The following is a 115,343-nucleotide window of genomic DNA, read 5'->3' as shown; positions in this document are numbered from 1 at the left end:
TTCTAAGGAGCTCGCCATAAAACTTTTTGGAAGCCCTGAAAAGAGTTTGGGTAAAATGGTAGAGTGGGATCTGGATGGTTTCGGTGGGACACACATAGTGTCCGGAGTCTTTGAAAAACCAGACGCAAATGCGTCAGAGGAATTTGATTTTTTGGTGACTTATGAGGCGTTTTTAGAACGGAACCGAATGGATGTCAATTGGGATAGCAACCCCATCATGACTTATCTCACTTTAAGGCCCGGTGTGGATGTCGATGAATTCAGTGTAAAACTTAACGATTTTTATAGTGAAAAGAGGGGCTTGGAAATCGCTGATTTCTCTCATATGTTTCTTCAGAAGTTCTCAGACAGCTATCTGTATGGGCGTTTTGAGAATGGTGTCGTTACAGGAGGTCGAATTGACTATGTGATCTTATTTTCCATCATCGCAGGGATCATCCTGGTAATAGCCTGTATCAATTTCATGAATCTTTCTACCGCAAGAGCTTCAAGGCGCCTGAAGGAGGTGGGCATCAAGAAAGCGTTTGGTGTTTCGAAAAGAGCGATTGCACTTCAGTATCTAAGTGAATCAACATTGCTGGCTATTATTTCCCTGGTCATCGCTTTTGTGCTGGCTTTTTTGTTGGTACCCCAGTTCAATTCCATAACAGGTAAGCATCTTACACTGGCTGAAGATGGATGGGATTTGTTCTTTTTTGGCTTTTCAACAGTATTGATCACTGGCCTTATATCAGGTAGCTATCCTGCATTATACCTGTCAGGGTTGAAGGTGGTAGAAACCCTAAAGGGAAAACTACACACCCGTGGTGGCGAACTTTGGGTTCGTAAAGGATTGGTTGTTTTTCAGTTTGCAATTTCCATTTTGCTAATCACTGGTGTTGCTGTGGTTTATATGCAGTTGAACCTGGTGCAGACGAAAAATCTGGGATTTGAGAAAGATCATGTCCTCACTTTTTCCTGGCCTAGAAAGCAGAATCAAGACATGCAGCTCTTTCTTGAAGAAGTAAAGAATACTCGGGGCGTAGTTAATGCCAGTAGCATATCTGAGCCTATTGTCGAAGTAAGAAGCACCTCTGGTGGGCATGCCTGGCAGGGGCAGGCTCCATCGGAAAATGAAATACAATTTGCCGGATTAAATGTTAACTATGGTGCATTTGAAACGCTTGGAATTGAAGTAGCCAAAGGTCGTGTGTTTTCGAAGGAATTTGGCGACGAAGAAAACTCCATTGTTTTAAATGAAAAAGCGATTGAATCCATGGGATTGGAGGATCCTGTTGGTAAGTGGATGGATCTTTTCGGGAAGAGGCATAAGATCATTGGAGTAGTGAAAGATTTTCATTTTCAATCCATGCATGAGTCGATCAAACCAATGTTTGTCGTCCTTAACCCAAAGTATACTGGCGTTGTCAACATTCGGATCAAAGCAGATTCAGGGAGTGAAACAATTGCTGCCATTCAGGACCGGTATCAGGAGCACAATGCCGGTGTCCCTTTTGAATTTAAGTTTTTGGATGACGCCTATCAAAGTTTGTACGCATCGGAGCAGCGGGTAGCAGACCTGTCTGGGTATTTTGCTTCGATTGCAATAGTCCTGTCATGTTTAGGATTGTTTGGCATGGCAGCCTTCGCTGCGGAGCGCAGACAAAAAGAGATCGGGATCAGGAAGGTACTGGGTGCGGGCGTTTTCAGTATTATAAAGCTTCTTTCAGGCGACTTTGCCAAAGTGGTAATGTTGGCCATTGTCATCTCTTTACCAGTAAGCTACCTGATTGCTAAAGAATGGCTGGACAGCTTTGCCTACAGGATTGCCCTGGAGTGGTGGTTCTTCGCATCGGCTGGGCTTGTCGCCTTGCTCATCGCCAGCGTTTCTGTAGGCAGCCAGACTTTAAAGGCGGCCACTGCCAATCCTGTAAAATCACTTAAGACAGAATGAGCTCGCCTTTTAAAACCCCACACCCACCCCGCCTGCCCGACCGCTTCCTGCAGTGGTTCTGCTCTGAAGAAGTGCTGGAAACGCTTCAGGGGGATTTGTATGAGCTGTATGAGAGGCGGAGGGAGAGAAGGGGAAAGCTGTGGGCCGATATTTACTACGCATTCGACGTGCTAAGTGCACTTCGGCCATTTGCATTTGAAAGGAAAAGGTCAAACTCAAATTATACAACGATGTTTCAACATTACTTAACCATTTCGTGGCGAAACCTTCGGGTCAACCGCCTCTACTCGCTTCTTAATATATCGGGGCTGGCCGTCGGTTTAACCTGCGGCATACTTCTGCTATTGTGGATTTCGCATGAGCTGAGTTATGATACTTTTCATAAAAACCAGCCAAACATCTACCAATTGATGCGTCATGAGGTAATGAGCGGTGAATACTTCACAGGCGATGTTACGCCTGCACCATTAGGGCCGAGCCTCAAGAGTGGCATGCCCGAAGTAGTTTTTGCTACCCGTACGCTTGGGGCTGGCAAACAGCTGGTGAACGCAGGGCACGAAAACACCTATGAAGCGATACTTTATGCGGATCCCGATTTTTTTAACATAATGACCTTCCCGTCTGTTACGGGGAATGCTATAGAAGCTTTAAATTCTCCCGGCAGTGTGGTCATTACCGAGCGAACTGCCAAAAAGCTATTTGAGCATACAGACCCAATAGGAAAGGCGATCACCGTTAATAATACAGACGAATTTTTGGTGGCGGCAGTTGTTCGGGATGTCCCAACCAATAGCTCGATCCGATTTGATATCGTTATTCCTTTCAGTACCTATGAGCAAAACAGAAAGCTTAAATGGGATAATAATTCCTTCCAGACATGGATAATGCTTGCTCCGGCCACGGATTTGCTTGCTTTTAATGAAAAAATAGATGGCGTGGTTGAAGAGCATTTGGACAACGAAGAGGTTCATTTGTTTGCTTTTCCCATCGAACGCCTGCACCTCTATGGCCACTTTAACAATGGAAAGCCCGATGGTGGCAAGATAGTCTTTGTGTACCTTGTAGGAGCCCTGGGAGTGTTTATTTTGTTGCTTGCCTGTGTGAACTTTATGAACCTGGCCACGGCACGTTCTGAACGGAGGGCAAAGGAAGTGGGGATCAGGAAGGTGATAGGGGCGCAACGAAGGATCATTGTTGGCCAGTTTTTAACTGAGGCAATGATGATCACTTTTTTTGGCCTGTTCTTAAGCATTGTAGCGGTCAACCTCCTGTTGCCATCATTTAACGAACTCACAGGTAAGGACCTGTCAATGTCACTTGCCAACTGGCAACTATGGTCGTCTGTGTTGGCTCTCGGCTGGGTTACCGGCATGGTGGCTGGGAGCTATCCGGCATTTTTCCTCAGTGGCTTCAAACCTGTACAGGCCGTAACGGGTCTGGGTAAAGCTGGAAAGGGAGCTTCCATTTTCCGTCGTGCGCTGGTAACGTTTCAATTTTTTGTGTCCATCTTCCTGATTATATCCACCATTGTCATTTATGTCCAACTCGACCACATTCAGGGCCGGCCACTGGGATACGACCAGGAAAACCTGATCGAACTACCGGTGCGTGGAGACATGGCCAAAGCATTTGATCTTTTTAAGAATGACCTGCTACAAGTGCAGGGCGTAACGGCGGTATCTGCCGGAGGAGATAATCTCATCAGGGTAGGCGGAGGCCTCACTGGTTTTCAGTGGCCGGGAAAGGGGCCCGACGAAGATTTCCCCATCAACATTACCTGGGTGCATTACGATTGGGTGGAAGCAAGTGGCTTGACAATGGCAGATGGCAGAGATTTCAGCCCGGCGTTTGGCGCCGACTCCCTGGCTTGTTTAGTCAACGAAACCGCCGCCAGGCGAATGAGGTTGGAACAGCCTGTGGGAACTCACCTGGGCGACAATAATTACATTGTGGGTGTGGTAAAGGATTTTGTATATAATGACCCCACCAGTGATCCCGAGCCCCTTGTAATTTACCTTGGAACTAACCGGATCAGCCATATTTTTGTGCGCTTTCAGAACGACCAGGACTGGCAGAAGAGAATTGGTCAGATTGAGGAAATATTCGGGAGCTACTTTCCGACTTATCCCTTCGAAATGCATTTCACCAAAGATGAGTATCAGAAGCGCTTTGAGGTGATTCGGTCAATGCGTGGTATGGCCATTCTTTTTAGTGGATTAGCCATCTTCATCGCCTGTCTGGGCTTGATAGGTCTTTCAGCTTACGTGGCCGAACGACGAAAAAAGGAAGTGGGTATTCGTAAAGTGCTGGGTGCCACAATTTCGAATATAAGTATCGCTCTTTCTGTGGATTTCCTTAAGCCTGTAATTTTGTCCTTTCTTTTGGCAGCGCCCCTGGCTGGATGGCTGTTTGACACGGGATTGGACGATATTGACTACAGGATAGAGCTCTCCTGGTGGATATTTGCCCTTGCCGGCGGGCTGGCTTTGTCGCTGGCACTCCTCATGGTAAGCTACCATGCTATCAAGGCATCCACTGCCAATCCTGTAGAGTCCCTGAGAACTGAGTAATCTCTAAAAACAATTTAGGCTGGTCGCAGACACTTTTGAGATATGTTATACTTTATATAACATATCTCAACTCTTTCCGTATATTTGTTATACTATATATAACTAATGGCAAATGGAAAAGGAATACATCGGTGAACTGGAAGAGTTGGTGTTGCTCTTGATCGTTATGCTGAAGGATGATGCCTACGGGCTGGCCATCCGCAAAGCATTGAAGGAACAGGCGAGCCGCACGGTAACCATTGGGGCTGTGCATGGGACAGTGAATCGCCTGGAGAGCAAGGGTTTTATTGAATCGAGGCTTGGTGGTGCCACCGAGGAAAGAGGTGGCAGGCACAAAAGGATTTTTAGCCTCACAGCCTCTGGCAGGAAAGTGTTGGAAAGGAGCCGTGATGTGAAGGTGAATTTGTGGAGGCAGATTCCTGAATTGGCCATCAATAAGCTGGGATAATAGTCTATGGCTGCATCCAAAAATCAACGGCCTCCCAAATCGGCAGACAAACTCCTTTCATGGTTCGTCAAAGACGACCTGCTGGATGAAATCCTGGGCGACCTCCAGGAATACTATCTGGAGCTTGCCGACCAGCCAAAATGGAAACAGAGCCTTTTCTACTGGTTTCATGTGCTCCATTTTCTGCGGCCATTTGCACTGAAAAGAATAATAAGCGGTTCGCCGATGCGAACTAACTCAAATTATACGGCGATGTACAGAAGTTACTTCAAAATCGGATACCGCAATCTACTGAGACACAAAGCCTACTCGTTCATCAATATTAGCGGACTTGCTGTTGGGCTTACCGTTACGATGCTTATTGGGCTCTGGATATATGATGAGCTTTCGTACAATACCTATCACGAAAACTACGACAGGATAGCCCAGGTACTTCAGCACCAGACCCGCAATGGAGACACAGAAACACAAAATTCAATTCCTTTTCCCCTCGCCGATGAATTAGAGGCCAAATATGGTGATGACTTCAAATACATAGTGATCAGTGCGTACCTGAGCGACCATATTTTATCCGCTGGAGATCAAACATTGTTTATCAAAGGAAATTACATGGATGTGGATGCCCCGCATTTGCTTTCGCTGCAAATGCTGAAGGGCAACCGGAACGGGCTAAAAGAGCCTGGGTCGGTTTTGCTTTCTGAGTCAGCTTCACAGGCACTTTTTGGCGATGAAGACCCAATTGGTAAACCCCTGAAAATCGATAAAGGCGTGAGTGCAATGGTGACCGGAATCTATAGAGACCTTCCGCTCAACACTGAGTTAACAGACCTGAAGTTCATAGCACCATGGCGTACCTATATATTATCCTATGATTGGGTGAAGAGACAAGTGAACAATCCCCAGTGGGACAACAACTCTTTTCAGCTGTATGTACAGATGGCCGAGCATGCGAGCATGACCAAGGTAAGCGAGAAGATCAAAAAGGTCAAGTACGACCAGCTCGCCGAATCGCAGCGAGGCACCAATCCGGTGGTATTTCTACATCCTATGGCCGATTGGCACCTGCAGTCCAATTGGGAAAACGGCGTGAAAACAGGAGGGTTTATTCAGTATATCTGGCTTTTTGGGGTCATAGGGGCGTTCGTTCTAATACTAGCTTGCATCAATTTTATGAACCTCACGACCGCCAGATCGGAAAATCGCTCAAGAGAAGTGGGTGTCCGAAAGTCAGTAGGCTCTACCCACAGCCAATTGATTGCTCAGTTCTTAAGCGAATCGTTTCTGGTTGTGTTAATGGCATTTACTTTATCCCTGGTACTGGTATTGCTGGCGCTCCCTTCTTTCAATCAGCTTGTAGATAAACAAATTGCTTTTCCAGCCACAAACATCCTCTTTTGGCTGACCAGCCTGGGTTTCGTTTTGGCTACCTGTCTGATGGCCGGGGGCTACCCGGCGTTTTATTTGTCATCAGTTGGCACTGTGAGCGCCTTGAAGGGTACTTTTAAAGCAAGAGCCTCTGCCGGTAAATTGAGAAAAGTTCTTGTTGTGATGCAATTCACCGTTTCACTGACCCTGGTTATTGGCACCATCATGGTGGCCAGACAAATCGATTACTCCAGGAACCGGTCGATCGGTTTTGATAACGAGAGAATCATTATGATGGAAGTATTTACCACTGATTTTGAAGGGAAGTATAACCTGATGAGAAGTGAGCTCAAAAACCTTGGCGCCATTGAAGAAATGGCATTCTCCTCCAGTCCGCTTACCGATGTGTGGAATGGCAACGGTGGATTTCAATGGGAAGGAAAGGATCCAGGCTTCAACGACATCTTTGCAACGTTTTGGGTAAGTCACGATTTCGGTGAAATGGTAGGATGGGAGATGGCCGATGGCAGGGATTTTTCAAGAGACCTGGCCAGCGACTCGTCGGCTTATATTATTAATGAGACAGCCGTTAGGTATATGGGCATTGAAGACCCGGTTGGAAAGACCATTAACAACGGAGCGGCTGACCACAAGATAATAGGCGTGGCAAAAGACATGCTGGTGGAATCTCCCTTCAGGTCGGTGCAGCCTGCCATTTACATCCTCAATTACGACAACATGACGAATTTTATTCTGCTTAAGCTGAGTGGAGAAAAAAGCACCGGTGAGGCACTGGCGTTAGCTGAGGAGCTTTTTAAAGGCCTCGCTCCCAACGTGCCCTTCGACTTCAAATTTGCTGACCAGGAATACGCCCGGAAGTTTGCCGCAGAAGAGCGCATAGGCCAGCTCTCGGGCATCTCTTCTGCCCTGGCTATTCTCATCAGCTGCCTTGGGCTTTACGGCCTGGCCTCTTTTATGGCCAGTCAGCGTACCAAAGAAATCGGCATCCGGAAGGTGTTGGGAGCCTCTGTCGGCAACCTTTGGAAACTGCTTACTACTGAATTCTTTGTGCTGGTGCTTGTCTCGATAGCGGTGGCGATCCCTATTGCTTACTATGGTCTGAATGCCTGGCTGGACAACTATGAATACCGTACGCCCATTTCGTATTGGGTGTTTGTGTGGGCAGGGGTTGGTGCATTCTTTGTCACCTTGCTGACGGTGAGTTACCAGGTGCTCAAAGCAGCCACTGCTAATCCGGTAAAATCTCTTAGAACTGAATAAACGTGCAGGAGAAGAAACCATATCCACCCAAATCGGCAGACAAACTCCTTTCATGGTTTGTTAAAGACGACCTGCTGGATGAAATCCTGGGCGACCTCTCAGAATACTACCTGGAGCTTGCCGACCAGCCAAAATGGAAACAGAGCCTTTTCTACTGGTTTCATGTGCTCCATTTTCTGCGGCCATTTGCATTAAAAAGAATAATAAGGTCAAACTCAAATTATACAACCATGTTTAAGCACTATTTCAAAATCTCCTGGAGGAATCTCCTTCGGAACAAAGGCTACTCTCTCATCAACATTGGTGGATTGGCGGCCGGAATGACCGTGGCTATCCTCATCAGTCTGTGGATCTACGACGAACTCTCTTTTAATAAGTACCACAAAAACTACGACACTATCGCTAAAGTCTACCGTACCAATAAATTTGACAGTTTCGCCAGCACGGTTCATGCGCCGGGGCTTGCCTCTCTACTCAAGACCGACTATGGAGATTTTTTTGAGGAAGTGGCACTTGTGAGAGCCAGACTGGAGGAACGGGTTATTGCTGTTGGAGAAAAGAAGTTTTCACAAAGTGGCTACTTTATGCAGGACGGCGGGCCGCAAATCCTGACGCTTGACATGAAATACGGCAGCCAGACCGGGCTGAAAGAAATGAACTCCATTATGTTGTCGTCCTCACTTGCCGGCAAGCTTTTCGGCGAGGCAGACCCTGTTGGGCAGATGGTGACCATGGATGCCACCACCAGCCTGCAAGTGACTGGTGTGTACGAAGACCTTCCGAAAAACACTGAATTCAGCGAGGCGTCCTACCTGGCACCTGCCGAGCTATATGTAAATGGCTGGACAACACTCAATGTGTGGGATAATTACTTTACCTACATCTATCTCCAAATCAAACCAGAGCATTCGTTTGATGAGATATCAGCTACCATCGCTGAGGCAATGATGCCTCATGTTGACGAAGAAACAGCAGAGTCAGAGCCGAGAATATTTCTTCAGCCAATGAGCCAGTGGCATCTTTATTCGGAATTTGAGAACGGCACACCGGTGACAAGCCAGAGGCTGAAAGCCGTTTGGTACAATGGCATCATTGGCGCATTCGTGTTATTGCTGGCCTGCATCAATTTCATGAACCTCAGCACAGCCAGGTCCGAAAAACGTGCCAAGGAAGTTGGGATACTCAAAGCTCTTGGTTCGCACCGCATTCAGCTGATACAGCAGTTTTTTGGTGAGTCCATGCTGGTCACTTTACTTGCCTTTATAGTCGCCATTTTCTTAGTAGTGCTCACGCTGCCCTGGTTCAATGTGGTGGCAGCGAAGGCCATGGTATTCCCATGGACAAACCCTCTCTTTTGGCTGGCCGTTTTATCGATTGTTCTGGCAACGGGATTGTTGGCTGGTAGCTATCCTGCTCTTTTCCTTTCATCGCTTAATGCTGTAAAGGTACTGAAGGGAACTTTCAAGGCCGGTCGTTTAGCATCGTTGCCCAGGAAGGTGTTGGTGGTCATCCAATTTACCGTGTCGATCAGCCTGATCATTGGCACGCTGGTAGTGTATCAGCAACTGGAATATGCCAAGAACCGGCCTGTTGGCTACTCCCGGGATGGTTTGATCTCGCTGAGGAGTGCTTCGAAGGAGTTCAAAGGAAAGTACCTGGTGCTAAGAAATGAACTGAAGCAAACAGGCATGGTGGAGGAAATTGCCCAGGCCAACTATTCGGTGACTGACACCAGGGGCTGGAATGGTGGATTTGCCTGGCATGGAGAAAAATATGAGCAGACATTCAACACTATTTTTGTGACGTATGAGTACGGCAAAACCGTCGGGTTGCAATTCGTTGATGGCAGAGACTTTTCCAGAGACATAACGAGCGATAAAAGTGGCATCATCATCAACGAGTCAGCCGCTAAGCTATTTGCGCTGGAAAATCCCGTCGGCGAAGAGCTAACATGGCAGGATAGGGGCTCATATACCATTCTCGGCGTAGTAAAAGACATGGTCAAAGGTTCCCCTTACGAGCCCACCGATCCGTCAGTCATGTTCTTGGGAGAGTTCGATATGTCGTGGTTGTACATCCGCCTCAATCCAGCGGTCAGCACGCACCAAGCGCTTCCTAAAATTCAGGAAGTGTTTGCGAGACTCACCCCGTCTACGCCCTTCGACTATACCTTTGCTGATGACGCTTATGCACTGAAATTTGAGGAGGAAGAGCGAATCGGTAAGCTGGGGTTTGTCTTCGCTGGATTGGCCATTCTGATTAGCTGCCTTGGCTTATTGGGGCTGTCGGCTTTTGTGGCCGAGCAACGAATAAGAGAAATTGGCATCCGAAAGGTGCTTGGTGCATCAGTAGCCAACCTTTGGCAAATGCTGTCGAAAGACTTCGTGGTGCTTGTGGTCATTTCCTGCTTGGTTGCCATGCCACTGGCCTGGTATTTTATGGACAGCTGGCTGGACAGCTTTGTGTACCGATCCACCATCAGCTGGTTGGTTTTTGCCGTCACCGGGGCCATTGCGCTGATAGTCACTTTGGCTACAGTGAGTTTTCAGGCTATCAAAGCAGCAACGGCTGATCCGGTGAAGTCGCTTAGAACGGAATAGTTGGCTATTCCTAAAAGCTGAGAATTTCGTATATTTCACTAGTAAAAGTGATTTGCTATGGCTACAGAAGTAATGAAGCGGTTGATTAATGTAGACGAATACTACAAGATGGCTGAGGTGGGTATCCTGAAGCCCGAAGATCGTGTGGAGTTAATTAACGGTGAAATATATGAGATGAGTCCTATTGGAAATAAGCACTATAGCGCAGTTAATAAGGCCAGTAACTTTTTGAAAGAGGTATTGCTCAAAAGCGTGATTGTCAGTGTGCAGAACCCCATCAGAATCAATGAGGGAAATGAACCGGAGCCCGATATTTGTTTGCTAAAGCCCCGAAGTGATTTTTATATCAATCAATTTCCGGGGCCTAATGATGCTTTACTTATTATAGAAGTAGCTGATAGCTCACTTCAGTTTGACAGGGAAGTAAAAAGTGTCACATACGCACTGGCAGGCATACCTGTTTATTGGATTATTAACCTGAAAGAAAACGTTCTGGAGGTTTATAGCGATCCGGGGAAAGGCAGATACCAATCATCTTCGTTCAAAAATATAGACAGTAAGGTATCCCTTCCATTCATTGATTTGGAAATGCTGGTTAGCGAAATAATGATTTGAGATTCATATGGCTACAGAAGTAATGAAGCGGTTGATTAATGTAGACGAATACTACAAGATGGCAGAGGTGGGCATACTGAAGCCGGGTGATCGGGTGGAGTTAATCAACGGAGAAATATATCAAATGAGTCGGGGGGCCGCATCCCCTATAGGAAGCAAGCATGGAAGTGTAGTCAAAAGCCTGGCCAGGATATTAAATGAAATATTCAAGGGTGACGCAGTCATAGGAATTCAGGATCCTGTGAGACTCGATGAAAATAACGAACCTGAACCTGATATTTCTATTTTGAAATACAGAGCTGATGATTATTCCCAGGCTCATCCCGGTTCTCAGGATGTCTTAGCCATCATTGAAGTGGCTGACTCTTCACTTCATCATGACAAACAAGTTAAAATGCCTCTCTATGCTAATTATGGTATTCCAGAGTATTGGATCATTGACATTGCGACGAGGCAGATAACAGTACATCTTGACCCTGTTGGAAACAGCTATTCAAGCCAGCAGGTATATGGGATAGGAGACGAGATTGTACTGCTTGGTAAAACCATTGTAGTAAGCGATTTGCTAAAGTTCTAGCGAATCTCAACCCTTATTTTCGCACTCCTTCCCAGAAGTGATTAATAGCCTCTCTCAGAGGCTATTATTTTTTTGCATCTATTTACTTAACAAAATTGAAACTAATACATTATCTTCACGTTTGTTAAGTAAATAAAATGGCAAATGAAGGAACAATCAATAGGTGAATTTGAAGAGCTGGTGTTGCTCATGGTGGCTGCCCTACACGACGAAGCATACGGCGTAGCCATCCTCGAAAACCTCGAAGAAAAGCAGGGCAAAAGGGTCAACATAAGTGCAATTCACGTCACGCTGAAGCGGCTTGAGGACAAAGGTTTTGTCATCTCCAGATATGGTGGAATTACAGGTGAGCGTGGCGGTCGCAGGAAGAAGTTCTATGTAATTACTGCATTAGGCAAAAAGTTGCTCGATAGCCAGTACGAGCTACGCACCAGCCTTTACCAGCAGATCCCTAAAATATCGTTCGGGTGAATCTCCGTCCCCCCAAATATCCCCTTCGCTTCCTCCGCTGGTTTTGCCGGGAAGACTATCTCGACGAGATAGAAGGGGATCTTATTGAGCTGTTTGAGAAGCGGGCGGAGAGATCACCTGTGAATGCAAAAAGGAGGTTTGTGTGGGATGTGGTGAAGTCGTTTCGGATAAGAAATATAAGATCGTTCAGTATAAGTCAAAACTCAAATATTACTGCCATGTTTCAACACACTTTACTACTAGCATTCAGAAGTTTTCGAAGGTATAAAAGCGCCTTTGCAGTCAACCTGATAGGGCTTTCTACCGGCTTGGCCTGCGCCATGTTTATTTACCTGTGGGTGAACGACGAATTAAATGTAGACGGGTTCCACGCAAAGGATGATCGGCTTTATCAGGTCATGCAGCATCGGGTACAGGACGGTGCGCTTGTTACTTCAACCTGGGTGCCGGGTCTGACTGCCAGCACACTTGAAGAGGAATTCCCTGAAGTAGAGCGTGCTATCCCGACTTTTGGAAAAGGAGAGTATACGCTTTCGGTGGAAGAAAAAGACTTGCAGGCGGAAGGACAATCTGTTGGAAAAGACTTATTCAACATGTTTTCGTTTCCACTGATTGAGGGCGATGCTGATCAAGTGCTTGCTGACAATAGCTCCATTGTTATTTCCGAAACATTGGCCCGTGCGCTCTTTAAATCGGTAGATGCCGCCATTGGCAAAACTATCCAACTGGAACACGATGACCAGTTTGTGGTATCGGGCGTTTTTCAGGATATCCCCTCCAATTCATCTCTGAAATTTGACTTCGTTGTTTCGTTTAATATCTATCTGGATCATGCCGGCTGGGCAAAACGCTGGCAAACTTCCTGGCCGGAAACCTACGTATTGCTGAAACCTGGTGCTGACTTTGACGCATTCAATGAAAAGATTGCCGACCTGATCAAAAGAAAAACCAACGGCGAGATTACTTACCGTACCATGTTTGCAGTTCCCTACTCCACCTCCTATTTGTATGGTAACTATGAAAATGGAGAGCAGGCTGGGGGAAGAATTGAGTATGTAAGGCTCTTTTCAGTTATTGCCATTTTCATTGTCGCCATCGCTTGCGTCAATTTCATGAACTTATCTACCGCCAGGGCTTCCAGAAGACTGAAGGAAGTAGGGATAAAGAAAGCCATAGGGGCCGGACGGTCTGTTTTGGCTTTCCAGTTTTTGGGTGAATCGTTGCTATTGACAATGATGGCGATGATACTGGCGATAGCGTCAGTGGCACTGTTACTGCCCCAATTCAATATGGTCACTGGTAAGCAACTCTCTCTCCAATTAAGCACATCAGTTGCACTTCCATTTTTTGTCATTGCTTTTGTGACAGGACTCATCTCAGGAAGCTATCCTGCCCTTTACCTGTCGTCATTTAAGCCTGCCACGGTCTTAAAAGGTAAGCTAAGCAAATCTACAGGCGAGGCATGGGCTCGCAAAGGGCTGGTCGTGTTACAATTCACTATATCGATTATCATGATGGTATCGGTGGTGGTTGTTTATAAGCAAATTGAGTTTGTCCAGAATAAACACCTGGGATACGACAAAGAAAACATTCTGCTTTTGAACAGGAAAGGGTGGGATACTGGCACCCTGGAAACATTTCTTTCAGAAGCAGGCAAAGTACCCGGAGTTTTACAGGCATCCAGTATTGAGCATACTCTGATAGAGCACGTGGCTTCTACCAATGGAGTAAGCTGGCCAGGGAAAGACCCTGAGAACAAAACGGAGTTTGAGATGATGGCCGTGAACTATGAAATGCTCGAATTGCTAGGGGTTGAGCTTGAAGCCGGACGACTATTTTCCAGAGAATTCGGAGCAGACAGTGCAAAGGTTATTTTCAATGAAGCTGCTATCAGAATGATGGGACTGAATGACCCTGTCGGAAAGCAGATCAACCTGTGGGGCGAAAATCGTCAGATCATTGGCGTGCTGAAAGACTTTCATTTTGAGTCCTTGCACAAGGATGTTGAGCCGGTGGTTTTGTGGCTGGCTCCCCAGCGAACCAGTAGAATTGCCGTAAGGGTGGAGGCAGGCAAAGAGAAGGAAGTTATCGCTCAGCTTGAGCCGCTTTACAACACTTTTTATTCCGGTTTTCCCTTCGACTATCAGTTCCTGGATCAACAGTATCAGCAAGAATACCTGACCGAGCAGAGGGTCTCCACCTTGTCCAGGTATTTTGCCGGGTTGGCTATTCTCATCTCCTGTTTGGGTTTATTCGGGCTGGCTACTTTTACTGCCGAGCGAAGACTGAAGGAAATTGGAATCCGCCGAATACTGGGTTCGAGTATGGCGCAGATTGTGTACTTGCTCTCCGCCAGCTTCAGTAAAATGGTACTGGTGGCGATATTCATAGCACTTCCTGTGAGCTACTTTCTGACGGATTATTGGCTGGATAACTTTGCATACAGAATTGACCTGAAGTGGTGGTATTTTGCCAATGCTGGCTCCCTGGCTTTGGTGATTACCTGGCTCATTGTTGGCTGGCAGAGTCTGAAGGTAGCATCTGTGAGTCCATCGAAATATCTCCGTCAGGAATAACCAATGGATATACGGCCCCCCAAATACCCCCTCCGCTTCCTCCGCTGGTTTTGCCGGGAAGACTATATCGATGAGATAGAAGGAGACCTTATTGAGCTTTTTGAAAAGCGGGCGGAGAGATCACCTGAAAAGGCAAAAAGGAGGTTTGTGTGGGATGTGTTGAAGTCATTCCGGCCAAGGAATATTAAGTCACTACGAATAGGTCAAAACTCAAATTATACTGCCATGTTAAAACACACCATTATTCTGTCTTTCCGCAGCTTCAGGAAGTACAAAACCACGTTTCTTATCAACCTTGCCGGGCTTACCTCGGGTTTGACCTGCGTGCTGCTCATTTATCTTTGGGTGAATCATGAGCTGAGTGTCGATAAGTTTTACAAAGATGCCGATCGCCTTTATCAGGTTTTCGAAAACAGGGAGCAATCGTACGGAATATGGACGGCAGAAACCAACTCGGGGCCCATGGCTGCCGACATGCAGGCAGATTTTCCGGAGGTTGAATACGTAACGGGAGTTGCTTCAAGAGGCAAAGCCACGCTGACGGTAGGGGAGAAAAATATCAAGAGTGATTACATATATGCTGGAAAGGATTTCTTTAAAGTCTTTTCTGTCACGCTGCTGGAAGGTCAGGCTGATCATGTGTTGGCCGATAAAAGCTCCATGGTGATATCGGCCGATATGGCCGAAAGATTGTTCGGCGACGCCAGCAACGTTGCCGGTAAAACTATTCGCTTCGAGCACGAACAGGATTTTGTGGTGTCTGGTGTTTTCCAAACAGCACCGCCCACCTCCTCGTTTCAGCATGATATTATCATTTCTATTGATCTGATAAAAGACCAGTACGAACGTGTCTGGAACTACAACAACACATTTGTGAAGACGTATCTGCTCCTTAAGCCCGGAACTGACGCAGACGAATTCAATAAGAAGCTCGAAGGATATATCGCCGGCAAGGTCAAGGGAGAAACCAATCGAACCGCATTTGTGGCACTGTATCCAGACTATTACCTGCACGGAAAGTATGAGAATGGACAGATGGTGGGAGGGAGAATCACCTATGTAAAGCTGTTTTCCATCATCGCTGGCTTTATTCTACTGATCGCCTGCATCAATTTCACCAATCTAAGCACCGCCAGAGCATCCCGAAGGATGAAAGAGGTGGGCATCAAAAAAGCTATGGGCTCGGGTCGCACGGCACTGATTTATCAGTACCTGGGCGAGTCGATTTTGATCGCCATCATTTCTCTGATGCTTGCGTTGCTGACGGCCTATCTCTTTTTACCTCAGTTCAATGTCGTCACAGGCAAACAACTGGCCATCGACTTTGACTTAAAAATGATCGCCGGGGCATTGCTCATAGCCGTCGTCACAGGCTTTTTGGCTGGCAGCTACCCGGCTTTTTACCTGTCGGGATTCAATCCGTCGGCGGTGCTGAAGGGGCAGCTGCATCGCTCGATTGGTGAACTATGGGCACGGAGGGGTTTGGTCATCTTTCAGTTTGCGATTACCATAGTGCTCATCACCTCTGTGCTGGTGGTGTACAAACAAATGGACATGCTTCAATCAAAAGACCTGGGCTACAACAAAGACCAGGTGCTCATCTTCCCAAGGGAAGGAAAGCTTGAAGGCATTTCGACGACGACTACCTTCCTGGCTGAAGTGAAAAACATACCCGGCGTTGTCAATGGTTCCAGCACGGACCACGACATGACAGGTCATAACAGTGGAACTTCAGGGATTTACTGGGAAGGAAAAGATCCGAACGATAGGTCTGAGTTTGAAAACCTGTCCGTCAATTATGACCTGATGGAAACGCTTGGAATAGAGCTCAGGGAAGGCCGTACCTTCGACAGGACTTTTGGTGCCGACAGCTCCAAAATTATTTTCAATGAAACCGCCATCCGCTACATGGGCCTTGAAAATCCCCTGGGAAAGACCATCAAGCTTTGGGGTGAAGACCGGCAGATAATTGGCGTGGTAAAAGACTTTCATTTCGAATCTCTTCACTCAGAAATAAAGCCCGTTTTCTTTATACTGACAGGCGAGGAAGGTGAAAGCTTTATGGTGAAAATTGCTGCGGGCAGGGAAAAGGAAGTAGTAGGCAAACTCGCCGAGCTTCACACCAGCTTCAACCCCGGTTTCCCATTTGAGCCCCGGTTCCTTGATCAGGACTATCAGGGGCAGTATCAGGCAGAGAAAAGGGTGAGCACTTTGTCCGGGTATTTCGCCAGCCTGGCCATCATCATTTCATGCATGGGCTTGTTTGGGCTTGCAGCGTTTGCGGCCGAGCGAAGACTGAAGGAGATCGGGATCAGGAGAATATTGGGCTCCAGTATCGGACAGATTGTCTACATGCTCTCTGCCAGCTTTAGTAAGATGATTTTAGTGGCGATCGTTATCGCCATTCCTTTCAGCTACTACATAGCCAGCAGCTGGCTGCAGGGTTTCGCTTATCGGATTGACCTGGAGTGGTGGTATTTTGGTGTGTCGGGAATAGTAGCGCTGGCTATTGCCTGGGTCATCGTGGGCTGGCAAACTTTCAAAGTGGCGTCAGTAAACCCAACAAAATGCCTTCGGGATGAATAAGCAACTCAATTATCCGTAAGTTTTTTAAAGCCGTGTCTTCACGGCTTTTTTTGTGGCTTTTCACCAGGCCGCCTGATATATACCATCTTGAATGAACTTGAACAGCCTTTGAACGCTAAAACCTACGATCTTTTTATTAATTGATACCAATAGGTTCAAAACAAAAACTCAATGAAAATGAAAAACCAAAGAAACACAGCCGAAACCAGACGCATGTGCTGGAAAATTGCATTCATGATGGTCATGTCGATCCTTTCGTCCAGTCGCTTAATGAGTCAGTCGGCCAAATACACCATCCTCGTGGATGTGGCTCATGGGCAGAAGTTCTACAACAACCCCAACAAGATGAACTCATCGGCTGGCAGTGATGCTCCAAGGGTGGAGTACCTTGTTGGTGAGCTTGGCAAAAACGCAGGTGCCCTGGGAGCACAGGTTGGATTTCTCAACGAAATGATTACGCCTGCTAAACTTGCCAAATGTGATTTGCTCTTTATCCACATCCCTTCCAGCATGTATAGCGCCGCTGAAGTGAAGACCATCACTGAGTATGTGTCAAAAGGAGGTTCTTTGTTCCTGGTGATGGAGGAAGACTACTGGTCAACACTCAAACAAACCAATACGAATGATCTGCTCCGTCCATTTGGCATCCAGTTTGGCGAAAACAGTTCAGACTCATTGTCAGGCGGATTTACCAAACCAACCCCAGTTATTGGCAAGCCATTGAAGGTCACCTACCACGGCGGTCGTGTGGTGAAGGGAGGCACACCCTTTTGCTTCAACAATCAAACAAAAGAACCCTTCGGAGTATTCAAAGAGCTTAGCAACGGCGGGAAGGTAATTGCCATGGGTGATGGAATGACGCCGCTTTACATGGCTAGCTGGAATGGCGTCACCGATTACCAGTGCAGTGAATTTATGGGTGCAGTGCTGGGGTGGCTGTTGGAGTGACGTCAGTCGTCAACTAAATCCTTTTCAAAGCCGTGGTTTCATGGCTTTTTTTACTTTCTATCGATGGTTCAGGATTTTTTTTTCACCGCCCCTGCAACCTTTCGTTTTTTGTCAGGTACTATAGGCAAAGGTGAAACAAATACAAATATGAAGGGAACATACCTGGGGGAATTCGAAGAGCTTGTATTGCTGACAGTCGGTATTCTGCACGACGATGCCTACGGCCTGGCCATTGTGGATGAGCTGGAAAAGCAAACAGGCCGCAATGTGATGCTCAGCTCGGCGCACAAAGCTTTGGTGAGGCTGGAAGACAAAGGCTATCTCAAATCCAAAATGGGAGGAGCCACCGAAAGCAGGGGAGGCAGAGAAAAAAGGCTCTACGAGCTCACTCATGCGGGTGCTAAAGTGTTGGAGCAGTCCAAAGAGCTCCGCAATGCCATGTGGAATCAGGTGCCCAAGATTGTGTGGGAAGGAAATAGCCTATGAGCCAGTCGACTCCAAAGAATGCAGGGCCGCCCAATTGGGCTATCAGTTTCTTTCGCAGGTTCTGCAACGACCACCTGTGCGATGCAGTGCTGGGAGACATGATGGAGCTGCATGAACGCAGGGTACAGAAGCTTGGTAAAAACAAAGCTGACTGGCTCTTTGTCTGGAATGTCGTTCAGTTTCTCCAGCCATTTGCAATAAAGCGAACAAACGAAAAGTCACAAAACTCAAATAACGCAGCCATGTTTAGAAACTATCTGAAAGTAGCCTGGAGAAGCATGCTCAGGCAAAAAATGTATACATCCATCAAAATTGGAGGGTTCGCACTGGGGATAGCCGCTTGTATCCTTATCACCATTTTCATCCGACAGGAGCTTAGCTACGACAAGTTCTACAAAGATGGTGAGAACATTTACAGGGTATACAACGAATTTAAGGAGGAAGGAGAAACCAATAAATGGACATCCTTTCCCGCACCCACAGCGGGCATCTTCAAGGCTGAATTCCCTGAGGTGGTTAAGTCCGGCCGCCTGATCCCCTATGCCGGCTGGTGGTATGCTGGAAGCAATTTGTTTCGCAGGGCAGATCAGCGCCAAAATACATACGAAGAAGGCTTTGTTTACGCTGACCAGAGCCTGCTTGAGATACTCCAGGTTCCGATGGTGTACGGTCAAACGGAAAATGCGCTGGCCGACCCCTATTCTATCGTCATCTCCCAAACGGTTGCCGACAAATACTTTCCCGGCGAAGACCCGGTAGGCAAGGCGATCATTTTGAATGATGATGAAAAAACGCCCTACAAAGTGGGCGGCGTCATGAGAGACTTTCCCAACAACACACACCTGCAGTTTGATTTTTTAATCACCCTGACCGGGGTGGAGTTTTGGGAAGGGGAGCAAACCAGCTGGTGTTGCTGGAACTACAATATCTATTTCGAGCTGCAGCCCGGCACCGATCCAAAGGAACTGGAGACCAAACTTTTGGCTGTAAGAGATACCCACTATGTGGGGCATCTTGAGAAAACCGGTGATCAATCTGTAGGTGAGGTAAAAAAGAACCACTTCTTCAGGCTTCAGCCTGTGGCTGACGTCTACCTCTATTCCGACGGCATACACGCCATGGTGGAGCAGGGTGATATCAGGTTTGTCTGGCTTTTTGGAGGAGTTGCCTTCTTCGTTCTTCTGCTGGCCTGCATCAACTTTATCAACCTGTCTACTGCAAAATCGGCCAATAGGGCGAAAGAGGTGGGCATGCGAAAGGTCGTAGGCTCATTCAGAATCCATCTGGTCAGGCAGTTCCTTACCGAGTCGGTTCTTTACAGCGGGGTGTCGTTTGTCGCCGGTATTTTGCTCGCATGGGTAGGCATGCCGTTTTTTAATCAGCTGGCCGACAAATCCCTCACCATGCCCTGGGGCGAGTGGTGGTTTATTCCGACGCTCGCAGGAGCCGCCATACTTGTTGGTGTGCTTGCTGGCCTATATCCGGCGTTCTACTTATCCGGCTTTAGGCCAATAGATGTTTTGAAGGGCAGCCTGAGCAGAGGAAGCAGGAGCTCAAAGATGCGGGGCGTAATGGTGATATTCCAGTTCACCACATCCATTGTGTTGATCATTGGCACCTTTATCATCTACCGCCAAATGCAGTATATCCTCAATAAAAAGATAGGCTTCGATAAGGAGCAGGTGGTGTTGATTCAGGGGGCCAATACGCTGGGTGATAAAATCAAAACGCTGAAGACCGAACTGACGAATATTTCTGGTGTTCAAAATGCGGCCATCAGTGGGTATCTGCCTATTTCTGGCACCAAGCGGGATGGCAATCAATTTTGGAAAGAAGGTAAATCCAAAGAAGACAAGGCCGTGGGCGCTCAACGCTGGTATGTCGACAGCGATTATATCGGAACCCTTGGGATGAAGCTGGTAGACGGCCGGAATTTCATGCCGGGAATGGCAGCAGATTCGTCCTCTATCATTGTCAACCAGGCATTTGTAAAAGAGTTTGGGTTTGAGAACCCAGTTGGGGAAAGGATACAAAACTGGCGGCCTTATACCATCATAGGCGTAGTAGAGGACTTCCATTTTGAGTCACTCAAAGGAAAAATTGAACCTTTAACGATGGTGTATGGAGAATGGGGGGATGTCATTTCCGTCAAGGTAGGTTCATCCAACATGAAGGAGGTAATGGTGTCTATCAAAAGCGTTTGGGATGAATTTGCACCCAACCAGCCGATGAGGTATTCGTTTCTCGATGAAAGCTATGCCCGCATGTATGAGGACGTGCAGACTATGGGCAGGGTATTCACCACTTTCGCTGTGCTCGCTATCATTGTTGCCTGTCTGGGGCTCTTTGCCCTGTCGGCCTACATGGTGGAGCAGCGAGGCAAAGAGATCAGCATACGCATTGTGCTGGGAGCCTCCGGCCGGGTCATCTTTAACCTACTCACACTCAATTTCATCAAGCTGGTGTTCATTTCTCTGTTGCTGGCTATTCCGCTGGGCTGGTACCTGATGAAAAACTGGCTGGACGACTACGCCTACCGCACAAGCATCACCTGGGAGGTGTTTGCAATATCGGGCCTTATTGCCCTGGGCATTGCTGTATTAACCATCAGTTTTGAATCGATCAAAGCGTCGAGGATGAACCCTATTAAAAGTTTGAGGTCTGAATAGCATGAATGATAAGCTAATAAATGGGTGGAAAGAGCTCCGGGAATTCCGGGGCTTTTTTTATGCAAAAATATCTCACTTTGATTATCCGGAAGTGATGATATTTTTTGCCCATTGACCAGTTTGTTTTCGAATAGGTGATCATTAACGTACTTTACTTATAAATAAAGTCATTATGGATCGTAGCGAATTTAAAAGGGAACTCGAACGGCACAAAAATCAGATAGATGCCAGCTTCAAGTTTCTTCAACAAGGCTTTGAAGATTTGAGTAAACACAACCATGAGTTTTATGAATTTATTGAGTCTAACTACTACGATTTGGGTGAAAGACTCTCCGCTCTTGAAAGAAAAGTAAAAGAAATTTCCTGACGGGAAATTTTGCGGTTAATAACAGCTTTTGATTGAATACAGGCCTTGAATTTACTCAAGGCTTTTTCTTTGTGAAGGCAAGGGTTTTGCTTGAGCAGCTTTGAACAGCATTGTGACGCTCTTGCAGGAACTTGAACAGCGCTTGAATGGCTAAGGAATCATCGCAACTACTACTTGCATCGCAAAAACACCAAAATCAAAAGCGATGAAAAAATTACTCTTTACCCTCTCTCTTTCTCTACTCTTACGAGCAAGTGCCGCGTTGGCTCAGACATTATATGTTGACCCCGGCACCGGCAGTGATGCAGCCGACGGCTCGGAGTCTGCACCGTATGCGTCTCTGGAAAAAGCGGTGGCCATAGCCAATGAGCTTACTGGTAGTGGCCCGATTACCATCAAACTTTTTCCGGGTTTGTATTCTCTCACCGATAAGGTGGCCATCCATCCTTTGCGGGTGCTTAGCGACACTGGTCGGTTTACGATCGAAGCTGTCACCATGCCTGATGACCCCGACTGGACACCTGCAAAGATGCCAGTGATCCAATCAATATCCTCCAACAATTCCCAGACGCAGTTTCTTCACTCTACCGGTTTTCTCGTGGCAGCTAACCATGTCACTATTCGTGGGCTGAAGATGTTGGGCAGTGCCCACCCTGACGTGGTGTATTACTACCCCATTTCCAAAGAAGACGAGTCATTGGGTGATATGGTCGTGTCGCAATGCTATTTCGTATCGGAGGTGCACAGCTCGCAGATTCAGGGTGCTATTTGGGCCCAGGGACCAAAGACCAGTATCGACCATTGTGTTTTCTACAACTGCCGGAACGCCATTCTGCTTTTCCGCTCGGTTGAAGACTTCTCTGTGACGAATAGCATCATTTACGGAGCCAACGAAAGCGCCGTATGGATGGGCCCGGTGGAGCGGTTTACTTTCAAAAACAATGTGATTGCAGGTGGCAATTATGTGTGGGTTAGGCCTGGCGACTCTAGCCCGGCGTATAAGTTCATCGATTGTGTCATGGTAGATAACGAGCACTATATGGGATACTATGGCAGCAATGGGCTGGTGGAAACGACTAACAATAAAAATTTCGTGGAAACCAGGGTAATCAAAAAAGGGGAAATGGACCTTGTGATCAGGAAGGAGCCGGACTATCCCGTCAACTATCTGCACCTTACTCCAGAATCTGTTGGATATGAACTGAATGCCGGGATTTTCAAATCACCCAAACAACCCACCCCGGTCAAGGAAAAAGGGATGTAATGGTTAGTACTTCAAAATATCGTTGAGGGTTTTAATTGATTCCTGAACGGTGGATTGATCAATCTCTCCGAGTTTTTCAATAAGTCGGTCTTTTGAAATCGATCTGATATGAAAGATCAGCATTTCTGAGATCGACTTTAATCCATTTTTGTCATCGGGTACTAATATTGGGTTTCCTTTGTAGTTTTTGATTTTTGAAGTGAGGGGAATCACAATAGCGATTGGAAGATGAGTATTCAGCAGATTACCGCTTATTATCACCACCGGACGATAGCCTGCCTGTTCACTTCCTTTCACAGGATCCAAACTGGCACTCCAAATCTCTCCTTGTCTCATTTCTCAAGCTCTCTCAAGTAATCGGCCATTCCCTCTTCGGCAATAGAGAGTATCTCGTCGTCTGTTGCTGCCTGTTTGTACGACTTGATGTATTCTGCTTTTTCAAGATGTTCGAGGTACAACCTAAGCGCATTTTCAATGAGTCGGTTCTTCGGCTGAGAAAGTGCTTTGGCCTTTTCCGCTAGTATTTTTAATAGCTCATCTGGAAGTGTGCTGGTGAATGTCGCCATCTTAAACATCTTTTATATTTCTATTATACAAATATAAACCATAAATACAAACAAGGAAACGACTAGCCATTCAATATTTTACATACAAACAATGAATATATTAAAACCATTTTACATACATTTAATGAACAAATGAAATATTGAGAGATGAAGGGTACCAACTTAGGAGAATTTGAAGAACTGGTTTTGCTCACTATAGCCGCTTTGATGGAGGAGGCCTACAGTGTGGCGGTTTGCGACGAACTTACCAAACACACTGGTAGAGAGGTGAAGCTGGGAGTGGTGCACGCTGTCCTCAACAGGTTGGAGGAGAAAGGCTACGTGAAAAGCGGACTGGGTGAAGCAACCAATGTGCGGGGAGGTAGAAGAAAACGCTTCTACACAATTACCAGTGGTGGCAAGGCTACTTTGCTTAAAGCCAAGGAGCAACGTGACCAGCTTTGGAGCATGATTCCGGACATCGTGTTTAAGGAGATTTGATGAAGACAAAGCAATCGATATCCCCACCACAGTGGGCAAGCCGCTTGCTCGAATGGTATTGCATGCCTTCGCTGTACGAAGACCTACAGGGCGACTTGCTGGAATACTTCGAAAGGAATGTGGAGAGAAAAGGAGCGGCCTTTGCAAAGCTTGTCTACATTGTCGATGTGCTTAAGTTCTTCAGGTTCTATACAGTTCAAAAACCTCAAATATTTAAAGGAATGAATCAGTTTATCTTACTATCCAACTACTTCAAGACCTCGGTTCGCAGTATGGCCCGAAACAAACTCTTCAGCACCATCAATGTGGTGGGACTTGCCATCAGTATGTCAGTCGGGCTGCTCATGATTGCCTTCCTCACGGACATTTATTCATTCGATACTTTCCATAAAAAGTATGACCGGATTTATCGGGTTGGGAATACCTATCAACGGTTGCAGGAGGATCAAAGCAAGTTCGCTTCTACCTCTATTCAGGCAGCGAGCCGGATCAAAAGTGATATTCCCGGCATTGAAGAAATGGTACTGATAACCAGAAACTTTCGTGGAGATGCCGCCTACAATAACAAAATAATTGCCATTGAGGGGCTTTATGCGGAGCCATCCTTCTTTTCAGTGTTTTCATTTAAGCTAAAACAAGGTGATGGAGCCACCGTGCTTAAAGAACCCTATTCCGTTGTGCTCGATGAAACAACGGCCAAAAAGCTTTTCGATGACAAAGACCCGGTCGGAGAGCTGATCAAGCTCAACGACAAGGATAGCTACACTGTTACCGGAGTGATGGAGGACATGCCGGGAAATTCTCATTTGCGGGCACCAGTGGTGGCCTCTTACTCCACATACGAAATTAAAGAAAAGGAAAATGAAGAGTCGACCAGGCTGACCCGCTGGAACAACATGTGGTCCAACTACATCTACCTGGTGGTGAGGCCTGATCAAGACATGGAAGCCCTTCAGGCAAGCCTTGACCAAATAAGTGCTGAGGAAAATGAGGTGGATGAGCACACCACGATTAACCTATGGCTACAGCCCATGTCAGCAATCGTGCCTGGCGAAGACCTCAGCAATCAAATAGGGCCGTCTTTTGAATTGAAGATGGTTTGGATCATCACTGTTTTAGCTTTTGTGGTACTCGTTTCGGCTTGCTTTAATTATACCAACTTGTCCATTGCCCGCTCTTTAAGGAGATCCAAGGAGGTGGGCATTCGCAAAGTGATAGGTGCTTCCGGCGGGAACGTCTTTGGACAGTTTATTCTGGAGGCAGTTGTTATTTCCGGGCTGTCGCTGGTCTTTGCCTTTATTCTGTACTACACAGCCATTCGGCCCCGCTTTTTAGGCCTTAGTGAAGAGATAAGTGAAATGATCACACTTATCCCTTCTCCACTGACTTTCTTTTACTTCCTGCTGCTGGCCATTGTGACGGGAGTTGTGGCAGGATTCTTTCCAGCGCTGTTTTTTTCCCGAATCAGCGTGCATAAGGTGCTGAAAAATGTTTCATCTCTGAAGCTGTTTGGCAACGTCACTTTCCGTAAGGTGCTTATCGTTTTTCAGTACACGTTGTCTCTTGCTTTTATCATTGGTGCTACCATGGCCTACAAGCAATACGATTTCGCCGTCAACTTTGACCTTGGGTATAAAACGGATAACATCCTCAATATAGATCTGTTAGGTAATGAAGTCGAAAAAGTGAAAACCGCATTATCTGAAATTCCAGAAATCACAGACATGTCGGCATCAACGCTTGTTACAAGTGTTGGAAGTTATTGGGGAACGACAGCGAAGTACAAAGACCCTCTGGATTCTACCAATATAAACTACAATGGTATTGACGAAAACTACATCCCAATTCATGGTTTGGAGCTTATAGCAGGGCGCAACTTCATCCCGCAGTCTGATAGTTCCGCCGAAGGTCAGATCATCGTGAATGAAAAGCTTCTTAAACGGTTCAATATTGGTGAGCCGCTGGATGCTATTGGGGAGACGTTAAAGGTAGATGACAAGGATGTGAAGATAGTTGGCGTGGTAAAGGACTTTCACTATGGTAAAATAGATTCTCCAATCAAAGAATTTGCCTATCGCTACAAAGCAGATCAATACTATGTGATCAATGCGCTGATTTCATCGTCCGACATTCCCGGCACAATGGAGAAAATAGAAAGTAAATGGGATGAGCTGGACGCCATCCATCCTTTTGAGGCGGAGTTTTACGACGACAGGATTCAGAAATCGTATGAGGAGTACCTTGTAATGGTAAAGATCATTGGCTTTTTGGCTTTTCTTGCTATCTCCATCGCCTCGCTGGGTTTGCTGGGAATGGTGGTGTTCACAACGGAAACAAGGTTGAAAGAGATTAGCATAAGAAAAGTGCTTGGTGCATCTGAACAGGCGCTGGTGTTCCTGCTTGGCAGAGGATTTATCTTCCTTTTGCTTATTTCTGCCGCTATTGCGGTGCCTGCTACCTGGTATTTCTTCAATCAGATAGTATTTAACGACCTTGCCTACAAAGCGACCTTTGGCTTCCTGGAGTTGTTTGGAGGTGTTCTGGTTGTTTTTGGCATTGCTGCGCTGGCCGTGGGCTCTCAAACTGTGAGAGCTGCCCGGACTAACCCGGCGGAGACGTTGAGGAACGAGTAGAGCGGAAAAAAATATGATTGTAAAGAGCCATAGGGAAACCCATGACTCTTTTGTTTTATATATGCAGTCCGTAAATTTCATTATAGTTTACATGATGAAAGCCAGGTTAATTTTTTTCTCCCTTTTCATATTCGCAGGCCCAGCCTGTCAGGACATAAATATTGATCCGAACGCACCGTCAATGGTGGAGCCCAGGCTGCTACTTCCCCGAATTCAGACGGAAACGGCCAGGATACTGTCGGCTGACTTAAATATGGCGCAGCATGGTTTCATGGGCACGATGTCTTTCTACGATGACTTTAACATGCGCAATCAGTCGTGGAATAGCGTATGGGAGCAGTTATACACGGGGCCAATGGCCGACATACAAAAAATGGTCGAGCTAACACAGGACAACAGTCCACATTACAATGCCATTGCTCTGATCTATAAAGCATATCTGAATACCACCTTGGTCGACTTGTGGGGAGATGTGCCTGTCAATACTGCATCTGCGAATAATGGGTCAGATGCCAACCCGAGGTTTTTCTCTTCAGCGGAAATCTACGACGATGCTTTTGCGCAGTTGGATAAAGCTATCACAAAACTGGAGGAGCACTCCCCAGTCATCGTGGAAGGAGATTTTATTTATGGAGGCAACCCTGCCAAATGGAAAAAGCTAGCTAACTCCTTAAAGCTTAAGCTATTGATGAGCACGAGACTAATTAATCCGAATATAGCTAGCGATATTAAAAAATTGCTTCAGCAAGAGCTAATTGAACAACAAGACGAGGATTTTCAGTTTCAGTTCAGTAACATCGATAGTGGAAATGAGGATCATCCATGGTATAGAAAAGTGTACGTTACAGGCAATCAGTTCCCCTACATTAGCTACCAGTTTATGTACGAAATGCTAAGGGATAAAGATCCGAGGCTTCCGTTTTACTTTCGAAGGCAAACAGGCGACTACAAGGCAGTTATATCAAGTTTAAAATCTCCGACCTCCAATGGTGGCTGTAGTTATTTCGGGAGATGTTATAAATACCTGGCAGGTAATCCGGAAATACTGGAAGAGCTTTTCGGTGAGAACCCAACGGAAGCTGAGTTGACTTATTTGGGTGGTTTTTTCGGTCGGGATAGGGCTGACCCTAACGGTATTCCCAACGATTTTCAGTGGCGGCTTATGCCAGGGGTGTACCCGGCTGGGGGATATTACGACACGGACGTAGCCTCCGTCCCGGCGCCAGGGTCAGCTCCCGGTGGTGGGATATTCCCAATGCTCACTTCGGTCAACGTTAAGTTTTATCTGCTGGAAGCTTCAATCCTTGGGTATATTGAGTTGGATGAGCCTGAGTTGCTAGAAGCGGTGATTCGAAACCATATTGGTGAAGTGGTGTCATTTGGAGAAAAAACAGATTTCCACTCTTTGCAGCCCCAGTCACAGAAGGTTGACGATTACGTCGATTTATGGCTTCAAAAATTTGAAGATCAGGTGGATCCCAGGAAAAAGCTGGATGTGATGGCAAAACAGATGTGGTTTTGTAGCTGGGGCAATACTTACCATGCCTACAACTTGTTCAGACGAAGTGGCTTTCCGTCTTCATTGCAACCTCCCTTACAATTACCACGACAATTTGCTCTTCGGTTACCTTATCCTCAAACTGAACTAGACCTGAACACCAATGCGTCAACATACTCAGAAGTAGTATATGATCGAGACCCAATTTTTTGGGATACTTTTCGGTTTCAATTTTAGCGCACTATCGTTTGGCTATCTTTTATTGCAAGGGTGGCCTAAAAATCCCCCTGTTTACGGTAGAGGGTCAGGCAACTCTAAGCTGTTACCAAGCGTAAGTAAGGTCATATTCCAACCGTATTTTATGGCCGTGATCGATTTGCTTGATATAGCTGCTTTCCAGTTAGCCTAATTTTTATTGTATGTGGTCAAACACTATGACAACCATTCCTACCAAGATCTGCATTGTTGAAGATAACTTTGTTATCAAAGAAGGCTACAAGATACTGATCGATAGTATTTCTAAATACCACGTCGTGAACACCTATACTTCTTGCGAAGAGGCCCTGGATAATATCGAAAGCGACGCACCAGATGTAGTATTGATGGATCTGGAACTGCCGGGTATGAGTGGCATTGAGGGGATTGGGCGCATCAAGAAGAAGCTGCCGAAGGCCAATATTATTGTGGTTTCGCTGCATACCGACAAAGAATCAGTTTTTCAATCGTTCAACGCAGGTGCAGCAGGCTTTATGGCCAAGGCTGTTAGCTACAGCGATCTCCTTGACGGTATTGATGAAGTGCTACAGGGAGGCGCCCCTCTTTCCAAAGAAATATCACGCATGGTTATTGAATCTTTCCAACGGAACACAGACTCACCGCTTTCCCGAAGGGAAACTGAGGTGCTGGAAAAACTGGCCGAGGGCAAGAGCTATTCCCAAATTGCCGATGAATTATTCGTTCACAGGGAAACCATCAAGACCCATATTAAGAACATTTACATCAAGCTGGGAGTAAAATCGAAGGCCAACGCCATTGAGATAGGCCGACACAACAAGTACATCTAAGTTTCAACCTGAATATGCAATTAGAAAAAAGCCTCTATAGAGGCTTTTTTCTTTTCCAGCTTGCTCTATTCCCCCTGCAAAGGAATTTTCCTTTGTACACATGCTTTCTCAAGCGGACTTTCATTATAGTATTTTCAATGAAACATGCTTTCTGTTGGAATTATTGAACGCTCCATATTTTAAAATCCCACAAATAGGGGGAATTAATCACGCAACACTTCGCTGACATTTGAACTTGGATACTTCCGCTAAGGTAGCGGACTCTTTCCGGCAGCGAAAACCAAGGACAGCGAGGCGACATGCATAACCTGTATGTATCGAATGGCTTAATAGCCACAATCATTTTTAACTACAATCCAATTATTTTCTTATGAGAAAAATTCTACTGATTACATTTTTGTTTACTGCGACAGCATTAACCCATGTTTGGGCGCAGGACCGAACCGTATCCGGTAAGGTAGTCTCAGCCGAAGACGGCACAGAGCTACCTGGTGTGAACGTGGTGCTGAAAGGCACCGCAACTGGTACCGTCACTGATATTGACGGTAATTATAAAATCACCGTTCCTTCATCGGGAGGGACATTGGTTTTTTCATTTATTGGTCTTTTGTCCCAGGAAACTGAAATCGGCTCCCGTTCCGTCATCGACGCAACCATGGAGTCCGATGTGAAACAACTCTCTGAGGTGGTTGTGACAGCAGTTGGTATTGAGCGGGAGAAGAAAGCACTTGGTTATGCTGTAACAGAGCTCAAGAGCGACCAGATCGCTCAAAAATCTGAGCCCGATGCCTTGAGAGCCTTGCAGGGTAAAATACCCGGTGTCAATATTATTGGCGCAGGTGGTGCGGCAGGCCAGGGTTCAAACATCACCATCCGGGGAGCCTCTTCCCTGTTGGGAAACAACCAGCCACTATGGGTAGTGGATGGTGTTCCTTTTGACAACACCACCTATGCCACTGGCTCATTTACCAGCCAAACCACTACGTCCAACCGTTCCTTTGATCTTGACCCCAACACCATCGAGTCGATGACCGTGTTGAAGGGTGCTGCAGCTGCGGCTCTCTATGGCTCAAGGGCTGCGAATGGTGTGATTGTGGTAACAACTAAAGCTGGTAAGAAAGGAACCCGTAAGGGGATGGAAATCAGTGTAAACACTTCTTATTCCACTGAGAAAGTTTCCAATTTGCCTGATTATCAAACCCAGTATACGCAGGGAAATAACTTCCTTTACGTTGATGGCAACTTTGGCACGTGGGGCGCTCCTTTCGATTTGAATTCGCCTGCGTGGCAGGTAAAGGAGAACGCCGACCTGATCAAAAGTATAGATCCAGCCACAGGGCGTCCCTGGGTAGCTCACCCATATGACCGGTATAACAACCCTAACAATACGCCTTACTTTCCTGAGTTTGGCAGCGATTCAGTGCTTCTTGGCGCTTACAATACCCCTAAGGATTTTTTCCAGACCGGCGGGGTGCTTGAAACAGCCGTGAATATCTCAGGAGGCAATGACAAGGCCAATTTCGTAGCCGGCCTTTCCAGAATGAACAATCAGGGAATTGTCATCAACAACGAAGTGACCAGAACCAGCATGAACTTTGGTGGCAACACCACACTGGACAATGGCATTTTTATTGGCGGCAGCATGACGTACGTAAATACTGATCTTACCTCGCCTCCGTCAACAGGTTTGTTCTCGGGCGGGCCCTCTGTAACACAGCGTCTGCTTTTCACGCCACCAAACGTAAATGTAAAAGGGCTGCCTTATCAGGATGCCAATGGCAATCAGGCTTTCTATCGTCCTGACAACGACAATCCTTATTTCTTGGCCTATCACGCTCCGCATACCAGCGATGTTGACAGGTACTTCGGAAATTTCAACATCGGCTATGACGTTTTCGAATGGTTAAACGTGACTTACAAAGTTGGATTCAACGGCTTTACCGACCGCAAACTCGAGGTGCTTCCAAGAACCAATACAGCGTTCCCTACAGGTAGAATCATTAAAGACGACCTGAGAAGGATGGAGCTGGATGGTAACTTACTTATCACCGTTTCAAGAGACTTGTCTGAGAATATTGGGTTGAAGGCCATCGTTGGTCACAACGCTAACCTTAGAACGGTGGATCGTCAGGCATTTCAGGGAGTCGGCATCATCGTTGATGGTATCAACGATCTTGACAACACCCAAAGTGTAACGCCTTTTGGAGGAAATAAATCTGAAAGAGCCTACCAGGCTTTCCTTGCTGACCTTTCCTTCTCATACAAGGACTACCTTTTCCTTAACCTAACAGGTCGGAATGATTTGACCTCGGCACTGCCTAAAGACAAGAGAAGCTATTTCTACGGAGGTGCAAGCTCATCCTTCATTTTCACTGATGCCTTGAATATTTCTAACGATATCCTGAATAGCGGAAAAATAAGGGTAGGCGTTGCCAAAGTGGGTAGTGACCCATCGCCATACCTCACGCAGTCAGTGTTGTTCAATACCAACCCATCCGGGCCAGGTTTTGGTAACAATATTGCCTTCGTTGATTTTCCTTTTATTGGAACCAACGGACAAACTGTTTCGGGTGGTTTGGGCAATGGACTGTTGACGCCTGAGTTTACTACTGAATATGAAATCGGTACCGATCTAAGGTTGTTCAAGAATAAGGTAGGAATAGACTTTACTTATTATAACCGAAACACTACTGACCAGATTGTGGCTATTACTGTGCCGTCGACTTCTGGCTTTAACAGTGCCGTGTCCAATATCGGTAAAGTGAGCAACAAGGGAATCGAAGTTGGCCTGGATCTCACGCCAGTATCGCTGGCCAACGGCTTCAACTGGAATATTTTTGCTTCGTTTACCCGCAACCGTAACGTCGTTGAAGAGCTGACAGAAGGCCTGGATGAAGTGTTTATCAATGGCTTCGGTAATAGCGTAAGGGTTGTTCATGCTGTAGGTTTGCCATATGGTCAGATCAAAGGCTCTGTAGCTGCCAGATCTGAAGACGGTCAATTGTTAGTTGACCCTGCCACAGGAAAGCTCATTCAATCATCTGAGGAGCAAATCATCGGAGACCCTAACCCTAATTATATTTTGGGTGTTACTAACAGCTTCAGTTTTAAAGGAATAACACTGAACGTACTCTTCGATTATCGTGATGGTGGCGACATGTGGTCGGGAACCTACAATCAGGTATACGGCCGAGGCCTAACAACTGGTACGGTGCCAGAAGGCCCAAGAGGCCGTGAGGTAACGGTTGTAATTCCCGGCGTGGTTGGCAATCCAAGCACGCAAAGTGCAAGGCTGGATGACAACGGAAACACCATTCCTAACACGACCTCACTTACTGTCAACGACTGGTACTTTATCAACACATTCGGGAGCTCAGGGCCAGAAGAGTTCTCTGTGTTTGACGCAAGCACTATACGCTTAAGGGAAATTTCTCTTGGCTATTCTTTGCCAAAGACTCTCCTGAACAAGACACCTTTTGGTTCTGCTAACATCTCGTTGTCAGGTAGAAATCTATGGTTCAAAGCCCTCAATTTCCCAGATGACCTCAATTTTGATCCAGAAACAAACTCCCTGGGAACGGGTAATGTGGAGGGATTGAGTGCATTTCAGAGCGGTAACGCCCAGGGCATCGACCTGGGAATTATCCCAACGACAAGGAGATATGGTGTTAACCTAAGATTCACTTTTTAATTGAAGAGAATATGAAGATTTTAAGAAATAGACTTTCAAAGGCAGGGATAGTGATGCTGACGATATTTAGTATGTCGTGTGGATCAGATTTCCTGGATATAAACACTGACCCGAACAACCCGTCAGAAGCGTCATTGAACCTGCTATTGCCAGCAGCACAGTTGTCGGCTGGTTTTTGGACGACCAGGAACGTGCAGGAAAATGCATCTGCATTTATTCAGCACTACACAAGGTTGAACCAGAGCACCTACAATATCACCGGTGCTAACTTCTCCAACGACTTTAATTCGATGTTTGATCAGGCGCTTAAAGACTTGCAGACAATTGTCAAGCAGGGAGAAGAAGCAGGATTCAAAGGTTACTCTGGTATTGCCAAAGTACTGAAGGCCTACCTGTATATGGTGCTGGTGGACACCTGGGGCGACGTGCCTTATACAGAAGCACTGCAGGGTGAGGACGTATTGTTTCCGCATTACGAAGACGACGCTGCTGTTTACGACCATATCATTGATTTGGTAGATGTTGCAAAGGCTGACCTAAAGGAAGCCATTGAGAACAGCGAGTCACCAGTTTCAAGCGATTTGATTTACGGTGGAAACTACAGCAAGTGGGTGAAGGCAGCGAATACGCTTAAACTCCGTTTACTGCTTAACATCCGTCTAGTCGATGCCGCTAGATCGAAAGCAGGTATTGAAACGCTGATAACGGAGAACAATTTTATATCGAGCAATGCTGACGATTTTCAGTTTACGTTTGGGTCTTCTGTGTCTCCAATGAACCAGCACCCCATTTATCAGCAGGAGTACATCCCCGGCAGCAAAACGCAGTACATGAACAACTACTTCATGTACAATTTGATTGCCAAGAATGATCCCCGTTTGCCATTCTACATTTTCAGACAGGGAGAAGATGATGACCTGGACTTCCAGACGCAGCCTTGTTCTCAAAGAAGCGATTGTGTGTATGGATGGCTTGGGGGGCAAGAGCCTTCAAATGGCCTGCCTGCATTGGGCGCTGCGGCCGACGGTTATATTGGCAGAGATCATGGCGATCCGTCAGGCATCCCTGGTGACAATACTATCAGGGCAACTTTTGGTGTGTATCCGATAGGCGGCTCCTATGATGTAGGCCCGGGTGGCGGAGAGCGTAGGTTTGACAGAGGTCACGGCACAGGTGCTGGTATTATGCCCTGGCTGACCAATTTCCATGTGTCATTTATGCTGGCAGAAGCAGCCATCACACTTGGGACACCTGGCGATCCTCTGGCACTTACGCTAAAGGGCATCGAGGACTCTTTCAGCAAAGTGGAGGCTTTTGGCCTGGCGATTGATCCTAACAATGCGATAGCAATGGATCAGGCGGATGTCGATGACTATCTTGATGATATTTCGGACCGCTACACAGCGGCAGGTAACAACACCCAAAGACTGAACATTGTAATGACTGAAAAATTCTATGCCAGCTATGGCAATGGATTTGAATCTTACACTGACTACCGTCGCACAGGAATGCCAAACGATCAGCCGTCGGCGCTTGCTCCAAGCGGCCCATTCCCTTTGAGGCTTCCCTATCCTCCGGGAGAGCTTTCTTCTAATCCAAATGCCCCCAATCCGGTGCCTTTGGTGAGTGAGCCAATTTTCTGGGATGCTAACTAACTTTAAAAGCAAACGAACATGAAGAAAATAAGCATATTAACTGTAGTATTTTCCTGGCTCATTCTACTGAACGGTTGTCAGGACGAGGACTGGAATCCAGCACCGGACATCAATGATAATATTGGGGCGGTGACAAAGATTTCGGTGAACCCCAATAAAAACTTCTTCAATGCCCTGAACCCTTTGGCTTCTGAGGAAGTGGAGTTTACCATTGATGTGGATGGGTTCGACGTGACAGAGGTGTCGAGTGTTGATATCATACTAACATTTACTGAGAAAGATGGTACCTACAATGAGCTGGAGGATGTGTACGTTGATAAAGTGTACGATGCAGTGAAGGTTGGCGAGGTTACTACCTTTCCATCTACCTTTGCCCTTACAGCAGCCTCTGCGGCGGAGTCGCTTGGTGTGGATTTGAGCTTCTTTAAAGTTGGCGATGGCTTCAATCTTACTTTCCCAATCCACTCTGCTGATGGAAGAACTTTCACAGTGGCTCTGAATAGCGATTTGTGTCAACAGCCTGCTCAGCCATCCTTCGGGGGTTGTAACGTGCGCTGGTCGATTGCCTGCGCTTCCGATCTTGGCGGAACGTTTGACTTTTCTACAACTGTGATCGCAGCTGGTCCTGGCGGGGCGGCTGGCAACTGTAGCAATCCCGTTACAGGCACTGGCACACTCACGGCCCTTGGTGGCGGCAGGTACGCCGTATCTGATGCTACGTTTGGTCAGTATGACTGCGCCTGGGACGATACGCCTGCAGTAGGAGTGAGGTTGGTGGATGTGTGTAACAAGATTAGCCTTACTGGCTCCGATCAATACGGTCTTATTTACACTTTCGTTATTAAAAACAACGACGGCACAAGCCTGACGATTGACTGGTCTAACGATTATGGAGACGCCGGTACCACTGTCCTGACACGAACAGACAGCAAAACCTGGCCATCGGAACTTTCCAATTGATGGTGTTATTGATGGAGAATAAAAAAGGGGCGGAGGCCCCTTTTTTTATTCTCTCTTTACAAATTCAAAGTCCACAGCTTGCCCATCCCCGGATATCTGAACCTCCAGCCTGTCTCCCTCTAGCTTGTAGGCGATCTTCTTTGGAAAATCGTGGGTTGGATTCTCACAAACAAAGCCCTGATCGCTAAGTTGGGTGAACTGAAACAGCACAGGTGCCTTATTCTCTGGCACGTCGGCTATGTAGTAAATACCCCCATTTTCGACTACGATGCTCAACTTTTCCAAAAAAGTGGTGTCCTCCCCCTGCAAAGAAACCCCGAATCCCAGCCACTTTGTTTTGCTGTCCTTTTCCCACCTTTCGTGAGCACTTTTTCCTTGTTTGACATTTGTGCGCTCCCAGGTGCCCTCCAGCCACGAGAGCTTTTTAAAATTTTTAGCTGAAACAGCGCTTGCTGACTGTGCATTTAACAATGACGCTGTCAACAGGATGAGAGTGATAGATAGGATTGACTTCATAGTTTTTTTATTCAATCATAGCTAAGGAACAGCATTTTGTATTGTAAAAAGCCGACATCTATTTGTGAAGGAAGAAATTGGCCATGTTTTCTTCGTTGAAAAGGTAGCTTGTCGGCTCTTCCCCGGTAAATGCTTTGAAGTTCTTAATAAAATGAGACTGGTCGAAATGGCCGGAATCTAGTGCCATTTGTACCCATGCCGGATCTTGGTTTTGCATCAAGTCAAATATTTTGTTGAACCTGATAATTCGGGAGTAGTATTTGGGTGATATCCCTACATGCTGATGGAAAAGTCTTTCTAACTGCCTTTCGCTAATGCCAACTCCGACAGCCAGCTCGCCGACCTGCCTGGTTCCCCCGCTTTGGAAGATAACTTGTAATGCCCGATCGACTCTGGAAGTATTGTTTTGACATTCCGTGCTCAATGGACTGAACCAACTGTCTATTCTTTCGAAAACCTGTGAGCTTTCAGGACTCTGAGAAACGATTGACTCAAGCTCCAAAAATTTGCCATTCGCCACTTCGTGGAAATTCACCACTTTGTCTGTAAGAGCATGCATTGAAAGGCCAAACAATTTGGCCAGAGCGGTGGGCATCAATTTGATCCCAATCATGCCATAAGCACCGGTGTTTCTAAGAAAGAAGTGTTTTTTTATTTGTCCGGCGAGAAGGTGCAATGCCTGGGGTTGCCATGCTTTGTAGAGGCAGATTTCGAAGTGCGAGCCATAGTGTAAGATAATCTCCGGGTAACCATCGGGGATGATTTTTTGGGTAGTAATGGTTTTGTCGCCTTCGCTGTCTACCCGCCAATAGCTCTTCACTACTTGCCGCAAATGTGGTGCCGGATCTTGCTTCTTGTATATCATGAATAAATAAAGCTGCCTGGTTTTAAATATAACGGAGGGGAAGCTTTATTAGACCATCATTGTTGATTTATGATTGTCACAGGCAGTTAGAAATCAACGACTGCAAATTCTTCAATTTTCTTCCTTTTTCTCGGAGCCAGTTCTCTCTGTTGCAGGGCTTCGGGCAGGGTCTCATGGCTATCCCGATAGCCAATAGCAATGAGTACTACTGGCTGAAGGTTTTCACGGAGGTCGAATGATTCTCGGGCCATGGCCCTGTCAAATCCACCCATTTGATGAAGCGAAAGCCCGAGGTTGGTGGCTTCAACACTTAAATTACCAACTGCCAAACCCAGGTCATACAATGCGGAATGGTTTGAAGTACCGTTGCTGAAAGTAGTTCGTGCCATCATCAGCAGCAGCAACGGCGCATCTGGCGCCCAGGGCTGGTTGCCTGGGGCAAGTGTCTTCGCCAGGGTATCGTGACTTTCCGTGCCTTTTTGAGCCACCAGTACTTCCCAGGGTTGTTCGTTCATGGCAGAGGGAGCCCAGCGCATGGCTTCAAGAAGTTGGTTGACAGCGGCACGGCTCACCTTTTTTGATGAGAAGGATCTTGGGCTCCACCTATCTTTAATGAGCGGATGGATATCGAAGTCGGTGGGGGTTTCCTTTTGTATTAATGTGGATGTCATGGAGGTATCAATATTTAATGTATATACATATAAATACGATAGTCTCCATGAAAGTTCCACAATGCTCAAAAATAGCCGGTAGGGTGAGAATTCTCTGCAATCGCAACCTTCAAAGAGATTGCTATTACACTTACAGTCACCTGGTTTACGGCAAGTCTTCAGTTTCCATAAGCTTTTTTAGCTTGTAGACAGTCAATGGCTTAGATATAAAGTCAGTTACAAATGACAGTTCTTTAATTTTCTCAATTTCATCTCTCAGAATCGTAGAGCTAACAACATATAAGCAGGTATGATGAGTTTGATGGAGGTTTAGTCGTTGATAGTCAGAAAGGAATTGCCAGCCGTTATACTGTGGCATATTCAAATCCAGCATAATGTGAGTTGGATAGCTTTGTGCTTGCTGATCCAAAGAAGACAGATAGGCTAAACCTTCAACAGCACTTTCAAAACTTCTGATTTTGAAATCGCCAGAAATCTCCTCAATCATTTTTTTACAAATGAAATTATTGATCGGGTCATCATCAATAACTATTAGCTCCTTCATATCCGTAAACTCCATTATCATAGAAGTAATGCTGTTTTACTTTCAGTAAATATAAAAAAAATAACATTAAGTAAAACATTATCTGAATTCATATCACAGCTTCATTGGTATCTTAAGGAAAAGTTGACTCGCAAAAGCAAGTTTAAAGCCGCTAAATAACTTAAAAAAATAACATATGATAAAAATTCACCAGAGAGCCACCTTTATTTGTACTTTAAAATCATTTTTTAAAGAGCCATTTATCTCTTGCAAACCGGATCCGGTACTTTTGGTATTCATATATGAAAACTTTGCCCAGCGGCCCCATATGGTAACCTTATCGGCAATTTTGTATTGAGCAAGCAGGTAAGTTCTGATGCCTTTGCCCGTGTATGCAGGAATAGAAAAGGCATAAAGCACGTCTTTTTCATACACATATTGCCGATTGCTATAGTCGTCGGTGTCGAACAAGGCAATGCGTGAGCTGAACCTCCATTTTGGTAGCGTAAGGTTCAAATCCTGAATGATGGCAAATCCTGTGCTCACCACTTCTTCCTTTTCGTACCTGCTTAGCTGTAGCCGGGATTTGAAACTTAACAGGTGGCCTGTGTCATGATCAAGATTGAGAATTATGTTTCCTTTTTTGGTTTCAACCGGCACCTGTAAATTATTCGCAAGTACCTCTCCATTTTCGGCTTTGGTCTGTTGCCTTAGTTGTACATAAAATTTCGTCAACTTACTGAAACTGTAAGTGGCCATGGCAAGGTATTCATTCCCATCCGAAGGAGCGTCGGTATTGTAGCGCAGCCATGGAAAGCTAAACTTATCATAGTAGGCGGTGATCAGCAGCTTTGATGCGACTCGCCATTTGATGCCCCAATAGATGCCTTTCTCATTCACATTTCTCGAGGCCTCTCCAAAGGATCTTGCGTAAAAGCTATGAAAATCTCGCTGGTAGTTTCTCGTCACCATGCTGGCACCAAGACTATTGGTAATGCTCACCATAAGGCCGCCAATGGCACCCCATCCTCCGGAGCCAGACCTGGCTGCTTCGCCGAAAAATTGGGTGTTTTGCCAGAGCTTGGAGAAATATAAACTGCTGGTATGGTTAGCTCGGCCGGAAAACTCAAACTGGTTGTACAGTGCCGACGTTTTTTGAATAGGTGTACTGAATTGGGTGTACAAAGTGTTGAGACCAAATTGAAAAGTGCCGCTTTTGTATTGCAGGTTGCCTCCCACATCATGCTCCACCACCTGACCTTTGCCATTTATTTCCGATTCGGTTCGGTGGAAGCCTGTGTTGAGAATGGAAGAGATGTAGGCTTCAGGGCCGTCGGTGATGGTGTCTGTTCGCACGGTGCCGTCTTGCCGGAGTCGGGAGGCAATGGCAGTGAGCTCCCATTTGCCCAACGAATAGGTAGCGGCAGCCCCTCTGAAAAAGCCTGTTTCCAGCACGGAGGTGTAAGGGAGCAGACCAGTAGAGTTTCTTTTGACTGTCAGAAGGGTTTCACCGCCTTTACCGGCGGCAAATCCTGCTCCAAACACCAGTCCCTGTCCCATTTGAAGTTGGTAGTCACCAATATTGATGGCCTTGAAATTGCCCTGGTTTTTCAATTGTCCATGAAAAGAATAGAAATCGGCACCGTAGGCATGTCTCGATCGATCCCAGGCCAACTCCTCGCCTGCATCTTTCTCCACTGTGAAACCAAAACTAAAGTCGTTGGGATGGGTTACCCGAAAGCGAGCGTAATGCTTGTAGGGGCTTCCGGCATACCTGCTACTCAGATCACCATTGGTGGCGGTATCCGCCTGGGTGTAGCCCCTGGCTGTTTCAAGAGTCCGCTCCGTTCGCAGCAGCAGGTAGTTGTTCTTTTCATTTACCACACGTTGAAAAAGTGACTTCCCTTGTTTGCTGCCTGCTCCTGAAACGGTAACGAAGGGCCTGATATTTCTGATGGTAGCCAATTCAAAATTGGGTACGGCTTGTAGCTCATAAAGGGAAAGAAGAGGCCCGTTAAGCTTCCGGTAGTTGAGCAGGCTTTCAATTTGAATCGGACTTAAAATATAAAAAGACGACAAATCTTCGAAAGTGGCAAGATTGATGTCTATCGGGCTGGTGTAGAGTTGGAACAAAGACTCGTACAAGTCATCGTAGTTGACGTCTTCGTCCTGTATAGCAAAGAGCTCTTGCACAAAAGCATATAGATCGATGTCCTCGGCCGGTGGTTCAGGTGGCTGCTGCTGTGCATGTAGCTGTAAGCAGCATAAGAGACAAAGGGCTATGCCAGCGAGGCTATTTTTTATCGGCGAAAGCATAAATCACTGACATTTGGTGCAGTTCTCCCAGTCTTGCATCATTCCTGAAGGCATAGTCTATTTGAAATTTGCCCGGCTTAAACCCAAGGCCGAAGCAGGAAATAAAGGGGCCGGTGCTGAAGCCGGTTCTCAGCGCAAGCTGGGGAATGATGAAATACTCCATTCCTGCTCTTACTATCGCCTTGTAGTTAATGTCTTTGGATACTTCCATATTGACCATGAACGCCGTAATGGGTCGGTACGAAACTCCAAGCTTCATCACAGTCGGCACCCTTTCACCAGTGCCGGGCACCAGCTTTGATTGGGTGAGGTTGTAAATATGTGCGCCCAGGTGCCAGTGCTTGTTGATTGCCGCTATGCCACCCAGGTCAACTACCAATACGCCCCTGGTGCCAATGGTTGGGATGTTGTATTGTACATAGCTAAGACCTCCACCAAGGCTCACAAACCCAATTTTATTGGCCACTTTTAAACTTGCCAACTGCTCTGTGTAGAGTTTGCCACCGAACCGATAAAAGCCTACACCGGTGGTGAACTTTCCAAAAGGAACGGAAGCACCTGCGCCCATCACTTGAAAGTCTTCTACTCGATAACGATTTTCATAACTTGCAAAAACGCCTGGCGAGTTTGCCTGAGCCAGCCCGGCTGGGTTGTTGAAAAGACTGAACTGATCGGTGAGCGTGGAAGAGGTGGTTCCCAGGGCGGCGCTTCTGGCACCCAGGGAGTAATCGCCGGCCTGACCAGCTGCCCTAAGTGCGAGAAAAACAATACATACAGAGAGTAAAAGCTTTTGAACCATCGTATTAATCTAGCTAAAGCTCTCTCTTTTGCAAAATTATGTGGAGTTAAAACAAGATTGGCGTGCCTAAATCATTGAAGTTAAATGTTCTAATAGGGCTCATTACTTTTAATTTATCGCTTTTTGCGCAGCCTGTAGTAGAGAAATACCCTACTGGGAGTATTAAAAGTGAGGGGATATTAGACAAGCATCGTAAGCAAGGAGAGTGGGTGTTTTACTACCCGTCGGGAACGAAGAGCGCCACTATCAATTACAGCCTTGGCCAGCTCGATGGCCTGGCGATGTACTATTATCCCGATGAAACTATCATGGCTAAAGAGGCTTGGGAAGATGGACTGCTCACTGATTCAGCCTTCTATTATCATGAAAACGGGCAGCTTGAGAAGAAGGGAGTCTATGAAAAGGGTTTGTACAAGGGGCAATGGGTTTTTATGAACGACCAGGGTGTTCTGATTCGCAAAGGCACTTATGAAAATGGGCTGCCGAACAGGAGTTGGACGTCTTATTATGATGATGGTACTATTTGGCAGGAAGGAGCTTATACCGAGGGCTTGGAAAGCGGTTTATGGAGATTTTATAGAAAAGATGGCTCTTTAGAGTATGAGGGTCATTACGAAAATGGCGTACGTGTTGGGGAGTGGTTTTTGGTCAATAAAAGAGGGAAGAGAAAGCTTGTGGTTTTTGAAGAAACTGAGAAGAGTAATTGAAGGTTTGGCTATGAAAGCTTATTACAGTTCTGCCTTGAAGTTGAGGAAGAAATGAAAGTCTCCCTGGCTGTTATAGGAGTATTCCGTTCGTACAACAAAGTCGTAGAAAGAAACGAGGTCAAGTCCAGTGCCGACGCCATAAAGCAGCTTGTTGCTCAAGCGGGTGTTGAGTTCATAGTTCGGGTAATTTTGCACATAGCCCAGGTCAAAAAACACCTTTGCGTATAGAGCAAGCGGTAGTTTCTGAAACTGAGGGATCAGCATGATTTTGCTAATGTCTTTCGTAGTCTTGAAAATCTCCTTTTTGAAAGTGTTTTTACTCAGTACATACCTTGGCCCTTCTACCACGTTGAGCTCAAAGCCTCGCACATAGTTTCTGCCGAATCCCAGACTTTGGTTCAATGAGTAGGGCTGGCTTGAGGGGCCTGAGACTAGGCCGGTAAGGCCTGTGGCAAAGTAGAACCCTTTACCCATATCCCAGAATTTAGCATAGAGCAATTTTCCGCTCCAAAGGTTAACATCTGACTTATTGCTGAGACCGTCCTTTTCACCTATGAAGGATACATAGTAGCCCTTTAAAGGATAATTTCGGAAATCTCTCCTGTCTCTTAAAAATTGATATTTGAGATGAACGAACTGTTGTTGCCCCTTATTGATGCCAAAGTAATTTGGGTTTAGTTGCCGTATTGTGTCGGCTGCTTCCAATTTTTGATATCCAACAGTGAAGTAGTGAAAGTTGTAGAAGGCATTTCTGTAACTATACTGGAGGTAGGTATTGAATCGGTTCTGTATCAAGTCTTCCGACCGGATAAAGGTGGGTATGTGGTTATCTGTTTGGTAGGCCACATTCTTCGACTCGTTGTAGGAGGCGCCGGTTGTAAAACCATGACGCTGCCGTTTGTCGAAATAGGGAATGCTGTAAGTGATATCAAATTGTCTTGTAAAACCGAACTGGGCTATTAGCCGCAATCGGTCATTCATGCCCCGCAGGTTGTACTGGTCAACCCTTACACCATAGTTGACTCTACTAAAATCCCGCCCCCGGTTTGTCCACCAGTCGTTAAAATTACGGTCGGCTAGCTGAAAGATAGGGGCAGGGAAGAAGTACCAGCGCTCTTCCACTTTCACCAGCACACTCCCTATGCCGGGGGCGGTTTCAAGCAAGGTCACATCCACAGTATTAAACAGGCGGGTGTTAAAAATCTTTTGTTTGTCCAGCTCCAGGGTAGTAGCCAAAGTAGTTGAATCGTAGATGCCATTCTCTTCGATGCTCAGCTCCCGGGTAATGATCGACTTGCGGGTTCTTTTATGGCCGATAATGTAGATTTTCTCGACCTTGATAAAACGCTGCGGAATGGTGTCCGCAGCAACCGTCTTATTTTTTTTGCCGGAATCCTGAGCAGCCGAAGGCAGGCAGCTGAAAAATGTCAGCGCAAAAAAGCAGGCAATCGCAAATGCATTGATTTTCAGCTGCATTACCGGTTCATCCTTTCCTATATTCCTTTTCTGTGGCAGCTTCATTTCACGGACAGACCCAAATTTCCCTTTATTTGTTGTAGTTCAGATTCTATAATGGAGAAAATTAAATAAAGAAACCTCAAACTTAGTTACTCTGCCAAACAAGTCCTCATTAATGCCGATATTTAAGGTGAAAAGGAAGTGTTTCAGGCTGGGGGATATTTTGGCCGGACTGATTGTTGTATAGGAAATCTAAGACATGGGAGGCAGGACATCTTTTCGAAAGCTGGGTATTTGGTTGGCTGTTTTGCCTATCAAGCTTTATCAGTATAGTATTTCGCCACTGTTTCCATCGGCCTGCCGCTACGCACCCACCTGTAGTGAGTATGCCAAAGAGGCCATTACCAAACATGGTCCTTTCAAAGGTGGTTGGCTGGCCGCAAAGCGGATTGGCAAGTGTCACCCCTGGGGAGGAAGCGGGTACGACCCGGTGCCCTAGGACGCTGCGTTGCTATTGAGTAGTGAGAACCAAACTAGCCCTGGCACCTAGTGTTAGCACGCCGCCCAACACCTGCACTTTGCCCTGGACGAACGTTTCCTTATATCCCTCTGGTATTCCTATCGATATTTTTTTCGCAGACAAGTTGTGATAAACCAAAGCATGCATTTCTCCCAGTTTTCGCCTAAACGCCAGGATATTGCCCTCTTCCAGTGGCAGGCTCTCAGTGGCTCCCAATGAAAATAGGTCTGTCTCCTTCAACGCAATAAGTTGCTTGTAAAGATTGTAAATGGAGGTTTTATCAGTCATCTGCTGCATCGCCGGAACAACTGTTTCGGCAGTTGAGAATCGGGGCGTTATCCAGCGGGTTCGGTAGGTGTCTCTTTCGGTTTCGTCCCACAACATTGGCTCCCTGATGTGTTCGTCCGGCTTCATGCCCAGCATGCCCAGCTCTTCACCATAGTATATGAAGGGAATGCCGGGAAGTGTGAACAGGATGCAAGCAGCCAGCTTTATCTTGTCCATCGTGCCGCCCAGAACGGACGCTGTCCTGTTCTGGTCGTGATTGCTAAGGAAGCTTGCTTTCAGAAAATGTTCGTTATGCGCTTTAAACCATGGCAACGATTCGTTTATTATGTCCACCAGTCGCTGACCTTCACTTATTTTGTAGGAGTTGCCCACCACCGCTGCCGCTCTCTGCTGCCTGTTCTTCACAGATTCAAGAATGCTTTGAGCCCGATCAAAATTGAATAGTGAAGAAAACCCTGCTGCATAAGGGGAGGCGCTTTTGGCATCGGACCATACTTCGCCAATGAGATAGACATCGGGCTTCACCGACTGCATTTGTGCCCTGAATGCTTTCCAAAACGCATGAGTGTCGGCTGCTCTATCGTCTGGGAAAATGTGCTTAGCTGCGTCCATCCTGAAGCCATCAACGCCCACTTCCGACAGCCAGAATTTGCCGATGGCGTACACCTCGTTCCTCACCGCCGGGTTGTCATGATTCAGGTCTGGCATGTCACTATTGAAAAACCCATAGTAGTATTGCGCTGTTGAGTCTTTTGTGCTGATTGGGTGCCATTGCCGGATATTGTCCGAATCTGCTGAGGTTTCCTTCTTCTCTATTTGCTCCACGACATTCTCTTTGTCTGACCAGATGTAATAGTCACGGTACTTTGCGTGGATGCCCGTGCGGGCATTCAAGAACCATGGGTGCTGAGAGGAGGTATGGTTGATGACAAAATCGATGATTACGTTGATGCCACGACGATGGGCTTCGTAAACGAAGTTTTTGAAGTGGTCCACTGTGCCGTAGTCGGGGTGGATGGAATAGTAGTCGGTCACATCATACTTGTGGTAGCTGGGCGAAGGGCAAATGGGCATGAGCCAGACAGCAGTGATACCAAGCTCTTGCAAGTAGTCCAGTTTGGCAGTCATTCCGTTGATGTCACCAATGCCGTCGCCATTTGAGTCAGCAAAGGACTGCACAAAAATCTCGTAGAAGACGGCGTGGGTGTAGGACAATTCAGTCTGTTTAATGCTCTACGGTAAAGTTAGCTCAAAGCCTCCAGCTCCTCCTCAAACCCTCCGGACAAAATCGGAAACCGGCACCACGTCCGTGGGTCCACGTTGAAATCGTCGAGGTGGAAGGCGGGGGCGATGCGCTCTCTTTTCCATTGGTTACGGCTCCACAGGCGGAAGAAGCGCTTGATGTGTTGCTTCAATAACGCATCGGGCTCTAGCTTCAGCATTTTCACTATTTCGAAAACTTCCAGAGGCGACTTCCGGTTGCGGATGCCTTCCCGTTCTATGGCTACCAACACGTGGTAAGGCATCAGGTCAGTTTCATCGCTCTGGTGCTGCTCTTTAGGCCGCAGTTCGGCTGTTGGTGTAAGGCTGTTCACTCTTCTCAAGCCTTCGTAGCCAAGCTCCCTTTGCGCCCACTTGAGCCATTGTTTTACAAACTCCTTGTCAACAGCGGCAATGGGCGCCAGGCTGCCACTAGTGTCGCCGTCCATGGTGGCATAACCCACGTCGCCTTCACTGCGGTTGCTGGTGGTGAGTAGTAGCGCATTGGCAATGTTCGCCAGCATCCAGATAATCGGTGATCGGGCCCGGGCTTGTATGTTCTGCAAAGCAATGTCGTCCTTTTCCCAGGTAAGCTGCCGACCCAGTGCCTTTTCCACCTTTTCTCTGTAGCCCCTTACTTCGTCGTCGATCTGCCATTGGAAGAAAGTGGCTCCGATGCTTTCTGCCAGCTCTTTGGCGGAATCGAAAGTATCGTCGGAGCTATTCACCGTGCCCTGGTAGGCCGTTTGCAAAATGCTATGGACAATTGCCTTTCTGTCGTTTGGCAAAGAGGACGGCAACCCCAGCTTTGTTTTGAAGGCATCGAACCCCAGTTCTTCAGTGCCTCTTCTGACCATTTCGGCCACCAGCACAGCGCAGGTAGATGAATCGGCGCCACCGGAAAGTGATAGCACAAAACCCTTGCTGCGGCTCTTTCTCATGTAGTCAAACAAAGCCAACGAAGCTGCCTTTGGAAACTCTTCATTTTGATCCGCTATTGGCTTGATCGCCTGACGTTCCGACCGCTCAGGGTTGCTGAAGTTGACCTCACAGGTTTGTAGCTTCCAGCTGGCAAACGACAGCCGCTGTCCATAAGAAAGTAGCTCTCCATGCTGCGCTAGTATCACATCACCATCGTACACCATGCGCCCCGCCTCATTGCCCAATAGGTTGCAGTAGAGGTAGGCCACATTGAATTTCTTCGAACTCTCAACGACCAGGTTTTGCCTGAAGCTGGCTTTACCAAAGGCAAAATGACTGGCGCTTGGGTTGAGAATAAGCGCTACGCCTTTTTCCATATGATGGCAGGCAGGCCGCACGTCATGCCAGGCGTCTTCACAAATTTCAAAACCCAAGTGTATGTCTTTCAGGTGAAAGGTGAGCTCGCCTATAGGATAAGCCTTGCCATCAACTTCAATGGTATCACTGCTAGAAGGGGGCCACGGGGTAAACCAACGGGGCTCATAGTGAACACCTTCGTTGGCCAGAGTTTGTTTGGCGTAGAAGCCCAGGATTTGACCATCGACTATATAGCAGGTGCAGTTGTATACTTTGTTCTGATGACGCACAGGCAAGCCAAGCGCTACGGCTAGTCCGTCACACTTCGGGGCTATTTCGAGCAAGATTTCCATGGCCCTGGTTGGCAGCCATTCGCTCAGAAAGAGGTCTTCGCAGCCATAGCCTGTAATGCACAGCTCGGGCAGGCAAAGCAACTCTACGCCTTCCTTTTTCGCTTGTGCGATGCAGGCCAGCATATTGGCTTTGTTGTTTTTCCAGTCTAAGGGGATTTGGTTGACAGTAGCGCCACCGAGCTTGAGTGTTTTCATTCGTTCATTCAGTACCAGATAAGGTGTGTTTGGTAGGGGAGGATTATCAATTGAAAACGAGTGTCAGTCTGAGCCTGTCGAAGACCGATTCAAACACCAATTCTATGTTTCGACAAGCTCAACATGACATTCCTGTGAAGCTCGCTGCCCTCATCCATCAAACACTTCCTTAAAACAAGCCGAAGTTATGGCAGGTTTAGCATTTCGCAAGTTTTTTGAGCGGCATCTTGCTCGGCTTTTTTCTTGCTCAGCCCAAATCCTTTGCCGAAGGGTTCTTCATCAACCATCACAAGTGCTTCAAACTTGCGTGGAAAGCTGTCCTGATTGAGCTCGGTAATTTCGAACCGAATGTCCCTGTTTTCCTTTTGGGCCCATTCTATGACTTTGCTTTTGTAGTTAGGGTTGTTTCGAACAATATGATGTATGTCGAAGTGGTTTTTCATCAGCTTGTTCATGACAAACTTTCGGCAGAACCGGTAGCCTCTGTCCAGATACACAGCGCCAATGAGTGCCTCCAGCGTGTCGCCGTATATCGACTTATGACCTACACCGTTACGGCCTCCCCCTTCGTATTCTATGATCTCCCCAATGCCCAGCTTTCTCGCAAGGTCATTGAGGCTCTCCCGGTTCACAATGCGTGACCTGATCTCTGTGAGGAAGCCCTCGTCTTTGAAAGGGTATTTATTAAAGAGATACTCTGCCACAATCATGCCCAGCACTGCGTCCCCAAGGTACTCCAGCCTTTCGTTTGATTCCTTGAAACCGTTATTATTTTCTTTGGCAGCAGAACTATGGATCACCGACAGCCTGTATAACTGGATATTGATCGGAGAATAGCCGACAATGGTTTTAACAGCTCTGCTTAGGGAGCGTTCCTTTTCTGTGTAAATGGTGAAGAATGACTTGAGACGCCTGACCAGATTCAGCACTATCCCTCGTATTTACGGAAGATGATGGAGGTGTTGTGGCCGCCAAAACCAAAAGTGTTGCTTAGTGCGATGTCGATTTTGCGTGCCTGTGCCTTGTTGAATGTGAAATTCAGCTTGCTGTCCAGCTCTTCGTCGTCAGTGAAATGATTGATGGTGGGAGGAACGAGCTGATGTTGAATGGCCATGATCGAAGCCACTGCTTCAATAGCTCCAGCAGCTCCAAGTAAGTGCCCTGTCATGGATTTGGTTGAGCTGATGTTGACATTGTAGGCATGGGATCCAAACACTTCTCTTATCGCCAGCGTTTCGCCTTTGTCGCCAAGTGGTGTAGAGGTACCATGAACGTTGATATAATCTACGTCTGTAGTTTTGATGCCGGCATCTCTTAAAGCGTTGATCATCACATTCTTCGCTCCCAAGCCTTCAGGGTGCGGAGCAGTAATGTGGTAAGCATCGGACGACATGCCGCCGCCAATAAATTCAGCATAGATTTTTGCACCACGGGCTTTGGCATGCTCCAGTTCTTCAAGAATGATGCATGCCCCTCCCTCGCCTAATACAAACCCGTCCCTATCTTTGTCGAACGGACGGGATGCCGTGGCAGGGTCATCGTTGCGCTCAGAAAGAGCCTTAAGTGCGTTAAATCCGCCCACACCCGCTTCACACACTGTGGCTTCAGAACCGCCGGAAACAATCACGTCGGCATGGCCTAGTTTAATATAATTGAGCGAGTCGATGAGGGCGTTGGTAGCAGAGGCACAAGCGGAAACTGTAACGAAATTAGGGCCCCTGAAACCGTAAGTGATGGAAATGTAGCCGGCAGCGATGTCGGCGATCATTTTTGGAATAAAGAAGGGATTGAATCTGGGAGTGCCGTCGCCCCTGGCGAAGTCGGTAACTTCATCCTGAAAGGTTTTGAGGCCTCCTATGCCAGCGCCCCAAATCACCCCAACCCTATCTTTGTCTACTTTTTCCAGGTCAAGGCCTGAATGTTTGATGGCCTCTTCACTCACTATAAGTGCATACTGAGTGAAGGGGTCCATCTTTCTTGCATCCTTTCTATCAAAATGATTGAGAGGATCATAGTTTTTTACCTCGCAGGCGAACTTTGTTCTGAATTTTTCGGCATCGAACCGGGTAATAGGGGCCGCACCACTCACTCCATTGGAAAGCCCTTTCCAATACTCTTCGAGGTTATTTCCGATCGGTGTAAGCGCTCCAAGACCTGTAACTACTACTCTTCTGCCATTCATAAAAGGGTGTCCGCCGGGTTGAGATTTATTTTGCGTTTTCTTCGAGATATGTTATTGCTTGCCCTACAGTGGTGATATTTTCGGCTTGATCATCAGGAATAGAAATATTGAACTCCTTTTCGAACTCCATGATAAGTTCTACTGTGTCAAGAGAATCAGCACCCAAGTCGTTGGTGAAGCTTGCCTCAGGAGTAACTTCAGACTCTTCTACCCCAAGCTTATCCACGATGATAGCCTTAACTTTTTGTGCAATTTCAGACATTTTTTTAATGTTTAGTTAGTAAAAAACACTGCAAAGAAATAGATATTCCCCAATAATGTCAAACAAATTCGTTCAATCTTAATTTTAGCTAAAGATAGCAAAAAACGGTTCGGGAAGGGCTTTTTGGGACTGATAATGAATGGGTTACATGAGCTGAAAAATGAATGTATCAGTCTATATGAAACGTTGCTTTAATAGCCTGAAGGTGGCTTAAAGCAACACTTTACCGGAGGAGGGAATTATTGAAGGTTGCGGGTTACAGTCACTTGTTACTTCCTTTACCCCGCATGCTTACCATCAGTTTCAAGCTGGTCAGTGTGCCATTGATTACCCTCAGGGAATAAAAAAGATTTGACAACCGGTGTTTTTTCGATATTGAATTTGCCCTTATTGCCTTTACAGCTACCACAATAACGCTAACTTTGTGTTGGTACACGCCCCGCCGCCTGTCACATAATAGTGAAATGTGCGCTATACTCACAGGCTGGGCCGAAGAGGTGATGCCGAATAGAAATGACCAAAATTCCGGAAGCCACAGGTGAAGAGCAAAAAGTTACATATTGAGTACAATTATGACTTCACGCTGCTTGGCCTGGCCACTTCCGCCAGGGAGTATAAGCTAGCGTGGCATATTAACAGCGCACTGGGAGTAAGGTTGATAAAACAGGAGGAACTGAGCGTGGAATTTCTCAATGATCGTGAAATCACCATTTCCCACTTTTTATTTAAAACGGAATACAGTACTTTTCGGCTCCTTAAGAATAAGAGCCTGGCAGGCGCCGGAAAATCCGGCTTTTTACTGGCCGAGCTGGCTCACTTCGATTATCTCATAATGATTAATGACGACGGCGGATTTTTTGATCCTGATGGTACTCTTACGGCTCTAAAAAAAATACCCGTGGTAGAGTATCTGGCCTCAATTAATATCGACAAACTAAAAGAAAAGGAAAATCTCATATTTGAATAACACTCATGGAAAGCTCACCAATATTTAATAAGACGAAGATTATAGCCACAGTAGGGCCCGCCTCCAACAGTAAGGAAATGCTGAAAAGCCTTATCCAGACGGGGGTAGATGTTTTCCGTCTTAATTTCTCTCATGGATCGCACGAAGACCACCTTAAGGTCATTAAACTCGTAAGAGAGCTCAACGAGGAAATGGGTACGCATGTGGCTTTGCTACAGGATCTTCAGGGACCGAAGATTCGTACCCGTGATATGGAGAATGGGGGCGTAGAAATTGTGCCGGGTCAGGAAATCATTATCACCACAAGAAAGCTGGTAGGCAACGCTCAGATTATTAGTACTACCTATACGGGTATTTGTAACGATGTGAGCATTGGCGACTCTATCCTTATCGACGACGGCAACCTGGAGCTGAAAGTGTTGGCTACTTCCAGCGACGAAGTGAAGTGTCAGGTAGTATACGGTGGCATTTTGAAGTCAAAAAAAGGCATCAACTTGCCTAATACGCCAGTGTCCGCCCCGTCGCTGACTGAAAAGGATGAGGAGGATTTGTATTTTGGTTTGGAGCATGAGGTCGACTGGATAGCACTTTCATTTGTTCGGAAAGCGGAGGATGTACTTGACCTTAAAGAAAAGATAAGGAGGAAGGGCGGCACTTCTCGGATCATCGCCAAGATTGAAAAGCCGGAAGCTCTCAAAAATATAGACGCTATTATAGAAGCGGCCGATGGCCTGATGGTGGCACGTGGCGACCTGGGTGTGGAGATTCCTATGGAAGACGTACCGTTAGCTCAGAAGATGATGGTAAGCAAGTGCAACAAGGCGGCAAAGCCTGTGATTATTGCCACCCAAATGATGGAGAGCATGATCGAAAACCCAAGACCTACCAGGGCTGAGGCGAACGACGTGGCCAACGCCGTGATGGATGGCGCTGACACGGTGATGCTAAGTGCAGAGTCAGCTTCAGGCAAGTTTCCGGTGCAGTCGGTAAAAAGCATGGTGAAGATCATCACCTCCATTGAGCAGGGCACCGACGTAATGTTTAATAAGTTCTCTGAAAGTAACGACGACTCCGCCACACTTGTGAACGACAAGCTGGTAAGAGCAGCTGCCCGACTGAGCGCCAACATCGATGCCAAAGCTATTTTGGGAATGACAAAATCGGGATACACGGGTTTCAGACTATCGTCGCACAGGCCAAAGGCGAATATCTTTATATTCACTGATGACCGAAAGATCTTGAATACCATGAATCTTGTTTGGGGTATCCGTGGGTTTTATTACAACCAAAGGGTTGGCGCTGAAGAAACATTGAAGCACCTGGAAGACATCCTCATAGATAAAGGCTTCCTGCACAAAGGTGACACCGTGGTGTACACAGGCTCGCAGCCGCACCACTGGGAGAACCGCACCAACATGATGAAGGTGGATGTAATCGAGTAATATTGATTGTTAATAGATGATGTGAGAGCCACCGGAGAGATTCGGTGGCTTTTTTGTGGCCCTTTGTCTGGAACAATGAAAGGAATGATTGAATGAGGGCTGTGACTGGCTACAGCTCTGTGAAAAGCCCAACTCCGCTTCCATCGCACTACCTCCCGCAGGGGCGTCATGCCTGTGAAAACAGGCATCTCTCCAGTGAGCTGTCAATGCAATCGAGAGGCTCAGGTACATTGAAAGGAGATACCTGCTTTTCCTTCCAGACCGACCGGCCAGGAAGTATAGGTATGACGGCGTATCTTGCTGCAGTACCATCATGAACATTGCACCCCACGGTGAGAAAACCGAGAAATAGTAAATAGAATAACTCAAATCACTATTTTAGTTCATTCAAAAAACTCAAAGTCATGCTAAAAAGCCTACTCTTCTGCACGCTCGTTGTTGCGTCGCAGGCACTCAGCGCCCAAACCTCCAACCTCCCATACTATCAAATACCAGACTACCCGGCTTCCTATGGCCCTGGCACAGTAGCAGCTCGTATGGTAGACGGCCTTGGTTTTCGCTACTACTGGGCTACCGAAGGGCTGCGTGCTGAGGACCTGGCCTGGAGCCCCGGCGAAGAGGCTCGCAGCAGTATGGCTACTGTAAAGCACATTCACGGCCTCAGTCAGGTGATTGTGAATGCCACCCGCAAGCAACCCAACGTTGGCGGAGAGCCTGCGCCCGAAACTTTCGAGGCGTTGCGCAAGGCTACGTTGCTTAATATTCAGGAGGCCAGCCAAAAACTGCTTACTGCCAGTGCGGCAGATCTGGAAAGCTACCAGATGGTGTTTGGCAGTGGAGACAAAGCGCAGGTATATCCTTTTTGGAATGTGATCAACGGCCCTATTGCCGATGCCTTGTGGCACGTAGGTCAAGTGGTTACCTTCCGTCGTTCGTCGGGCAACCCGCTGCCCAAGGGAGTAGGGGTGCTCGAAGGGAAGAAGTTTGAGTAACTAAAGAGGTTACTCTCTACATCCCTGCAGATGTAACCTCTTTAGTTTTTGACGTATCGTCTTCGAAGATTAAAGAGGTTACTACTTTCTTGGGGGCAGGATAACCTCTTTAATTTGCCGCAGAGTAACCTCTTTATTCCGATACCCCCAGCCCTAGCTGCACAATTGGTTTAGCCGCCTTATGGTGCTCTTCGTCGAGCTCGTCTACTATTTCTATGTCGGCAATTCGGTGGATTTTGGTTTCTTCGCCCAGCAGGCACGTGACAAGGTGGTTCACAGCCGCAAGCAGGGTGTTGTCGTCGAGGTGCGGGCAGTTGCCCGCCTCTATGAGCAGGGTGTGTTGTCTTCCGCTCGCAGGTATCAGCACATAGTGCCAGGGATTGGCATCTACCGGCTGTTGGTTCATTTCTTCGTCATACACCGTGAAGTTAAAGTCTTGTTTCTTTGGCTGATGTGCTGGGTAAAACTCCCAGTCAGCCAGGTCGGGTGCCTGCTCCACAATGGCTTTGGTTTGCTCCAGCAGCTCGGGGTCGCCATTGGGGGAGATGGTCAGGCTCCAGGGACGGTGCATGCCTTTCTCGATGTCCCATGTGAAGGTGCCAATCGCCAGGATGTGTTGGTCAAGGGAGCTAACTACGTATTCACGATCAGGGTGGGAGGGGTTAAGCAGCACGGTGCGGATGCGGCCGAGGTTGTCTTCAAACCAGGACCAGAAGGCGAAGATGTTGTTGTTGGAGGACATGGGCGAGAGGTTGAAAATCTGAGTATTTAACGATGCGAAAGTAGGGATTTAGGGATTACCAATTGAAGGTATTTGAAATTTCTAATTTGAGGTTTGAGCAGCCTTGCTTTCTATGATTGTATTTTTGTTTACGGGAGTCTGACGGCCCCGCCGCAATAGGCCAGAGCTATCGCACCGACGCCTGCATCGGTCTCTGGTCTTCCGACTCTTGTCTCTACGCTTTTACCCCGACCACAAACGTCCCTTTGAATCCTTCTCCTTCTTTTTCCAATGAAAGCGTTAGCTTTTCAAGGTCGGAAGAGCGGAGTACACCGTCGTTGGTATAGGTAGTGGGGCTTTGTCCCCGGGAGGCGTAGAGAGGTGAGTCGTAGACTTCCTTAGCAATATCCCATGGTGGATACATTTGTGAGGTGACGAAACTATTGCCTGCCATGTATACTTTGAAGTGAATATGAGGAGCCCGGCCCGGGTACCAGCCCGGAAACATTGTGACGAAGGAAGCCTCTCCTTCGGCGTTGGTTGTCTGGTGGCCACGGCAGAAGGTTTCGCCTGTCGTGTCAATTCGCTTTTCGCCCTGGCGTGGGTAACCCGAATACAAGCCATCTTTATCAGAATGCCAGATGTCGACTACGGCATTGGCAATAGGAGTGCAGTCCTTCACGTTCACTACCCGCACTTTGAAAGCAAGAGGGAGCCCTGGTCGGTTTTCAGTGATATTGCTCCGTTTTAGTTTTGTGTCGAAATAGAAAGGACCCGAAGTTTGTTGCGGTGTAAGTATGCAATTGTAATCAGCCTCAGCATTTTCAGCTTTGGTTTCACAACTGAGCATAGGAAGGATGGCCGGGATGGTTACTAACCCGGCGGCTGTTTTTTTGAGAAAATGACGGCGGAGTACCATAAGCGTATTGGATAGGATTACCTTGTTACTCTTGTAATTTACGAAAAATGAGCGAAAGGATGAGGGGGTTGGAGTGCGGATGTCTGCTGCGGTCTCCTGTCTTTCTTTTAAGATGGGGCTTCACCGCCATCCTCCTCGAATTGCGTCCTTTCAGGGCTCGCAGCTACCCAACCCCTGAAATGGCGCAATACCTGTGCATTGGGTAAAGCCCTATGCATCAAGCCAACACTATCGCACGTAGCTTGTCCGATAGATATAAGTTAGTCAAATTGGTCAACCATATTTAGGGATGGTCAGCTCCGGTCTCCCGTCTTCCATCTCCCGCCTTCTTAGCCTCTGGCGTAAGAGGGCTACTGCTGCTGCTGTATCTGTTGGTAGCGCTGGAAAGAATTGACGTCGGGTGTAGCGGTGGCTTTAGCGATTTCTTCAAGGGCCAGGTCTTCGTTGACTTTTGGGCCTCCTTCATATTCTACTGATACTGCTACTTCCAGTGTGTGGTCTGCCGCTCCTTTGTAGGTACCCTTCACTGGTGAGCAGTCCACAAAGCTGCGGCCGATAGCCAGGCGCACGTGCAGATCGTTCACAAGGCAGTTATTGGTCGGGTCTATGCCTACCCAGCCGTGGTCCGGTATGTAGGCTTCCACCCAGGCGTGGGTAGCACCTTCTCCACGCATGCCGTTTTTATTGGGGCAAACATAGCCACTCACGTAGCGGGCCGGAATAAAGAGCTGACGAAGCATCACAAGCAACATGTGGGCAAAATCCTGACAAACGCCAGACTTCAGTTTCCAGATTTCATCGAGGGTGGTTTCTACAGTGGTGACTCCTTTGATATAGGCGAAGTGGTTAAACACATACTCGCTAAGGTTCAGTGCGGCCTGGAGTGGCGTGGCATTTTGTTTCTTGATAGATTCAATCAGTGTCATCACTTCAGGAATCGCCTGAAAGTTTTCCTGCCTGAGAAAATCAATGTAAGGCACATGGTTCGATATGTTGTAAAGGTGCTTCCACTGCTCATCGGCTGGGCTTTCATCAACAACTTCCGGTGCTTTTTTTGTTTCAACCTCCAGAATAGAGTCGATCAGAAGCTGAAGGTGAGGGTCGGCAAATGCAAAAGAGCCCACGTTGTTGCCGTAATAGTCTTTGTGCACATACACTTCCGGGTTGCCGGTAATGATCACTTGATGCTGGAGAACCTCCTGATGATCGTCCTGAATAGGATAGAGCATGATTTCGTTGGCACTGTTCGTCGCCGAGGTGGTGTAGGTGTATTTGGTCAGGTGGCGGATGTTGAACTTGGGCATAAAGGAATTGCTAATTTGAAATTCAGGGTTTGACAATTTCGGATTGGAAGTTACAAATTTGATGTTAAAGAATAGGAAGTTGCTGATTTGAGATTTCTGATTTAGCCACTTTTATGTCTCCGACTTTCGCCTGTCTTCCGCCTCCTACCTTCCAACTTCCTCTAGCTATACGCAAAGCAATACTGGTTCAGCTTGCTGCTAATGTCCGACAAGTCCTTTTTAATATCTGCCAGATAGGTATGTAGTCCCATGGCCTCAATATCGTTGAGCGTAGAGTAGCGTACCTTACTGCGCAGCTTGCCTATTTCGAAATTGAGTTCATCAAAGCTTGCTTTGTCAAGGTAGGCACTGAGCTGCTCGAAGTTGCGGTGGAGGTGATCCAACGAGTAGATGACAGACCTTGGAAAATGCGTATTCAACACAATTTGATGAACCACATTGCGGGCCTCAAACCCTGATTGGTAGTTTTTTAGGTAAAGCTTATACCCCGACACCGACATCAGCAGGTACTTCCAGTAGAGCGTGTCGTAAGCTTGTGTGTCTTCTGCCGACATACTGCCAAGTTTTACATCAAGGATATCGATAGACTGCAGTGCTCTTTCCAAAAACTTACCGAGCGACATGAAACAATAGCCACTGCCTCTCGACATGGTAATGTCTACGGTGCCATAATAAACCAGGCACTGCTTTACCATCAGGTCAATGACCGAGATAGCGTCGCCTTGCGCCAGGCTGTTGATGTGGCGTTCGTCCCTGATAAGGTGATAGAAGTCGTTGAGGCATTGCCAGACCTCTATAGTGACATTGTCCTGCACAGAGCGGGCATTCTCCCGGGCGTGGATCACTATGTTTTGTACTGAGTTATCATTTTCCTTGTCAAGAATCATGTAACGAAGTACCTCGCTGCTTTCATTGTCTAGTTCAATTATGGCAGGGCCATCCAGATAAGTAAATACCTTCAGCACCGGCTGCCAGCTAAAGTCGCTCAGGTTGTCCTGCGACGAATTGTAATTCACCTTGAGCATGCGAAGGATGCCGTCGGAGCGCTCCATGTAACGAGCCATCCAAAAAAGTGAGTCTGCTACTCTGCTAAGCATATATTTGTTCTCTAAAGTGTTTTACCAATTTGATAATTAAGCCAATACCCAGGTGTCCTTGCTGCCACCGCCCTGTGAGGAGTTCACCACCATGGAGCCTTCTTTTAAAGCAACTCTGGTGAGTCCACCGGGCACTATTTCGATGCCTTCAGGGCCAAACAGTGCAAACGGGCGCAAGTCGACACGCCGTGGTGTTAGCTTGCCATTAATATAGCAGGGGGTGGTGGAAAGACTGATAATTGGTTGTGCAATGAACTGCCTTGGCTCTTTGATCACCGCTTTCTTATAGTCCTCAATTTCCTTTTCTGTGGCGGAATTACCCATCAACATATCGTAGCCACCCGAGCCATTGGTTTTTTTGATTACCATAGAGGTGATGTTGTTGAAAACATGCTCCAGCTGTTCAGGATCTGCGCAGTGATAGGTTGGCACGTTGCTGAGAATGGGTTCCTCGTTAAGGTAGTACTTGATCATGTCAGGCACAAAGGTGTAAATGGCTTTGTCGTCGGCTACGCCGTTGCCTACTGCGTTTACAATGGCCACATTGCCTTTTCTGTAGGCCGACATAATGCCCGCCACACCCAGCACACTTTCCTTGTTGAAAACAAGTGGGTCAAGAAAATCATCATCCACCCTGCGGTAAATAACGTCTACTTGCTGCAGGCCATAGGTTGTTTTCATGAACACCTTATGGTTTTCCACCACAAGGTCACGCCCTTCCACCAGCTCTATGCCCATGAGACGGGCCAGAGTCGTATGCTCAAAGTAGGCAGAGTTGAACATGCCGGGTGTGAGCAGTACTACTGTGGGGTTAGCCACCTGCCGGGGTGAGAGTGACTTGAGGTTTTTGTGTAGCAAGGTGGGATACTGCGTTACTGACCTCACAGAGTTGCGGCGCAGCACATCCGGGAAGATCCGCTTGGTAATCTCTCTGTTTTCTATCATGTACGACACGCCAGAAGGTGTGCGAAGGTTGTCCTCCAATACATAGAAAGTGCCATCGCCACCCCGGATAATATCAATGCCTGATATATGCACATAGATGTCGTGCGGTACTTTCAGCCCGTGCATTTCACGAATAAAATGAGGGCAGGAATAGATAATGTCGGTTGGCACGATACCGTCCTTCAGAATGAACTGATGGGAATAAATGTCTTTCAGGAACAGGTTGAGCGCCTTGAGCCTCTGTCTGATGCCTCTCTCTACAAAATCCCACTCGTCGGCCGTGATGATTCTTGGGATGATGTCGAAAGGAAATATTTTTTCTATGCCCTCGCCGCTGGAGTACACCGTGAAAGTGATTCCCTGGCTCATGAAGAGGCGCTTGGAGAGCTCTTCCTTCATGGTGAGGTCTTCAGGACTGTTACTCTTAAGAAAATTAAAAATTCCCTGATAGGCAGTTCTTACGTCCTTGCCCTGGTACATTTCATCAAAAGTACCCTCGCCGATGTGGTAAGACTCGAAAATGTTGGTGTGTTGCATGAAGCCTTTGCTTAATTTTAGTCGATACCTTTTTTTAACATTTGTGAAGCGGCCATTGTTCGGGTCAATCATTTCCATTGACTTTGCAATGAATCACCACGCAGTTTCCCCCTCAGCCCTAGGACATGAAGCAAAGCCTGCCTGGCGTCCGCAGATCAATCCGATTGGGTTGCTCGCAAATGGACTCTATATAATCAATCAGGGTGTGTGTTAAATATCTCGCAATAAATTATGACTTCATTTGAAATAAGTCTAATGAATATCAAAATTTATTAGAAAAGAGTCCAAATTATGTTTGCCTTTCTAATACAAGGAGGCCGTTGAGAGCGATTTGATATGCCAGCAACGGCAATCTCCTTTAATATAGTCAATAGTTAAGATTAATAAAAAAGAATAAATGTAGGATTAGAACGCAGGACTACTACTCTTTAAGGCTGGTGAAACTGATGAGGATTTACTCCGTCTGTGCTTTTCTGCTTTTACCTTAGGTAATTTAGACCGGTTCAAAACTCGGGATATTGTTTCGTGCTTTCTTGTTCTATTTACAGTGGAATGGCTATATTGAAAGCTTTTCCTGAAAAGGAAATACTGTTACTTAAACTACATTGATACCATGCAGGATCAGAATAGCACCCATCAATACGATGCCATTGTTGTGGGGTCGGGCATAAGCGGAGGCTGGGCCGCCAAAGAGCTTTGTGAAAAAGGATTGAAAACGCTGGTGCTCGAAAGGGGGCGGTCGGTGAAGCATGGTGAATACCCAACGGCTCACCTTGATCCGTGGGATATGCCCAATAATGGCGCACTCACCTATGAAGAGCAGCAGGAGCGGCCCGTACAAAGCCGCACCGGATGGATAGGCCAAGATACCAAGCACTTTTTTGTCAACGATAAGGAGAACCCTTATGATGAGGTGAAGCGCTTTGACTGGATCCGAAGCTACCAGACAGGCGGCCGCTCACTTACCTGGGGCAGGCAAACTTACCGGTTAAGCGACCTCGATTTTGAGGCCAATGCCAAAGAGGGTATCGGAGTGGATTGGCCCATTCGATACAAAGATCTCTCTCCCTGGTATGACTATGTAGAAAGGTATGTGGGCATCAGCGGAGAAGCCATGGGCTTGCCACACTTACCCGACGGGCAGTTCTTGCCAGGGATGGAGCTCAACTGCGTGGAGCAACACACAAAAGAGCAAATAGAAAAGAACTTTAAGCATCGCTACCTGACCATTGGGAGGGTTACTAATCTGACACAGCAACACAATGGCCGGGGGCCATGCCAGTACCGAAACAGGTGCTCTCGTGGCTGCCCATTTGCAGGCTACTTTAGTAGCGTGTCGTCTACCCTGCCAGACGCTGAAAAAACTGGCAACCTTACCATGGTGTCCAATGCAATTGTTCATTCAATTATTTACGACGATAAAACCGGCAGAGCCAGTGGCGTGCAGGTGATTGATGCCGAAACTAAGGCAACAACAGAATACTTCGCAAAGATCGTTTTCCTGAACGCTTCGGCGATGGGGTCGACTTTTATCCTCATGAATTCGATCAGTGAGCGATTCCCGACAGGCCTGGGCAACGACTCTGATCAGCTGGGCCGTAACTTGATGGATCACCACTATCGGGTAGGCGCTATTGGAGACTTTGAAGGGTTTGCCGATAAGTACTACGAAGGCCGCAGACCCAACGGTATTTACATTCCTCGCTTCAGGAATATCAATGAAGAAACCAAAAGGACAGACTATGTGAGAGGCTTTGGCTACCAGGGGGGTGCCGAAAGGGCGGGAGCAGGCCGGGGAGGTAGTGTGCCTGGTTTTGGAGCTGATTTCAAGGACGGACTGATGGAGCCAGGGCCATGGCAAATGGCGTTGGTGGGCTTCGGTGAATGCCTGCCTCATCAGGACAACCGCATGTGGCTCAATTTTGATAAAAAGGATCCGTACGGTTTGCCGACCCTCACAGTCGACGCTGAGTTCAGGGAAAATGAAATGGCCATGAGGAAGGACATGGCTGATGCCGCTGCCGAGATGCTTGAAGCCAGCGGTTATAAGAAGGTAGAAACTTATGACTCTCCTGCAGCTATAGGGCTCGGTATACACGAGATGGGAACCGCTAGAATGGGTAGCGATCCAAAAACGTCTGTTCTGAACAAATGGAATCAGGTGCATGGTGCTCCTAATGTATTTGTGACAGATGGTGCAGCAATGACCTCGTCGGCATGTCAGAATCCCTCACTCACTTATATGGCTCTCACAGCCAGGGCTGCCAACTATGCTGCCGAACAACTAAAGAAGAAAAACCTCTAAGCCATGGATAGAAGAGAAGTAATAAAAAGAATGGCCCTTAGCATGGGGTATACCCTTTCAGCGCCAGCCATTGTGTCAATTCTCAACAGTTGCGAAAGTGCTCCCGAGCTCGGGTGGCAGCCTTTGGTATTCACTCCCTCGCAGGCGGTTGCGCTGGAGGAGCTGACCGAGGCTATTCTTCCTAAAACTACTACGCCTGGTGCTAAAGATATGAAGGTGGCGCAGACGATGGATGCCTTTATTTCCGTAGTGTTTTCTCCGGCAGACGCAGAGCAGTTCAAAACCGACCTCGACACCTTCATGAAAGAATGTGAAAGTACCCAGGGCAAGGCGTTTGAAAAATGCAGTGCTGAAGAAAAGGCGGCTTTTCTCAGTAAGTATGACACTCCTGAGTCCTACGGAATATCTGTGTGGGGCACCGACATGGCCAAAAAGCCGGTTAACTCTATTTTCAAGAAAGTGAAGGCAATGACGGTTTCCAGCTATTTCAACACCGAGGAGCTGGGAGAGCGCATATTGCGGTACGAATCGATTCCCGGGAGGTACAATAGCTGCGTGCCCTACGAGAAGGGCACTAAGGTTTGGTCGTTGTAATGGGGCAGCAGCATACTTGGGAGTCGGTTACTTTTGGTGTGTGAGTAATAATCATTAAAGGTTCTGGCAGAAGCTCAAGAGCCTGACCAGACCCTCTTCACTTTTTAAATCGATTGATTCGTTTTTTATGAAGTCACGAATTTCATTTTTATAGCGTGGCAATATCCGGTAGATGTTCTTGCCACTGGCCGGGAACACTCTTTGGTTTCGGTCAACAAGAAAGAATGCCACCTTCTTTTCAACGATGATGTTGCTACGGGCAAACTGGTCTTCCAACACTCTGTCGGTGTCGTTTCCCACTCTCCTTAGTACGATGTTGGTGGTGGAGGGATCGACAAAATTGGAGTATCCATCAAAGGTGCCCTCATCGACCGGAATTAAATGAACGAAGTCTTTTTTGGCAAGCTTCGGGAACAATGAGTCGTTCTGCACTTCTACAAGGCCATATTTATAGTCGTTAAGAATGACCGTGCCTCCAAAGTCATATTTTTGAACCAGATAGTCGTTTTTCAAAAATGTGGTATCTTTCTTTACGCTGATCAACACCATTTTTTGATATAGCAGGCTATAGTTGGCCATGGCCAGCGAGGTGTTACCATCCACATAGAAAATGGCGCATTTACGGAAATCCGGAAACAGATACAGCTCATCGAATGGTACTATGCTTTCCACTCTGACACCTGCGGGGACACGGTAAGGCCAATTCGACTGGCCCACCATCTCTCCCTGAAAAAGAAAAAATAGCAATGTAACTATCAAAGCCCTCATATCAGGTGGTTTTTGCAAGTACCCGTGAAACCCAAGCGTTTAACAACTCAACCGCTGTTTGGTTTGGTGGAAGCAGCTTTTATCAAGGTATGAATTTAGGCAGAGTAGTTCAAGATAGTCGGCCTGTATTAATGCACGCTGCCTGCCAGCAGCTAATTGGCGGTCAATATTGCAGGCCTGACGGGCGCATTCGGTAGGAGCAAAGCAATCCTTTGGAATAAAGCTATAAGGAGGTTTTGGATGCGAACTCAGCGCACAATTCAGTTTTTGGAGTCACTTAATGTTACTGCGGAGAGTCCTCATCCTCGAATAGGTTTCCGGTTTTGTTAACGATTTCATGAATAATAACATCAAGCTGCTCGATGGTTTGCTGCATATTCGTAAAAATCTGCCGGTTATCTTCTAGCGAATTTTGATCCAAATCAATCAGCATCATCAGTCCTTTGATGGACGCAACCGGCCCACGAACCTTATGCGATTGTATCCAGGCTATTTCTTTCAGTGCTTCATTTTGCCGCCTTAGTCGCTCCTCAGTTTCTTTAAATGCAGTGACATCTTTGGCAGTCACCAAAATGCTGGTGTCAAGGTCGTTGCCACCAGAGAGTAATGAAAATGAGACAGCATGTGCAACAGGCACGTTGTCCGAGGTAAGGAAGTTCAATTCCATGTTAACTGAGACATTATTTTCCTTCAGGTCTCTTTCAATCCTGTTCAGGTCGTCCTGATAATCGGGGCCTAGCAGTTTGCTGAAATGTTGATTGATAAGTTGATCTTTCGTGTAACCTAGAGAGCTCAGCACCTGATGGTTGGCGATCTCAATGGTGAAGTCCTTCTTCAGAATAATCAACAAGTCGATCACTCCCTTATATATGTTTTGCAGGTAGTTCCTGGAAACGGTGGATGCTTTGATCTCCTCTCCGAGCATATTGATGCCGCCAATCAGGCCATCGAGTTCATTATTCTCATCTGAGCGCTGAAGTCGGAAGTTGTAATTGCCGTTGGCAATTTCGAATATCATGGATTGGATTTCTTCAATCCGATTGTAGATATCTGCTGGTAGGGTGGATTTAAGTGACATGCTCTAAGGTAAAATATGTCCAATAAATTGGACATAAACAGGTTAGGTTAATAGTGGTTCTACTTATAAGGTTATTGAATGCTAACGTATATTATGCAATTTCTTTTCATATTTCAACTTTTTAGGTCAAATTGTAGAAGTGATGCAATTAAATAAGAGAATTGACTCAGTTATTTTAATTGTATTTTTCTAATAATTAGTTGTTTGATTCTTTGCTGGGCCTGGTGTGTAATTTGAACATGAAATGCTTGATAAAAGCTACCGAAAGAGCATATCTATCGGATGACTTATTACCATATTTACTTTTTTCTTGAAACATTCGTCGGGTGAATTGATAAAGTTTAAATTTTAGAAAATGAAAAGATTAGGCATTCTATCGCTCTTTTTGGTGCTTCTCTGGTCGTGTGGAACACAGAAAACAGCTAAGCTTGAAAAGCAATGGTACAAAGGAAATTTGCATACCCACAGCTACTGGAGCGATGGAGACGAGTTTCCGGAAATGATTATGGGCTGGTACAAAGACCATGATTATGACTTTGTAGGTCTTTCTGACCACAACACGTTGGCGGCTGGAGAGAAATGGAAGCTGGTGCCAAGAGGAGGAGTGTACAAAGACGCTTTTTACACTTACCTTGAAAAATATGGGGAAGACTGGGTGGAATATAAAGAAGATACTGGTAGGGTAAGCGTAAAGCTGAAAACCTTTGCGGAGTATGTGCCACTCTTTGCCGAAAAGGACAAGTTCCTCATCATTCAATCAGAGGAGATCACCAACAGCTTTGAAGGGAAGCCACTGCATCTCAATGTTACAAATGTGAAGGAGCTGATAGGGGCTCAGGAAGGGAGCAGTGTGTCGGATGTACTGCAAAAGAGCATTGATGCCTTAGCGGCGCAACGGCAAGCCACCGGTCAGCCAATGATCATTCATATCAATCATCCCAATTTCTATTTTGCCATCACTTTGGACGACATGATATCGCTTAACGGTGAGCGGTTCTTCGAGGTGTTCAACGGGCACCCGATGGTCAACAACTATGGTGACTCCACCCACATTGGTATGGAGGAGATGTGGGACCGCATCAATATTGCCTACCTGGCCGCCGGAAAGCCCCTCATGTATGGTGTGGCAACGGACGATAGCCATAATTACCATATGTTTGGCGATGCCTACAGCAATAGTGGCCGGGGCTGGGTGATGGTGCTGGCCGACTCCCTGCGACCTGCCTCTTTGATTGAAGCCATGGAAGCAGGGGACTTTTACGGTTCTACCGGAGTGACTTTGAGTGGAATTAGCCATGAGGGGAACAAGGTCAGAGTAGAGGTGGGGGCGGAAGAGGGCGTTGCTTATACAATACAATTCATTGGGGTGAAGAAAGGGGAAGAGATGTCTTCGGTGTTGCTGGAGAAAAAAGGAATAGCTGCTGAATTTGATCTAACAGAAGACATCGTGTTTGTCAGAGCCAAAGTAGTGTCGGACAAGTATAAAGAAAACCCGTTCCAAGAGGGTGATTTTGAGACCGCCTGGACGCAGCCAGTGGTTTATCAGTAAGACTGGCCGTTTTGAACTTCATGCCCTTTTGATCTATCTTTCAAAGGATTAAAATCATTAGCATCGGATGTCTTTTCGGTTTACACTTTTTCTGCTGGCATGCATTAGCATTGCTGGTCAGCTATTGGCGCAAGAATCATGGACAAAACGTCTTCCCGGAATCGGGACTTTTTCATCGCCCAGAGTAGCTGACCTCAACGGAGATGGCATCAAAGATATTATTCTCGGGGCGGGCAGGGAGGAATTCAAAGCCTGCGACTCGGCAGTGTTTGCACTGGACGGAAGAACCGGCGACATGCTTTGGAATGTGTCGGCTATTGATCAGGTGTTTGGTTCGGCCAGTTTGAAAGACATCACTGGTGACGGTGTGATGGATGTGTTCATCAATGGGAGGTCGGCGGAATTGCAGGCTGTGAATGGCAAGACCGGGGAAGTGATCTGGCATTTCAATGACCCCGACCTGGCCAAAGAACGGAAGCAAAAGCAGTGGTTCAACTTCTACAATCCACAGTTTGTACCAGACCAAAACGGAGATGGTGTGGAGGATATATTGATTTCCAATGGCGGCGATGTAATGGCAGAGCCTTACGACCCAAACCGACCGGCTGGTCACCTGGTAGTGCTCAACACCCTCACTGGCGAAGTGCTGGGCAAAGCCAAAATGCCTGATGGCAAGGAAATTTATATGTCGGTGACTGCTTTGGCGGTAGCTGGAGGCACAGACATGGAGATCGTATTTGGAACCGGCGGAGAAACCATTGGGGGCAACCTGTGGCTGGGTACACTCTCTCAGGTGATGAAGGGCGATTTAACCCCCGCTATCAAGCTCGACAGCAGTGCCAACAAGGGCTTTATAGCTCCAGCTGCCTGGGTAGATGTGAATGACGACGGCAGGCCCGACATCATTGCCAATGCAGTGGATGGGAGATTTCTGGCGTTCGATGGGAAAACGCACCAAAAAATCTGGCAAGTGAAAATAGACAACGCCGAAGCTTACAGTTCGATCTCAGTGGGGAATTTTAACGCCGACAAGATACCCGACTTTTTCCTGTCTTTTGCGCAAGGATCCTGGCCCAACCTCGACTGGACCAAGCAATTTATGGTGAGTGGTGCCAATGGAGCCGTTGAGTTTCTGGACTCGCTTGGGCTTTATCAAACCACCACGCCTGTGATTGCCGACTTTACCCTTGATGGTGTTGATGATGCATTGGTGATTGTGAACTACCAGGCAGAAAGCCTGGAAAATGGATTAATGAAGAAGTACTTCTACAACATGCTGGCGGTGATCGATTTCACGACAGGTGAAGTCATTGATCTCGATGTTCATACGGATGGACATAATCTTTCGTCAACACCTTGGGTCGGTGATTTGGATGGCGACGGCAATATTGATATCGTTTACTGCCACGCCACTAACACTGAGCATACCTATACCTTTGACGGCATGGAAGTGATAAGATTGACGACCACTTTGCCTATCGGAAATGAGATCAAATGGGGTGCCTACATGGGTAGTTGGTATGACGGCGTGTTCAAAAAATAAGGCAGTATCACCTTAAAGAATCCCACCACCGCTCCATAGGGAACGTTGGTTCACCTACTAACAGCCTTTCACCGATCTTTGGGGTGGTGATTGCCATGCCTAACTCGCCAGCCTTTTTGGTTACCCTGTCAACAGGATCTTTCCACGCATGAAGCGCTAACACGAACGCTCCCCAATGAATAGGCATCATGAGCTTCGCATTTAGATCAACGGCCCCCTGAGCCGTTTCTTCCGGCAACATATGAATATTGTGCCAGCGCAGGTCATACTGCCCGCACTCCATGAGTGCCACATCAAACGGGCCGTACCGTTGACCGATTTCTTTGAAATGTGGGCCATAGCCACTGTCGCCACTGAAATAAATGTTGGCGTGGGTTCCTTTGATCACCCACGAACCCCACAGTGTTGAAAAACGGTTGGTGATGCCCCTGCCAGAGAAGTGCCTTGCTGGTGTGCAGACAATTTGAAGATTCTCATGCGTGGTTTCCTCCCACCAGTTCATTTCATGTATTTTTTCTCCGGCTACCCCCCATGCAACCAGGTGAGCGCCAACACCCAATGGTACATAAAAGTCTTTCACTTTGTCTTTCAGCCCGGTCACAGAGCCGTAGTCGAGGTGGTCGTAATGATCATGCGAAAAGAAGACTGCGTCTATTACAGGCAGCTGAGCGATTTCTATCGGCAGACCCTCAGTAAACCTGTGAGACCCGATAAACGAGACCGGCGAAGGCGAGTCGCCAAACATTGGATCGAGTAAAATGTTCTTTCCTTCCATTTCCAGGAGAAAGGCCGAGTGCCCAAACCAGGTAAGCCGGGTCAGGGTGTCCGGTCGATTGACGATGCTCATGGAATCAATCTTCAAAACAGGAAGTGGTTTTTCGGGAGCCAGGTTGGGCACGCCCACAACGTAATCTCTTAGCAGGGTTTTTACTGTAGCCCAGTCCATTTCCATGGATGTGGGCTGTTGGTTGACAAAAAGACCCTCCTCGAAATGGCCGGACTTTTCGTAGGAAGCGATTTGGGCGTCAGTTGGGGTGCCGCCAAACTGTGGGCTCAGGCCGGTGAAAAGCCATCCCGCAACGACCACCAGGGTAGTAATCCCGGCAAGGGAGATGCCGATAAACTTGAAAACAACTAAAATCAATCTCATAAGTGTATGGAGAGCACAAAAGCATCAATGCCAGCCTCAAAAATACGCTTACGATCAATCAATACACAAAGGTTGCATTCTTATTCGTATTTCAGCGCTTTGACCGGGTTGGCCCTGGCTGTTTTGATCACATGAACTCCAATGGTAAACAAAGCGATGAGCAGCGCCGCTGCCCCTGCCCCAGCAAATATGTACCAGCTGATGTCGATGCGGAAAGCGAAATTTTCAAGCCATCGCTGCAGCAGTAAGTAAGAAACGGGCCATGCAATCAGGTTGGCCAGGAGAACCCACGTGGTGAACTCCCTGGAGAGGATCACGATGATTTGAGGCACGCCGGCACCCAGCACTTTTCGAATGCCAATTTCTTTGGTGCGTCGTTCGGTGACAAAGGCTGCCAGTCCAAAAAGGCCCAGACAGGCGATAAAAATGGCAATGCTGGCAAAAATGGTAACAATAGTACCGGCCTTTTGTTCGCTTTGATAAAGCCTGGCCAATGTTTCATCTACAAAACTATAGTGGATAGCCTCACCTTCAGGTGCAAACTTTGACCACTCATCTTCAATGAAGGCCATGGTCGACATCATGTCGTCGGACGACACCCGGAGCGTCAGCATTCCCGATGATTCTCTTGGTGGTCGCAGGTTGAGTACCAGGGGCCGGATCTGCCGGTGGAGCGATTCGTAGTTAAAGTCCCTGACCACGCCAATGATTTTGTAGGTCGTCCCTCTTTCCGTGATATCAATGGACGTTATTTCACTGCCGACCGGGTCTGCTGCGTTAAAGGCCCTGGCGGCCGATTCATTAATGATCACGGCCTGAGAATCGTTGGGGAAGTCCTTCGAGAAAAACCTTCCTGCTACAAGTTCTATTTGAAAAGTTTCCAAAAAGGCATCATCCACGTTGATAAACTGAGCAAGCACAATGTCGGATCCGGTCTTTTTATTGTACAAATAACCGCTTCCGGGAATGCCACTATTGAACAGTCTAGAACTGTTGGTAATCGCCTGTATGTTCGAGTTTTGACGTAAGGTTTCGCTAAATACATCTGTCTTTTCTCTAAGTAGCGCTGCATTCCTGATTGAAACAAGGTGCTCTCTGCTGAATCCCAGGTTTTTATTTTGGATATAATGCAGCTGGTCTTTGATGACGATAGTGCCGATGAGCAAAGAGATAGAAATGGCAAATTGGGTAATGACCAGGCTACTTCTCAGCTTGCTGCTTTTAGCTCCTTTAACTTTGTTGTGTTTCAAAACGCTGATGGGCCGGGCCTGCGATAGATACAGAGCCGGGTAGCTGCCTGCCAGCACACCCACTACCAGGGCAAACAGCAGAAGACCGGGCAGTGTGTATACATTGCTGAAAAGGTTGAAAGTAAGGGGCCTTCCTGTCAGGTTGTTGAATCCGGGCAATGCCAGGCGGATAAATACTACCGACAATGCTACAGCCAGCAGGCTCATCAATACTGCTTCGGAAATAAATTGTGTGATGAGCTGATAGCGGGTAGAACCAAAGGTTTTTCTAACCCCCACCTCTTTTGCCCGCTTTTCCGACTTGGCTGTGGACAGGTTCATGAAGTTGATTACCGCAATGAATAGAATGAACACTGCGACCACAGAAAATATGTAAATGTAAGCGATGTCTCCCGACCTGACCGTACCCCATTCCGTATTGAGATCGATACCGTAGTCTCGTTGTGATCTCAGGTAAATTGACTGAAAGGGCTGTAAGCCAAAGGCATAGTCGCTGCCTTGCTTAAGCAGCTCGTCGAAGGAAACGCCAAGCACTTGTTGGACCTGAGGCGCTACATAGTTGGTTACAACAGACTGCATTTTCTTCTCGAAGGCGACCGGATCGGTTCCCTTTTTTAAAGCGATGTAAGTGGTATACCAAAGCTCTATCCAACCGTCATTTGGCTCGTAGGTAGAGAGGGATTCAAGGTAATCGCAGCTAAAGTGAGAATTTTTTGGAAAGTCCTCTATCAGAGCCGTCACCATGTAGCTCCGGCCTCCCTCGGTCTCCAGTGTAGCACCAACCGGGTTTTCGTTACCAAAGATTTTCTTTGCCGCCGACTCCGTGATTACGAGCGAGTTAGGGCTTGTGAGGGCGGAGCCTGGCTCTCCCTCGATAAATTTGACAGGAAAAATATCAAAGAAAGTGCTGTCAACGGCATGAACCGTATTGCTCCTGTAAACCCGGTTATTGTGCCGAAACGCTCTGGGCCCCTGATAGCCTATACGGGTATAGGTGAGAACTTCCGGGAAATTCTCTTTGAGAGTGGCACCCATTCTTCCCGACGTTTTTGAGTTAACATTGCTTTCGCCGTTGATGTGGGAGCGAACATAAACCCGATAAAGTTGCTCGTTTTTGGCAACGGATGAATCCGCTTTGTCGAAGCTTAGTTCGAAGCGAACGAATAGAAACAAGGTTAGGAAGCACGTAACGCCTACTGCCAGCCCAAGGATATTGATGGCAGCAAATGCCCTGTCTTTGCTGATATTGCGAAGGGCAATTTTTAAGTAGTAACTGATCATGACCAGGCTGTTGAGTTGAGTTTTTTGTGGCTTCTTTTGCTTGCGAAGCCCGGCATTTCTTATGGATAGCAGGCAATCTTTCAGATAGTGCAGAGATGCATACCTTTCGCCATGCTGCACCCGGCGATCTTCATACAGTTCGGTTAAATCGCCCTGTACTTCGTCCAACAGCTCCCGGCTCAGAACACGCCTGAGCAGCCAGGAGCCAAAGTGAGGTGGCAAGCCATCCGTTTCATTCGAGGTTTTCATTTGCGCCTTGTGTTAGGGCATGTTTCTTATTCGTACCGCAAGGCTTTTACCGGATCCGACTTGGCGGTTGACATGGTTTTGTAGCCAACGGTAAGTAAAGCTATCACCAAAACAAGCAATCCGGCAATGACGAAAATCATCGGTGAAATAGAAATTCTGTAGGCGAAATTGTCGAGCCAGTTGTTCATGATGAACCAGGTGGCGGGCCAGGCAATGAGGTTGGCGAACAGCACCAGGTAGACAAACTCTTTTGACAGCAGCATGACAATGTGGCCTACGTCGGCGCCAATCGCTTTTCTTATACCAATTTCCTTGGTCTTTTGTAGTGCATTGAACGACGACAAGCCGAACAACCCAAGGCAGGCAATCACAATAGCAAAGCCTGCAAACAGGGTGAAGACCCTGCTGAATTTCTTTTCGGGGTTGTACTGCCGATTGAAGAAATCGTCGAGAAAGAAGTAGTCGAACGGGTTGCCCGGGAAGTAGGCCGTGTAGGTGCGCTCTACTTTGTCGAACAACTGGCTAAGGTCGGAAACGCCATTTTTATCGAGCTTAATCGTGAAAAAGCTGCTTCGGCCTGTCACCAGCGGAAACAACAAGGGAGTAGGTTTGGTTTTGGCCGACATTTGGTTGTAGTCTTCCACTATGCCCACAATGGTTTTGTTGCCCCGTCCCCAGCTTAGCTTTTGGTTAATGGCTTCTTCAGCCGAGGCGAAACCGAGGAATTTCGCACCCGCTTCGTTGAGGATAAGCGAGCCTGTGTCGGTACCGAATGTTCGGTCGTAGTTGCGGCCGGCAACAAACCTGATGTCGTAGGCAGGGAAGTAGTCATAGTCTACTCCGGCTATATAGATTGTTTTGCGTGCTTCGTTGGGCTCTTCGGCTCTTTTGATACCGTTTGCCCAAAAAATCTCATCTCCCGGAACGTTGGTGCCCGAAGCCAGGGCTGTAATTTCCGGCATTTGAAGCAGCTCATTCCTGAAGGTCTGCATGGTTGAGCCATAAAGGGAGTCAGCTGCAAATACACCGGGCCCTTTTACCACAAGGGTCTCTGTCATATCGAAGCCCAGGTCCAGGTTGCGGACAAAGCTGAGCTGCTGATACACAATGAGGGTGCCGGCAATCAGACAAACCGAGGAAGCAAACTGGAATATGACAAGGGTTTTTCTGAGAAGGATGCCGCCCTTTTTGCCAGTCATTTTGCCCTTTAGCACGGTAGATGGCTGGTATGACGATAAAACAAATGCGGGGTACAGGCCGGAGAGAAAAGAGCCGATAAAAACGACCAGCATTGTGACGCCCCAAAAACTTGCACTCAACAAGAATGAAAGGTCCAGGCTTGCATCAGTAAGCGCATTGAACTGATTGATGCCAAGTGTTACTATGGCGAGTCCCAACACGAAGGAGAGCAAGTTCATGACAAGCGATTCGGTAATAAACTGCCCGATTAGCTGCGCCTTGAATGCGCCCATTACTTTTCTTACGCCAACTTCCTTGGCACGTTCTACCGACCTGGCTGTGCTCAGGTTGATGTAGTTGATCCAGGCAATCACCAGGATAAACGCAGCAATGATGGTAAGGAAAAAGACAGCTTCCCCATCGCCGGCTTCGTCCGGCTCCGATTCCTGAAGTAGATTAGAGCTCAGGTGGATATCGGTAATTGGCTGTAAGAGGAACTCTTGTCTGATATTGTATTTTTCTTCCTCCTCATGTCTTTCTTCATACAGCACGTCAGCAAATTTCTTATTGAAGGCCACAGGGTCAGTTCCATCCCGCAAAAGAACGTAGCTATTGAAATCGTACCACCCCCAGGCTGTTTCTGACTGGTTATCAGTTTGATTGTTGAGTGTTTGATAGGAGATAAGGAAGTCAAATTTGATATGCGAATTGTTGGGCACGTCTTTGGCTACGGCAGTCACGGCCATGCTGTATTGCCCGTCAGCCCGGATCATTTTGCCGATGGGATCTTCGTCTCCGAAGTATTTTTTGGCGGCTGTTTCGGAAATTACCACAGTATTCGGCTCAGTCAGGCAGGTTTCCACATCTCCCTTGATGAGTGGGAAGGTAAAGATCTTCAGGAAAGCAGGATCGGCAATGTGAATTCTGTCTTCCCGAAAGTTGATATTGTTATAAGAAACTACCATCGAAAGGGGATAGGCTCTGGCGAAGTCTACCACCTCGGGCATTTTCTCTTTCATGAAAGGCCCTACCCTTGGCACGGCCGCAGCACATTCAAACTGAAGCTCTCCTTCGCGGTAAAAGTTGTACTGTATGCGATACAGATTTTTGAAATTGACGTTGAACTTGTCGTAGCTCCGCTCGTAGGCCACGTATTGCATAATAAAAATGCAGGCAGCCATGCCAAGTGCCAGCCCCATGATGTTGAGGGCAGTGTAGACCTTGTTTTTGGAGATGGTCCGCAGTGTGATTTTAAGGTAATTTCTGATCATAGCGCCTGAGTTATTTTGAGTAGTATAATGTCTTTTTCTTCTGAGGTCGTAATTGCGGGCAGAAAGTACGGCGTCTTTCAGGTAGTGAAGCGAGGCGATCCACTTCCCTTTTGTTTCAAGTCTTTCTTCGTACAGTTCAAGCAAGTCACCATGTATCTCTTCGAACAGTTCAGCACTGTAAATCTTCCTGAGGAGGAAGGTCCCCAGCGCTGGTGGCCGATTCACATGGTTTTGTCCTGCGGGTATCAAAGAGGTGCCGGTTTTCAGCTATTGACAAACGACAACTGAGGGATGTTGGACCACAGTTGCTCTTTCATTTCTTTGGATTCCTTCAGCGTGGCAAAGCCGGCTGAGGTTACTTTGAACAGGCGCTTCTTCTTGCCGCCTCTTTTTGAAGTGGCGCCGCCAAATTCGGACGACAGAAAGCCCTTGTCCTCAAGCCTGTAGAGTGAGGAGTGGACTGCGCTGATATTTACTACTCTGCTGGCTGTTTTTTCCAGTTCTTCCCTCACCGCTACTGCATATGCTTCGTCGCCGAGTGAAGCCACCATCAGAAGGACCAGCTCTTCGAGTTCTCCAAGGTTATTGCCTTTCATTCCTTTTAAGTTTGCGATTGATTATCCTCACAAACGTAAATAAAATAAATTTGTTTTCCTCAGTTTTGTAAATTATATCATTTAAAGGCCTTCATGAGGCTTTAGGTAGTTGCATTCCCCGGGCGGGTAAATGGCAGGTGGTCACCTGCCAAAAGGTCGGACAACCCTTTGTTGCCTCCCTTACAGCATTTAACTTTCAAAAGCCCTGTGCTAATACTTGCGGGGAGCGATGGCGTGAGATTAGTTGAGGGGAGGGGACTGGCAGTTACCCCAGTATTTTTGCCAGGTCAGCTTCTTTTACGGGTTTCACAATGAAATCGCTAACCTCCTGGTATGTCTTCGCTTTTTCGATGTCAGCCTGGTCTATGGAAGAACTTACCATGTAAATGGTGATCTTCTTCTTTATCATCGGTTTGATTTTTACAAACTCGTCAAGAAACTGCCATCCATCCATAACGGGCATGTTTATGTCCAGTAAGATGACGTCAGGCAATTCTTCACTTGTGCTGATCAAAGGTTTCATGTACTTAATTGCCTCGGCACCATTTTTAAATACCAACAGGTTTTTACTGTACTTATGAAAATCAATCAGCTTCCTGAGGCCGAATACATAAATCTGATCATCATCGATGATGCAAGCTAAATCTACCATGCTTATTAAAAGTATATCTTAAACGTTGTTCCTACCCCCACTTCACTTTCTACTTCGATTCTACCCCCCATGCTCTCCACCTGATTTTTGGTAATGAAAAGGCCGATCCCTTTGGCGTCGGCATTGCCGTGAAATGTCTTGTACATGCCAAACAATTTGGCTTTGTGGAGTTTGAGATCGATACCCCTACCGTTATCTGCAATTTGCAAAACTTTTGAATTTTTAGATTCAACAAAGTCAATATTAACCACGGGATTTCTCTCCGGGTGCCTGTACTTAATGGCATTGCTCAGGAAATTGAGCAAGATGCTTTCAAGGTAAGCCTTGTTATAGGTAATGGTGGTGGTGTCACCAATATGTAAATTTATTTTGGCTTTTTTCTCCTTAATGTCCCCTGAGAGTATTTGCATTGTTTTAATGAAGTATTCCTTCAGGTTAAGATCTTCTGTTTGGGTATTGATGTCTACCTGAATTTTCACCACCTCATTCAAATTGGTAATAGTTTCGCTCAACGACACTGATATTTCGGCCAGGTGTTCAATGAGCTCATCTTTTTCTTCGGCTGTGGAGGACATGTTGATCAAATTGATCATCATTTCCAGATTGCCCGAATGGGAGCGGAGGTTGTGTGACACTATGTGAGCAAAGTTGAGCAGCCGCTTGTTCTGTTCGCTGATAATATCGAACGAGTGCCTGACCTGCGCTTCATTCTCTTTTCGTTGCGTAATGTCGGAATGTGTACCGATGACACGGGATGGCAGGCCCTTTTCGTTAAATTCTGTGACCTTGCCACGATCAAGTACCCATACATAGTGCCCACCTTTGTGTTGCACACGATGTTCATTAATATAAATCTCGGTTTCACCCCTCAGGTGCTTCTGCATTTCGTTGAAATAAGCCTCTTTGTCATTGGGGTGTACCCGATTACCCCAGGCCCCTGATTTGTTTGGTGCGTCTTTGGTGCTTAGCCCCAGCATGTCGAGTGATCTTTTGGAATAGAATACTTCTTCGGTTGCCAGGTTCCAATCCCACACGCCATCGTTGGCTCCTTCGAGCGCAAATTGCCAGCGTTGTTCACTTTCCTGTAGTGCCCGTTCAGTAAGTTTTCTCGCAGTGATGTTGTAGCTGATGCCTATCAGGCCCACAATTTCCCCAGTATCATTTCGCAAAGGGATTTTTGATGAAAGAAACCAATTGGTGCTTCCGTCATGCCTGGTGTTGATCGTCTCTTTATTTAAGATCGCTTTCCCAGTGCTGAACACCTCTAGGTCTTCTTGCCGTGATACATTTGCAGATTCCGCCGGGTAGAGGTCGAAGTCGGTTTTGCCCAGTACCTCTGATTCTTTTTTGAAGCCCGAATATTCCATTTCCAGCCTATTGACAAGTGTTTTCCTCGACTCCAGGTCTTTGACGTAGATATTGACCGGAATGTTATCGATTAGGGACTTTAGCAGTTTTCTTTCCTCCTTCAGGGCTATCTCCGTCGCCTTTCGATCGGAGATATCTTTAATTTGAGAGATAAAGTGACTGGGGTTTCGGTCAATGTCTTTGATAAGAGACACATTTAGAAGAACCCAAATGATTTGCCCATGTTTATGAAAATACCTTTTCTCCATTTGGTAGGAGGGTATTTCTCCCGAAATGACTTGTGCCACCAGTTGTAAATCGCTGTCAAGATCGTCGGGGTGAGTTAGTTCTTGAAAAGTAATTTTGGTTAATTCCTCATCTGAGTAGCCCAATATTTTGGACAAGCTACTATTTACTTTCAGCCATTTTCCGTCGAGCGATACCAGCGCCATTCCGATAGCTGAATATTGAAAGGCACCCCTGAACTGCTCTTCGCTCACCTTTAAGTCGAGTTCAGCATTTTTGATTTGATTGATGTCCTGAAAAACACCAAAAAGCCTGGTGCAAGCGCCGTTGATAAAGTCTGCCTGGCCCACTGCCCTGATCCATTTAGTGGAGCCGTCGGTTGTTATAAGCTCAACTTCCAAATCATAGGGAGTGCCATTTAATATAGCGTTCTGAACGGCATCCTTTATACTCGCTCTGCTTTCGCCTTCTTTGAAAAATTGGATCGCTCCGTCGAGATTAGGTTTATAGTTCTGACTTACTCCATGCATTTCCATGGTTATTTTGTCCCAATAAACCGTATCGTTAACCAAATCCACCTCCCAGGCACCGATATTGGCCGTTTCGCTGGCTTGTTTTAGAATGGACTCCAGGTGTTTTTTTTCCTCTTCCCTATGCTTTAGTGAGGTAATATCAGCAGTGTACATAATAAGTCCCCCCACAACGCCCTCACTTTTATACCATGGTCGCACCTCCCACGTCAGCCATTGTAGAGAGCCGTCCGCTCTTAGAAAGGATGCTTCGTCTACTTTATCAATAGCTCCATTGAGGCATTTTACATGAATTTCTTTCCATTCTTCTCCTATCTCAGGGAAAATGTCATAGTGTGAGACGCCCAGGATTTGCTTGTCTTTGATCCCATAGTCCTCCTTCCACTTTTCAGAAGCAGCCAGGTACCTCATTTCGGTGTCGAACATGGCAATGGCTGAGGGGGCTTGTTCAATAAATACCCTATTGCGTTTTTCACTTTCCTCAAGACTTATTTCAAAAAGCTTTTGTTCGGTAATGTCCCAATGAGTGCCCGCAATTCGGAAAGGATTGCCCAGTTCGTCATAGTGGACTACGCCATTAACCTTGATGTATTTGATAGATTTGTTGGGTAATATAATCCGGTGCTCAAGACCGATGGACAGCTCATTTTTTACGGCCAGATCAAACATCTTGTCAGTTCGAGCCAGGTCTTCGGGATGAGTTCTTTTGCTTAGTGAATCCAGAGAGATTGGCTCGTAGGGGTCAAAACCCCAGATTTTTCGCAGCTCATTGTTTACGTCAAGGAAGTTGTCTTTGATGTCGATGGTCCACAAACCCACGTTTCCACTACTGGTAGCTAGTTGTAGCCTCTCATTAAGCAAATTTAGTTCTTCCGTTCGCTCCGCTATTTTTTCTTCGAGCGACTGGTTGAGGTCCGAAAGTTGATTTTCTGCTTCTTGTCTTTCGGCATCCACTCTATTGAGTATGAAAGCCACCCGCAGTATTAGCACGAGGCAAATTGCCAGAAAGGAGATTGTTTGCAGTGAAATGCCGAATTCCACGGATACTACGCCGAACCTTTTGGAAAGAATCATTAAAAAGCCTAAGGCTATCACAAGAACGCCAATTTGCGGCAAGAGCCGCTTCGCCAGCCAGGTGCCCAGATTTCGCCTCTTAAAAAAACCAACCAAACCGAGGTGAGGCCGACTGAGACTGGCCGCCAATGAAATCAATAAAAAAGTGATGGACGTGTGAATGGCCATTGTGCTGAAAAAAGGCAGTTTGGCACTTGAGGGAACCTGATAGAAAAAGCCCATTAAAGAAATAAATGAAATCAGGCTCACCAGGTGCAGAATATACTGTGCCAGGGCAAAAAGCCGAACCCTGGAAGATGAAAAAAAAAGCAGAGAGGTTCCCAGTAGTAGAAAACAGGTGGCAGTAGCGGCCGACATACGACCCGGGTAAGGCAAATTTGCCGCTCTCGAAATATTGTCGACAAAGAAAAACTCGTCAACCCCAAACGAGTAGCCAAGCGTATATTGTGAAAGCGTAAGGAGGCCGATCAGCATGGTTGAAATAGAAAATAGCTGAACGGGCAGATTGAACCCCTTCCTGAAAGCGTCAAGGAAAGTCAAAGCCAAACCGGCGAACAAAAAGCCCAGAGCAGTATTGAACTTCATCGTCGGCAGGCCAGGAACTATCGCCAGCAGGACGTCGAATCCAATAATCCATCCAGTAATTACGAGAATGGCAATGAAGTTGACGGCCAGACTTGTGTAAGTAATAAATGAACTGTCCTTGCTTGTTCTCATTTCATCTTTTGCTGGTTAGCCTATTAACAGGCGTCAAGAAGTACTTTCGCTAAAATAGACCCTCTGAATGTATAAGACTTTACTTTAATTAGGAAAATAACAAGTAAAAATATGACGGAAGGAGGGATTTCGACCTGTTTCCGGATCGGTCAGATATTGTCAATATGAAATTCTATGTCGTAATCCGAACGCTATATAGTTGGTGGTCAGTGGAGAACGGAATTTGGTAACTATCGGCCAATGATTGCCGGAGCCAATTTTCCGTCAAATATATATTGTACTATTCTTAAACAATTTGAAGATTTTTCTTCAAAGCAGCACAAAACGACAGGCTTAGGTTCTCCGGTCTGTCGGCACCTTTAATTTTTAATGATTGCCACACTCAATCGATTTACAATACAACAGCTTGATGATTCCGCTCCTCCAAACCCTTTTCTAACCGCTGACCATTTTTTACTATCGTCGTGTAATTGAAGCTATGTATTTTACAACTTATTTAACAATCGGCTCCTTTTGTTTGAAGGGATGCAAGAAAAATTTCTTATTACTACAAAAGCGATAATACTTTGAGACGCAGAGACTTTGTACAGATAGCAGGTTTAGGAATGGCAGGGGCTGCTTTGTCGATTCCAATGATAGGGAATGCGGTGCCGGTACAGCGCTTTTTGGAGTCGCCACTGGATGTGGCCCAGAAGAAACAGCTGGCGGACGTGGCGTTGAATGCTGCAAAAGCGAACGGTGCCACCTACGCCGATGTGAGGATAGGCAGGTACCTCAACCAATATGTGTTTACCAGAGAAACGAGGGTGCAAAATATAGTCAACACCGAGTCCTTCGGCGTAGGCATCAGGGTAATTGCCAATGGCACCTGGGGTTTTGCGTCTACTAATGAGGTGAATCCGGCCGGTATTCAAAAAGCTACTATGCAGGCTGTGTCTATAGCTAAAGCCAATTCAAAATTTCAGACTGACCCTGTCAAGCTAGCCCCTGTGCAGTCGCATGGCGAAGTAAGCTGGAAGAGTCCTATTGAAAAGAGCGCTTTCGAAGTGCCCGTGTCTGAAAAGGTGGACTTACTTCTTGCGGCCAATGCAGCGGCCATGGACGCTGGTGCCAGCTTTGTGAACTCTAACCTGTTCATGGTGAATGAGCAAAAGTACTTCGCTTCTACGGAAGGGTCGTACATCGATCAGGACGTGCACAGGATATGGCCTACGTTCAATGTGAATGCCGTGAACCGTGCCGAAGGAAAATTCAAATCCCGCTCTGCCATGAGTGCCCCCATGGGAATGGGATGGGAGTACATGCTTCCTAAAGAATCGGACAAGCTGGAAGGCCCTGGTGGCATGAAATTGTATAAGAACAGCTACGATATAGTAGAGGATGCCAAAACTGCGGCGCTTCAGGCGAAGGAAATGCTTGACGCCAAGTCGGTAGATCCGGGTAAATACACGATGGTGCTGGAGCCAAACCACCTTGGTCTCACCATTCACGAATCTGTTGGGCATCCGCTAGAGTTGGATAGGGTGCTCGGCTATGAGGCCAATTATGCCGGAACAAGCTTCGCCACATTGGACAAATGGAAATCAGGTGACTTCAACTACGGTAGCAAGGAGGTGAATATTTTTGCTGACAAGCTACAGCCCGGCTCGCTGGGTGCGGTTGGTTACGACGATGAAGGAGTAAAAACCAAGCGTTGGGACCTGATCAAAGACGGTATTTTGGTGAACTATGAAGCCATTCGTGACCAGGTGCATATTCTCGGTCAGAATGAGTCGCATGGCTGCTGCTATGCCCAGACCTGGCAGGATGTGCAGTTCCAGCGCATGCCTAACGTTTCACTGGCGCCGGGCAAGGAGAAGTACTCCTCGGCCGATATGATCAAAGACGTAGAAAAAGGCATTTACATTGCTGGACGAGGCTCGTATTCTATCGATCAGCAGCGCTACAACTTCCAGTTTGGCGGCACTGTCTTTTATGAAATCAAGAACGGCGAGATTGTCGGCATGCTCAACGATGTGGCCTACCAAAGCAATACCCAGGAATTCTGGAATAGCTGCGTGAAAATATGTGATGAAAATGATTATAGGATGTTCGGCTCGTTCTTCGATGGCAAAGGTCAGCCCTCGCAGGTAAGTGCCGTGTCGCACGGAAGCTCCACCACCAGGTTTGATGGAGTGAATGTGATTAATACAGGAAGGACTATTTAATAGCCCATTGAAGAAAGAACTCAAACTAAAATAAAACAAGGACTAACTTAATTAACCCATGAGGAGAAGAGATTTTGTTCAACTGGCGGGTTTGGGAGCTGGAGCAATGATGCTGCCCGTTTCCGCTTTCGCCAAATCGGTGGATCCCAGCCGACTGCTGGAGCCTGCCCTGGATGTAATCCAGAAGAAAAGACTGGCTGATGTGGCACTCAATGCGTCCCGTTCTGCGGGTGCGAGTTATACCGATGTTCGTATTGGTCGTTACCTTAATCAGTTTGTGATCACCCGTGAAGACAAAGTGCAGAACATGGTGAACACTGAGTCGTTTGGTACTGGTATTCGTGTGATCGCCAACGGTACCTGGGGGTTTGCATCGACCAACGATGTGACCGAGGAGGGAATTGCGAAAGCCGCAAGACAGGCCGTGGCTATTGCCAAAGCGAACTCCAAATTCCAGACGTCGCCGGTAGAATTGGTGCCGGTGAAAGGATACGGAGAGGTGAGTTATAAAACTCCGATCAAGAAGAACGGATTTGAAGTAACCATAAAAGACAAGGCCGACCTCCTGCTGAATGCCAACGCAAGAGCAATGGAGAACGGAGCAAGCTATATTAATAACATTCTGTTCCTCGTGAATGAGCAAAAGTACTTTGCTTCTTCTGAAGGATCATACATCGATCAGGATGTGCACAGAACCTGGCCTTTCTTTACAGTGACTGCTATCGATAAAGATTCAGGGCAATTTAAACAGCGTGGTTCGTTTAGTGCCCCGGTCGGCATGGGTTACGAATACCTCGACGGCCGTGCTGAAGACAAAATCGTTGGCCCGGCTGGCGTAACGCTTTATGATAAGTCGTACGACATGGTGGAAGATGCTACCATGGCAGCACAACAAGTAAAGGAAATCCTTTCTGCCAAATCGGTGGAGCCAGGTAAATATGATTTGGCACTGGAGCCTTCTCATTTGTGGCTGACTATACATGAGTCGGTAGGCCACCCGCTGGAGCTGGACAGAGTGCTGGGCTACGAAGCCAACTACGCAGGCACCAGCTTTGCTACTTTGGATAAATGGGAAACCAAGAAATTTAACTATGGCAGCAAGGAGGTCAACTTTGTGGCAGATAAAACGCAAGTAGGTTCGCTTGGTGCTGTGGGTTGGGACGATGAAGGAGTGAAGACAAAAGAGTGGGATTTGGTCAAGGACGGAACGCTGGTGAATTATCAGGCCATCAGAGACCAGGCCAAAATCATTGGAGAAACTGAGTCGCATGGCTGCTGTTATGCTGATAGCTGGAGCAGCGTTCAGTTTCAGCGCATGGCTAATGTGTCGTTGAAGGCTGGCAAAGAGCAGCTTACACCCGAACAGCTTATTGGAGGCATTGACAAAGGCGTTTACATTGTAAAGGACGGCTCATTCTCTATTGACCAGCAGCGCTACAACTTCCAGTTCGGAGGGCAGCTATTCTTCGAAATTAAGAACGGAAAGATAGCCGGTATGCTGAAAGATGTGGCTTACCAGTCGAACACCCAGGAGTTCTGGAATTCCTGTGTGCAGGTTTGCGACAGCAGAGATTACCGGTTGAACGGCTCTTTCTTTGATGGAAAAGGCCAGCCGGGACAGTCAAGCGCAGTGTCGCACGGAAGTGCAACGACAAGGTTCAACGGTATCAACGTGATCAATACTGCGAGAAGCATTTAACCTATTAACTAACTCGAAATCAGAATTCAAAATGGCAATATTTTCAAAAGACGAAGCAAGGGCGATCCTGGAGAAGGTAATGAAATTCTCGAAGGCCGATGCTTGCGAGGCTAACCTCAACGGCTCCAATGGGGGCAATATCCGATATGCAAGGAACACTGTTTCTACCGCAGGGGAAAACAGCGACGTAACGCTGGTGGTGCAATCGAACTTCGGCAAGAAATCAGGCACAGCTACAGTGAATGAGTTCGACGAAGCTTCACTTGAAAAGGTGGTAAGAAGGTCGGAAGAGCTGGCACAGCTCGCACCGGAGAACCCTGAGTTCATGGGCCCCCTTGAGCAACAGACCTACGGAGAATCAAAAACGTATGCCGAAGCAACAGCTAAAATCACCCCAGAGTACCGGGCACAGGCAGCGGCCAATAGTATCAATCCGGCGGCCGCTAAGGATGTGACCGCTGCTGGATTCATGGAAGATAGCTACGGTTTTGCATCCATGATGAACACAAAAGGCCTTTTTGCCTACAACAGGTCTACCAACGTCAACTTTACAGTGACAATGCGGACCAACGACGGGCTTGGCTCAGGCTGGGCAACAAGAGACTACAACGATGTAAGCAAGCTTGATACGGCTGAGGCATCTAAAATTGCCATTGAAAAAGCTGTCAAATCAAGCACGGCCAAAGCCATTGAGCCTGGAAAATATACAGTGATTCTTGAGCCCGCTGCGGCTTCTGATCTTTTGCAGAATATGCTTTTCAGCATGGGCGCACGCCAGGCAGACGAAGGAAGAAGCTTTCTTGCTAAAAAAGGCGGAGGAACTAAGCTTGGAGAAAAGATAGTTGACGAAAGAGTGAACATCTATACCGACCCGTTCAATACGGAGGTGCCTGCTTCTCCCTGGACACAGGATGGCCAGGCCAGAAAGAAAATGGACATTCTTAAGAATGGTGTGGTAAGCAACATGTTCTACGACAGGTACTGGGCCGAGAAACAAGGCGTGGCGCCAGTACCGTTCCCAGGCAATGCGATCATGGAAGGTGGCACGGCCAGTTTGGAAGACATGATCAAGGATACAAAAAAAGGTATTTTGGTGACCCGTTTCTGGTATATCAGAACCGTTGATCCTCAAACGCTGCTTTATACAGGCCTTACCCGTGACGGTACCTTTTACATCGAGAATGGCAAAATTGCCTATCCGGTAAAGAACTTCCGTTTCAATGAGAGTCCGGTGATTATGCTTAATAATCTGGAAACACTCGGTAAGCAGGTACGGACAGATGGCAACCTGATACCGTACATGAAGATCAGAGACTTTACCTTCTCTAGTTTATCTGACGCTGTTTAAAAATTTGTATGAAGAACCTTCCGAAAGCTTCAAGCCTTCGGAAGGATTTTCAGTTGTTGACTGGTATGAGCAGAAAGCGCTTTGAGGAGTTTTTCTTTACACGGCTTCAGTATGAATCAGGCGATTGGGATGTAGATCAGCGCATGCCATCCAATTTGCTCAATTCTCTGGTGGAGTATACCACTCTGCCGGTGAATACCAGAGAGAATATTGTTTCTCTGAGCTCTGACGAAATTTTCAACAGCCCTTTTTGTTACCTGAGCGGACACAAACTGGTTGAGTTTACAACTACCGAACGGGAGAACTTCAAAAAGTATGTTGACAACGGAGGCTTCGTTTTTGTTGACGACTGCAACCATGATATCGATGGTCTGTTTGCCAAGTCGTTTGAAACGCAGATGGAAAAGCTATTCGGGCCAGGTAAGCTGAAGAAAATACCCAACAACCACCCTATTTATTCTTCTTTTTTCGAATTCGATGGCCCGCCTACCACCTCGCAGGAGCTGAACGGTTGGGGCGACGATATTGTACATGATTATTTGAAGGCCATAGAAATAGATGGAAGGATAGGAGTGCTTTACAGCAACAAAGATTACGGTTGTGAGTGGGATTATGATTTCCGCAACAAACGGTTTTATAAGATCGACAACACCAGGTTTAGTATTAATATAGTGATGTACGCCATGATGGCCTGACCATTTAGCTGGCCGGGTTTGAGACATTGATAGCATGAATGCAGAATTAAAAGAGATAGAGAAAACGGCTGAAAAGCTGGTAACCAGCCTGGGTGAGCTGAAGAAGGAGATTGGGAAGGTGATTGTGGGGCAGGGCGAAACAATTGACCAATTGCTGATCACCTTTCTGGCAGGTGGTCATGGGTTGCTTGAGGGCGTGCCTGGCTTAGCGAAGACGTTGATGATCCGAACGCTTTCAGAAGCGATTGACCTCAAGTTCAAGCGGATTCAATTCACTCCGGATCTGATGCCTACCGATATCATTGGTACGGAAATACTGGAAGAAGACCACACCACAGGCAAAAGAATATTCAAGTTCAACAAAGGGCCCATTTTTGCCAATATTATTCTGGCAGACGAAATCAACCGAACGTCGCCCAAAACGCAGTCGGCATTGCTTGAAGCCATGCAGGAATTTGAGGTGACCTATGCCGGAACAACTTATCCACTGGAGCGGCCCTTCTTTATTTTGGCGACCCAAAACCCGATTGAACAGGCGGGTACTTTCCCGCTTCCCGAAGCGCAGCTAGATCGGTTTCTTTTGTACATCAGGATAGGCTACCCAACAGCGGAGGAGGAGCTTAATATCCTGGAGAGCACAACCGGCAAGAAGAAAGAAGCGGTGAAAAGTGTCATCAAAGGCGAGGAGATTCTGGAAGCACAGAAGCTGGTTAGAGAGGTGCATATCAGCAGAGACCTTATTGGCTTTGTGAGCAGGGTGGTGCGAGCTACCAGGGCGGGCGAAAGCGAGGTGAGTTTTGTGAACGAATGGGTGCGCTGGGGTGCAGGCCCAAGAGCAGGTCAGGCAATGATCTTAACTGCTAAAGCAAGGGCACTCCTCAAAGGCCGTTTTGCCGTGACCATGGAGGACATCAAAAGTGTAGCATTTCCTGTCCTTCGCCATCGAATCCTTATGAACTTCAAAGCAGAGGCCGACGGTGTTACTTCGGACAGGGTAACCGCCGAGCTTTTGGATAAGATTAAACTTCCATCTGGAGTTTAGGCAACTACCAGGGAATCTTCAGTCCTTCTAAGGCAAACTAAAAAGGCTTCAATTGTGAACCCCCAAATCCGCCAGTTACTTACACCAGAGATCCTCTCCACCGTTAACGGACTGGAGCTGGTAGCCCGTGTGATAGTGGAAGGCTACATGAGTGGAGGCAATCCAAGTCAATCTGTAGGAGCCGGTCAGGAGTTTAGCCAGTACAGAAGCTACGAGCCCGGCGACGATCTCCGGCAGCTCGACTGGAAGATGTTTGCCAGGTCGGAGCGCTACTACATCAAGCAGTCGGAAATCGAAACCAACATTACCGTCAAGTTTATGCTGGACGCCAGCCGGTCGATGGAGCATGCGGAGGGCGGCGTCAGTAAAATGCAGATGGCCAAAGTGTTGATTGCAGCGTTGGCTTTTCTGGCGAGAAAGCAGAGTGATACATTCGGCCTGTTCTCGGTAAACGACCTGCACATTACAGCAGTACAGCCACGCTTTGACCAGCAGCAGTACATCAGGTTCTTGAATGAACTGATCAAAATAAAGGCTGAAAGCACCTGGAAGAAAGGAAATGGGTTGGAGCATATCTACAGCCACCAGGGCAAGGAGATGATCCTGTTTTTCACCGACATGTATGACAACGAAGGAGACCTGCAGGATTTTATTCGAAAGCTAAAAACTCCTCGCAATGAAGTTATTGTCTTCCATTTGATGGGAAGAGAAGAATTGGAATTGAACTATAGTACCCAGCTTACCTTCGAAGACCTGGAGACCGGCGACCGGCTAAAAGTAGATGCTGCTGCACAGCAAAATACTTATCGAAAGAAGATGGGCGAGTGGGTAGATGGCACCAGAGACTGGATGTTGCAAAAGCAGGTAATATACCAACCGACATATCTTGATGATCCGGCGCCTGAGGTGCTTCGGACTTTTTTGAAGGCCCGTAAATCGATGGTGAGATGATGCAGTTGACAAATCCGTTATGGCTTTGGGGACTGCTGGGGCTTGCTGTGCCTCTCGCTATTCATTTGCTGAGCAGAAAGGAGGGCAAAGTCATCAAAGTGGGCAGTCTTCGGCACCTGACTGATTCCACCACCCGCCAGTTTAAAAGTGTGAAGCTCAATGAGCTTTTGCTGCTGGCATTGAGAAGTCTGCTTCTAATCACAGTAGTGGCTTTGCTTGCGGGATTGCTCCTGCCGTCTTCGGCGAGCCTTCCAAAGTGGGTTGTGGTGGATAGAGGAGCAGAGCAACACAAAGAAATCAGCCGAATAATAGACAGCTTGACGAGCAACGATTATGAGCTAAGGTACCTGGAACAAGGATTTCCTCTCCCAAAAGACACGATATCAGAAGAACAAACGCTGGGCCGTTGGTTTTTGGCAGAGCAGCTGGGAGAAGCAAAGATTAGCGAAGCCGTTGTTTTCACAAAAGCATACATGTCCGGCTTTAAAGGTAAAAGGCCTCCAAAACCTGAGCATATTGCCTGGTTTGATATAACAGGGGGTCCTGAAAAGCTACCTGCGATCTTCATTATTGAAGGCGATAGCGTTTGGGAGGTTTCGGGGCAAACGGATGATGAGTTCACGGAAATTACCACGGAGAAGGCAGACGTAAAAGGTTCAACTGCCGTGGAGGTGCCTATAAAAAAGGTAGTTGTCGTATCAGATGAAGAGTACACCTATGACGCAAAAATACTGAAGACGGCGTTGCTGGTTTTGAATGACCTGCCTGGTTTCAGGATTGATATTCAATCGGCAAGCGCTACCTCTTTTAGAGCCGACGAAGAAGCCGTAGTTTTTTGGCTGGCGTCAATACCTGTGCCCAACCTGGACAACGAGCTTATTTTTCTTGAGGAAACGACTTCCGACGATCTTTTGGTGCAACTATCGCAAAAGCAATGGCAAATTACCCGTCGGCTCAATAAAAATGTAGTGCTGGAAAACCAATTAATCATTGAACTGTCGAAGTTTTTCGACGCAGACCTGCCAGCGATGGCTGAGAGCGACCACCGAACAATGCCGGAGGATTGGCGTTGGAGCAAGGTAGTGCCAGAGGAGGTTGACGTCGATAGCAACACTGCTAACTATGCCTACATTAATCAGTGGTTGGTGGCATTATTGGTTTTGACGCTTGTCATTGAACGCCTCGTGGCATGGAGGAGAGGCCAATGAAGCAGCTGCAAAACCATCGACTCATAGCGTTACAGCGGAGATACCTGATGCTTCGGATGCTAGAGGTACTGTGCCTCGCTGTTGGCGTTGGACTGATTTTGATAGTGGTAGGTGAGATTGCTGGTCTTGACCAAATTGATGCGCTGGTACTTGCCGGAACCGTTGGCTTGGTTGTGCTACTTCAGCGAATCTATAAACTAGGTTTGCATCAGCTGACCCCTGCAAGATTGGCGTCTTTTATTAATCGCCAATACCCCGACCTCGACTGGAGCGCCGACCTTTTGCCGACTGATCAACCTTTGTCTGGCCTACAGCAACTACAGCGAGAGAGGGCTTTGGTGAAAATTATGGAGCTGAGCAAGCTGCGCTTCCCTCACCAATTATTGACAGCAAACCTGATTTTGCTGGTTGGGATCTTGCTGGTAGCTTTTTTCCCCGGCGTAACTGTCAGTGTGGATGCTAACAAAAGTGCCGTGGAGGATTTCCAACCCGCAGAATCAGCAGAAGCCTCTTTTCGGCCAATTGTGCTCGAAGGCATTGAAGGCACAATAAACGCCCCGGCTTATACAGGTCTAAGCACCGTTTCATTTGCCGATCCCAACATTAAAGCCGTCGAAGGCAGTGTTGTCAGTTGGGAATTGGGCTTTTCATCGACACCACAGAAGGCACTGATCATCTTCTCTGGCTCCGACACTTTAGTGTTAAAACAAGAACAGCCGAGGCTTACTGGTTCGGCCCAAGTTTTCAACACGGGATTTTATCAGGTTGCCTGGCAGCAAGATGGTGAATGGAAGGCCTCTGATTTTTACAAACTTGAGGTGGTGACAGACTTGCCCCCACAGCTTGCTGTAAGAGACTTGCCTCAGTTTCAGGAATTCGAGTGGAGCGATGTTCTAAAGATAAGTGTAAAGGCAGATTTATCAGATGATTATGGATTGAAGGACGCCTACCTGATAGCCACAGTCGCCAAGGGAAGCGGAGAGTCGGTCAAGTTCAGAGAGGAGAAGTTGCTGTTCGACAAGCCGCAGACAATCTCAGGCAGAAAATTGTTAGCAGAAAGAGTGATCGACCTGAAGAAAATGGGACTGGAACCTGGCGACGAGCTCTATTTTTATGTGGAGGCCTGGGACAACAAATTGCCAAAACAGCAGGCCGAGAGAACTGAAACCTACTTTCTACAGCTAAAGGACACTGCCTCCTATATCGTCTCCAACGACGGCGGCCTGGGAGTTGATCTGATGCCCGAGTACTTCCGCAGCCAGCGCCAAATCATCATCGACTCTGAAAAGCTTGTAGCGGAACGGGGCAAGATAAAGAAAGAGCTTTTTGACGACACCAGCAATGGGTTGGGACACGATCAAAAGGTGCTGAGACTCAGGTATGGGCAGTTTCTTGGTGAAGAGTTTGAATCAGGCATAACCGAAACCGAAGCGCATGAACCGGAAGAAGCGGCTGCGCCGACCAATACCGACGAAGCAATGAAGCAGTTCGGGCATGCGCATGACACCGAAAATGAGCACAATCTAGTGCCGCAAGAGGATCATGAACATTCGGGGGAAGAAGAGGAAAACCCGCTGGAGGCGTTTGCTCATATGCATGACAGCGAGGAGGAAGCCACCTTCTATATTCAATCGGTCAAAGCGAAGCTGAGAGCTGCTTTGTCGATGATGTGGGATGCTGAGTTGCATCTGCGGATGAACAGTCCGGAGCAATCTCTTCCTTATCAGTACAAGATTCTAAAGTTGTTGAAAGAAATAAGTAACGATTCCCGCATCTATGTACACCGCACAGGGTTCGATCCACCGCCAATCAAAGAAGAAAAACGGCTGACAGGCGATCTGGATGAAATCAATCCTGCCAGGAGAAGATATGCGTTAGAGATCAATAAGCCGTTTCCTAATTCCAGAAAAGCTTTGGTTCTGCTGGAAAAGTATATGCTACAACCTGCCTCTGCGTTAACTGCCGAAGAAAAGGAAGTCCTACAATTGGCTGGCAATGAAATGGCGCAGCAGGCGATAGAGTTCCCCGGGCGATACCTCGAAAGCATGAGTTTGCTAAAAGCTTTGATTGATGGTGAAGTTGTACAAAATCCAATAGCGCTGTTGAAAATTAGGAAGTCGTTTTGGGAAATAGTACCTGAACAGCCTGCCTCACCTGCGTTACACCCAACTGCTGCCAGCGCCATTGATCAGCAGTTCTTAAAAAGAATGGAGGCCAATGAATAGCTGGATGATATCATTTGAGCCTTTGCTAAATATACATTTGACCTTGTGGGGCTTGATTTTGCTCTTTACCATTATTGCTGTGGCAGAGTGGCGGAGAAAAATGGGCCGGAAGCTGCTCAGACTCTTTGCACTGTTGGTGGCTTTTGTTGGTCTGGTCGGCGTGTTACTAAGACCTCATTATCAAACCGAAAGTATTCTGTCAGATATCATGCTGCTTACCAAAGGATACAATGGAGAAAAGGCGGATAGCCTGCTTCAAACGAACCCTAGGCTGAGCGCTTACAAGGCACTGGACGCAGCCGACTTTAAAGCAGCCACTGACCTCAAATCATTTAGTCAGCTAACGGGAATCAAAGAAAGAATTCGCTATGTGCTGGGGAACGGACTGCCTGACTATGTCTTTGAAGAAGCAGCTCCCTTTCGATTTGCCTATTTTCCGTCATCGTCTCCCGAGGGCATTCAGGCAATCAATGTGCCCGAGAAGGTGAGTGCAAACAGGAGAAGTGTCGTAGACGGAAATGTGAACCACGTAGCATCAGGAGGCATGATTAGTTGGAGTGGCCCTGAGGGGAAGATAGATTCGCTGGGCCTTTCTGAAGATACAAAGGAATTTTCCTTTGGCTTCATACCTAAACTAGGTGGTAAGTTTATCTACGAACTGGAGTTGCTGGATAGTGCAGGCTCCTCAACAGCCACTTACAAAGTTCCGGTGCAGGTGGCCGAGGAAAGAAAGCTGAAAATGGTTTTCGTTAGCCAATTCCCAACTTTTGAGTCGAGGTATTTAAAAAATCTGCTGGCAGAGCAAGGCCATTCCCTGGTGCTGAGGTATCAACTATCGAAGGACAAGTTTCGCTACGAGTTTGCCAATCAAGCCGAGGTGCCGTTCAGGAGATTGACAACAACTCTTTTAGATGATGCCAATTTGCTATGGATTGACGAAGCGTCGTTGGATGCATTGGGTAGAGAAGAGGCAAATGCCCTGAACGCTGCCATTGATAATGGTTTGGGTGTTTTAGTCACAGTCAATCAGCAGTCTGCCAGCCGGAAGACCAGGCGTTTGATGCCCTTTCAGTTGACACGGTATGATGCGGATACTTTGTCGGTTGCTGTTGACTTAGGCAGGCAAGTTAGTTTGAGTGGTGTAGGACTTGCGATTGACAGGTCGCCGGAAGTGATCCCGGTTTGGGAGGATGGAAGTGGTAGCGTGCTCGCCGCTTATGCTTATCAGGGTTTGGGGAAAATTGGAACTGCCTTGTGGCAAGACACTTACAGGCTGGTTTTGAAAGGGCAGGAGCTCACTTATGCGGCTCTGTGGATGAAAGTGATTGAGTCGCTGGCCAGGAAGGCATCTGTGTGCTGCGATATCCAGCTAGAAACTAAAGCACCATATTTTATCGATGACCCTATTCACTTCACTGTGATTAGCTCTTTGGAAGAACCGCCGCTGTTGAGGTACAGGGAGGAAACGGTACCATTGATAGAAAATTGGCAACTGGACAATGTTTGGAGCGGCACCATTTGGCCAGACGCCGCTGAGTGGGATTCGCTTTTTGTGGAAGCGGCCGGGCAATCAAAGCATTTTTTCGTGCATGAACAGTCAGACTGGCAATCGGTAGCCGTTTCCAAGCAAATAGCCAATACAGCATTACACGCCAGCATGGATTCAGGAATTGCTACACTCCAACTACAGTCAATTAAAAAGCCGATCTCTGCAGTTATTTTCTACCTGCTATTGCTGGCCGGGTTTGGAGGACTGTGGTTGGCACCGAAGGTTTGATCTTATTCAATAATTATCCTCCTCGAAATCATTTCATGACCAGGAAGCTCCACATAAAAAACAAATGTGCCATAGCCGAGATGCTGCAAATCGATCACTGATTCGAACGAACGTGCGTTCTTCCTGGTTTTTCTCTCCAAAACCACGTTACCCGTTAGGTCTACCACACGTATGCTGAAATCGCCAACAAAGCTGTTGTCCATCTTTAGTGTCAACTCACTTTCTATTGGAATTGGGAAAACCGTCACCGAGCGGGCGAGGCTTGAGATGCCGGTTACCTCATTGACCGTGATAGTTAAAATGTTGGGAGCGCTAGCGGCTGTACCGTCACTTACCAACACAGGAACAGATAGCTCGCCAGTAAAGTCAGTTGTTGGCGTTATGCTGCTTCCATTCACTGAATAGTTGTCACCTTCAGAGACGAGAACCGAATGTTCCTCTGGAAAAGTATTGTCTGGATCAGTGACCAGAAAGCTGTTGATGTTAAACTCCAGTGAAGTGTTCTCATCCATCTCCAGTTCGCCGGAATAAGCTTCTATAACCGGGACATCATTAACAGGAGTTACTTCGATCGTCAGGTTAAAGTGTTCACTGTTATTGTCAATCGTGCTAACCCTCACAGGGACGGTCATCGTTCCGTTGAAATCATTGATCGGAGTAATTTGAGCCCCTGAAATTGTATACGTAGTGCTCTCAAAAATCTCAAGCGTAAAGTCAGCCGGGAATGAGTTGTCGGGGTCGGTCACGGAGAGGCTTGCCAGGTCAATCGTTAAGCCTGTTTCTTCAAGCGTAGTTGTAGCGCCTGAATATCCTGTAATTATTGGATTATCATTCACTGGATTGATAGTGACAGCAATAACATAGGGAGCACTACTGGTAGCTCCATCGCTTACGGTTGCCGACACGGAAAGGCTGCCAAAGTAATTGGCAGCAGGGAGAATAGAGGCCCCATCAACAGTGTAGTTATCCCCTGCTTCAAGCGTGAAGCTGAAATCTGTTGGGAAGGTGTTGTCTGGATCAGTGACAGTGAAACCATCGAGAATGAATGCCAATGGAGCATCCTCACCACCGGTTAAAATACCTACATAAGACAATATCACAGGAGCATCATTTACCGGTGTGACTTCCACAAATAGCTCAAGAGTCGGGCTGTCTGCCTCGCCGTCGTTCACTTTTACGGGTACGGTGAGAGTGCCATTGAAGTCTGTGGCTGGTGTAATGGTAGAGCCAGCAACAGAATAATTGTCTCCGCTTTCGATGATAAGGGTGAAATCATCCGGGAAGGTGTTGTCAGGATCTGTTACTGAAAAATCTGACAAGTCAATGGTCAATGCCGTCTCTTCAGACGTTGAAAGTGTGCCGCCAAAGCCGTTAATGGCAGGCGCTTCGTTAGTGGACACTACCGTTACTTCTGCCTCAAAAACGTCGCTACTCAACTCGCCATCGTTTACCCTGGCTTTAACAATAAGCTTACCGTTGAAACCAGCATTTGGAATCACCGTTAACCCATCCAACGTATAGTCAGTCCCTGCTTCAAGTATTAAAGTAAAGTCATCTGGGAAAGTATTGTCCGGGTCGGTGACCGTGAAATTATCTATTGAAAGATTAAAGGTTTCGCCTTCAGTAACCCCAGGGATATTGACAAAACCTGAAATGATCGGTTTGTCATTTACTGGTGTGACTTCGATGCTGATTTCGTAGGGCTCGCTTTCGCTGATTCCATCACTGATTGCCACCGGAACTACAAGAGTACCATTGAAATTCTGATTGGGAGATATTGTATTTTCGTCGCTAGAATAATTGTCGCCTGGCTTAATAATGATACCGAAACCTTCACTATATGTGTCATCTTCATCGGAAACGTCGAAGTCGTCGAGGGTTAGTTCGACTGAGCCGTCTTCTTCAATACTCAATATTCGTGCAAATGAGTTTATCTTCGGGATATCATTTAAGAATTTGAGCCTGGCAATGCCCGAGAAGGGGATTCCGTTTATCTCCGTGAAGGATCCTAAAATCAGCAATGTCTCATCGTCTTCCTGAACGAAATTTCCAACCGTTCCCAATGAGCCGGCGGAGCTTCTTACCTCAAAATTAAAACGGCTATCAATCTGTCCAGAGATATCCACTTTGACGACTCCGGAACGATTGGTTTCATTGATGCTTTCAAATCGACCTCCGATAATCACCTTGTTGTTTTCAGCTGGAAACACATTGTTAAAAACGCTTGCCAAAGCATTTTTCGCTTTGATTGCGGATTCATCAAAGTTTGTTAGATCACTATTGGATTGAAATAAAAAATTATCATCTGTGCTAAATCCACTACTGCGAGACCCTCCGAAAATTAGCTTATCTCCCCAAACTTTGATGAAATTAACATAATTGTTATCGAGGAAGCTTGTAGGGATAGATGAAATTAAGTTACCCTCTTCATCTACCTTGTAGACGAGACCATCGAAGTTAGATAATGTTCCGCCCAGAATTATGCTTCCGGATTCAAGGAAGAGTATCTCGTTGATAGTTGAATTTTTTGGGATGGAATTACTGGGATTAAAAGAGTTGATTAGCTCCCCATCCTTAGTGAGTTTTGCTAAACTATTAATAGCAACTCCGTTGATAGTAGTGAAGCTGCCTCCAATATATATGTCATCGCCAGCTCTGATATTTATGGTGTTGATGGTAAACTCAGTGTCTACTTTGCTAAAGGATTCATCTAGCGACCCATCTTCTTCGAAACGAAGTAACTCATAGAAAACGTTCGATTCATCCAAATTGAAGTAGCCTCCAATGAGGATTTTACCATTACTTTGAATTTCAACATCTCGTATCCCGCCCCTCCTCGGAGCGGACAAGTCTACCCCAATGTCAAATCCATTGTCGACGGAGCCATCGGGATTTAGTCGGCAAATTCCATAGTTCCTCACGTTATTAACTTCGTAAAAGCTACCGTAAATGATTACCTTGCCATTTTGCTGAACTACAGCACCAACTGATGGCACACCGCCAAGATTGCTATTGAAATCTAAAACCTCGCCATTGCTGTCAAATGCTATAAGTCCTGGTCGAATTTGTCCATCGCTGCTATTTACGTCCCCAGCGGCATATATTGTACCATCAGAGGTGGTTTTTACAAATAATCTACCTGATGAGATCCTATCAACCCTTGTTACCGGAAATTCGTTATCTAAACTGCCGTCGGTTTTGAGTCGGATGATCTTATTAAAATTTTTGAAGTTTTCATCTCTTGTTAGGCCACCTACAATTAATTTATTGTCCTCTACTATTTCTACACTTGTTGGGTAGTACAAAAACTCTTCTCCGACGCTACTAAGCCCAAACGAATCATCTAAGCTACCGTCTGCATTTAATCGAATAAGACCACCTTGTGTGTTGGTAGAATTAAATTGCTTAAATCGTCCGACGACAAGGATTTTTCTGTCAGTTTGGACTTCTATATCTTCCACTAGTCCATTAAGAGTGTTGTCATTTTCAAAAGAGTCATCAAGTGTGCCATCATCATTTAGCTGGATAATAGTTCCTGACGGCTGGCCATTAAAAGAGGTAACCCCGGCAAGTAATGTTTTGCCATTATTTAGAACTTTGATCTTGGGGAAACTTAAAATTTCAAGAGAATTAGTTGATAAATCTACGTCAATTGTGCCGTTTCTATTTAAGTACAGGAGCTTATATGAGGAAGTATTGGAATTGACTTGGTAGGCTATAACAATATATTTATCATCCTTAATTGCTGCAGCTTGTACATTATAAAACGAAAAAGACGGGTTAAAAAAAGATTCTTTTATGCCATTCTTCTTTGATACATAGAGTCTGGAATCGTTTATATAAAGAATGATACTATCTGAAGAGATTATTATGTCATTGAACTGGTAGCCAAGGTCAGTATCAAGTTTAAAGGATTCATCCACTGCTCCAGATGAGTTTAGTTTTGCAATATTATTTACCCCAAGGTTGCCAATTGTTGCTATTCGGCCAGCCACAAATAGGTTGCCGCTTTCGTCGATTTCGAAGCTATTCACGAATGGGTACCCCTTAATCACGGGCTTAAAATCATCCATCAGTCTCTGCGCTTGCGCTAAACCAAAGCTCGCAACGAAGACCAAAACAAGTACTGATGCTTTGAGATAAAGTAGATTATTGAGAAAGGTGCCGTTTTTGATACTCATTCGCTGGTATAAATTTCTGTTTGAATATACCAGCAATATATTTATGATTAAGCTAAATACATTACAAAGAGGGTATTTTTCCTAATTGAAAAAGTTGCCATTTGAACAAGGGCTCACACAACCACCCTCGGAATATCCTTATCCAGTCTCGTCAGCAATTCGTAGTTCAGTTGGTCGCTTAAATTTCCAAAATGGGATACGGAAATCGACAGGTCGCCGTCGTTGCCTATCAGGGTCACTGTGTCCCCAATTTTCACCTCAGCATGAGTGATTTCTACCAGAAACATATTCATGTTGACCACACCCACAACACTCAGCCGGTGACCGTTGATCAGCACCCGGCCCTGATTACTCAGCCCACGGTTGAAACCGTAACTATAACCTACTGGAATGCTCGCAACTTTCATATCGTATTCAGCAAGAAAGGAGGTGCCATAGCCAACAAACTCACCCATTTTTACATGTTTTATGTCCATTACATGGCTTCTCCAGGATACCACTCGTCTAAGTGGATCTTCTGTTAGCTTGTTTTCCCGCATATAACTCACCTGGGTTTCCAGGCTTGGCCAAAGGCCATACTGCAAAATTCCCACCCTAACCATGCCCAGGTTATTCTCAGGGTACATGATCACTCCGGCGCTACATGAAGTGTGGAGCACACTTGGGTGGATGCCCTTGCTTCTGAAAAATTTCACCCCCTCATGAAATAGGTTTTTTTGATTGAGAATTCGCTTGTAGTTGGATACACTTTCTGCTCCGGCAAAATGGGTACACATGCCGACCACTTCGATGCAATCCTGATAGTCGTTGAGCAATGCTGCCATTTCTTCCCACTCATCTGAATTGACACCTGTCCGGTTCATGCCAGTTTCGAGCTCCAAATGAATTCTGGCTTTTTTCTTTATTGAACGGGCTTGCTGGCAGAGTGCTTTTAGCCTGATGGTGTTGAAGACAAAACACTCAATATCATTTTCAATTATCCACGGTAGATGATCGTCAAGAATATCACCCATGATCAAAATCGTCGATGACTCGGTACTGAAACTCGCCACGTCCAGTGCTTCGAACGAACCAAACACAGAAAAATGGCGAATACCCAACCTTTCAAGCTCAGGCACCATGTGTTTGATGCCATGTCCATAGGCATTGCCTTTTAGCACCGAAGAAATTGTCACATCAGGGCCCACTAATTTTCTAAGAAAATCAAGGTTGTTTTCTAGCGCCGACCGGCTAAGCTCAATGGAAGAGCTGGAATTTGGGAACATGTCTCTTTTGATTTGGCTAGCTAAAAAAAATAGCCAGCCTTTGGATAAATGAATAATGTCTGCAATATGCCGCCTGACAATGCGTAAGGCAAGTAAAAACCGGACTAATGGGGTTTTATATTCAAAGTAGATTCCTGCCATGTCAAATGCAGCATATGTTTATCTTTGCCGCATGACCCGTCAAGAACTATTTGCCAACATTAAGAAGAAACGTTCTTTTTTATGTGTTGGCCTCGATACAGACATCACTAAGATCCCCCCACATCTTCACAAAGAAAGGGATCCAATCTTTGAATTCAACAAGCAAATTATTGATGCCACGGCCGATGTGACCGTTGCTTACAAGCCCAATATTGCCTTTTACGAAGCCATGGGGCCAAAGGGGTGGGAGTCGCTGCAAAAAACATTGGACTATATCCCCAACGATATTTTCACGATAGCCGATGCCAAACGGGGTGATATCGGCAACACGTCTACTTTGTATGCAAAGGCGTTTTTTGAGGCGATGAATTTTGATAGTATTACTGTGGCACCTTACATGGGAAGAGACTCGGTAAAGCCCTTTCTGCAGTTCGATGGCAAATGGGTGATTCTGCTGGGGCTCACCAGCAACGAAGGCTTTGCCGACTTCCAGAATGAGCCAATGGCAGATGGCAAGAAGCTTTTTGAAAAGGTGATTGCCACCAGCCAGCAGTGGGGGAGTGCCGACAACATGATGTATGTGGTAGGCGCTACCAGGGGCGAAATGTTCAAAGAAGTGAGAGCCCTTGCTCCGGAGCATTTTCTGCTGGTGCCGGGCATTGGTGCGCAGGGAGGCGATCTGGAAGCCCCTTGCAAATATGGCATGAACAGCCAATGCGGACTGCTGGTGAATTCGGCAAGGGGCATTATCTATGCAGGTAACGGCGTCGATTTCGCCGAAAAAGCCAAGTTGGCTGCCACTGATCTTCAGCAGCAAATGGATGAAATGTTGGAGAAGTATTTATAAATTGGAAGACTGTGATGCTTTAGACAGTCCAATCTATTTACTTTTTCAACGACGAAATGTTTCCTGAAGAGTTTCTCCATTTTATCTGGCAATTTCAATACTTCGATAGCGCTGAGCTGCGGACTACCGACGGACAGGCCATCCTGATTAGTAAGCAGGGTTTTCTCAACTCCGATGCCGGACCAGACTTCAGGGAGGCTCGCCTGCGAATTGGGGAAATGGAGTGGAATGGGCAGGTGGAGATACATCTCAAGAGCAGCGACTGGCACAACCACAAACACCAGTTTGATAAAGCGTATGACAGTGTCGTTCTCCATGTGGTTTGGGAGGCTGATCGTGAGATACTGAGAACCGATGGTACGTACGTGCCGCAGCTGGAACTAAAGGATAGGGTGTCGCTGCAACTACTCTCGAAGTATCAGGGCCTGATTCAGCAGCGAGTGGATGTGCCCTGCCAAACACAAATCAAAAACATTGACGCTTTAAAAAGGCAGTCGATGATTGACCGGGTGCTCGTGGAGCGCCTACAGAGAAAGACAAAGGATGTTGAGATACTCCTGAAAAAGTACGGTGGCGATTGGGATGCCACAGCGGTTCATTTCCTCATCCGGTATTTTGGCTTCAAGAAGAACGAAGAAGGTTTTCAGCAGCTAAGCAAGCGGGTTTCGTACAAGGTGATGAAGAAGCTGGCTTTCGATAAGAAAGACCTGGAGGCCTACCTGCTGGGCCTTGCCGGGCTGCTTGATGACGACTCAAGTGACTTTTACTCGAAGGCCCTCAAAGAACGATTCGATTACATCAACCACAAATTTCAGCTCATAGCCACCACGCTGCCTCCTATACCCTGGAAGTTTATGCGCATGCGGCCAGCCAACTTCCCTACGATCAGGATGGCCCAGCTGGCAGCCATCATTCATCAGTCGCCCCGGCTTTTTGCAGTGTTTGTTGAGTCAGACCTTGCCGGACTCAGAGGCGTTTTTAAATCAAAGGTGTCTGATTATTGGTTGACACATTTTCAGTTTGCAAAGGACAAACCTGGGACGGAAAAAGCGAAATCAAGTGGACAAAGCGCTTTTGTGGGAAGCAAAAGCATCGACATTTTGCTTATTAACTGTGTTGTGCCTTTGTTGTTTGCCTATGGGAAGGAGCAGGGAAGCGCTGAGCTTGAGGAAAAGGCATTGCTGCTGCTGAATCAGCTTCAATTCGAGGAAAACACGATTACCAGAAAGCTCTCTTTCATGCCTGTCGAAAAACCCACGGCCTACGAGTCTCAAGCCTTTATCGAACTTTACCAGCACTACTGCCAGCCCAGAAGATGCCTTTCCTGCCAAATAGGTACTCACCTAATCAGGCAAAGCCACTAGCATGCTCGTTGGCGTTTTCATCCTTCTGATATTTGGCTGGGCTTGCTGGCAATTTTCGATGCCAGTTTTCGGAACCAGGGCCACACTTGTGCTTATGTCAATGAAAGTGGCGGCGGGCATGATAGCTATGGTCTACTACATGGAGGTTCGACATGAAGGTGACCTTTTCTACTACAACGAGAAGGCAACCGAATACCTGGAGGATATTCGGTCGGGCTATGCGGTTTGGGATTTCCTTGCGCAGGAAGCTGATCCGGCAGCCAGGGCAACTCCCCAAAACAGAACCTTTTTCTTTGTGAAGGTCATCACAGTATTATACTTGATGCTGGGAAGCAGTATTTGGTTCATCGGCATACTTTTTAGCTTCTTCAGCTTCTTGTCGGTCATTTACCTGATCAAAAGAATGCAGTCAATCGGTATCGATATTCGGTGGTCAGCCATTCTTGTCTTCTTCCTTTGGCCAAGTATAGCCATTTGGGGGAGCGGGCTTTCAAAGGAAACGTTGATGTTGGCTGGAGTCAGTGTATTTTTAGGTGCTGCCATTCCCATTGCTAGCGGAAGCCGTTCCAATTGGTTTTTACACGTAGCGTTACTTATTCTCGCTTCTTTGGTGTTGACAAAGCTGCGTATTTTCGTTTTGCTGAGCCTGCTTCCATTCTTGTTTGGTGCTGTGCTTTTTAAGGTTCTTCAAAAGTACATGCAAAGACTCGCATGGCGTTGGGCACTGGGTATTGCAGGCATTATCTTAATTGTGTCGTTTGTTGTTGCTTTTAGCTACTCCGACACAAGTTTCAATCCTGGGTATGTCGTAAAGGCATTCGCCGACAACCATGCGGCGATTGTGGCTCAGTCGATGCCGGAGCACGTTGTGTCAGGTCTTGAAACGCTATGGGAGTGGCCTCAAATTGTGTTGCAGGCTATGCTGGCAGCTATGGCAGGGATGCTTGGCCCATTTCCCTGGGAGGTCAATTCCACTTCGGAAATCCTTATTCTGCTTGAGCCGATGTTACTACTGACGCTCTTTTTTACCAATACGCCGACAAAGGCGAGATTTCCGATGCTCGTTTGGTTGCCACTACTCGGTTACGTTGTGTTCACTGCCGCTATGATCACCCTCTCAACGCCTAACTATGGCTCTTTGTCAAGGTATCGATTGGCCTTTTACCCCATGCTTGCCTTTCTTGTTTCCTTCAAACATCCCTGGCTGTCAAAAATCAGTAAATTGAAAATCTTCAGGAGCGATATAGGTGTTTGATGATAAGGCCAATAGCCCTACCTTTGCACTCTCAAAACTCATAGCAACTAATAGACAAGAATGATCAACCCGGTTATCATATTCGGAACTGGCCCTATGGGGCACCATGCCATGGAAATTTTCGAAAGCAATGGAGTGACGATATATGGGTTTTTGGAGGAGGATGCTTCCAGGCATGGCACAGAGCTCAATAGTATCTCTATTCTGGGCAGGCCTGATGATGATGGTTTTCTAAAGTTGATTGGAAAGAAATGTGACGCCTTTGTTGCCAGTGATGACAACGCTTACAGGAAGTCGATGGTGAAAATGCTCAACGAAAGGAGGCAAGTGCAGCCAGTGAATGCCGTGCACAAAAGAGCCGTGCTGGGCGTGTCGGTATCCCTTGGGCATGGCAATATGATCAACTCAGGCGCTATTGTGGAAGGCGGAGCAACCATTGGGCAGCATTGTGTGATTCACTCAAATGCTGTGGTTGGGTCCATGTCCAAACTGGGCGACTATGTGCAGATAGGCATTGGTAGCATTATCAATTCCAATGTTGAGATAGCAGATGAAGCATTTATCGGAAGCGGAGTAACAATTGTGGCAGGCGTGAAAATCGGTAAAAAAGCCAGGATTGGGGCAGGTTCAGTTGTTATTGCCAGCGTGAAAGACGGAGAAACAGTATTTGGAAACCCGGCACAAGCCGTTAAGTAAGTTAAAACTAATAGCTAAAGGTCAACAACCGATAGCAAAAACAAATAACACCTTGTTGAAGCAAGGCAGAGTTATAAAAATGAAAAATTACAGCATACTTCTTTATTACTGCTATGCCAGGATCGAGGATCCGGAGGCGTTCAGAGAGCAGCATCACCTTTACTGTATCGAAAACAACCTGAAGGGAAGAATCATCATCGCCCACGAAGGCATCAACGGAACCATAAGTGGAGGCAGAGAAGATTGCCAGCGCTATATGGACGATCTGAAGGCCGACCCCAGGTTCGCCCATACCGACTTCAAGGTGGATCACAACGATGCCAATGCGTTTGCAAAGCTGCATGTGCGTGTTAAGCCTGAGATTGTTCATTCCAGCCTGAGTCATATCGATCCCAATCAGCGCACAGGCACTTATGTGGAGCCCGCCGAGTTCAGGGAAATTCTCAAGAACAAGACAGATGATGTGGTTATTTTAGATGTCAGGTCTAACTATGAGCACTCTTTAGGCAAGTTCAAAAACGCTGTTACGCTCGATATCGAAAACTTTCGTGACTTCCCTGAAAAGGTGGAGGAGCTGAAGGCTTTAAAAGATAAAAAGATAGTGACCTATTGTACTGGTGGTATTAAGTGTGAAAAGGCCAGCGCCTTTTTGTTGGAGCAGGGCTTTGAAAACGTCTACCAGCTTCATGGGGGCATTATCAAATACGGCATGGAAGAGGCTACGCAGGGTGAGGACTTCGAAGGCAAGTGCTATGTGTTTGACAACCGGGTGGCGGTAGAGGTGAATAAGGTTAATCCGAAGGTAGTATCTACCTGCTATGTTTGTGGTACACACAGCGACCGCATGGTGAACTGTGCCAATGCTGAATGCAATCGCCATGTCCCAATCTGTGAGAAGTGTGGATGGGAAATGGAAGGCGCTTGTTCCGAAGAATGCAAATCTCATTCCGATAAAAGACCGTATGATGGCACCGGCTACTACCAGAAGGAGATGAATGGTTATAATCCTTACAGAGGACTGTACAGGAAGAAAGAAGAACCGCAAGGTGCAACCGACGAGCGCTGATGGCAAAAATTCCTGAGTCAGAGCTTATCCTCAATTCCGATGGTAGTGTTTACCATCTCAGCCTCAGGCCTGAGCACATTGCTGATACCATCATAGCAGTAGGAGACCCGGGCCGGGTGCATCAGGTAAGTCAATATTTCGACTCAATAGAGTTTGAGATGAACAAGCGGGAGTTCATTACTCACACTGGCTATCTCAACAAAAAGAGAGTGACAGTTATCAGCTCTGGCATTGGCACCGACAACGTTGAGATACTATTGACCGAACTCGATGCGCTGGTCAATATTGACCTGGCCAAACGGGAGCCAAAGAAGAAACTCAAGAGTCTTAATATTATTCGTATAGGCACTTCTGGCGCCATGCAGGAGGATATCAAATTGGGAAGTTATGTTGTCTCAGAGAACGCCATCGGCTTTGATACGCTAGGCTTTTTTTATCCTTACCATCAGTCGGCCAGGGAAACAAAGATAGCGGCCAAGCTGAAAGAGGCCATCTCTTTGGAGTTCATGCCGTATATCATCAGCGGATCCGAAAAATTGATCGAAAAATACGCCTTTGACATGGTCAAGGGAAATACGGTTACCGCACCCGGGTTTTATGCGCCGCAAGGGAGAGCACTTCGCCTGCCCATCAAGCATCCTAATTTGGTGGATCAGCTGATGTACTTTCACGAGGGCGATTTTTGGATCACCAATTTTGAAATGGAAACCGCAGGCTACTATGGATTGTCTCGTATGATGGGACATAACATGATCAGCCTTAATGCGATTGTTGTGAACAGAGCAAAAGGTACCTTTTCAAAGAACCCCCTGAAGGTTGTTGACGGTCTGATTAAAAAAGTGCTTTCCAGAATCTAGCCCCAGACCAGCCAAAGCTCACATTTAAAAATAAATTTAATGCTAATGAAACATTTAGACATTTATTTATGTATATACATGTATGTACATACATTTGCATTATTAAACATCTAAAAACTTATGTTAAGCGCAATTTTCACATCATTAGTACTTCTTGTCGGCAGTCCTTCGGCTGATGACACAAAAGCTGTTTACAAAGTCAACACAGTAGAAAGCAAGGTAATTTGGACTGGCGAGAAACTAGCCGGAAGTCACACAGGCACAATTAATTTGATTCAGGGTGACCTTCAGTTCGACGGCGATAAATTAGCAGGCGGTTCGTTCACTATCGACATGAACTCAATTGTAGACACAGATCTCGAAGGTGAATACAAAGGCAAATTGGAAGGGCACCTTAAGTCTGACGACTTTTTTGGAGTAGCCACTTACCCCACCGCATCTTTCAAAATTACCAGCGTGAAATCGACAGGTAACAACAAATACGATGTGACCGGCGACATTACTATCAAAGGAACAACTGAGAAAATCACTTTTCCTGCAGAGTTAGCTGTCAATGGAAGCAAAGTAACTGCCACCTCTAAGATTACTGTGGACAGGTCTAAATTTAATGTAAAGTATGGCTCCAAAAGCTTTTTTGCAGAGATAGGAGACAAAGTGATTTACGACGAATTTGTACTTGACGTAACCCTTGTAGCGGCCAAGTAATTTAACCCAGTATTAAAGTGGAAGAGCCGGATCGGGAAACTGACCCGGCTTTTTTGTTTTGGCACGCACTTTGTATTCGGTAGATTACTTTTTAGAAAACGGATTATTTAATTAACAAATAGAATGACCATGAAGAATTTTTTAGTCTCGGCCCTTCTCCTGGTGTCAGGAGCGGCCAATGCGCAGCAAATTGTTACGGATTTCGAATCGCAGAAAAAGAGTATCATCAAAATGGAGTTTTTCTCTCCATTGACAGGCAACACCACCTTTGGATATGAAAGATATATCAAAGACTGGGTGTCATGGGAAGCCAAAGTAGGGATTATCGGCCTAGGCCTGGATCCAAACGAAATTGACCCAAGTGGCGTGCTTTTCAGAGTGGGGCCTAAGTTTAAACTAAACCCAGATTTTGTAGCTGACGGCATGAAAGGATCGCACTTGCTAAGTGGAAAATACATCAGGCCTGAGGTGGCTATGAGCTTTTTTACACAGGACAATATTGTGTACGACGAATTTACTGGTAATGAGTCGAGGAACAGGGAAGATTATTCTGCTGTGGCTATTCTGCTGAACTACGGCCGTCAATACGTGCTGGCAGACATTATGAGCCTCGACTACCATGTCGGCCTGGGCTATGGGTTCAACAGCGGAGGCGAGGGAAGATACAGCTACAGTCACGCTGCCGGTGGAAGAGACTTTCCAATTGCGGTGTCAGCAGGATTTACCATTGGACTCCTTTTGAAGTAAGAAACAGGGCCTGGGAATATTGTAGCCGTCTGGTGGGGTCAAACTTACCGGGCGGCTATTTCTTTTTTCTGCCGAGGTTCCAGATGGTCTCTGCTTTTTTCCCAAGCAGCCAGAAAGCCACAGCAAGAATCATGAAAAAAACGGCTTTGTGCAGCGTGTCCCAGCCGTATTCCACGTAGCGGGAAAGCAGGTTGACAAGAAAAAAAACGATGCCAAAGTCGCGGCTAAGAAAATCATCATTCTTGAGTCCATAAATGATGGCTCCGACACTAACGGCGGCCATAAGCACAGCCCAACCCCACAATTCTACCTGGCTGACCTGGCTCCAGATGTTGAAATCAGTGTGGTTGCCAAAAATGGATAGAAACCACAGCGAGGTAAATAGCTGAAACAAGCCAAAACCATAGGTGAGAGGCTGAAAAAAGGAGATTTTTGTTCGGCCAATCAAAAATGAACCACCGACTATGAGAAAGCTAAACACCGTATATCGTAGCGGGTAATTCATCCCCCAAAACAAACCTTCCCAATTGGTGACATAGCCCGTTTCTGTTCCAAACCACGCACCAAAGGCCACAAGAAAGAAAAGCCAGATGACTTGCGAACGCAAACTGTAAGCCACCAAAGCGTAGATGGCTGTGAGCAAAAGTATGAGTAGGGAAAAATGGCCGGAGCCTGTATCGAACTGCAAGCCGAGGAAGGTAGCGGAGACAGCGGTGCTGATCACGCCGAGAATGAAAAGCGCCTCGTTGCTGTAAATCTGATCTGGTTTCTTCGCTTTGCGTCTGTAACCAAATGCGTACAAACCAAAAGCCACTGCAGCAAACAGCAGGCTTTTGACCCAGTGAGGTGCATCAATTAGATCCTCTATGAATTTAAGAATCCATTCGTCGGCGAGCAAAAGAAAAACACTGACAATGATGGAGCCAATAGCAAACAGGAAGGCGTAGAAGGCCAGCTTTTGCCAGTCGAAGCCAACAGGCTGCACATCGTTCCTGAGCCTTTCTGACGTTTTTTCATCGATAAGCCCGGAGTCTTCCCAATGAGCAATTGCCTTGTTGATTATTTCGGCCTCTTTCTTGCCTGTTTGCAGCATGCCTTATGCGTTTAACTCGGAGAGCTCAAGCCACCGGAGCTCCTTTTCTTCGAGTAAGGTATCAATTTCTTCTATTTTTAACGCCCATTCGGTAAGTTCTTCGTGTGACCCATTTCCGGCGTTTAGCTTTAGAATGAACCCCTTCTTCTTCTCTTCCAGTTGTTTCAACTCCGCTTCAATACCTTCCAGCTCTCTTTTTTCTTTATAGGAGAGCGCTTTTTTTTCGGTTGGCTTTGCTACTTCTTTCGGTTTTTCTTTTGGAGCAGGCTTCTCAAGTTTCGAAGCTTTTTCCGCCTGCTGCTCACGGAAGTCGGTATAGTTACCTGGGAAGTCGTGGATGACTCCACCACCTTCGAACACAAATAAGTGGTCGGTAGTGCGATCGAGGAAATAACGGTCGTGGGACACCACCATGAGGCAGCCGGGGAAGCCTTCAAGGAAGTCTTCTAACACATTCAGCGTGGTAATGTCCAGATCGTTGGTAGGCTCATCGAGGATCAGAAAATTCGGGTTTTTAGCGAGGATTAAAAGCAGTTGTAGCCTTCTTTTTTCACCGCCGCTCAGCTTTCCTATGATTTGATATTGCTTTTCAGGAGGAAAAAGAAACCTTGTAAGCAATTGCGAGGCAGTAATAATTGTGCCGTCAGGCCCCGGGTGCACCTCTGCTACTTCTTTTACCGCTTCAATTACTTTCTGGCTATCGTCGAAAGTAAAATCTTCCTGGGTGTAGTATCCAAACATGGTATTGACACCCTTGTCGGTAGTGCCTGCATTTGGCTGCTGCTTGCCGGTGAGGATGTTGAGAAAAGTTGTTTTGCCGGCACCGTTTTTGCCTACAATCCCAATCCTGTCGTTCTTCTTGAAGGTGTAATTGAACTTATTGAGGATCGTGACATCGTCATAGGCGTGGGATACGTCCTTTAGCTCCATGATTTTGCCACCAAGCCGGCGGCCTTCTGCGTGGAGCTCCACCTTGTCCTGTCCAAGTTTTTTGGAGGCTGTTTCTTTGATGCCTTCAAAGGCTTCCACTCTGTACTTGGCTTTTGTGCCTCTGGCTCGGGGTTGCTTTCTGATCCAGTCAAGCTCCTTTTTCATCAGGTTGCGGGCTTTGTCCACCACGGTCGATTCCAGGGCCTGTCTTTCGGCCTTTTTCTCAAGGAAGTAAGCATAGTTGCCCTGGTAGCGATTCATCTGTCCCTCGTCCAATTCGAAGATGAGGTTACATACATTATCCAGAAAGTACCTGTCGTGGGTAATGAGCAGGAGAGTGGTGTTTTGTGTGGCAAGGTGCTTTTCCAGCCACTCCACCGTTGCCAGGTCGAGGTGGTTGGTAGGCTCGTCGAGTAGCAGCACATCGGGCTGCTCAATCAGGATTTTGGCAAGGGCCACTCTTTTTTTCTGACCGCCCGATAGCGTGCCCATTAGCAGGTCTACATCCAGCAATCCCATTTGTCCGATTACCTGTCGAACAAATGCCTCAAAATCCCAGGCTTGCAACTCATCCATTTTCTCAAGCACACCCTCAGGAAAATCTTTGCCATGGTGCTCCGCCTGGTACATGGCCTCTTCGTAATCACGAATGGCCCGAATCATGGGCGAGTTGGCTTCGAAGAGGGTGTCTAAAATGGAGGTTTGTGGATCAAACTCCGGCTGCTGTGGCAGGTAGGAAACCTTAAAGTCTTTGCGGGTGGAGACTTTGCCTCCGTCCGGCGCTTCCCAGCCGGCAATGGTCTTAAGAAGCGTAGACTTACCGCAGCCATTTACTCCAATGATAGCAGCTTTTTCTCCCTGGCTAAGACCAAAGGTGAGATTAGTAAATAATGGCTTGTCGGTGAATGACTTAGCTAAATTTTCAACGGAGATAATATTCATTGACCCTGCAGCAGTTAATTGAAATTTGATTCAGGGTGCAAAAGTACCAGTTGCAAACCACGATTAACTAATAACAGTCAACAAATAACTTTCGTGCTAGCTCTTCATTTTCTTAAAAGCCGCTTCCGCAGCAGCCCGAAGTTCGCCAATGGCATTCTCAAGATGCTCCCTTACTTCCACCCACTTCGGTTCATTCTTTACTTTAAATGACTCAAACTCTTCTTCCAGTTTTTCTTTCTGACCTTTGAGCTCAGCTATTTTCTCTTCTATCTCGTCAGTCAAACCATCCTTTTTCTTTTTGCCTTCTACAATAAGTTGGTCAATTTTCTTACCGAGTTCGGAAAGCAGCGACTCCACTTTGCCTTGTTCTTCTTGCGACATATCGAAAGGATTTAGATTTATGATGGAAGGTAGAAGGATCGGATGATTTATGCAATGACTTTCACCCCTTTGCGCACGACTTTAAGTTTAATCTTGTTCACTTTGGCTCTTGCTTCACCATCGATGTGGAGGTAGATGCCTTTTTTCGACTCAATGGTAGCTTTTTTTACGGCGTATTCTTTTTGGAGCCTCGATTGATGGATAGACTTGCTGAAAAGCTGCCATACAAGAAAAGGCACGTCCAGCCATTGAAATTTCTTAAGCACCACTATGTTCACCTTGCCATCGTCGAGTTCGGCTTTGGGGGCAATAAAGGCATTGTTGCCAAACTGTGTGCTGTTCGCAAAGCTGACCATCATCGCCTTTTCTTTGAAAGTTTTGCCTTTGAAGGAGATCTTGATCAGGCGATCTTTTGACTTGCCGAACTCTTGCAGCGTGACTTTTGCGTATGATTTTAGCCCCCTGACCTTCAAATTTTTGAATTTGTGGGCCACTTTGGCATCAAAGCCAATGCCTGCCACATTGACGAAGCTGTCGTCGTTGATTTTCACGTAATCGATGGCTCTCACCTTTCCTTTGTTAAGGCTTTGGAAAGCACCCTCGATGTTCATCGGAATATTGAGAGTTCTTGCCAGCCCATTGCCGGAACCTGATGGGATAACTCCAAACCATTTCTTGCTATCGAGCACGCCTTTGAAAACCTCGTTCACGGTGCCGTCGCCGCCTACAGCAATGAAGCCATCAAATTCATCCAGCCGCTTCTGAATTGTTTCGGTGCCGTCGCTGGCATGTCTTGTCAAATGCATTTCGTAACTGAAGCGTTCGTGGTCGAGCCATTTCTGAATCAGCGCTTCTTCAAACTTGTGGGTGCGGGTACCAGCGGTGGGATTGACGATGAAGAGGATTTTCTTTCTCTCGGGCATTTTTACTCTTTGAAAAGTGGCACAAAGGTAAACCTTTCGCCATCAAAAAGTCCCTGGTCACTTAACTTTAACATAGGGATAACAAGCAGTGCCATAAAGGACAGGGTCATAAATGGTGCTGAAAGTTTTGATCCCAGCTCTTTGGCCATCAGGTCAATTTCCTGGTACTTTTTACCCACAGTATAGCCGTCTTCCACAGCCATCAATCCGGCAACCGGTAATGGTAACACCTTTTGCTTTCCCTTTCCAATAGCAGCTACTCCGCCTTTGTTTTCAACCAATAGGTTGACTGCTTCGCAAATGGCTTCGTTGGATACGCCGATGGCCAGGATGTTGTGCGAGTCGTGCCCGACGGTGGAGGCAACGGCGCCTTGCTTCAATCCAAAGTTACGGATGTAGGCGATGGCTGGTGGCTGATCGCTGTAACGGTTGATGACGGCAAATTTCAAGACATCATGTTCGACAGAAGTTTGTGAGTCTGAATCCAGCAGGCTTGAATCAAACCAGCTTTCTTTTGTGATTAACTGGCCGTCGAGGGCATCGATGACTCTTACCTGCGAACCACCTACTTTGAGGTGGAAGTCAGTTGGTTTCTTTGGCTGACAATTGAACTGATTGATGGGCGTGCAAGGTTTGGTGCCGAAAAGAGCCTTTCCATGTTCGGCTACTTTTTGCCCGTCGATCCAGGTTTCCAGAACGCCAAAGTTTTCGATGCTGCCTACCACAATAAAATCCGCAGGGTCGCCTTCTTCCAGCAAACCTACATTTAGCCCGTAGTGTTTAACAGGGTTGATGCATGCTGCTGCCAGCACATCGAAAAGGTCATGCCCTTTTTTCAGGGCTCGCACGACGAGTTGATTGATATGCCCTTCGATGAGGTTGTCAGGGTGCTTATCGTCGGAGCAGAACATCAGCTGGCTGGCGTGATCCTTCATTAGCGGGATTAACGCCTCAAAGTTTTTGGCTGCACTACCTTCCCGGATAAGGATTTTCATGCCGTGTTTCAGTTTGTCGAGAGCTTCCTCCATAGTGAAGCACTCATGGTCGGTGCTGATACCGGCAGCGATGTAGTTGGCGGCTTGCTCTCCTTTGAGTCCTGGAGCATGGCCGTCTACAGGTTTGCCATGCTTCTGCGCTACTTTGACTTTGCCCATCACCAGTGCATCCCGATGCAGCACCCCCGGCCAGTTCATCATTTCAGCAAGGTATTTGATCTCAGGCTTAGAAAGGAGGTATTCAATATCCTCAGCTGTGATAATGGCTCCTGCTGTTTCAAATGGAGTAGCAGGCACGCAGGAGGGGGCTCCGAAGTTGAACTTCAGGGGAACGGTTTTAGCATTTTCAATCATGAACTCAACGCCTTCCACGCCCAGCACATTCCCAATTTCGTGAGGATCAGATACCGTTGCCACAGTGCCATGCGTAACGGCCAGCCTGGCAAATTCGGAAGGAACCAGCATTGAGCTTTCAATGTGCACATGAGCATCTACAAAGCCGGGAAGAATGTAGCGGTGTGGGGCATCGACAGTTTCTTCAATATTTTTAATGACGCCAGCTTCTATGGTGAGTCTGCCGGGGTAGATTCTTTTGCTCTCAATGTCGATTATTTGCCCTTCCATTTTGTCTCTACTTGGATTTATAGGATTGAAAGATGATAAGATTAGTATTTTAGTTACCTGAAATTATTTTGAATCCAAACTTTATCAGAAGCCATGATTTACGAAGAACTCACACATCGGATAATTGGGTGCGCAATGAAGGTGCATACCTTTCTAGGAAACGGTTTTCAAGAGGTAATATACCAAAGAGCCCTTGCAATCGAAATGGAAAAGCAAGGTCTTGGTTATGCAAGAGAGATGGAAATGACTATCTATTATGAAGGAATTGATATTGGGACTCGCAGAGTGGACTTTTTCGTTGAAGATAAGATCATGGTTGAGTTGAAAGCAGTGATCGAATTGAACGATAATCATCTTAACCAATGCAGAAACTACCTGGAAGCTTACAATTTACCTGTTGGTCTCTTAATCAATTTTGGTAGCCGCAGTCTCCAATATAAAAGAGTCTATAACACCAAACACCCAGAAGTTAAGGCCAAGCACTAACTGCCAATATATTTCCTGGCCCTACTCGGAAATCCTAAAATCCTTTCATCCAAGGAACCCTAGTAAAGACAGGGAATGATTGATAAAACAACACACATACAAACTGTGTGACAAATCGTTATTTCAGTCCTCAATACTTCAACACCACCGAAGGGTCAACAGGCCACCTCCCAAAGGACTTACCATAAACGGCCACACCGTTTTCACCCTCAGTTCTTATTTCAATAATCAGCTTGCCTGTGGAGGCTGCATCTTTTAGCATTCTTTTCGAAACTGGCACCTTAGTCAGGTACCCATAAGAGCCTGCTTCTCTGAGCTTTTTGTCCTGCAACTGATGGTGCCAGCTCAAGATGCCTCTGTGATCCGCAGGATCGTCGGTGAGAGTGGTAGTTTGCACCTTCGTGCCGTTCACCCAAATGGAGACGGTAGACGGAAACATTGTCTCATCAGTCATCGGATAGGAGTTAGGGTTACTGCTGGGCTCGGCTCTGGCACCAAGCATGTAGTCTTTGCCTGCCTCGAATTCTTCTTTGTCTTTGGCGAAAAGCTCCTTGGCGGAAATTTCTACCAAAAAGTAGGCTTCTTTGGCTTTCGCAGTTTCAGCGCCGCTTAGGTCAAAAGTGTATTCAAAGTTGCCCTTTCCGGCACCATTTACCTTTAACCCATCCAGTACAGTCCACTGCTTTTCGCTCCACTCCGCTTTGGTGAAAGAAGCCGGGGCGACGCTGATCACCTCTGTTTTGGCCACCTTGTCGTTTCCAGTTACTTCGAAGGCAGTAAAGTTGCGGTGCACCACCTTGCCACTTATGTCTTCCAGCCTTAGTTTGAGAATAGACAAGCCTGACGTTGCTGGCATTGTCACCTCAATGGGCGCCGGTGTTGACTGTATATAGGGTTTATAGTCCACTAACTGACTGCCTTGTTTGATAGTTGACGTTTCACCAAGGTAGTTGGTGTGGGCCAGTTCGTACACCACCTTTAGCTGGCTGCCCATTTCCGCACTGCTCATTGAAGAAAGGTAGAGAGGCACACTTACTTTCTCTCCGCCCTTTACCGTTTTGCTGATTTCATTGCCGGTAGAAAGGTAAACCAGCGAATGAAAGTCGTTGGTAGTCATTCCTGCAACTATATCGCTCAGTCCGGTTTTCTTTTCCGTCCTGTCGAAACGCCAGTAGCCGTTCCACTCATTAATCACATCATGGTGCTCGGTATACAGCCAGCCTGACATAAATGGGTACTTGCGAAAAGTGTTCATCATGCGGTGGTAGTCCCACGTCCAGTCCACGTCGCCGGTGCTGCCATCGTAGCCCCACACGTTGCCACATTCTGAGTTGATATTGGGTTGATTGCCCTGAGTGAAGCCGTCTTCAAAATCGTAAGTGCTGCCCGGATAGGTGTTTTTCTCCAGGTTGGCCATAAAAGCCTCCCATTCCCAGCCTGGCAGGTAGCTGTGCCAGGAGTTGATGTCTGTTTCTGTGTGACCAGCGCCACAGCATATGGAGTTGTCTTCTACCAATCGACTTCCATCCAGCGACTTAGTGAGGTAGTACATGGAGGCTACCCAATTTTGCGTTCTTGGCAGGTACTTGTTCTCCTTTTTTCCATCGACCTCTACAGCGGTTCTCAAGCCCCATGTTTCATTGAAAACAATCCATGAAAAGATCGCTGGATGGTTGTAGTCTCTTTTGATCATTTCCCGAAGGGTGAACTCCGCTTCGGCTTGCATTTTCTCTTCAGGCTCACCCCAGCTATTAGGAAGATCGGCCATAACCAGCAAACCCAGCTTGTCGGCCCAATACAGTTTTCGGGGCACTTCTGCCTTGATGTGTACCCGAATGCCATTCAGTCCGATAGATTTACTTCTCTCGATTTCTTCCCGCATAAATTGGTCAGATGGGAAGGTGTAGAAACCATCAGGATGATAGGATTGATCTAATGTGAGTTGAACGTAGATGGGATTGTTGTTCAGGGCGATGTAGGGATAGTCTGTTCCCGGCAGGTTTACGACGGAGATCTTGCGCATGCCGAAATAGGTGCTCACTTTGTCGTTTCCAAGAGTTGCTTCAGCCGTGTAGAGAAAGGGGTCTTCCAGACTCCAAAGGTGAGCGTTCGGTATGTTAATGCTGAACCGTACTTTATTCTTTCCTTTTGTGATAGTCGCTTCCTGTGATATCGGCGTTGGCGTACCTTTAATTGTGACCGTTACTTTGAGATCCTCCGCTGCTTCCTCTGGCAAATAGGCTGTTACGTCCACTTTGTTGTTGTCGATGTCGGGGGTGAAATGAACGGCTTCCAGGTAGTTGTTCCCTCTGGCCTCCAGGTAAACGGTTTGCCATAGACCTCTGGCATTTCCGTAGCCTTGCTTGCCGTACAAAGTAAAGTCTCGGCGGATATCATCTACTCTGATGACGAGCTTTTGAGTTTCCCCATACTTGACATAAGGTGTTAGGTCAAACGAAAATGGAGTATAGCCTCCCTGATGACTGCCAAGCTTTTGCCCATCAAGCCAAACGGTGGTTTCCCAGTCGGAGGCGCCAATGGTTACGAAGGTCTTTTTGCCGTTCCATGCCGGATCAACGGTGATCTCCCGTTGGTACCAGGCAATATCAGCCTCATCTTTTACTCCTGAAAGATTTGAGCCCCACGGAAAGGGAACCAAAATCGTTTTATCAAAGGAGGTATTTCCTGCGCTCCAGTTACTCGTCAAGCCTTCATTGGAAGCATCAAATTTGAATTCCCAAATGCCGTTCAGGTTTTTCCAATCGCTCCTTTCAAAGTCGGGCCGGGGGTGCTCCGGCAATGGAATCATCTGCGAAAAAGATGAGAATGAAAGGAGGGTGCCGAGGCAGGTAAGAAATAGCGATTTCATAAACGAGTAAGTAAAGTGTTGAATGTTAAAACTATGTTTTAAGGAGCCCTTTTACAAGTGAAAATTGTAGAGCAGTAGGGAGAACTTGCCGGGCCTGTCATAATTTGAGGCAAAATGAAATTAATGTTTGGAGGCCGCAGAGGATAGATGGTTTGAATATAATTAGGTATTTATGATAAAAAACTTTATTATAACTGTTAAAAAATTTACTTTTATTTATTTTATATGGTTGTAATTAACTTTGTGACGAACTACGGCAATGGACAATACTGATTTAAGGATACTGGATGAGCTGGCGGCCAATTCACGGATAACCGGGGCGGAAATAGCCAGAAAGATACATTTGTCGCTACCGGCGGTAACGGAACGGATGCGCAAGCTCGATAAGTCGGGCATGATCGAACAGTATACTGTCAGGTTCAGCAGGGGCATGCTTGGATTGAAGTTGCTGGCTTTTGTACAGGTGTGGCTTGACCATGCCGGAGCCGGGGAGGCCAGGGAGTACCTGACGAGCTTGCCTGAAGTGCTCGAATGCCACCATATTGCCGGCGATTATGACCTGCTTTTAAAGGTGTTGGTGAAAGACACGAGTGAGCTGGAGGAACTGCTTTCCAATAGGATCAAAGGAAGCCCGGCTGTGACCAGAACCAGCACAACCATTGTAATGAGTACATGTAAGGAGGATATCAATATCAGATCGAAATAGGAGATGACTTACAAGGAGGCACAGCAACTGGTAAAAGGGTTTGAAGCATGCACGTGGCCAGCTTCAGAATGGACCCATTTCGCTCATTTTGTAATGGCCGCATGGTATATCTATCACCATCCGTTGGTGGAGGCAAGAAAGCTCATCAAGAATGGAATAAAGAAATATAATATCTGCAATGGCGGCAAGAACACAGCAGAAGAGGGGTATCACGAAACAACTACCGAGTTTTACATTCAGGCCATCATACAATATCAACTCGAATTTGTGGAGGATATTGGTTTTGAAAATTTCCTTCGTGAATTAGCTTCCACTACAATTATCCATAAAGATTTTCTGCTAGGGTTCTATACAAGAGAATTACTAATGAGTAAAGAAGCAAGGGTGAGTTGGGAGATTCCTGATCTGAAACCGATGTCACGGATTCGCCAGGCTATTCTTCCAATATGAGTAAGGTGCATTGGCAAAATTTGTAAGGTGCCCTAAATGAAAAATCCCCTGTCGAACCATATTTCGACAGGGGATTTCTGTTTTAAGTGAAACTTAAAATTATCTATTTCAAATTCGCCAAAAACTCCACCACATCCCTGATCTCTCTCTTAGTCATAATGCCTCCCATGGGTGGCATGCTGCTTGGTGAGTTTTTGCGTTCGCTTATTCTCGCTGTGGGAATATGAAGTGGCTCGGCTTCTGAGGTTTTTAGCACCAACTCTTTGTCCGTTTCTTCCATCAAAATGCCAGACACTTTTTGTCCGTCTTTCAACGTCAGAGAAACAGAACCAAACCCAGGTGCCAGTCTTGCGCCTGGCTCAATCAATGCTTGAAGGATTTGCTCCCTTGTCAGCATACTGCCTATTCCGCCAAGCTGTGGGCCGACTGTAGTGCCTTCGCCTCTGATCACGTGACAACGGGTACATTGTGCAGCTGGGTGGGTGTAGAATGTTCTTCCACCCAAACGAGCATCACCGCCATAAAGCGTTTCCTGAAAGGCGGCAACAGTGTTGGTATCGTCAGACTTCAGTGGGACAAGCTTGGCGGCGAGTGCCGCTGAACCATTTGCCTCGGATGCCTCTATGAGATCAAGCGTCAGGCTCTTGTCCAGTTTCTTGTTGGTGAGCTGATCTATAAGCCCTGACAAGATTGCTTCGCTCTTTTCAGCGGACATTTTACCCAGCACTGTCAACATTTCCTGTTGTTCTTTCAAAGAACCTTTAGCAAAAATAGGAGTGACGATGCCGGGTAGATTTTCTGTAGAAATTTCCATTCCACTCAATAGGCCAAGGGCGGTTGTTCTCACTTCGCCCTCTTTGTCATTCATG

General features: G+C 46.8%; 87 protein-coding genes (2 of these 87 cut by a window edge). 51 read left to right on the top strand and 36 right to left on the bottom strand.

From position 1 onward, the window contains the following. The 15 genes from RIG68_RS16600 to RIG68_RS16530 form a co-directional block, all read left to right on the top strand. A protein-coding gene (locus RIG68_RS16600) for an ABC transporter permease (RefSeq protein WP_350124604.1) crosses the window boundary here: on the top strand, positions 1 to 1,933 show its 3' portion. The gene continues 671 nt to the left of window position 1, outside the view; 1,933 of the gene's 2,604 nt are visible here — the last part of the coding sequence; the start codon falls outside the window, past its left edge; its stop codon occupies positions 1,931 to 1,933. After that, positions 1,930 to 4,503 (top strand): ABC transporter permease, encoded by a 2,574-nt coding sequence (locus RIG68_RS16595; RefSeq protein WP_350124601.1) that lies wholly within the window; start codon positions 1,930 to 1,932, stop codon positions 4,501 to 4,503. Before RIG68_RS16600 ends, RIG68_RS16595 begins: the two co-directional genes overlap by 4 nt. A gap of 112 nt (positions 4,504 to 4,615) precedes the next feature. Then, the gene (locus RIG68_RS16590) at positions 4,616 to 4,951 is read left to right on the top strand and encodes a PadR family transcriptional regulator (protein ID WP_350072186.1); all 336 of its coding nucleotides are present in this window, start codon (positions 4,616 to 4,618) and stop codon (positions 4,949 to 4,951) included. A gap of 6 nt (positions 4,952 to 4,957) precedes the next feature. Further along, on the top strand, positions 4,958 to 7,597 hold the full coding sequence (locus RIG68_RS16585; RefSeq protein WP_350124598.1) for an ABC transporter permease: 2,640 nt from the start codon (positions 4,958 to 4,960) through the stop codon (positions 7,595 to 7,597). 2 nt (positions 7,598 to 7,599) lie between these two features. Then, positions 7,600 to 10,197, top strand: a complete 2,598-nt coding sequence (locus tag RIG68_RS16580) for an ABC transporter permease (RefSeq protein ID WP_350124595.1) — start codon at positions 7,600 to 7,602, stop codon at positions 10,195 to 10,197. Positions 10,198 to 10,254: 57 nt separating this feature from the next. After that, complete coding sequence (locus RIG68_RS16575) at positions 10,255 to 10,812, top strand: Uma2 family endonuclease (protein WP_350124593.1); 558 nt, start codon at positions 10,255 to 10,257, stop codon at positions 10,810 to 10,812. A 7-nt stretch (positions 10,813 to 10,819) separates the two neighbouring features. Further along, positions 10,820 to 11,389 (top strand): Uma2 family endonuclease, encoded by a 570-nt coding sequence (locus RIG68_RS16570; protein WP_350124590.1) that lies wholly within the window; start codon positions 10,820 to 10,822, stop codon positions 11,387 to 11,389. A gap of 144 nt (positions 11,390 to 11,533) precedes the next feature. Next, the gene (locus RIG68_RS16565) at positions 11,534 to 11,860 is read left to right on the top strand and encodes a PadR family transcriptional regulator (RefSeq protein ID WP_350124588.1); all 327 of its coding nucleotides are present in this window, start codon (positions 11,534 to 11,536) and stop codon (positions 11,858 to 11,860) included. Next, positions 11,857 to 14,436 (top strand): ABC transporter permease, encoded by a 2,580-nt coding sequence (locus tag RIG68_RS16560; RefSeq protein WP_350124585.1) that lies wholly within the window; start codon positions 11,857 to 11,859, stop codon positions 14,434 to 14,436. Before RIG68_RS16565 ends, RIG68_RS16560 begins: the two co-directional genes overlap by 4 nt. Before the next feature lie 3 nt (positions 14,437 to 14,439). Beyond that, positions 14,440 to 17,022: an ABC transporter permease gene (locus tag RIG68_RS16555; protein ID WP_350124582.1), complete on the top strand. Its 2,583-nt coding sequence runs from the start codon at positions 14,440 to 14,442 to the stop codon at positions 17,020 to 17,022. 177 nt (positions 17,023 to 17,199) lie between these two features. Next, positions 17,200 to 17,970, top strand: a complete 771-nt coding sequence (locus RIG68_RS16550) for a motility-associated ABC transporter substrate-binding family protein (protein ID WP_350124579.1) — start codon at positions 17,200 to 17,202, stop codon at positions 17,968 to 17,970. Positions 17,971 to 18,117: 147 nt separating this feature from the next. Beyond that, positions 18,118 to 18,456 (top strand): PadR family transcriptional regulator, encoded by a 339-nt coding sequence (locus RIG68_RS16545; RefSeq protein WP_350124576.1) that lies wholly within the window; start codon positions 18,118 to 18,120, stop codon positions 18,454 to 18,456. Then, positions 18,453 to 21,125, top strand: a complete 2,673-nt coding sequence (locus RIG68_RS16540) for an ABC transporter permease (RefSeq protein ID WP_350124573.1) — start codon at positions 18,453 to 18,455, stop codon at positions 21,123 to 21,125. The genes RIG68_RS16545 and RIG68_RS16540 overlap by 4 nt, the downstream gene beginning before the upstream one ends. A 172-nt stretch (positions 21,126 to 21,297) precedes the next feature. Next, complete coding sequence (locus RIG68_RS16535; RefSeq protein ID WP_350124570.1) at positions 21,298 to 21,492, top strand: hypothetical protein; 195 nt, start codon at positions 21,298 to 21,300, stop codon at positions 21,490 to 21,492. A 205-nt stretch (positions 21,493 to 21,697) separates the two neighbouring features. Then, positions 21,698 to 22,756 (top strand): right-handed parallel beta-helix repeat-containing protein, encoded by a 1,059-nt coding sequence (locus RIG68_RS16530; protein ID WP_350124567.1) that lies wholly within the window; start codon positions 21,698 to 21,700, stop codon positions 22,754 to 22,756. Positions 22,757 to 22,759: 3 nt separating this feature from the next. Here the strand turns inward: RIG68_RS16530 and RIG68_RS16525 are convergent, their stop codons facing one another. Further along, positions 22,760 to 23,092, bottom strand: coding sequence for a type II toxin-antitoxin system PemK/MazF family toxin (locus RIG68_RS16525; protein ID WP_350124564.1), 333 nt, complete (start codon positions 23,090 to 23,092; stop codon positions 22,760 to 22,762). Then, complete coding sequence (locus RIG68_RS16520; RefSeq protein ID WP_317490230.1) at positions 23,089 to 23,322, bottom strand: ribbon-helix-helix protein, CopG family; 234 nt, start codon at positions 23,320 to 23,322, stop codon at positions 23,089 to 23,091. The genes RIG68_RS16525 and RIG68_RS16520 overlap by 4 nt, the downstream gene beginning before the upstream one ends. A gap of 147 nt (positions 23,323 to 23,469) precedes the next feature. Between RIG68_RS16520 and RIG68_RS16515 the strand changes: the two genes are divergently transcribed. The 7 genes from RIG68_RS16515 (at position 23,470) to RIG68_RS16485 (ending at position 35,303) form a co-directional block, all read left to right on the top strand. Beyond that, the gene (locus RIG68_RS16515) at positions 23,470 to 23,802 is read left to right on the top strand and encodes a PadR family transcriptional regulator (RefSeq protein ID WP_350124560.1); all 333 of its coding nucleotides are present in this window, start codon (positions 23,470 to 23,472) and stop codon (positions 23,800 to 23,802) included. Beyond that, positions 23,802 to 26,435, top strand: coding sequence for an ABC transporter permease (locus RIG68_RS16510; protein WP_350124557.1), 2,634 nt, complete (start codon positions 23,802 to 23,804; stop codon positions 26,433 to 26,435). Before RIG68_RS16515 ends, RIG68_RS16510 begins: the two co-directional genes overlap by 1 nt. Positions 26,436 to 26,526: 91 nt before the next feature. Further along, positions 26,527 to 28,170 carry a SusD/RagB family nutrient-binding outer membrane lipoprotein gene (locus tag RIG68_RS16505; protein WP_350124554.1) on the top strand — a complete coding sequence of 548 codons (1,644 nt, stop codon included), beginning with the start codon at positions 26,527 to 26,529 and terminating at the stop codon, positions 28,168 to 28,170. Between the two features lie 197 nt (positions 28,171 to 28,367). After that, a complete protein-coding gene (locus RIG68_RS16500; protein ID WP_151998858.1) occupies positions 28,368 to 28,997 on the top strand; it encodes a response regulator transcription factor in 630 nt (209 codons plus the stop codon). A gap of 370 nt (positions 28,998 to 29,367) precedes the next feature. Beyond that, positions 29,368 to 32,688, top strand: coding sequence for a SusC/RagA family TonB-linked outer membrane protein (locus tag RIG68_RS16495; protein ID WP_350124551.1), 3,321 nt, complete (start codon positions 29,368 to 29,370; stop codon positions 32,686 to 32,688). Positions 32,689 to 32,699: 11 nt separating this feature from the next. Beyond that, a complete protein-coding gene (locus RIG68_RS16490) occupies positions 32,700 to 34,343 on the top strand; it encodes a SusD/RagB family nutrient-binding outer membrane lipoprotein (RefSeq protein WP_350124548.1) in 1,644 nt (547 codons plus the stop codon). Between the two features lie 18 nt (positions 34,344 to 34,361). Then, positions 34,362 to 35,303 (top strand): hypothetical protein, encoded by a 942-nt coding sequence (locus RIG68_RS16485; RefSeq protein WP_350124545.1) that lies wholly within the window; start codon positions 34,362 to 34,364, stop codon positions 35,301 to 35,303. A 45-nt stretch (positions 35,304 to 35,348) separates the two neighbouring features. Here RIG68_RS16485 and RIG68_RS16480 read toward each other — a convergent pair whose 3' ends face one another. The 6 genes from RIG68_RS16480 to RIG68_RS16455 form a co-directional block, all read right to left on the bottom strand. Beyond that, positions 35,349 to 35,819: a DUF6265 family protein gene (locus RIG68_RS16480; protein ID WP_350124542.1), complete on the bottom strand. Its 471-nt coding sequence runs from the start codon at positions 35,817 to 35,819 to the stop codon at positions 35,349 to 35,351. A gap of 58 nt (positions 35,820 to 35,877) precedes the next feature. Further along, a complete protein-coding gene (locus RIG68_RS16475; RefSeq protein ID WP_350124539.1) occupies positions 35,878 to 36,684 on the bottom strand; it encodes an AraC family transcriptional regulator in 807 nt (268 codons plus the stop codon). Between the two features lie 86 nt (positions 36,685 to 36,770). Next, the gene (locus RIG68_RS16470) at positions 36,771 to 37,355 is read right to left on the bottom strand and encodes a nitroreductase family protein (RefSeq protein ID WP_350124536.1); all 585 of its coding nucleotides are present in this window, start codon (positions 37,353 to 37,355) and stop codon (positions 36,771 to 36,773) included. A 145-nt stretch (positions 37,356 to 37,500) separates the two neighbouring features. Continuing rightward, on the bottom strand, positions 37,501 to 37,899 hold the full coding sequence (locus RIG68_RS16465) for a response regulator (RefSeq protein ID WP_350124533.1): 399 nt from the start codon (positions 37,897 to 37,899) through the stop codon (positions 37,501 to 37,503). A 186-nt stretch (positions 37,900 to 38,085) separates the two neighbouring features. Continuing rightward, complete coding sequence (locus RIG68_RS16460; RefSeq protein ID WP_350124530.1) at positions 38,086 to 40,194, bottom strand: ComEA family DNA-binding protein; 2,109 nt, start codon at positions 40,192 to 40,194, stop codon at positions 38,086 to 38,088. Further along, a complete protein-coding gene (locus RIG68_RS16455; protein WP_350124527.1) occupies positions 40,172 to 40,993 on the bottom strand; it encodes a PorV/PorQ family protein in 822 nt (273 codons plus the stop codon). Before RIG68_RS16455 ends, RIG68_RS16460 begins: the two co-directional genes overlap by 23 nt. A 62-nt stretch (positions 40,994 to 41,055) precedes the next feature. Between RIG68_RS16455 and RIG68_RS16450 the strand changes: the two genes are divergently transcribed. Further along, positions 41,056 to 41,700, top strand: coding sequence for a toxin-antitoxin system YwqK family antitoxin (locus tag RIG68_RS16450; RefSeq protein WP_350124524.1), 645 nt, complete (start codon positions 41,056 to 41,058; stop codon positions 41,698 to 41,700). Between the two features lie 21 nt (positions 41,701 to 41,721). Here RIG68_RS16450 and RIG68_RS16445 read toward each other — a convergent pair whose 3' ends face one another. Further along, a complete protein-coding gene (locus RIG68_RS16445) occupies positions 41,722 to 43,176 on the bottom strand; it encodes a POTRA domain-containing protein (protein ID WP_350124521.1) in 1,455 nt (484 codons plus the stop codon). A 241-nt stretch (positions 43,177 to 43,417) separates the two neighbouring features. On the opposite strand from RIG68_RS16445, the gene yidD reads away from it, so the two are divergent. Beyond that, positions 43,418 to 43,657 (top strand): membrane protein insertion efficiency factor YidD, encoded by a 240-nt coding sequence (gene yidD, locus RIG68_RS16440; protein WP_350124518.1) that lies wholly within the window; start codon positions 43,418 to 43,420, stop codon positions 43,655 to 43,657. Between the two features lie 12 nt (positions 43,658 to 43,669). Here yidD and RIG68_RS16435 read toward each other — a convergent pair whose 3' ends face one another. From RIG68_RS16435 to RIG68_RS16415, 5 genes are all read right to left on the bottom strand, one after another. Continuing rightward, positions 43,670 to 45,181, bottom strand: coding sequence for an alpha-amylase family glycosyl hydrolase (locus tag RIG68_RS16435; RefSeq protein ID WP_350124515.1), 1,512 nt, complete (start codon positions 45,179 to 45,181; stop codon positions 43,670 to 43,672). Between the two features lie 29 nt (positions 45,182 to 45,210). Beyond that, the gene (gene nadE, locus RIG68_RS16430) at positions 45,211 to 47,052 is read right to left on the bottom strand and encodes an NAD(+) synthase (protein ID WP_350124512.1); all 1,842 of its coding nucleotides are present in this window, start codon (positions 47,050 to 47,052) and stop codon (positions 45,211 to 45,213) included. 185 nt (positions 47,053 to 47,237) lie between these two features. After that, positions 47,238 to 47,981: a ribonuclease III gene (rnc, locus tag RIG68_RS16425; protein WP_350124509.1), complete on the bottom strand. Its 744-nt coding sequence runs from the start codon at positions 47,979 to 47,981 to the stop codon at positions 47,238 to 47,240. Then, positions 47,981 to 49,234 (bottom strand): beta-ketoacyl-ACP synthase II, encoded by a 1,254-nt coding sequence (gene fabF, locus RIG68_RS16420; protein WP_350124506.1) that lies wholly within the window; start codon positions 49,232 to 49,234, stop codon positions 47,981 to 47,983. The genes rnc and fabF overlap by 1 nt, the downstream gene beginning before the upstream one ends. A 25-nt stretch (positions 49,235 to 49,259) precedes the next feature. Then, entirely contained in the window at positions 49,260 to 49,496 is a 237-nt protein-coding gene (locus RIG68_RS16415; RefSeq protein ID WP_151998840.1) for an acyl carrier protein, read from the bottom strand. A gap of 538 nt (positions 49,497 to 50,034) precedes the next feature. Between RIG68_RS16415 and RIG68_RS16410 the strand changes: the two genes are divergently transcribed. The 3 genes from RIG68_RS16410 to RIG68_RS16400 all read left to right on the top strand — a co-directional run bounded on the left by RIG68_RS16410 (position 50,035) and on the right by RIG68_RS16400 (position 52,897). Then, positions 50,035 to 50,463: an IPExxxVDY family protein gene (locus tag RIG68_RS16410; RefSeq protein WP_350124503.1), complete on the top strand. Its 429-nt coding sequence runs from the start codon at positions 50,035 to 50,037 to the stop codon at positions 50,461 to 50,463. Between the two features lie 5 nt (positions 50,464 to 50,468). Next, a complete protein-coding gene (gene pyk, locus RIG68_RS16405; protein ID WP_350124500.1) occupies positions 50,469 to 51,905 on the top strand; it encodes a pyruvate kinase in 1,437 nt (478 codons plus the stop codon). Between the two features lie 404 nt (positions 51,906 to 52,309). Continuing rightward, on the top strand, positions 52,310 to 52,897 hold the full coding sequence (locus RIG68_RS16400; protein ID WP_350124497.1) for a DinB family protein: 588 nt from the start codon (positions 52,310 to 52,312) through the stop codon (positions 52,895 to 52,897). A gap of 133 nt (positions 52,898 to 53,030) precedes the next feature. On the opposite strand, the gene RIG68_RS16395 is transcribed toward RIG68_RS16400, so the two are convergent. From RIG68_RS16395 to RIG68_RS16375, 5 genes are all read right to left on the bottom strand, one after another. Further along, positions 53,031 to 53,639: a hypothetical protein gene (locus tag RIG68_RS16395; protein WP_350124494.1), complete on the bottom strand. Its 609-nt coding sequence runs from the start codon at positions 53,637 to 53,639 to the stop codon at positions 53,031 to 53,033. Positions 53,640 to 53,853: 214 nt separating this feature from the next. After that, positions 53,854 to 54,537 carry an intradiol ring-cleavage dioxygenase gene (locus tag RIG68_RS16390; protein WP_350124491.1) on the bottom strand — a complete coding sequence of 228 codons (684 nt, stop codon included), beginning with the start codon at positions 54,535 to 54,537 and terminating at the stop codon, positions 53,854 to 53,856. A 350-nt stretch (positions 54,538 to 54,887) separates the two neighbouring features. Continuing rightward, positions 54,888 to 55,841, bottom strand: a complete 954-nt coding sequence (locus tag RIG68_RS16385) for a transglutaminase family protein (protein ID WP_350124488.1) — start codon at positions 55,839 to 55,841, stop codon at positions 54,888 to 54,890. Between the two features lie 161 nt (positions 55,842 to 56,002). Beyond that, entirely contained in the window at positions 56,003 to 56,938 is a 936-nt protein-coding gene (locus tag RIG68_RS16380; protein WP_350124485.1) for an alpha-E domain-containing protein, read from the bottom strand. A gap of 36 nt (positions 56,939 to 56,974) precedes the next feature. Beyond that, a complete protein-coding gene (locus RIG68_RS16375; protein ID WP_151998832.1) occupies positions 56,975 to 58,420 on the bottom strand; it encodes a circularly permuted type 2 ATP-grasp protein in 1,446 nt (481 codons plus the stop codon). A gap of 613 nt (positions 58,421 to 59,033) precedes the next feature. On the opposite strand from RIG68_RS16375, the gene RIG68_RS16370 reads away from it, so the two are divergent. Together RIG68_RS16370 and RIG68_RS16365 are read left to right on the top strand one after the other, a co-directional pair. Continuing rightward, positions 59,034 to 60,725, top strand: coding sequence for a GMC oxidoreductase (locus RIG68_RS16370; protein WP_350124482.1), 1,692 nt, complete (start codon positions 59,034 to 59,036; stop codon positions 60,723 to 60,725). Positions 60,726 to 60,728: 3 nt separating this feature from the next. After that, on the top strand, positions 60,729 to 61,319 hold the full coding sequence (locus RIG68_RS16365) for a gluconate 2-dehydrogenase subunit 3 family protein (RefSeq protein WP_350124479.1): 591 nt from the start codon (positions 60,729 to 60,731) through the stop codon (positions 61,317 to 61,319). Between the two features lie 54 nt (positions 61,320 to 61,373). On the opposite strand, the gene RIG68_RS16360 is transcribed toward RIG68_RS16365, so the two are convergent. Together RIG68_RS16360 and RIG68_RS16355 are read right to left on the bottom strand one after the other, a co-directional pair. Beyond that, complete coding sequence (locus RIG68_RS16360; RefSeq protein WP_350124476.1) at positions 61,374 to 62,087, bottom strand: hypothetical protein; 714 nt, start codon at positions 62,085 to 62,087, stop codon at positions 61,374 to 61,376. 283 nt (positions 62,088 to 62,370) lie between these two features. After that, on the bottom strand, positions 62,371 to 63,165 hold the full coding sequence (locus RIG68_RS16355; protein WP_350124474.1) for a PAS domain S-box protein: 795 nt from the start codon (positions 63,163 to 63,165) through the stop codon (positions 62,371 to 62,373). 355 nt (positions 63,166 to 63,520) lie between these two features. Between RIG68_RS16355 and RIG68_RS16350 the strand changes: the two genes are divergently transcribed. Then, the gene (locus RIG68_RS16350) at positions 63,521 to 64,714 is read left to right on the top strand and encodes a CehA/McbA family metallohydrolase domain-containing protein (RefSeq protein WP_350124471.1); all 1,194 of its coding nucleotides are present in this window, start codon (positions 63,521 to 63,523) and stop codon (positions 64,712 to 64,714) included. A gap of 67 nt (positions 64,715 to 64,781) precedes the next feature. After that, positions 64,782 to 66,257, top strand: coding sequence for an outer membrane protein assembly factor BamB family protein (locus tag RIG68_RS16345; RefSeq protein ID WP_350124468.1), 1,476 nt, complete (start codon positions 64,782 to 64,784; stop codon positions 66,255 to 66,257). A gap of 7 nt (positions 66,258 to 66,264) precedes the next feature. Here the strand turns inward: RIG68_RS16345 and RIG68_RS16340 are convergent, their stop codons facing one another. The 6 genes from RIG68_RS16340 to RIG68_RS16315 form a co-directional block, all read right to left on the bottom strand. After that, positions 66,265 to 67,407 (bottom strand): MBL fold metallo-hydrolase, encoded by a 1,143-nt coding sequence (locus RIG68_RS16340; RefSeq protein ID WP_350124465.1) that lies wholly within the window; start codon positions 67,405 to 67,407, stop codon positions 66,265 to 66,267. An 80-nt stretch (positions 67,408 to 67,487) separates the two neighbouring features. After that, complete coding sequence (locus RIG68_RS16335; protein WP_350124462.1) at positions 67,488 to 70,187, bottom strand: ABC transporter permease; 2,700 nt, start codon at positions 70,185 to 70,187, stop codon at positions 67,488 to 67,490. A 26-nt stretch (positions 70,188 to 70,213) separates the two neighbouring features. After that, complete coding sequence (locus tag RIG68_RS16330; RefSeq protein ID WP_350124459.1) at positions 70,214 to 72,886, bottom strand: ABC transporter permease; 2,673 nt, start codon at positions 72,884 to 72,886, stop codon at positions 70,214 to 70,216. A 14-nt stretch (positions 72,887 to 72,900) separates the two neighbouring features. Continuing rightward, a complete protein-coding gene (locus RIG68_RS16325; protein WP_151998823.1) occupies positions 72,901 to 73,233 on the bottom strand; it encodes a helix-turn-helix transcriptional regulator in 333 nt (110 codons plus the stop codon). 265 nt (positions 73,234 to 73,498) lie between these two features. Then, positions 73,499 to 73,885: a response regulator gene (locus RIG68_RS16320; RefSeq protein WP_151998822.1), complete on the bottom strand. Its 387-nt coding sequence runs from the start codon at positions 73,883 to 73,885 to the stop codon at positions 73,499 to 73,501. Between the two features lie 5 nt (positions 73,886 to 73,890). Next, positions 73,891 to 77,799 carry a PAS domain S-box protein gene (locus tag RIG68_RS16315; protein WP_350124456.1) on the bottom strand — a complete coding sequence of 1,303 codons (3,909 nt, stop codon included), beginning with the start codon at positions 77,797 to 77,799 and terminating at the stop codon, positions 73,891 to 73,893. Positions 77,800 to 78,365: 566 nt separating this feature from the next. Between RIG68_RS16315 and RIG68_RS16310 the strand changes: the two genes are divergently transcribed. The 9 genes from RIG68_RS16310 to RIG68_RS16270 all read left to right on the top strand — a co-directional run bounded on the left by RIG68_RS16310 (position 78,366) and on the right by RIG68_RS16270 (position 90,951). Further along, positions 78,366 to 80,006: a TldD/PmbA family protein gene (locus RIG68_RS16310; protein WP_350124453.1), complete on the top strand. Its 1,641-nt coding sequence runs from the start codon at positions 78,366 to 78,368 to the stop codon at positions 80,004 to 80,006. A gap of 58 nt (positions 80,007 to 80,064) precedes the next feature. Continuing rightward, positions 80,065 to 81,705 (top strand): TldD/PmbA family protein, encoded by a 1,641-nt coding sequence (locus RIG68_RS16305; RefSeq protein ID WP_350119991.1) that lies wholly within the window; start codon positions 80,065 to 80,067, stop codon positions 81,703 to 81,705. 31 nt (positions 81,706 to 81,736) lie between these two features. Next, the gene (locus tag RIG68_RS16300) at positions 81,737 to 83,053 is read left to right on the top strand and encodes a TldD/PmbA family protein (RefSeq protein ID WP_350094883.1); all 1,317 of its coding nucleotides are present in this window, start codon (positions 81,737 to 81,739) and stop codon (positions 83,051 to 83,053) included. A gap of 65 nt (positions 83,054 to 83,118) precedes the next feature. After that, a complete protein-coding gene (locus RIG68_RS16295) occupies positions 83,119 to 83,748 on the top strand; it encodes a DUF4159 domain-containing protein (protein ID WP_350094881.1) in 630 nt (209 codons plus the stop codon). Between the two features lie 34 nt (positions 83,749 to 83,782). Then, positions 83,783 to 84,790: an AAA family ATPase gene (locus RIG68_RS16290; protein WP_350124448.1), complete on the top strand. Its 1,008-nt coding sequence runs from the start codon at positions 83,783 to 83,785 to the stop codon at positions 84,788 to 84,790. A 54-nt stretch (positions 84,791 to 84,844) separates the two neighbouring features. Next, a complete protein-coding gene (locus tag RIG68_RS16285; protein WP_350124445.1) occupies positions 84,845 to 85,741 on the top strand; it encodes a DUF58 domain-containing protein in 897 nt (298 codons plus the stop codon). Then, entirely contained in the window at positions 85,738 to 86,949 is a 1,212-nt protein-coding gene (locus RIG68_RS16280) for a BatA domain-containing protein (RefSeq protein ID WP_350124442.1), read from the top strand. The genes RIG68_RS16285 and RIG68_RS16280 overlap by 4 nt, the downstream gene beginning before the upstream one ends. Further along, a complete protein-coding gene (locus RIG68_RS16275) occupies positions 86,931 to 89,174 on the top strand; it encodes a hypothetical protein (protein ID WP_350124439.1) in 2,244 nt (747 codons plus the stop codon). Before RIG68_RS16280 ends, RIG68_RS16275 begins: the two co-directional genes overlap by 19 nt. After that, positions 89,167 to 90,951, top strand: coding sequence for a hypothetical protein (locus tag RIG68_RS16270; RefSeq protein ID WP_350124437.1), 1,785 nt, complete (start codon positions 89,167 to 89,169; stop codon positions 90,949 to 90,951). Before RIG68_RS16275 ends, RIG68_RS16270 begins: the two co-directional genes overlap by 8 nt. A 2-nt stretch (positions 90,952 to 90,953) precedes the next feature. Here RIG68_RS16270 and RIG68_RS16265 read toward each other — a convergent pair whose 3' ends face one another. Both RIG68_RS16265 and alr read right to left on the bottom strand, forming a co-directional pair. After that, positions 90,954 to 95,132: a tandem-95 repeat protein gene (locus RIG68_RS16265; protein ID WP_350124434.1), complete on the bottom strand. Its 4,179-nt coding sequence runs from the start codon at positions 95,130 to 95,132 to the stop codon at positions 90,954 to 90,956. 113 nt (positions 95,133 to 95,245) lie between these two features. After that, positions 95,246 to 96,397 carry an alanine racemase gene (alr, locus tag RIG68_RS16260; protein WP_350124431.1) on the bottom strand — a complete coding sequence of 384 codons (1,152 nt, stop codon included), beginning with the start codon at positions 96,395 to 96,397 and terminating at the stop codon, positions 95,246 to 95,248. Between the two features lie 172 nt (positions 96,398 to 96,569). On the opposite strand from alr, the gene pyrF reads away from it, so the two are divergent. From pyrF to RIG68_RS16220, 8 genes are all read left to right on the top strand, one after another. After that, positions 96,570 to 97,385 (top strand): orotidine-5'-phosphate decarboxylase, encoded by an 816-nt coding sequence (gene pyrF, locus RIG68_RS16255; protein ID WP_350124428.1) that lies wholly within the window; start codon positions 96,570 to 96,572, stop codon positions 97,383 to 97,385. 56 nt (positions 97,386 to 97,441) lie between these two features. Beyond that, complete coding sequence (locus RIG68_RS16250) at positions 97,442 to 98,749, top strand: DUF2851 family protein (RefSeq protein WP_350124425.1); 1,308 nt, start codon at positions 97,442 to 97,444, stop codon at positions 98,747 to 98,749. A gap of 1 nt (position 98,750) precedes the next feature. Then, positions 98,751 to 100,004 (top strand): hypothetical protein, encoded by a 1,254-nt coding sequence (locus RIG68_RS16245; RefSeq protein WP_350124423.1) that lies wholly within the window; start codon positions 98,751 to 98,753, stop codon positions 100,002 to 100,004. A 60-nt stretch (positions 100,005 to 100,064) separates the two neighbouring features. Continuing rightward, complete coding sequence (locus tag RIG68_RS16240) at positions 100,065 to 100,700, top strand: NeuD/PglB/VioB family sugar acetyltransferase (RefSeq protein ID WP_350072257.1); 636 nt, start codon at positions 100,065 to 100,067, stop codon at positions 100,698 to 100,700. A 79-nt stretch (positions 100,701 to 100,779) separates the two neighbouring features. After that, entirely contained in the window at positions 100,780 to 101,766 is a 987-nt protein-coding gene (trhO, locus tag RIG68_RS16235) for an oxygen-dependent tRNA uridine(34) hydroxylase TrhO (protein WP_350072258.1), read from the top strand. Beyond that, the gene (locus tag RIG68_RS16230; protein WP_151998805.1) at positions 101,766 to 102,623 is read left to right on the top strand and encodes a nucleoside phosphorylase; all 858 of its coding nucleotides are present in this window, start codon (positions 101,766 to 101,768) and stop codon (positions 102,621 to 102,623) included. The genes trhO and RIG68_RS16230 overlap by 1 nt, the downstream gene beginning before the upstream one ends. A gap of 120 nt (positions 102,624 to 102,743) precedes the next feature. Further along, entirely contained in the window at positions 102,744 to 103,328 is a 585-nt protein-coding gene (locus RIG68_RS16225) for a YceI family protein (RefSeq protein ID WP_350124418.1), read from the top strand. A gap of 129 nt (positions 103,329 to 103,457) precedes the next feature. After that, on the top strand, positions 103,458 to 104,075 hold the full coding sequence (locus RIG68_RS16220) for a hypothetical protein (protein ID WP_151998803.1): 618 nt from the start codon (positions 103,458 to 103,460) through the stop codon (positions 104,073 to 104,075). A gap of 55 nt (positions 104,076 to 104,130) precedes the next feature. Here RIG68_RS16220 and RIG68_RS16215 read toward each other — a convergent pair whose 3' ends face one another. From RIG68_RS16215 to ade, 5 genes are all read right to left on the bottom strand, one after another. Further along, positions 104,131 to 105,168, bottom strand: coding sequence for a hypothetical protein (locus tag RIG68_RS16215; RefSeq protein ID WP_350124415.1), 1,038 nt, complete (start codon positions 105,166 to 105,168; stop codon positions 104,131 to 104,133). A gap of 3 nt (positions 105,169 to 105,171) precedes the next feature. Then, complete coding sequence (locus RIG68_RS16210; protein ID WP_350124412.1) at positions 105,172 to 107,040, bottom strand: ABC-F family ATP-binding cassette domain-containing protein; 1,869 nt, start codon at positions 107,038 to 107,040, stop codon at positions 105,172 to 105,174. A gap of 96 nt (positions 107,041 to 107,136) precedes the next feature. Next, complete coding sequence (locus RIG68_RS16205) at positions 107,137 to 107,421, bottom strand: sll1863 family stress response protein (protein ID WP_350124410.1); 285 nt, start codon at positions 107,419 to 107,421, stop codon at positions 107,137 to 107,139. Positions 107,422 to 107,468: 47 nt separating this feature from the next. Beyond that, a complete protein-coding gene (locus RIG68_RS16200; protein ID WP_350124407.1) occupies positions 107,469 to 108,344 on the bottom strand; it encodes a diacylglycerol/lipid kinase family protein in 876 nt (291 codons plus the stop codon). Positions 108,345 to 108,346: 2 nt separating this feature from the next. After that, entirely contained in the window at positions 108,347 to 109,963 is a 1,617-nt protein-coding gene (gene ade / locus RIG68_RS16195) for an adenine deaminase (protein ID WP_350124404.1), read from the bottom strand. Positions 109,964 to 110,056: 93 nt separating this feature from the next. On the opposite strand from ade, the gene RIG68_RS16190 reads away from it, so the two are divergent. After that, entirely contained in the window at positions 110,057 to 110,449 is a 393-nt protein-coding gene (locus tag RIG68_RS16190; protein ID WP_350124401.1) for a GxxExxY protein, read from the top strand. A gap of 130 nt (positions 110,450 to 110,579) precedes the next feature. Here RIG68_RS16190 and RIG68_RS16185 read toward each other — a convergent pair whose 3' ends face one another. Continuing rightward, complete coding sequence (locus RIG68_RS16185) at positions 110,580 to 113,318, bottom strand: glycoside hydrolase family 2 protein (RefSeq protein WP_350124398.1); 2,739 nt, start codon at positions 113,316 to 113,318, stop codon at positions 110,580 to 110,582. 259 nt (positions 113,319 to 113,577) lie between these two features. Here RIG68_RS16185 and RIG68_RS16180 point away from each other — a divergent pair, with 259 nt between their 5' ends. Then, positions 113,578 to 114,024: an Lrp/AsnC family transcriptional regulator gene (locus RIG68_RS16180; RefSeq protein WP_350124395.1), complete on the top strand. Its 447-nt coding sequence runs from the start codon at positions 113,578 to 113,580 to the stop codon at positions 114,022 to 114,024. Between the two features lie 3 nt (positions 114,025 to 114,027). Beyond that, entirely contained in the window at positions 114,028 to 114,474 is a 447-nt protein-coding gene (locus RIG68_RS16175) for a hypothetical protein (protein ID WP_350124392.1), read from the top strand. 103 nt (positions 114,475 to 114,577) lie between these two features. Here the strand turns inward: RIG68_RS16175 and RIG68_RS16170 are convergent, their stop codons facing one another. Beyond that, positions 114,578 to 115,343, bottom strand: partial view of a HEAT repeat domain-containing protein gene (locus RIG68_RS16170; protein ID WP_350124389.1) — the end only. It continues 2,636 nt past the right edge of the window; the window shows 766 of its 3,402 coding nt (coding positions 2,637-3,402); the start codon falls outside the window, past its right edge — the gene reads right to left on this strand; the stop codon is at positions 114,578 to 114,580.

Origin of the sequence: Imperialibacter sp. (assembly GCF_040222385.1) — a bacterium.
Taxonomy (GTDB): Bacteria; Bacteroidota; Bacteroidia; order Cytophagales; family Cyclobacteriaceae; genus Imperialibacter.
Note: the sequence above shows the minus strand (reverse complement) of the source record. Positions and strands in the feature narration are given on the sequence as shown.

Bases quoted from the DNA above. Each gene is read 5' to 3' on its own strand.
- RIG68_RS16595 (WP_350124601.1), top strand. From the start codon at position 1,930: ATGAGCTCGCCTTTTAAAACCCCACACCCACCCCGCCTGCCCGACCGC.
- RIG68_RS16590 (WP_350072186.1), top strand. From the start codon at position 4,616: ATGGAAAAGGAATACATCGGTGAACTGGAAGAGTTGGTGTTGCTCTTG.
- RIG68_RS16585 (WP_350124598.1), top strand. From the start codon at position 4,958: ATGGCTGCATCCAAAAATCAACGGCCTCCCAAATCGGCAGACAAACTC.
- RIG68_RS16575 (WP_350124593.1), top strand. From the start codon at position 10,255: ATGGCTACAGAAGTAATGAAGCGGTTGATTAATGTAGACGAATACTAC.
- RIG68_RS16570 (WP_350124590.1), top strand. From the start codon at position 10,820: ATGGCTACAGAAGTAATGAAGCGGTTGATTAATGTAGACGAATACTAC.
- RIG68_RS16565 (WP_350124588.1), top strand. From the start codon at position 11,534: ATGAAGGAACAATCAATAGGTGAATTTGAAGAGCTGGTGTTGCTCATG.
- RIG68_RS16555 (WP_350124582.1), top strand. From the start codon at position 14,440: ATGGATATACGGCCCCCCAAATACCCCCTCCGCTTCCTCCGCTGGTTT.
- RIG68_RS16550 (WP_350124579.1), top strand. From the start codon at position 17,200: ATGAAAAACCAAAGAAACACAGCCGAAACCAGACGCATGTGCTGGAAA.
- RIG68_RS16545 (WP_350124576.1), top strand. From the start codon at position 18,118: ATGAAGGGAACATACCTGGGGGAATTCGAAGAGCTTGTATTGCTGACA.
- RIG68_RS16540 (WP_350124573.1), top strand. From the start codon at position 18,453: ATGAGCCAGTCGACTCCAAAGAATGCAGGGCCGCCCAATTGGGCTATC.
- RIG68_RS16535 (WP_350124570.1), top strand. From the start codon at position 21,298: ATGGATCGTAGCGAATTTAAAAGGGAACTCGAACGGCACAAAAATCAG.
- RIG68_RS16530 (WP_350124567.1), top strand. From the start codon at position 21,698: ATGAAAAAATTACTCTTTACCCTCTCTCTTTCTCTACTCTTACGAGCA.
- RIG68_RS16525 (WP_350124564.1), bottom strand. From the start codon at position 23,092: ATGAGACAAGGAGAGATTTGGAGTGCCAGTTTGGATCCTGTGAAAGGA.
- RIG68_RS16520 (WP_317490230.1), bottom strand. From the start codon at position 23,322: ATGGCGACATTCACCAGCACACTTCCAGATGAGCTATTAAAAATACTA.
- RIG68_RS16515 (WP_350124560.1), top strand. From the start codon at position 23,470: ATGAAGGGTACCAACTTAGGAGAATTTGAAGAACTGGTTTTGCTCACT.
- RIG68_RS16510 (WP_350124557.1), top strand. From the start codon at position 23,802: ATGAAGACAAAGCAATCGATATCCCCACCACAGTGGGCAAGCCGCTTG.
- RIG68_RS16505 (WP_350124554.1), top strand. From the start codon at position 26,527: ATGATGAAAGCCAGGTTAATTTTTTTCTCCCTTTTCATATTCGCAGGC.
- RIG68_RS16500 (WP_151998858.1), top strand. From the start codon at position 28,368: ATGACAACCATTCCTACCAAGATCTGCATTGTTGAAGATAACTTTGTT.
- RIG68_RS16495 (WP_350124551.1), top strand. From the start codon at position 29,368: ATGAGAAAAATTCTACTGATTACATTTTTGTTTACTGCGACAGCATTA.
- RIG68_RS16490 (WP_350124548.1), top strand. From the start codon at position 32,700: ATGAAGATTTTAAGAAATAGACTTTCAAAGGCAGGGATAGTGATGCTG.
- RIG68_RS16485 (WP_350124545.1), top strand. From the start codon at position 34,362: ATGAAGAAAATAAGCATATTAACTGTAGTATTTTCCTGGCTCATTCTA.
- RIG68_RS16480 (WP_350124542.1), bottom strand. From the start codon at position 35,819: ATGAAGTCAATCCTATCTATCACTCTCATCCTGTTGACAGCGTCATTG.
- RIG68_RS16475 (WP_350124539.1), bottom strand. From the start codon at position 36,684: ATGATATACAAGAAGCAAGATCCGGCACCACATTTGCGGCAAGTAGTG.
- RIG68_RS16470 (WP_350124536.1), bottom strand. From the start codon at position 37,355: ATGACATCCACATTAATACAAAAGGAAACCCCCACCGACTTCGATATC.
- RIG68_RS16465 (WP_350124533.1), bottom strand. From the start codon at position 37,899: ATGAAGGAGCTAATAGTTATTGATGATGACCCGATCAATAATTTCATT.
- RIG68_RS16460 (WP_350124530.1), bottom strand. From the start codon at position 40,194: ATGCTTTCGCCGATAAAAAATAGCCTCGCTGGCATAGCCCTTTGTCTC.
- RIG68_RS16455 (WP_350124527.1), bottom strand. From the start codon at position 40,993: ATGGTTCAAAAGCTTTTACTCTCTGTATGTATTGTTTTTCTCGCACTT.
- RIG68_RS16445 (WP_350124521.1), bottom strand. From the start codon at position 43,176: ATGCAGCTGAAAATCAATGCATTTGCGATTGCCTGCTTTTTTGCGCTG.
- yidD (WP_350124518.1), top strand. From the start codon at position 43,418: ATGGGAGGCAGGACATCTTTTCGAAAGCTGGGTATTTGGTTGGCTGTT.
- nadE (WP_350124512.1), bottom strand. From the start codon at position 47,052: ATGAAAACACTCAAGCTCGGTGGCGCTACTGTCAACCAAATCCCCTTA.
- fabF (WP_350124506.1), bottom strand. From the start codon at position 49,234: ATGAATGGCAGAAGAGTAGTAGTTACAGGTCTTGGAGCGCTTACACCG.
- RIG68_RS16415 (WP_151998840.1), bottom strand. From the start codon at position 49,496: ATGTCTGAAATTGCACAAAAAGTTAAGGCTATCATCGTGGATAAGCTT.
- pyk (WP_350124500.1), top strand. From the start codon at position 50,469: ATGGAAAGCTCACCAATATTTAATAAGACGAAGATTATAGCCACAGTA.
- RIG68_RS16400 (WP_350124497.1), top strand. From the start codon at position 52,310: ATGCTAAAAAGCCTACTCTTCTGCACGCTCGTTGTTGCGTCGCAGGCA.
- RIG68_RS16395 (WP_350124494.1), bottom strand. From the start codon at position 53,639: ATGTCCTCCAACAACAACATCTTCGCCTTCTGGTCCTGGTTTGAAGAC.
- RIG68_RS16390 (WP_350124491.1), bottom strand. From the start codon at position 54,537: ATGGTACTCCGCCGTCATTTTCTCAAAAAAACAGCCGCCGGGTTAGTA.
- RIG68_RS16385 (WP_350124488.1), bottom strand. From the start codon at position 55,841: ATGCCCAAGTTCAACATCCGCCACCTGACCAAATACACCTACACCACC.
- RIG68_RS16380 (WP_350124485.1), bottom strand. From the start codon at position 56,938: ATGCTTAGCAGAGTAGCAGACTCACTTTTTTGGATGGCTCGTTACATG.
- RIG68_RS16375 (WP_151998832.1), bottom strand. From the start codon at position 58,420: ATGCAACACACCAACATTTTCGAGTCTTACCACATCGGCGAGGGTACT.
- RIG68_RS16370 (WP_350124482.1), top strand. From the start codon at position 59,034: ATGCAGGATCAGAATAGCACCCATCAATACGATGCCATTGTTGTGGGG.
- RIG68_RS16365 (WP_350124479.1), top strand. From the start codon at position 60,729: ATGGATAGAAGAGAAGTAATAAAAAGAATGGCCCTTAGCATGGGGTAT.
- RIG68_RS16360 (WP_350124476.1), bottom strand. From the start codon at position 62,087: ATGAGGGCTTTGATAGTTACATTGCTATTTTTTCTTTTTCAGGGAGAG.
- RIG68_RS16355 (WP_350124474.1), bottom strand. From the start codon at position 63,165: ATGTCACTTAAATCCACCCTACCAGCAGATATCTACAATCGGATTGAA.
- RIG68_RS16350 (WP_350124471.1), top strand. From the start codon at position 63,521: ATGAAAAGATTAGGCATTCTATCGCTCTTTTTGGTGCTTCTCTGGTCG.
- RIG68_RS16345 (WP_350124468.1), top strand. From the start codon at position 64,782: ATGTCTTTTCGGTTTACACTTTTTCTGCTGGCATGCATTAGCATTGCT.
- RIG68_RS16340 (WP_350124465.1), bottom strand. From the start codon at position 67,407: ATGAGATTGATTTTAGTTGTTTTCAAGTTTATCGGCATCTCCCTTGCC.
- RIG68_RS16335 (WP_350124462.1), bottom strand. From the start codon at position 70,187: ATGAAAACCTCGAATGAAACGGATGGCTTGCCACCTCACTTTGGCTCC.
- RIG68_RS16325 (WP_151998823.1), bottom strand. From the start codon at position 73,233: ATGAAAGGCAATAACCTTGGAGAACTCGAAGAGCTGGTCCTTCTGATG.
- RIG68_RS16320 (WP_151998822.1), bottom strand. From the start codon at position 73,885: ATGGTAGATTTAGCTTGCATCATCGATGATGATCAGATTTATGTATTC.
- RIG68_RS16315 (WP_350124456.1), bottom strand. From the start codon at position 77,799: ATGAGAACAAGCAAGGACAGTTCATTTATTACTTACACAAGTCTGGCC.
- RIG68_RS16305 (WP_350119991.1), top strand. From the start codon at position 80,065: ATGAGGAGAAGAGATTTTGTTCAACTGGCGGGTTTGGGAGCTGGAGCA.
- RIG68_RS16300 (WP_350094883.1), top strand. From the start codon at position 81,737: ATGGCAATATTTTCAAAAGACGAAGCAAGGGCGATCCTGGAGAAGGTA.
- RIG68_RS16295 (WP_350094881.1), top strand. From the start codon at position 83,119: ATGAGCAGAAAGCGCTTTGAGGAGTTTTTCTTTACACGGCTTCAGTAT.
- RIG68_RS16290 (WP_350124448.1), top strand. From the start codon at position 83,783: ATGAATGCAGAATTAAAAGAGATAGAGAAAACGGCTGAAAAGCTGGTA.
- RIG68_RS16280 (WP_350124442.1), top strand. From the start codon at position 85,738: ATGATGCAGTTGACAAATCCGTTATGGCTTTGGGGACTGCTGGGGCTT.
- RIG68_RS16275 (WP_350124439.1), top strand. From the start codon at position 86,931: ATGGAGGAGAGGCCAATGAAGCAGCTGCAAAACCATCGACTCATAGCG.
- RIG68_RS16270 (WP_350124437.1), top strand. From the start codon at position 89,167: ATGAATAGCTGGATGATATCATTTGAGCCTTTGCTAAATATACATTTG.
- RIG68_RS16265 (WP_350124434.1), bottom strand. From the start codon at position 95,132: ATGAGTATCAAAAACGGCACCTTTCTCAATAATCTACTTTATCTCAAA.
- alr (WP_350124431.1), bottom strand. From the start codon at position 96,397: ATGTTCCCAAATTCCAGCTCTTCCATTGAGCTTAGCCGGTCGGCGCTA.
- pyrF (WP_350124428.1), top strand. From the start codon at position 96,570: ATGACCCGTCAAGAACTATTTGCCAACATTAAGAAGAAACGTTCTTTT.
- RIG68_RS16250 (WP_350124425.1), top strand. From the start codon at position 97,442: ATGTTTCCTGAAGAGTTTCTCCATTTTATCTGGCAATTTCAATACTTC.
- RIG68_RS16245 (WP_350124423.1), top strand. From the start codon at position 98,751: ATGCTCGTTGGCGTTTTCATCCTTCTGATATTTGGCTGGGCTTGCTGG.
- RIG68_RS16240 (WP_350072257.1), top strand. From the start codon at position 100,065: ATGATCAACCCGGTTATCATATTCGGAACTGGCCCTATGGGGCACCAT.
- trhO (WP_350072258.1), top strand. From the start codon at position 100,780: ATGAAAAATTACAGCATACTTCTTTATTACTGCTATGCCAGGATCGAG.
- RIG68_RS16230 (WP_151998805.1), top strand. From the start codon at position 101,766: ATGGCAAAAATTCCTGAGTCAGAGCTTATCCTCAATTCCGATGGTAGT.
- RIG68_RS16225 (WP_350124418.1), top strand. From the start codon at position 102,744: ATGTTAAGCGCAATTTTCACATCATTAGTACTTCTTGTCGGCAGTCCT.
- RIG68_RS16220 (WP_151998803.1), top strand. From the start codon at position 103,458: ATGAAGAATTTTTTAGTCTCGGCCCTTCTCCTGGTGTCAGGAGCGGCC.
- RIG68_RS16215 (WP_350124415.1), bottom strand. From the start codon at position 105,168: ATGCTGCAAACAGGCAAGAAAGAGGCCGAAATAATCAACAAGGCAATT.
- RIG68_RS16210 (WP_350124412.1), bottom strand. From the start codon at position 107,040: ATGAATATTATCTCCGTTGAAAATTTAGCTAAGTCATTCACCGACAAG.
- RIG68_RS16205 (WP_350124410.1), bottom strand. From the start codon at position 107,421: ATGTCGCAAGAAGAACAAGGCAAAGTGGAGTCGCTGCTTTCCGAACTC.
- RIG68_RS16200 (WP_350124407.1), bottom strand. From the start codon at position 108,344: ATGCCCGAGAGAAAGAAAATCCTCTTCATCGTCAATCCCACCGCTGGT.
- ade (WP_350124404.1), bottom strand. From the start codon at position 109,963: ATGGAAGGGCAAATAATCGACATTGAGAGCAAAAGAATCTACCCCGGC.
- RIG68_RS16190 (WP_350124401.1), top strand. From the start codon at position 110,057: ATGATTTACGAAGAACTCACACATCGGATAATTGGGTGCGCAATGAAG.
- RIG68_RS16185 (WP_350124398.1), bottom strand. From the start codon at position 113,318: ATGAAATCGCTATTTCTTACCTGCCTCGGCACCCTCCTTTCATTCTCA.
- RIG68_RS16180 (WP_350124395.1), top strand. From the start codon at position 113,578: ATGGACAATACTGATTTAAGGATACTGGATGAGCTGGCGGCCAATTCA.
- RIG68_RS16175 (WP_350124392.1), top strand. From the start codon at position 114,028: ATGACTTACAAGGAGGCACAGCAACTGGTAAAAGGGTTTGAAGCATGC.